This is a genomic window from Tardiphaga sp. GW821-FHT12E02, from assembly GCF_058807155.1.
The window spans coordinates 836,414-947,718 of record NZ_JBXAQK010000001.1; the positions used below are offsets into that span (position 1 = coordinate 836,414).

Genomic DNA, 111,305 nt, shown 5'->3' on the forward strand with positions numbered 1-111,305 from the left:
CGTGGAAGTGAGTCCGCTTCCGCAGGGCGCCTCGTCGCCGCGCGGTAATAACGATCCGCGCCATCAGGGCGGCAAGCGCCAGGGCGGCGGTCAGGTGCGCCGCGACAAGCGCGACGTCCATGGCTGGGTCATTCTCGACAAGCCGATCGGCATGACCTCGACCCAGGCGGTCGCCGTCGCCAAGCGCCTGTTCCAGGCCAAGCGCGCCGGCCATGCCGGCACCCTCGACCCGCTCGCCTCCGGCGGTCTCCCCATTGCATTGGGCGAAGCCACCAAGACCGTTCCCTTCGTGATGGACGGCCGCAAGCGCTATCGCTTCACCGTCGCCTGGGGCGCCGAGCGCGACACCGACGATACCGAAGGCAAGGTCACCCAGACGTCGGACGCTCGGCCAACGGCCGAGCAGATCCGTGCGCTGCTGCCGCAATTTACCGGCAATATCGAGCAGACCCCGCCGCAATATTCGGCCATCAAGATCCAGGGCGAGCGCGCCTATGATCTCGCGCGCGACGGCGAAATCGTCCCGCTGGTTCCGCGTCCCGTCGTGATCCACGAATTAGTGCTTACAGAACAACCAGATAACGACCATGCCGTGTTCGAGGCCGAATGCGGCAAGGGCACCTATGTGCGCGCGCTGGCCCGTGACATCGGCCGCCTGCTCGGCTGCTACGGCCATATCTCGTCGCTGCGCCGAACCCTGGTCGGCCCCTTCGCCGAAGCTGACATGATTCCACTGGCAGAATTGGAGGCTTTGTGCGATAGAGCCGCGTCTGGCGAGGGAAGCCTCGCCGACGCGCTACTGCCCGTTGAGACCGCGCTGGACGACATCCCGGCGCTGGCCGTCACACGGTCAGATGCGGCAAGGCTCCATCGGGGTCAGGCCGTCTTGTTGCGCGGACGGGATGCGCCTCATTGCAATGGCACGGTTTATGTCACGGTGTCGGGCCGGTTACTGGCCCTCGCCGAACTCAGCAATGGTGAACTCATCCCCAAGCGCGTGTTCAACCTTTCCGGATTGACTGCCAATCCGGTGCAAAAAGAAAGTCACTGACGATGTCGATTGCCGCAGAACGCAAAGCGGAAGTCATCAAGAACAGCGCCCTCAAGACCGGCGATACCGGTTCGCCTGAGGTTCAGGTTGCCATCCTCTCGGAGCGCATCGTGAATCTCACCGAACACTTCAAGACCCACACGAAGGACAACCATTCCCGTCGTGGCCTGCTGAAGCTGGTGTCCACCCGTCGTTCGCTTCTCGATTACATCAAGAAGAAGGACGAGGCCCGGTACAAGGCCCTGCTCGCAAAGCACAATATTCGCCGCTAAGCGAATCGACGCGCGCATCGTTTGCGCGCGTTTTCGCATGGACGATCCTCAAAAGATTCCCATGCCATCACGTAGTGCAGGCCAGAGTGGCCCGCACGATAGCGTCCAGCCGCAATCCGGCAGCTGGGCGATGACGGGCAAGGAGCCCGTCGCGCGGAGTGGAGCAAGAATGCCCCAACCCGCGACCATCGGAAGGATGGACGCCATTCGAAATTCACAAGCCATGGCAAGATCGCCGGACGCTGCTTTCGCAATCGATGCGAAGCGTCTTGCAGTCTTGCGCATGGCTTTTGTTTTTTCGGCGCCACGTCTTCTGTGAACCCATGAAAGAATCCCAAGATGTTTAATTCTCATTCCGTCGAGATCGATTGGGGCGGTCGTCCGCTCAAGCTGGAAACCGGCAAGGTCGCCCGTCAGGCTGACGGCGCCGTGCTCGCCACCTATGGCGAAACCATCGTGCTCGCGACCGTCGTCGCCGCCAAGTCCGCCAAGGATGGCATCGACTTCCTGCCGCTGACCGTCGACTACATCGAAAAGACCTACGCAGCCGGCCGCATTCCCGGCGGCTACTTCAAGCGCGAAGGCCGTCCGACCGAGAAGGAGACGCTGGTCTCCCGCCTGATCGACCGTCCGATCCGTCCGCTGTTCGCCGATGGCTGGCGCAACGAGACCCAGGTCGTCGTCACCGTGCTGTCGCACGACATGGAAAACGATCCGGACATTCTCGCCCTCGTTGCCACCTCGGCCGCGCTGACTCTGTCGGGCGCACCGTTCCAGGGCCCGATCGGCGCCGCCCGCGTCGGTTTCACCGGTGACGAATACGTCCTCAACCCGACGCTGGACGAGATGACCGACACCCAGCTCGACCTGGTCGTCGCCGGCACCGCCGACGCCGTGCTGATGGTCGAATCGGAAGCCAAGGAGCTTGGCGAAGAGATCATGCTCGGCGCCGTGATGTTCGGTCACCGCCACTTCCAGCCGGTGATCAAGGCGATCATCGAGCTCGCCGAGAAGGCCGCCAAGGAGCCGCGCGAAGTCACCACCGTGGATGACAGCGCGCTCGAAAAGGAAATGCTGGGCATCGTCGAGACCGAGCTGCGCTCGGCCTATGCGATTGCCATCAAGCAGGACCGCTACGCTGCCGTCGGCGCCGTGAAGAAGAAGGTCATGGACCACTACTTCCCGGAAGGTCAGGAGCCCAAGTTCGACAAGCTCCGCGTCGCCGGTGTGTTCAAGGAGCTGGAATCGAAGATCGTTCGCTGGAACATCCTCGACACCAAGAAGCGCATCGACGGTCGCGACCTGACCACGGTTCGTCCGATCGTTGCCGAAGTCGGCATCCTGCCGCGCGCACATGGTTCGGCGCTGTTCACCCGCGGTGAAACCCAGGCGATGGTCGTCACCACGCTCGGCACCGGCGAAGACGAGCAGTATATCGACTCGCTGTCAGGAACGTACAAAGAGACGTTCCTGCTGCACTACAACTTCCCTCCCTACTCGGTCGGTGAGACCGGCCGCATGGGCGGCACCAAGCGTCGCGAAATCGGCCACGGCAAGCTCGCCTGGCGTGCGATCCATCCGGTGCTGCCGGGCCACCACGAATTCCCCTACACCATCCGCGTGGTGTCGGAGATCACCGAGTCGAACGGTTCGTCCTCGATGGCCTCGGTCTGCGGCGCTTCGCTCGCGCTGATGGATGCCGGCGTGCCGTTGAAGCGTCCGACGGCGGGTATCGCCATGGGCCTCATTCTCGAAGGTTCGCGCTACGCCGTTCTGTCGGACATCCTGGGTGATGAAGATCATCTCGGCGACATGGACTTCAAGGTGGCTGGTACCGACACCGGCATCACCTCGCTGCAGATGGACATCAAGATCGCCGGTATCACCGAAGAGATCATGAAGGTCGCTCTCGGCCAGGCCAAGGAAGGCCGCATTCACATTCTCGGAGAGATGTCGAAGGCGCTGACCAATGCCCGCGCCGAGCTCGGCGAATATGCGCCGCGCATCGAGACCTTCAAGATCGCCACCGACAAGATCCGTGAAGTGATCGGCACCGGCGGCAAGGTGATCCGCGAGATCGTCGAAAAGACCGGCGCCAAGGTCAACATCGAAGACGACGGCACCGTGAAGGTGGCTTCGTCGGATGGTGAAGCCATGAAGGCGGCCATCAAGTGGATCAAGTCGATCGCTTCCGATCCGGAAGTCGGCCAGATCTACGAGGGCACCGTCGTCAAGGTGATGGAATTCGGTGCATTCGTGAACTTCTTCGGCGCCAAGGACGGCCTGGTGCATATCAGCCAGCTCGCTGCCGGCCGCGTGCAGAAGACCTCCGACGTCATCAAGGAAGGCGACAAGGTCAAGGTCAAGCTGCTCGGCTTCGACGATCGCGGCAAGACGCGTCTGTCGATGAAGGTTGTCGACCAGGAGACTGGCGAAGACCTCGAAGCGAAGCAGAAGGCCGAGGGTGAAGCGGCTCCGGCTGCTGAGTAAGCTTTTCGTGAATGAATAGAAAAGGGCGGCCGAGAGGCCGCCCTTTTTGTTTCTATGAATGTGGAGCGTGCTCGGCCTGCATGGTTCGAGACGCCCGCTTTGCGGGCTCCTCACCATGAGGGTCTTCTATAGCGCCATACTCTTTCCTCATCCTGAGGAGCGGCCTTCTTAGGCCGCGTCTCGAAGGATGGCCGCAGAGCTCTACTTCACGCTCCCCAATCCCAGCGCATCCACCATCACGCGAAACACTTCCGTATTATCCATCTGCCCCTTCACGCGATCGCTACCCGGGCCGGTCGCTGTCAGGATCACGTCCTCTCCCGAATGCACACTCGCATTCATCATCGCCGGCAGATTGCCCAGCCGTAGCATCGCCCCCGGCGCGTTCTTGTATTTCTCGTTCGCCGTGAATGTATTTGGCGCCTCGCCCTTCTGCGTCGGTTCGAACGGACCATCAAGCTTCGGCCGCAGCGTCTCATAATGATCGGGCAGGCTCGCCGACATGATCGCCAGCCGCCGGCTCACATCCACGCGTGATGGATAGCCCTCCGCATCGGGTGCCGGATAGTTCGGGAAGCCGGCCTTGTCATAGACGCCGATCCGCTCGCGCAGCGGCAGATTGGTCTCGACGCTCATGTCGTCATTGACGGTGCCGACGAGGCTGTTCGGATGGCTGTGATCGGACACGACGAGGATCAGCGTGTCCTCGCCGCGCTTGGCGGACCATTCCTTGGCGAGCTTCACCGCATTGTCGAGCATGATCACGTCATAGACGGCGCGGTCCATGTCGAGCAGATGGGCATATTTGTCGATCATGCCGGACTCCACCAGCAGGACAAATCCCTTGTCATGGCGCGACAGCACGTTGAGGGCGGCCTGCACCTGTTCGGTGAGATCCGGCTGCTCCGGATATTTCTTCACGCCGCCACCCTTGAGGAACTTGCGGTCGAGCACGCCATCCATGTTGCCGGGCGTGAACAGGCCGAGCAGCTTTGTCGTGTCCGTCTTGTCGGCCGTTGCATTCAATTCGCCGGCAGTCTTCACATAGGGATAGCCGGCGTCCTTGAACTTGGCGATGTAGTCCACCTCGTCGGCGCGCTTGCCGATATCGACCGTGCGCGGCAAAAAGTTTGCCGCGCCGCCGCCGAGGATGACATCGGGTTTCGCCGCGAACATCTGCGCGACGATTTCGTCATAGGCCGCGCGGCGGCGCGTATGTGCGATCATCGAGGCGGGCGTCGCATCCTGGATTTCCGTGTTGGTGACGATGCCGACGGCGAGATCGAGCTTGCGCTTCACCAGCGAGGTGATGGTCTCGACCTTCGGATCGTCAAACACGTCGCGCGTGCGATCCGCATAGACGCCGAGCGCATTGGTCGCCGACTTGTGCCCGGTCGTGTAGGCGCTCGCGGAGTTCGCCGAGTCCGTGATGATCGAATCCGTGCCGGCGGTGCCGACCAGCGCCATGCTCGGCATATCGTCGATGGCGAGCTTGCCGTTGCTCTTGCCTTCCTTGATGCCCTTGGACAGGATCCGCGCGCCGACACGATGCGCCAGCGACATGCCGTCGCCGACGAACAGGATCACGTTCTTCGCCTTGCGGGCGCCGGTGTCGTACACGTTCCACGTCACCGACTTGGTGAGCGCGCCTGCCGTGACGTCGATCTTGTAGGCGCCGGGCTTGTCGAGCACGACATCGCGCAGCACCAGCGCGGATTGATCCTTATCATCCTCACGTTCGATATAGTCGGCGTTCTTGCCGAAGGCCGTCGCCTGATCGGCGCCATTGATTGTGACCTTGATGTCGGCGGCTGCGACCTTCCCAGGAAGTTCGACCTTGAAGTCGAATTTGCTGCCCTTGAGAATTTCCGCGCGATCCAGCGGATAGATCACCTGCGCCGAAGCGGATGCGCTCATGAAAAACGCCGCAAGCGCGGCGAGTGAAATGGTCTTGGTCATGGACGCTATCCCCGGTGGCTTTCTGTCGCAGGCAGTCTCCATCAATAAAACGGCCGGATGTCACGTCAATGACATCCGGCCGGTAGATCGATCGTGGGGCGGATAAGCGCAGCCTCATCCGCCGGCCGACTTCGTTGTTGAAACTCCGCGGCGGATAACGGCTGCGCCTCATCCGCCCTACGGCATAGTTTAATCCTTGCCCAGTCGCGGGATCGTGGCGCCTTCGCCGGCGCTGATCAGGCCGGTCTTCGCATAGATGTTCAGCTTCGCACGGGTATCGGTGATATCGAGATTGCGCATGGTCAGCTGGCCGATGCGGTCCGCCGGCGTGAACGGCGCATCCTCCACCTTCTCCATGCTCAGGCGCTCCGGCGCATAGGTCAGGTTCGGGCTCTGGGTATTCGCGATCGAATAGTCATTGCCGCGGCGCAGGTCGAGCGTCACTTCGCCGGTGATGGCGCGGGCCACCCAGCGCTGCGCTGTCTCGCGCAGCATCAAAGCCTGCGAGTCGAACCAGCGGCCCTGATAGAGCAGACGGCCGAGCTTCATGCCGTTCATGCGGTACTGCTCGATGGTGTCTTCGTTGTGAATGCCGGTGACGAGGCGCTCATAGGCGATGTGCAGCAGCGCCATGCCCGGCGCTTCATAGATGCCGCGGCTCTTGGCTTCGATGATGCGGTTCTCGATCTGGTCGCTCATGCCAAGGCCATGGCGGCCGCCGATCGCATTGGCTTCGAGGAACAGCGCGACTGGGTCGGCAAAGGTCTTGCCGTTCAGCGCGACCGGCTGGCCTTCCTCGAAACGTACGCTGACGCGCTCGGATTTGACGACGCAATCGTCCTTCCAGAACGGCACGCCCATGATCGGATTGACGATGGTGATGCCGCTATCGAGATGTTCGAGATCCTTGGCTTCATGCGTCGCACCGAGCAGGTTGCTGTCGGTCGAATAGGCCTTCTCCGCGCTCATCTTGTAGGCGAAGCCGTGGGCGGTCATGAAGGCCGACATTTCGGCGCGGCCACCGAGCTCGTCGATGAACTGGTCATCGAGCCAGGGCTTGTAGATCTTGAGCTCCGGATTGGTCAGCAGGCCGTAGCGATAGAAGCGCTCGATGTCGTTGCCCTTATAGGTCGAGCCGTCGCCCCAGATATTGACGCCATCTTCCTTCATGGCCGAGACCAGCATGGTGCCGGTCACCGCGCGGCCGAGCGGGGTGGTGTTGAAATAGGTGATGCCGCCGGTGGAGACATGGAACGCGCCGGCCTGGATCGCGGCGATGCCTTCATGGACGAGCTGGGCGCGGCAATCGACCAGGCGGGCCTTCTCGGCGCCGAACTCCATCGCCTTGCGCGGGATCTCGTCGTAATCGGCCTCGTCGGGCTGGCCGAGATTGGCGGTATAGGCGAAGACCTTGGCGCCCTTCTGCTTCATCCAGAGCAGCGCCGCCGACGTATCGAGGCCGCCGGAAAAGGCGATGCCGACATTCTTGCCGGTGGGGAGGCTTTTCAGGATCGTGGTCATGGGGCGTCCAATCGGGGCTATTTTTCGCGGTCAGCGATAGCGCGCCGGGGCAAAGGGCGTCAACGCGGGAACAACTCTCCTGTCGCCACCCGGCTCGACCGGGTGGCCCAGTACACACCGCAGCCTGCGAGTTTACTGGGTTGCCCGGTCAAGCCGGGCAACGACAGGATGAGATGGCTTCAATCGTGATACTGCTCGGTAATCCGGCTCGATAGCGTCGGCTTCGGCGGATTGCGGCCGGACAGCATCCGCCGCCGCCAGGCATAGCCTGGCCAGGCGAGTTTGGTCAGCCAGCGATCAATGCCGTCATCCGTCATCCGGGTCCGCGGCCAGCGGTAGATCCATCCGTGGATCAGCCAGATCACCAGAAACGAGGCCAGGCCGGCGATCGTCACGTCGGTGAAGAAGTGCCCGCCAAAGGCCATCCGCCAGCCCGAGGTGGCGAGGCCGAACACCGTCGCGGCCACATAGGCGGCCGGGCGAAACGCCGGGGGCGCCAGCGCGGCCGGGGCATAGGTCCAGAACGCCGTGGCGCCCTCGCCGGAGAAGAACGAGCAGTTGCGCACGCATTCACCGCTCGGGTCCCACCAGGCCTTGAATTGCCAGGGGCCGCCGAATTCGGTCACGGACACGGGCCGCGGCCGATCCCAGAAGCTCTTGAAGGTGAAATTGGTGAGAAAGCCCGCCGACATCAGCATGGTGATGACCAGAAAGGCCATGGTGCGGCCCTTTACCAGCAGCGGCCGGTTCGGCCAGATCAGCTTGACGATCAGCGCCAGGATCGAGGGGGCCACGAAGGCCCAGGCGATCCACATGGCCGCGTTGCGCGCGAACTGCGCGTAAGGCAGCCCGGAATAGGCGAAACCGCCGGCTTCGGGCGTGTAGAACAGCGCCGCGAGCTTGAGATCGAGTTTGGGCCAGACGCCGAAAATCACGAGGATCGCTGCAAGCAGCACGAGCGCAATGAGGAGGCCGGTCCGGTTCATGGCGGGCGGTTTATCCGACGTGCTGCGGGAAGGAAAGTTAAAGCGCGATCACTTTGCCGCGGCATCCGGTTGCGGTGGAAGCTGCCGTGGCTGCCGCCACGCGCCAGCCTTGCGCCCCGCGATCACCCAGTAGATCAGCCCCGCGACGATGCCGGCGCCGGTCATCACCTCCAGATGCCGGCGCACGATGCCATCGAAACTCATGGTGGTGGTGTCGTAGGGGATCAGGCCGAGATAGCAGACCAGGCCGACCACGGCGCCGCCAAGCGCATAGGCGATGACGCTGCGGATATTGAAGGCTTCGGTGATGAGCACGACGATCAGTGCGGGGATCAGCGCAAAGCCCGAGAAGAAGATGAAGCCGAAGCCGACAAGGATGTTGATGGCGTTCGGATCGATGAGACCGGTATCCATCGCGCTCAATTCGGGGAACAGGATCGAGAAGGTCACGATCGCGCCGCCGACCATGCAGGCCACGCAGAAAGCGAAGAAGATGACGATGATGCGGCCGATCAGGGACATGGTGGCTGGTTGTTCTTTCTGCCGGCGCCCCACACGCTGCCCTCATCCTGAGGAGCGGCCGCAGGCCGCGTCTCGAAGGATGTGCCAGGCCACGCATGGTTCGAGACGCACGCCTGCGGCGTGCTCCTCACCATGAGGGCGGAGTAGGAAGTGCCGTCCATCAATCCGTCATCGCCATCGCGCGCAGCGCCTGGCGCTCGCGCGCGCTCAGCTTTTCCGTCTCCGACTTCAGCTGCCCGCACGCCGCGAGAATGTCGCGACCGCGCGGGGTACGCACCGGAGAGGAATAGCCGGCATTGAAGACATATTCGGAGAACGCCTCGATCTGCGCCCAGTCGGAACATTCGTAGCGCGTGCCCGGCCACGGATTGAACGGGATCAGATTGATCTTGGCGTGAATGCCCTTGAGCATCTTCACCAGCAGCTTCGCATCTTCGAGCGAGTCGTTGATGCCCTTCAGCATCACATATTCAAACGTGATGCGCCGCGCGTTCGATGCGCCGGGATAGTCGCGGCACGCCTGCAGCAATTCCTTCAGCGGATATTTCTTGTTGAGCGGCACCAGCTCGTTGCGCAGCTCGTCGCGCACCGCATGCAGCGAAATCGCGAGCATCACGCCGATCTCGTCGCCGGTGCGCGCGATGTTCGGCACCACGCCCGAGGTCGACAGCGTGATGCGGCGGCGCGAGATGCCGATGCCTTCATTGTCGGACACGATCAGCAGCGCGTCGCGCACCGCATCGAAATTGTAGAGCGGCTCGCCCATGCCCATCATCACGATATTGGTGATGCGGCGATTGGCATTCGGGGTGTCGCGGTCGGCCCAGTCGTTCAGGCGGTCACGGGCCACCATGATCTGGCCGACGATCTCGCCCGGCGTCAGGTTGCGCACCAGCCGCTGGGTTCCCGTATGGCAGAACGAGCAGTTCAGCGTGCAGCCGACCTGCGACGAGACGCACAGCGTGCCGCGGTCGGTCTCGGGGATATAAACGCACTCGACCTCATGGGCGCGTTCGCCATGGATGCCCGAAGGTAGCTTCAGCAGCCATTTGCGGGTGCCGTCATTGGAAATCTGCTCGACCGCCACTTCCGGCCGGTCGACCGTGAAATGCTGCTCCAGCTCGGCACGCATGTCCTTGGAGATGCTGGACATTTCCGCAAAGCTCTGAACCCCGCGGTAGTACAGCCAGTGCCAGATCTGCTGGCTGCGCATCTTCTGCTGCGCCGGCTTCACGCCGATGGAACCGAGCTTCTCCGCGATCTGCGCTCGCGACAGGCCGATCAGCGAGGGTTTGGCCAGCGGCACATAGGTTTCCGTCGCGATTTTCTCCAGTGGAACCTGGAGCGCGTGGGTCTCAACGGCGGTGCTGGCCTCGGCAGAAGCGGGGGTCATGGCGTTCGATCTATCAGTAAGGGCAATGAGTTAGCTCGATCCCTCATCCTGAGGAGCGGCCTCTTGGCCGCGTCTCGAAGGATGGCGACAAGCTCGGAGCAAACCATCTCATGGTTCGAGGCGGCGCTGCGCGCCTCCTCACCATGAGGGCCAGAGATATGCTTTTCGCGCCCGAATGGAAAGGCGCCAAATGCGGCAATATTAACGGCGGCCCGTAGGATGGGTTGAGCGCAGGCGCAAAGCGCCGGAGCGATACCAATCACCGCCTGCTCCGGAGTTCGTTGTGATGGGTATCGCTTCGCTCAACCCATCCTACGTGAGCGGTTACCGCCGGCACTCCTGCGCAACCTTGTCCAGCGCCTGGGCCAGGCCCTTCATCGAGAAGGAATCGATCGTCTCGGTACCCTTGGCGGAAACGCCCTTCACGGTCACGTCGCCCGCCTTGCGCAGCGCCTCGACGAGACGTTCTTCCTCGGCGGCGTTCTTGATCCAGAGACCGTCGCCCTGCGTGTACATCGCAAACTTCGCGCCGCCGACATCGAGCGTCGACTCATAGCCGGGCTTCAGCTGATAGCCGATCATGATCGAGACTTCGTTGCTGACCTTCTCGGCCGGGCGGGTCGAGATGAAAGCGTAAGCGGGATCGCGCGGCCGGTTGGCGGGATTGGTCTTCGATGACGCTGGCTTTGCCAGCGCGAAACAGACCTTCTTGCCGCCTGGTGCTGCGGTGTAGGCGCCCCATGGACCGAACTGGCCAAGCAGTGTCGGCTCGGCGCTGCCGGCCGCGGCCGGCGCCGGCGCTTGCTTGGCCGCCGGTGCAGCCTTGCCCTTGGCAGCCGTCTGCGCTTGCGCAAGACCGGTACCGCCGATCATCGCCACGCTCAAGGATACAACTGTCAGGATTCGCCGCACGGACATCAGGTGTCGATCCTCTATCTTTGTGACTGGAAGATGGCCTGGAATCACGCGCGCCATGGACATCTGCCAATAGACGGAATGTGCTTGTTTGAAAAGGCACACGCCACATGGCGGAATATCGCAAGGCTGTCGTAGCCCGCATGGAGCGAAGCGCAATGACGGTTGCGGGTCGCGCGTAAATCCTTCACAACTTTCTCAACTGTCACGATGAAGGTCAGATGATCATGAAAGCCATTCTCTGCTCGCAATATTGCGAACCCGACGATCTCATTTTTGCCGATGTGGAGGATCCCGTTGCCGGCGAGGGCCAGGTGGTCATCGCCATCAAATCGGCGGCACTGAATTTCTTCGACATCCTGATGATCCAGGGCAAGTACCAGATCAAGCCGCCATTCCCGTTCTCGCCGGCCGCGGAAGTCGCGGGCGTGATCGAGAGCGTTGGCGCCGGCGTCACGTCGCTGAAGGTCGGCGATCGCGTTGTCGCCTCCATCGGTCACAACGGTGCCCGGCAGAAAGTGGCCGCAGTCGCGACGTCCGTGATCAAGATTCCCGACAATCTCGACTTCGATCGCGCGGCCGGTGTCATCGTGATCTACGGCACCGCGCTGCATGCGCTGGAAGATCGTGCGTCGCCGAAGCCCGGTGAAACGCTGGCTGTGCTCGGCGCGGCCGGTGGCACCGGTCTGGCTGCATGCGAACTCGGCAAGCTGCTCGGCCTGAAAGTCATCGCCTGCGCATCGTCGGACGAGAAGCTCGAATTCGCCAAGCAGCATGGCGCCGAGCTCACCCTGAACTACGCGAAGGAAGATCTCAAGGAAGGCCTCAAGAGCCTCACCGGCGGCAAGGGCGTCGATATCATCTTCGATCCGGTCGGCGGAAAGTATGCAGAGTCTGCTTTGCGCGCGATTGCGTGGGAAGGCCGCTTCCTGGTGATCGGCTTTGCGGCCGGCGACATTCCAAAAATGCCGCTTAATCTCGCGCTGCTGAAGGGCTGCGACATCCGTGGCGTGTTCTGGGGCGCCTGGGTGCGGCAGAACCACGACAAATATCGCGCGAGCATCACCAAGCTCTTGAACTGGGCCGCCGAGGGCAAGATCTCGGCCCATGTGGACCGCACCTTCCCGCTGGAGAAAACGGCGGAAGCGATGAAGGTGCTGGGTGGTCGTCAGGCCATGGGCAAGGTGATCCTGCATCCGTAAGACGGAGCGGGATCAACAACAGCGCGAGGCGGCGATCGCATGCATGCGGTGGTCGCCGAGCACATGGGCGACGAAGCCGAGAGACCGGAAGATTTTTGCGAAAGCCGCATCGCGGATGCTGAGGCCGCCGGTATAGGCGCCGAAGGCCGGCATCACGGCGCGTTCTCCGTCCGTGGCGAAGCATCGGCGCTCCATCGCCCGTCCGCGCGCGCTGACCCGCGCCTTCGGATGCAGGTGGCCGGCGATCTCGCCAAGGGCACCGGTCGGCTCATGGCGGAACGTGATGGCGCCGATGGCGATTTCGTCAGCGACCGTACCACCAAGATCCGAGGGCAGCGCCGGATCGTGATTGCCGGAAATCCAGATCCAGTCGCGTCGCGCCTGCAGCGCGCCGAGCACGTCGCGATTGGCCGGTGAGAGGCGCTGATGCGCGTCGCGATCGTGAAAACTGTCGCCGAGCGCGATCACGGTGCGCGGATCATGCCGCGCGATCACCGCACCGAGACGGCCGAGGGTGGCGATGGTGTCATAAGGCGGCAGCAGCACGCCGCGCATGGCGTAGCTCGAGCCTTTCTCCAGATGCAGGTCGGACACGATCAGCGCTCGCTGCTCTTCCCAATACAGCGCACCCGACAGATCCGCCGCCAGCGTGACGCCGGCGATGGTGACGGAACTCGTGTCATTGGTGAGCGACTCGGCAAGCATGATGTCTTGTAGGATGGGTTGAGCGTCAGCGATACCCATCACCGCGCGCGTCGAGCCTGTTGTGATGGGTATCGCTTCGCTCAACCCATCCTACGGGTTCGGCGATTCCATCGCTTCTTTCACCAGTTCCTCCGCCGCCTCGGCCAGCAGCGCATCCGATGCCTCGCCAAACACCTGCTCGCGGCCGATTTCCAGCATGACCGGGACCGCCAGCGGCGAGACGCGCTCAAGTTCCCGATGCACGATACGGCCCTGGATGCGCGTCAGCATGTCGCTCAGCCGTCGCAGATCGAGCAATCCCGTTGCGGCATCCGCGCGCGCCGCGCGCAGGAGCAGATGATCGGGCTGATGCTTTCGCAGCACGTCGTAGATGAGGTCGGTCGAGAACAGCACCTGGCGGCGCGATTTTTCCGCGTCGGTGAAGCGCGTATGGATCAGGCCGGAGATCACGGCGCAGGTGCGGAACGTGCGCTTCATCAGCGCGGATTCCGCGAGCCACGCTTCGAGATCGTCACCGAGCATGTCGGGATCGAACAAGGCGGCGAGATCAAGCCGGCCCTGCCGGATCATATGCGAGACGTCGCCGAGCCCCCACACCGCCAGCGCATATTCATTGGCGACAAAGCCCAGCGGCCGCGCGCGCGCGCGTTCCAGCCGGCGTGTCAGCAGCATGCCGAGGGTCTGATGCGCAAGGCGGCCTTCGAACGGATAGCAGACGAGATAGAACTTGTTGGCGCGCGGAAACGTCTCGATCACGAGTTCGCGCACGCCCGGCACATGCGAGACATGCGCCTGCAGTGACAGCCATTCGCGCACCTGATCGGGCAGGCCTTTCCACGCCCGCTCATTGTCGAGCAGTTTTCGCACGCGTTCGGCGAGATAGGTGGAGAGCGGAAACTTGCCGCCCATATAGGAGGGCACTTTCGGATCCGAATCATTGGAGCGCGAGACATAGACATGGTCCTCGACCAGCGCCTCGTAACGCACCACTTCGCCGCCGAACACAAAGGTGTCGCCGAGCACGAGATTCTCGACGAAATATTCCTCGATCTGGCCGAGCATGCGCCCGCCGCGGGCGATGGCGCCGGTCGATCCCTTGGCCCCGCCGCGGGCGCGCACCAGGCGCACCTTCAGCATCGACTCCTCGACAATGGTGCCGATATTCATCCGATACATCTGGCGCACCTTCTGATTGGTGACGCGCCATTTGCCGTCCTTGTCCTGCTTGATGCGCGCGAAGCGCTCATAGGTCTTCAGCGCATAGCCCCCGGAGGCGACGAAATCGACGGTGTCGTCGAAATCGGTGCGGGCGAGTTCGGAATAGGGCGCTGCGGAGCGCACCTCGTCATAGAGTTCGTCAGCCAGAAACGGCGCGCCGCAGGCGCAGCCAAGCACATGCTGCGCAAGTACATCGAGCGCACCGGTCCGCAGCGGCGGCGTGTCCTGCGCATTCTCGGCGACGGCATCGATGGCCGCCCGGCATTCCAGCACCTCGAAACGATTGGCCGGCACCAGCACCGCGCGCGAGGCGGCATCGAGACGATGATTGGCGCGGCCGATCCGCTGCATCAAACGCGACGAGCCCTTGGGCGCGCCGACATTGACCACGAGATCGACATCGCCCCAGTCGATGCCAAGATCGAGCGATGACGTACAGACCACGCCGCGCAGTTTGCCGGCAGTCATCGCGTCCTCGACCTTGCGGCGCTGGCCGACATCGAGCGAGCCGTGATGGAGAGCAATGGCGAGGTTGTCGTCATTCACACGCCAGAGATCCTGGAACAGCATTTCCGCCTGGCTGCGGGTATTGACGAACACCAGCGTGGTCTTGTTGGCCTTGACGAGATCGTAGATCTCGCCGAGCGCATGGCGGGCGGAATGGCCGGCCCAGGGCAGGCGCTCCTTGCTGTCGAGCATCTCCACCACCGGCTCGGCCGCGCCGCCGGCGACGACAATGTCTGCGGCGACGCTGATGCCGACAGGCTGTGGCACGAGGAATCGTGCAAGCGATTCGGGCTCGGCGACAGTCGCGGAGAGGCCGATGGCACGCATTTGCGGGGCAAGCTTCCAGAGTCGCGCGAGGCCAAGCGAAAGCAGATCGCCGCGTTTCGACGTGACCAGTGCATGGAGTTCATCGAGCACCACGCGCTTGAGCGACGAGAACAGGAATGGCGCATCGTCGGACGACAGCAGGAGTGCGAGTTGCTCCGGCGTCGTCAGCAGAATGTCCGGCGGATATTTCCGCTGCCGTGCCCGCCGCGATGTCGGCGTGTCGCCGGTGCGGGTCTCAACCTTGATCGGCAGCTTCATCTCGGCGATCGGCGTTTCGAGATTGCGTGCGATATCGACCGCGAGGGCTTTCAGCGGCGAGATGTAAAGCGTGTGCAGCACTCTGCCTTCTCCCCGCGTGCGGGGAGAAGGTGGCGCGGACGCAGTCCGCGTCGGATGAGGAGTAGCCTCCGCGAACTGTGGCGCTTGTGGGGGCTCCCCCTCACCCGCCGCTTCGCGTCGACCTCTCCCCGCAAGCGGGGAGAGGTTAGGGACCGCGCTCAGCTCCACCAGCGTCGGCAAAAACCCCGCCAGTGTCTTGCCGGCGCCGGTTGGTGCGATCAGCAGCGCGGAACGATCGGCGCGTGCTTTCTCCAGCAATGCCAGCTGATGCGCGCGCGGTGACCAGCCCCGCTGGGCGAACCAGCGGGTGAATGTCTCGGGCAGGAGATCAGGTTTCGAGGCGGATTTACGCGGCGGCACCCGATCAATCTAGGTGCTCGCCGCCGTCATTGCGAGACGTGGCCGTAGGGCGGATGAGCGAAGCGTCATCCGCCAGCCGGGTTTATTATTGACACTCCGCGGCGGATGACGGCTTCGCCTCATCCGCCCTACGGATGCCCCTTACTCCGTCATCGGCTTCTCGGAAATATCCCAGTCCTTGCCGTTGAAGATCGAGATATAGAGCGTCTTCATCGGCGTATAGTTGTCTGGCGTGTAGCTGTAGGTCACGCCGTCCAGCATATAGGGCGAGTGGAAGCCGGTGAGGTTCTGCGCCTGCTTCAGCACATTGGCGCGGGTGAGATCATCGCCGCAGCGGCGCAGGATTTCGCCCATGGTCACCGCCTGACCGTAGCCGGCATAGGCGATGGTATTGTCGGGATCGACATTGGGCAGATACTTCTTGCGCAGGTCCTCGAAGGCCATCACCTCCGGATCCTTCTCGAATTGCGGCGTGCCGACTTCTTTCGAATAGCGGATCGCGACGATGCCCTTGGCATTCTCGATCCCCGCGGCGTTCAGAATCGAGCGCCCGGTGGAGCCCGCCGACAGCAGATGCAGCGGCTTCCAGCCGAGTTCGGCGACCTTGCGGATCGACTGCGACGTCGCCTTGCCGGTGCTGATATTATAGAAAACATCCGCACCCGATTTCGCCAGATTGATCAGCTGCGAATCGATGGTCGGGTCGGTGAGATCGTAGGTGACTTCCGCGATCACTTTTGCGGTGCCGCCGGCCTTGGCCAGTTCGTCCTTGAAGGGGCCGAGGAAGTCGCGTCCGAAATCATCGTTCTGGTAGAGAATGCCGACCTTGGCATTCGGCTTCACGCTGACGACATGCTTGGCGAGAATGCGCGCTTCGGTGGGATAGAGCGGCAGGCCGGCCATGGTCCATTTGAAATTCTTCGGATCGTTCCACTTCGACGCGCCGGTATTGAGCAGCAGCTGCGGCACGCCCTTGGAATTGAGATATTTGTGTACGGCGGTCTGCGGTGCGGTGCCGAGCGAGCCATAGAGAGCGAGCACCTCTTCCTGCTCGACGAGTCGTCGTGTCGCTTCCACGGCCTTCGGCGCGCTATAGGCGTCGTCGAGCGAGAGGAACTTGACCTTGCGGCCATTGATGCCGCCCTTCTCGTTGAGCATCTGGAAATAGGCTTCGCCGACACGGCCGAGCACGCCATAGAGTGAGCCCGGTCCGCTATGCGGCACGGTCTGGCCGATCTTGATCTCGGTATCGCTGGCGCCGGGATCGTATTTCTTTTGGGCAAACGCGCTGTGTGCGCCCAATGGAAGGATGGCAACGGCCGCAATCAACGCGGACGCAAATGTCCCCTTGGTCATGATGGTCTCCCTGAATTTGTTGGCCCGGCTCTTTGTGAGTCCGATTGGGTCGTCCGCTCCCCGGCGCTCGCGCCGGGGAGTAGTCGTCGAGAGTTGCGCTTACTGGCTCACCGGCTTGTCCGAGAGATCCCAGTCGGAGCCGTTGAAAGTGCCGACATAGAGCGCCTTGATGGTGGTGTAGTCGGTCGGCGTGAAGCCATAGGTGATGCCGGGCAAAAACACCGGCGCGCGATAGCCGTCGAGATTGGTGGCGTGCTTCAGCACATTCTCGCGCGTCAGCTCGTCGCCGCAGCGGCGAAGGATCTCGGCCATGGTCACCGCCTGGGAATAGCCCTGGAAGGCAATCGTGTTGTCGGGGTCGACATTGGGCAGATACTTCTTGCGCAGCTCCTGGAAGGCGATGACGTCCGCGTCGTCCTTCCACTTCTCGCTGCCGACTTCCTTGGTGTAGCTCATGGCCACGATGCCCTTGGCATTGTCCGCGCCGGCGGCATTGAGGATCGAGCGGCCGCTGGAGGTCGAGACCAGCAGATGCAGCGGCTTCCAGCCGAGTTCGGCCACCTTGCGGATCGTTTGCGAGGTCGCCTTGCCGGTGGAGATGTTGAAGAAGGTGTCGGCGCCGGACTTCGACAGGTTGATCAGCTGGGAATCGATGGTCGGGTCGGTGAGGTCATAGGAGGCCTCCGCCATCACCTTTGCCTTGCCGCCGGCCTCGGCCAGGATCTCCTTGAATGAATTCATGAAATCCTTTCCGAACTCGTCGTTCTGGTAAAGGATCGCGACCTTCGCCTCAGGCTTGGTCTGGGTCAGGTAGCGGGCAATGATGCGGCCTTCCGTGGAGTAGATAGGCAGGCCCGGCGTGGTCCACTTGAACTCCTTCGGATTGTTCCAGCGGGACGCACCGGTGTTCAGCAGCAGCTGTGGCACCTTCTTGGTGTTGAGATATTTTTGCACGGCGGACTGTGGCGCGGTGCCGAGCGAGCCGAACAGTGCCAGCACCTCGTCCTGCTCCACGAGACGGCGCGTGGCCTCCACAGCCTTGGGGGCACTATAGGCGTCATCCAGCGACTGGAAGTTGATCTTGCGGCCATTGATGCCGCCCTTCTCGTTCAGCATCTGGAAATAGGCCGCCTGGGTGCGGCCGATCACCCCGTAAAGTGAGCCTGCGCCGCTATGCGGGATGGTTTGTCCGAGCTTGATTTCCGTATCGCTGGCGCCCGGATCGTATTTCTTGTCCGCCCCGAGGGCCGTCGTGGTGACGGCCGAGAGCATCGCGGCACCGGCCGCGAGCGTGAGGACGGAATGGTGACGTGACGGCATTCTCAGTTTCTCCCTGTTGCCCGCCTCTCGCGGGCGTATTGGGCCGCCGCCGCGTTGCTCGCGGTCTGCTGGCCGGAATGCATCCTGTGCGGGCGCAGCAGGCTTGGCAATCCCTTCACGATTGCGAGATCTCTGTTGCCGGTCGGCTCATTGGGAGAAGGATCTTGCCGAGGGCTCCGTGCCCGATCGCGCAATGCCAGCTAAATTGAGCTAAACACTTATTTAACCGCTCCTTTTGCGCCTCAGGCCATTTGTTGCAATCTGGTCAGGTGTGGCTGCCCGGATACAGCCAGATGGACTCGACTCCCGTATCTTCCCAGAACAATTCAAATGGGGTCCACCATGAAACGTATCCTCCTCGCCAGCGCCGCGCTGATCGGAACCGCCGTCACCGCGCAGGCAGCTGACCTCGCCGTGAAGGCCCCTTATTACAAAGCCCCGATCGTCGCTGTTTACAACTGGTCCGGCTTCTACTTCGGTGTGAACGCCGGTGTCGGCATCGGCCGCGACCGTATCCTGCACAGCTACACCAACAACGACTCGATCTACCGTTCGCCCCAGGGCGCCTTCGGTGGCGCGCAGATCGGTTGGAATTGGCAGACCGATTCGCTGCTCGGCCCGATCGTTTACGGCCTCGAAGCCGACTTCCAGGGCAGCGGCCTGACCGGCGGTGGCGCCAATGTCGCCGGCCCCGGCCCGGTCCTGAACGCGGTTCAGTATAACAACAGCCTGGATTGGTTCGGCACCGTGCGCGGTCGCGTCGGTCTCGCCACTGGCCCGGTCCTCAGCTACTTCACCGGTGGTTTTGCTTACGGCAACGTCAAGAGCTCGATCACCGAAGCCGGCGTTGGCACCTTCACCTCGGATCGTACGGCCACGGGCTGGACCATCGGCAGCGGCGTCGAAGCTTCGCTGGGTGGCAACTGGACCGGCAAGATTGAATATCTCTACCTCAATCTCGGCAACCGCTACGGCACGACCTTCGGCACCCCGGCCCAGCTGGCCAACACCGAACTGCGTGACAACCTGTTCCGCGTCGGCCTGAACTATCGCATCGGTGGCAACAGCGCCTACACCCCGGTGGCTGCGGCGAACTGGACCGGCTGGTATCTCGGCGGCAACGTCGGTTCGGGCACGGGTCGTGATCGCACCTATCTCGGCGCCCCTGCCGGCGGCGGCGAGCAGTTCAGCCTGAACCCCGATGGCGTCAACGGTGGTGGCCAGATCGGCTACAACTGGCAGGCTGCTAACTGGGTGTACGGCCTCGAAGCCGATATCCAGGCTTCCAGCCAGCGTGACCAGAAGACTGTCGTCGCGCTCGGCACCGTCGCTTACGATCACAAGCTGCCCTGGTTCGGCACCGTTCGCGGCCGTCTCGGCTACTCGGTCGGTTCGACCCTGTTCTACGCCACCGGCGGTTACGCCTATGGCGGCGTGAAGAACACGCTGACCGATCTCACCAGCGGTGCGTCGGTGAGCTTCTCGAATACCCAGGGCGGCTGGACCGCCGGCGCTGGCATCGAGACCCCGTTCAAGCTGCTCGGCCTGTTCGGACCGAACTGGACCAGCAAGACCGAATATCTCTATGTCGATCTCGGTCGCAAAACCGATGTGCTGCCGAATGGCAACATCACCAGCACCGGCGTTACCGAACACATCTTCCGCACCGGCCTGAACTATCACTTCAACACCCCGGTCGTTGCGAAGTACTGATCACGATAACAAAAGCGTCAAACAGCAAAGCCCCGGCCGAAAGGCCGGGGTTTTTGTTTGATCCTATGTCTCAGCGGCATGGTGTCGCGGTGAATGTACCAATAGCGCTACAGCATTTTTGCAGTCGCCCGCTATAACCTCCCGCATCGATACGATTGCGGGGGCCATCTTGAAGTATCTCGTCACGACTGCAGCGCTGCTCGGTACGTCCATCACAGCGCAGGCCGCCGATCTTGCCGTGAAGGCCCCCTATCTCAAGGCTCCCATCGCATCGGTCTATGACTGGACCGGGTTCTATATCGGCGCCAATGCCGGCATTGGCCTCGGCCGCAACAAGGCGGAGCTGGCGAGCTTCGGCGGCACCACGCCGTCCCTCAACACCACCTATCTCGCGCCTCACGGCGCATTTGGCGGTGCCCAGGCCGGTTACAACTGGCAGACCGGCTCCGTGTTCGGACCGCTGGTGTTGGGCATCGAGGCCGATATCCAGGGTGCCGGCCTGCGCGATGATTTCACCAATCTGCGGATCGGCGAAGCCACCGCCTACGACCAGCGGCTCGACTGGTTCGGCACGGTGCGTGGTCGCATCGGCCGCGCCGACGGGCCGGTCTTCAGTTACGCCACCGCCGGCTACGCCTATGGCAGCGTCCGGACCACGCTCAACCAGACCTCCATCGGCATCACCGATTTCGGCAACCGCATTCATCATGGCTGGACCTATGGCGGCGGCGTCGAAGCGGCGCTCGGTGGCAACTGGTCAGCGAAGATCGAGGCGCTCTATGTCAATCTCGGCAACAAGAGCGACGTGTTCGAAGCCGGCGCCCAGACGCTCAATACCGAATTGCGCGAGCGCATTTATCGCGTCGGCCTGAACTATCGCATCGGCGGCAATGGCAGCTATGTGGCGCCGCCACCTGCGAACTGGGCCGGTCTCTATCTCGGCGGCAATGTCGGTGGCGGCTGGGCACGCAACCGCACATCCTATGTGTTCTCCAACGCCAATGAGGCCTTCAACCTGTCGCCGGAGGGTTTTATCGGCGGTGGCCAGATCGGTTACAACTGGCAGGCCGGGGGTTGGGTGGCCGGCATCGAGGCTGATATTCAAGGCTCCCTGCAGCGCGACGACGACGCTTGCATTACGCGCTGCCTCGTCACCCAGAGTTCGTCCTTCGACTCCAAGCTGCCCTGGCTCGGTACCGTGCGCGGTCGCCTCGGTTATTCGCTCGGCTCCACGTTGTTTTATGGCACCGCCGGTTACGCCTATGGCGGTGTGAAAACGCGGATCATGGCTGTGGGTCTCGGCGCTCCCGTCGATGTCACGGCCTCGGGCAGCCGCAGCGGCTGGACCGTCGGCGGCGGCATCGAGCGGCCGTTCACGTTCTTCGGCCTGTTCGGACCGAACTGGACCAGCAAGAGCGAATATCTCTATGTCGATCTCGGCTCGGCGTCCGATACGCTGGTTTCTGGCAACCGCACCATTACGGTCGGTTCAAATGTCAAGGAACACATCTTCCGCACGGGCGTGAACTATCACTTCAACAGCCCGGTGATCGCGAAATACTGATCGCGACTGCGAGCCGAACAAAACAAACCCCGGCCTCGTGGCCGGGGTTTTTGTTTGTCCCGTCGTTCGATCAGGCTTTTGAAGCCACGAGCACAAGACTAGGCACGGGTACCTCACGCTCGGTGCGGATCGACGCATTGTCGATGCGCGCGACGATGAAGCCAGCGTCGCCAAGCAGGCCGCGCAGATGCGCTTCGCTTTGTGCAAAGCGCAGCCCGGCGCCGAGCAAAACGCCGTCGCCATCATGTGTCTCTGCTGTGAACGCGAATAACCCACCAGGCTTGAGCACGCGGGCCGCTTCGATGAAGAGCGGTGCGAGATCGTGGATGTAGATCATCATATCGGCGGCAAGGACGAGAGCCGCGCTTGCATCCGCGAGATGGTGTAGCCCTTCGACCGCATCGGCAGTCTCCAGTGCCTTGTAGAGTTCAGTCGCGCGTGCGCGCTTGATCATCTCGGCCGAGAGATCGATGCCGATGAATTCGTCGACGCAATTTTTGAAAGCTTGTGCGGCGAGTCCCGTGCCGCAGCCGAGATCGATGGCGCGGTGAAAACTCATGGGCCGCGCTTGGGCTTCGCACGTCCTCGTCACCGCCTCGAACAGCAGCGCCGGTCCGCGATAGCCGAGTTCGCCGACCAGCGACTGCTCGAATTTGGGAGCATATTGGTCATAAAGCTTTGTCACATATTGCCGCGACATGGCCGCAAGATTGCCACCGGTTAGCCGCAACAGCCGCAAGTCTGCCCCAAGAAAATCGGCGCCATTTGCCGCCTTTGCGCGCCGAAATGCGTCGATTGCACCGGTTTTGTCGCCTTGCCGCTCGCGCACATCGCCGAGCGCGAACCAGGCCGAGGCGAAATCCGGCGCCAGTTCGATCGCCTGCATGAACAGGTCGGCGGCCCCCGCAAGATCGCCCCGGAGTTCCAGATCACGTCCATAATCGAAACGACGGTCGGCGATCATTTCGCCGGATGACATGAACACATGCGCCATAAGGGAACCCGGCAAAGCGAGGGGCGTTCGCTCGACGACTTCAACCGGCCCCGCGCGGGCCTATATCATGAACATGCGCCCGCAAGACATCCTGATCCCCGAACCCGCCGGCCTGCTCTGCAAACCCGGTGGCTTTCACATCGATCCGGTCCGCCCCGTCGATCGCGCGGTCATCACCCACGGCCATTCCGACCACGCCCGTCCCGGCCACGGTGCCGTGCTGGCGACGCGGGAAACGCTGGACATGATGCGGCTGCGCTATGGCGAGAATTTTGCCGGGAGTACGCAGGAGATTTCCTACGGCGAAAGCGTGAGGCTCGGCGATGTCACCATCTCCTGCCATCCGGCCGGACATGTGCTCGGCTCCGCGCAGATGGCGGTGACCTGCAAGGGCACCTGTATCGTGGCGTCCGGCGATTACAAGGACGCCTACGATCCGACCTGCACGCCATTCGAGGTGGTGCCGTGTGATGTGTTCATCACCGAAGCGACATTTGGCTTGCCGGTGTTTCGCCATGGCGCTGCTGCGGATGAAGTGAGGAAATTGCTCGCCTCTGTCGCGCTGTTTCCGGAGCGGGCGCATCTGGTCGGGGCTTACTCGCTGGGCAAGGCGCAGCGCGTAATCAAGTTGATCCGTGAAGCCGGCTATGATGCGCCGATCTATCTGCACGGCGCGATGGAGAAGATTTCTTACTACTATCAGGAGCGCGGCATCGATCTCGGCGAGCTGCGTCCGGTGAAGGGCGTGAAGAAGGCCGAGCTCGCCGGCACCATCACGCTGGCGCCGCCATCGGCCACGTCGGATCTGTGGACGCGGCGGTTTCCCGATCCCGTCACGGCCTTCGCCTCCGGCTGGATGCGTGTGCGCGCGCGGGCGAGGCAACGCGGGATCGAGCTTCCGCTCATCATTTCGGATCATGCGGACTGGGACGGGTTGTGCGCCACCATCGGCGCGACGGGTGCCGGCGAGATCTGGGTCACGCATGGGCAGGAGGATGCGCTGGTGCATTGGTGCCAGAGCAAGGGCCTGATCGCGCGGCCGCTGGCGCTGGTGGGCTACGGCGACGAGGAGGAAGAAGAGACGCTTCCGCCCGGCGAGAGTGCGGACGCATGAACCGCTTTGCCGAATTGCTCGATCGTCTCGCCTATGAGCCCGGCCGCAACAACAAGCTGCGGCTGCTGGTCGGGTATTTTCGCGAGGTGCCTGATCCCGACCGCGGCTACGCGCTGGCGGCGCTGACGGGCGCATTGTCGTTCAAGCATGCGAAAGCGGGGCTCATTCGCGATCTCATCGCGTCGCGGGTCGATCCGGTGCTGTTTGAACTCTCTTACGATTATGTCGGTGATCTTTCGGAGACGGTCGCTCTGATGTGGCCTGCCCCACGTGCCGCCCTGTCTTCACCTCTCCCCACCGGGGAGAGGTCGTCGCCGAAGGCGGCGGGTGAGGGGGCTTCCACAAGCAATGTCGCCGGTGACTCCCCCTCACCCGGATCGCAAGGGCGATCCGACCTCTCCCCGGTGGGGCGAGGTGAAGATGGAGCGCCTCCGCAATTTCACAACAACCCGCCGCCGCCCACACTCACCGACGTCGTCACCACGCTCCGCACCCTCGGCAAGGCCGAACTCCCCGCGCAGCTCGCGCGCTGGCTCGACGAACTCGACGAGACCGGACGCTGGGCGCTGCTCAAGCTCGTCACCGGCGCGCTGCGGATCGGCATTTCTGCGCGGCTTGCGAAGACGGCTGCGGCGATGCTTGGCGAGAAAGATGCCCATGATGTCGAGCTGATCTGGCCCGGTCTCGCGCCGCCTTATGGCGAGTTGTTCGCGTGGCTCGAAGGGCGCGCCGAGAAGCCGGTCAATCTCGATCCCGCACCGTTCCGGCCGGTGATGCTGGCGCATGCCGTCGAGGACGGCGATCTTGCCAGTCTTAATGCTGAGGAATTCACTGCCGAATGGAAATGGGACGGCATCCGCATCCAGGCCAATAGCGGCATCGGCGAGGACGGCAAGCTCGTCACGCGACTGTATTCGCGATCGGGCGAGGACATCACCGCGAGCTTTCCCGATCTGGTGCCGTCATTGCGTTTGCCCGGTGCCATCGATGGCGAGCTGCTGGTGCTGCGTGACAAGCGCGTGCAGTCGTTCAACGTGTTGCAGCAGCGGCTCAATCGCAAGAGCGTGACGCCGAAGCTGATGAAGGACTATCCGATCCATCTGCGCGCCTATGACTTGCTCAGTGATGGCGAAAACGATCTGCGCGAATTGCCGTTCGAGGAGCGCCGCAGGAAGCTGGAAGCGTTCATCGCGGAACTCGATGATGATCGCATCGATCTGTCCGAGCAGATCGCCTTTGCCGATTGGGACGCGCTCACAGCCGCGCGCGCCGACCCGGCCAGCGCAGGTGCCGGCGAGGATGCCGAGGCGGTCGAAGGCGTGATGCTGAAGCGGCGCGATTCCGCTTATGTGCCGGGGCGGCCGAAAGGGCAGTGGTGGAAGTGGAAACGCGATCCGCACATCATCGATGCCGTGCTGATGTATGCGCAGCGCGGCCATGGCAAGCGGTCGTCGTTCTATTCGGATTACACCTTTGGTGTCTGGACGGATGACGATGACGGCGATCGGTTGGTGCCGGTGGGTAAGGCGTATTTCGGTTTCACCGATGAGGAACTGTCGCAGATCGATCGCTTCGTACGTCGCAATACGACGGAGAAATTCGGGCCGGTACGTCATGTGACGCATGAGCCGGACAAGGGGCTGGTGCTGGAAGTGGCCTTTGAAGGGCTGGCGCGGTCGCCGCGGCACAAGTCCGGTGTCGCGATGCGTTTTCCGCGCATCAGCAGGTTGCGCTGGGACAAGCCACCGCGCGAGGCGGACCGGCTGGAGACGTTGGAGCGGATGTTGAAGGCCGAGGTGACCTAACTCCGCCCCTCATGGTGAGGAGGCGCGTAGCGCCGTCTCGAACCATGAGCTGTTGGCTGCCCTGAGCTTGCGGCCATCCTTCGAGACGCCGCTGCGCGGCTCCTCAGGATGAGGGGAAGAGTGTGGGGTGGCTCTCCGCGATCTTGACCTCGCGCCCCTGTTCCCCATCTCCCCCATACACACTATGATGTCAGCGCCATTTCGCGCAGGAGACCATGATGCAGCCAAACGAGACCCGCGACGCTTCGGGGCGCAGCCTGCCGGCACAGAATGACGGCCTGTCACGCTTCCTCGGCGGATCGCCGCTGGCCGTGCTCGGACGCCTTGTGCTGCTGTCGGTGCTGGTCGGCGTGGTGCTGGCGGCCATCGGGTTCGATCCGTGGAATATCGTCTACAGCATCCGCCGCCTGTTCCAGTGGATCTATGATTTCGGCTACGATGCCATCAGCGGGCTGTGGCGCTATTTCCTGCTCGGCGCCGTGATCGTGGTGCCGATCTGGTTGCTGTCGCGGCTGTTTTCCTCGCGGCGGTGAGGGCTGACGACGTCGCGGTGTGTAGGATGGGTTGAGCGCAGCGATACCCATCACCGCATGCGCTCGTTGTGATGGGTATCGCTGACGCTCAACCCATCCTACTTTCTTACTCTATCACTCCCGTTGCCGTTTACTGGGTTGCCCGGTCAAGCCGGGCAACGACAGAAGCTGCACAATGACTTCGGACACGCCCTCCCAAACCTTCCGCCCCGCCACCACCCGCGATGTGTTCGCCATCGCGGGGCCGGCGATGCTGGCCAATCTCACCACGCCGATGCTCGGCATCGTCGCCACGATGGCGATCGGCCGGCTCGGCGATGCGACGCTGCTTGGTGGCGTGGCGATGGCGTCGGTGCTGTTCGACTGCACATTCTGGCTGTTCGGCTTCCTGCGCATGAGCACCGTGGCCTTCACCGCGCAGGCCTTGGGTGCGGGTGACAAACAGGAGCTGCGTGCGCTGCTGCCGCGCGGCTTCGTCATCTCCGGCGCCATCGGCGCGCTGCTGATCCTGCTGCAGGTGCCGATCGCCTATGCGCTGCTCACGGCCATGGGTGGCAGCGATGGGGTCACCGATGCCGCGCATCGCTACTTTACCATCCGCATCTGGTCGGCGCCGCTGGTGCTGTCGAATTTTGTCGTGGTCGGCTGGCTGGTCGGCCAGGCGCGCGCGTCGCTGGCGCTCATGGTGCAGATCGTCATCAATGTCGTGAGCATGGCAGCGACGCTGCTGCTCGTATTGGTGCTCGACATGGGCATCACCGGTGCAGCGCTGGCGGCGATCATCGCCGAAGGCACGGGTTTTATGCTCGGCCTCGTCATCGCATGGCGGATCACGGGCGGGCGGCTCACACTGCCATGGGCGGTGCTGCTGGAGCGCGAGAAGCTCAAACATGTGATGGCGGTCAATCGCGACATCATGATCCGTACGGCAGCGCTGATCGCGGCGTTCCTGTTTTTCACGGCGCAGGGGGCGCGGGCCGGCGACCAGATCCTCGCCGCCAATGCGGTGCTCAATAATTTCCTGCTGATCTCGTCATTCTTTCTCGACGGGCTCGCCACCGCGGCCGAGCAGATCTGCGGCCGCGCCTATGGTGCGCGCAACCGCATCGGCTTTGCCAGCGCGGTGCGGCTGGTGGTGCGGTGGGGCTTCGGCTTCGCCGTTGTGCTCAGCGCGATCTATGCGCTCGGCGGCGGTGCGTTGATCGATGCGATGACGGCGAGTGCCGATGTGCGGGTGCTGGCGCGCGAATTTCTCTGGCTGGTGGCGCTGGCGCCGGTGCTGGGTGTGTTTGCCTTCGCCTATGATGGCGTGTTCATCGGCGCCACCTGGGCGCGCGACATGCGCAATCTGATGGTGCTGTCGCTGCTGTGTTTCCTGGCCGCGTGGTGGCTGTTGCGTCCGTGGGGCAATGCGGGGCTATGGGGCGCATTGCTGGTGCATTATGTGGCGCGCGGCGGATTGCAGGCGGTGAGGTATCCGGCGTTGTTGCGGAAGTCGTTTGGGTAGCTCTATGTGTCATCGCCCGGCTTGACCGGGCGATCCAGTAAACACTGGTGTCTGCGTGTAATCACTGGCGGCGGTGTATACTGGGTCACCCGGTCAAGCCGGGTGACGACAACCGAGAGAGCTCAAACCGGCCAATCTTCTGCGGTGATCGTTGCGGCATCGGCGCCCACGATCTCCGACAGCGAATCGCGCCCCGTGCGCAGCAGGGTCGAGGACAGGTCCGCCTTGATCGCCTCGACCAGCCCCAGACCCTTATAGACCAGCGACGAATAGACCTGGATCAGGCTCGCACCGGCGCGGATCTTCGTCAGTGCTGCGCCACCGCTATCGATGCCGCCGGCGCCGATCAGCGGGAAGGCGCCTTCCACGCGCACGAAGGTTTCCGCCACCATGCGCGTCGAGAGCCGGAACAGCGGCCGGCCGGACAGGCCGCCGGTTTCCTGCGCCTTTGTCTTGTCGCGCAGAGTGGGCGGGCGGCCGATGGTCGTGTTCGCGACGATCATGCCATCGACGCCGCGCGAGCGGGCGACATGCACGACATCGTCGAGATCGGCGAGACCAAGATCCGGCGCGATCTTGAGCAGCACGGGCGAGTCGCCGGCGGTCTTGCGGACGCGGTCGCGGGCTTCGATGACGCGGGCGAGCAGATCGTTCAGCTCCGAGGCCTGCTGCAGGTTGCGCAAGCCCGGCGTGTTCGGCGAGGAGACATTGACGGTGAAATAGCTCGCGACCGGCGCAAAGGTCTCGATCAGTTTGACATAGTCCTGCGTGCGATCGGTCGATTCCTTGTTGGCCCCGACATTGACGCCGACGATACCGCCGCGCTGCGCGCGCGCGGCAAGGCGCGCCAGCACGGGCTCGGCGCCTTCGCTGTTGAAGCCGAAGCGGTTGATGACAGCTTCATCGCGCTCCAGGCGAAACAAACGCGGGCGCGGATTGCCGGGCTGCGGCAGCGGCGTCACCGTGCCGATCTCGGCAAAGCCGAAGCCGAGGCGCAGCAGCGCGTCGGGCGCTTCGGCATGTTTGTCGAAGCCGGCGGCGATGCCGACGGGGTTCGGGAAATTCAGGCCGAAGGCGCGGACTGCGAGTTTCGGATCATCGGGGCGTGGCTTGGCATAAGGCAGCAGCTTCAGGCCGCGAATGGCGAGGCGGTGGGCATCTTCCGCATCCAGCATACGCAGCATCGGCAGGGACAAGGCATCGAAGGCACGGATCACTTAACTTAACTCCGGAATGACATGGCTGCCGTCGGCGCGCAGGCGCAGGTCCATGACGGCGGTGACGGTGCCCAGATCGAGCTCGCCATAAAGATGCGGAAACAGGTCGCCGCCGCGGGAGGGCTCCCAGCGCAGCTCATCACCGAGTGCGTCCCGGTCCACCGCGATCAGGAACAGGCCGCTCTGGCCGGCATAATGTTTCGCGAGCGTGCCTTCGAGCTGGGCGGCGGTGGAGAAGTGGATGAAGCCATCCCGGATGTCATCGGCGCTGCCACGATAAGTGCCCTGGCGCTCGGCTTCGCGCCACTGTGGCGCCGGACAGATTTTATAGATGCTGCGCAATCGCCGGGCTTTCAGGGTTGTCGGGCTTTCCCGGTTGTTCTGGAGGCGTGCGGACAACCCTTCATGGGTGTCGGCCGCCGACCGTATCGGCGGCAACCTCTCAACTCAAGGCCGCACATTTTTTTCAGATGATGGTTGCGTAAATGGCGGAACCCCGGCAATAATTCCTAGTTGCTGCCACGATTCAGCGCGCCGGCCGCATGCCGGGCCAGGACGCCATGCCGAGGGACGAGACCATGCTGACCCATGCCCAGATCTGGAACGCGCTCGACCTGCTCGCCGAACGCAATGGTTTGACCGCCTCCGCGCTCGCCAAGAAAGCGGGGCTGGATGCGACCACGTTCAACAAGTCCAAGCGCATCACCAATGAGGGGCGCGAGCGCTGGCCCTCCACCGAATCGGTGTCGAAGGCGCTGCAGGCCACCAATGTGCCGATCGACGCCTTCGTCGCGCTGATCGAGGGCACGCGCAAGATCGTGCAATCGGTGCCGCTGCTGGGCTTCGCGCAAGCGGGGCAGGGCGGTTTCTTCGACGACGCCGGTTTTCCTGTCGGCAGCAAGGGCTGGGACGAAGTCGGCCTGCCCTCGGTGAATGACGAGCATGCCTATGCGCTGACGATCTCGGGCGACTCGATGAAGCCGGCCTATCGCGATGGCGACATCATCGTGGTGTCGCCGAGCGCGCAGATCCGCAAGGGCGACCGCGTGGTGGTGAAAACCAAGGACGGCGAGGTGATGGCCAAGGAGCTGAAGCGGCGCACCACAAAGCTGCTGGAGCTGCAGTCGCTGAACGCAAACCATGCGGATCGCAGTTTTGCCGTGCAGGATATCGACTGGATCGCGCGCATCGTGTGGGCGAGCCAGTAGAATTCGTTTCGGGGCTGCACACTTGTCATCGCCCGGCGCGACCGGGCGATCCAGTAAACACGGGCGTTTGTGCTTATCGCCGCCAGTGGTGTGTGCTGGGTCACCCGGTCGAGCCGGGTGACGACAGCGAGAGTTACGCGCTCCGTGCCAGTGCGCCGTCGATCATGCTGATCGCGTTCTGCACGCCGTAGACGGCCACGAACGAGCCGAAGCGCGGGCCCTTCTCCTGGCCGAGCAGCACCTGATACAGCATATTGAACCAGTCCAGCGACACGCCGGGACGGCCATCCTTGGCGGGCTTCTTGTGGTCGAGGAACGGTTCGCGGCGACCGATCTCATAGACCGTGTTCTGGATGTCCTCGGCGCTGGCGTCTGTTGCCAGGCGCGACAGCGCATCGCGCAGATCCTGCAGCGCCACGCGCTCGATCTCGGTGGGCTCGCGGAAGGTTTTCGTGGGCGCCACGAAATCGCGATAGTAATTGATCGCGTAGCCGACCATCGCATCCAGCTTCGGATGCGTTGCTGCACTCACGCCCGGACGATAGCGGCCGATGAAGCCCCAGAGCGTGTCGGCGTTTTCCGCGTTGGACGACGACACCAGCGTCAGCAGGAGCTGGAACGTGACCGGCATATCGATTTGCGGCGGATTGCCGGCATGCAGATGCCAGACCGGATTGGACAGGCGCTGCTTCGGATCCTGGCGGTTATAGCCGTCGAGGAACTGCTGATACTCGTCGACATTGCGCGGGATCACGTCGAAGAACAGCCGCTTCGCCGCCTTCGGCTCGCGATACATGAACAGCGACAGCGATTCCGGCGAGGCATAGCGCAGCCATTCGTCGATGGTGAGGCCGTTGCCCTTCGACTTCGAGATCTTGCCGCCGTTTTCGTCGAGGAAGAGCTCGTAATTGAAACCTTCCGGCGCGGTGCCGCCAAGTGCTGCGCAGATCTTGCCGGACAGCTTGACGGAATCGATGAGATCCTTGCCGGCCATTTCGTAATCGACACCAAGCGCGGCCCAGCGCAGCGCCCAGTCGGCCTTCCACTGGCACTTCACGGCGCCGCCGGTGACGGGCGTGGTGACCTCTTCATTCGTATCCGGATCGATATAGGTGATCGTGCCCGCCTTCACGTCGCGGGCAATCATCGGCACCTGCAGCACCACGCCGGTGGTCTTGCTGACCGGCAGGAACGGCGAGTAAGTCGCGCGACGATCAGGGCCGAGGGTCGGCAGGATGATGTCCATCACCTTGTCGTAGACTTCCAGCATGCGCAGCAGCGTGGCGTCGAAACGACCGGAGGCGTAGTAGTCGGTGCTTGATGCGAATTCGTAGTCGAAGCCGAAGTGATCAAGGAAGGCGCGCAGGCGTGCGTTATTGGCGGCGCCGAATGAAATGCCTTCTTCGATCGGATCCGGCACGGCGGTCAGCGGCTTGCCGAGATGCTTGGCCAGCATCTCCTTGTTGGGCACATTGTCCGGCACCTTGCGGAAACCGTCCATGTCGTCGGAGAAAGCGAGCAGGCGGGTCTTGATCTTGTCTTCCGTCAGCACGCGAAAGGCATGGCGCACCATGGTGGTGCGCGCCACTTCGCCAAAGGTGCCGATATGCGGCAGGCCCGAGGGGCCGTAACCGGTCTCGAACAGCACTTCGTCTTTCGGGCTTTTCTTCAGACGCGCCACCAGCGCCTTCGCCTGCTCGAACGGCCAGGCGTTGGAAGTCTCGGCGAGCGCGCGCAGCTCGCTCGGGCTCATGGTGGGTTCAGAAGTAGACATCGTGATTGGGCCTCCGGGCCGCGGAACCTAGCGGCTCCGCACCGAAATGCCAAACCGCCACATGTGAGAAATCAGAACGGGCTGACGGAAAAGTATTTCAGCCACAGATCGGTGTAGCGGCCCTTTTCCCAGGTGCGGAACAGGGCCCAGTTCAGCGCCTGGCGCAGCGTGTCATTGCCCTTGCGGACGCCGATGCCGATGCCTTCGCCGAAGAAGCGGCTCTCGATAAACGGGCCGCCCGAAAAAGCGCAGCAATCGCCGGAATCGCTGCCATTGACCCAGAAGGCCAGCGAGATGGCGTCGCCGAAAATAACATCGACCTCGCTCTTGCGCAGGGCCGCGCGCAGCATCTCCTCGTTCGGCTGCGGCACAAGCACGGCGTCAGTGAACATCGCCTTGAGGAAGGCCTCATGCGCGGTGCCGGCGATGACGCCGATCTTCTTGCCCTCGAGATATTCCGGCCGCATCTCCTTCAGCACCGCATCCTTGCGCGCCACGAAGCGGCCGGGGGCGCGATAATAGGGATCGGTGAAATCGACGCGGGCGCGGATCGCAGGCGTCACCGCCATGGAGGCGATGATGGCGTCGCCGCGATTGCTGGCGATGGCATCCAGCAGCGTTTCGAAGCGGCGCATCTGGATGGTGCAGGTGACCTTGATCTCCTCGCAGAGCTGGCGCGCGAGATCGACATTGAAGCCGGCCGGATTGCCGTCGGGGCCGGTGTAATTGAACGGCGGATAATCGGTTTCGGTGAGGAAACGGATCACCGTGAGGCGCGACAGGTCCGGGCGCTCAGGCCGGCGGCGAGGGTCCCAGAATCCGGGAACGGCCTGCGCGCCGGGCTGGCTGCCCTGCTGGATGGACAGGCTTGGCGCCAGCGGTGGCACGGGAGGCTGACCTTGGGCCTGTGCGCTCCAAGGCAGCAACGCGCCCACGAAACAAAGCGCACGCAAGGTTGCGCGTGCCGCGCGATGCGGTATTCGGTTGCTGAAACTAACCATCTGTGGTTGCATGGAGGCGTGTCCGGACGCGGTCTTATAGACCATCCTGCCGGAGACGCGAGTGGCGTTTGTGGCATCGTTTGTGGCGTGGGGGGCGGTGCATGGCCCTGTTGGACCATGGCGGGGAGCCGGAACCGTTTGTCGGCGGGACTGCGTTGGCGCCGGAGCGCCGGCGGCGTCCGCTGGAGCATGACCCTCGTCGCCCTGAACCCGTTCCGCAGATCGCGCCCGAACTCGATTGCCTGCGCGGCCTCGTCCCGTCCCTGACGCTGCAGGCAGCGACCAATCGAAGCCGCAGGCTCGGCATCGGCGCCGACCGCGTTCTGATCGATTGGGGCGTCATTAATGAGGCCGCTTATCTCGGGCGACTTGCCGGGCATCTCGGCATCCCTATCGCCCGGCTCCACCACGCCGACCGTCGTCGATGTCTGCTACCGCCCGAGCAATTTGCGCAGGCCGCGACACTCGGCATGTTCCAGATCCGGCGTGATGACAGTGTGCGCTTCGTCGTTGCCTCACGCTGCTTGTCTGCACGCATGCTGTGCGAAATCGCTGTCGCGCGGCCCGACCTGATCGCAGGTTTCGAGCTGGCCACGGCTGAAGACTTCAATCGCTTCCTCACGGACCATGCAGGAGATGCGCTCGCACGAGAGGCCGCGGAAGGGCTGTCCCGACGCTGGCCGGGCCTGTCGGCTGCATCGCGCGCGCAGACACGGTGGCAAAAGTTCTGGCGCGCAGCGATCATCCTTGGCATTGCCGGGATCATTGCCATTCCGTCGCTGCTCGGCGAGGTGATCTGGAGCGGTGTGCTGACCGCCACTTTCGTTGTCTTCGCCGGCTTTCGCTTTCTCGGCTGCCTGGTGCCGCGCCTGCCGGCGCCCAGGCGTCGGCATCTCCCGGATGCAGAACTGCCGATCTATACGGTGATGATCGCGCTCTATCGCGAGGCCACGTCTGTGGCGCCGCTGCTGCAGGCGATCGCGGATCTCGATTATCCCCGTGAGAAGCTTGACGTCATCCTGGTTACCGAGGCCGAAGACGAGAGCACCCGGCAGGCCATCGCGCGGCTGCAGCCGATGCCGCATGTGCAGGTGATCACGGTGCCGGCCATCGGCCCGCAGACCAAGCCGAAAGCGCTGAACTACGCGCTGCCATTTGCGCGCGGCAGTTTTGTCGCGGTGTTCGATGCGGAGGATCGGATGGAGCCACGGCAATTGCGTGCTGCGCTCGACGCCTTCGATCATCATGGGCCTGACATCGCCTGCGTGCAGGCGAGTTTGACGATCGACAACGCGTCGGAAAGCCTGCTGTCGCGCATGTTCGCGGCCGAATATGCCGGGCAGTTCGATGTGCTGCTGCACGGCCTGTCAGCGCTGCATCTGCCACTGCCGCTGGGCGGATCGTCCAATCATTTCCGTATCGACGTGCTGCGCCATGTCGGCGGCTGGGATGCTTGGAACGTCACCGAGGATGCCGATCTCGGCATTCGTCTGGCGCGGTTCGGCTATCGTTGCGTGACGTTTGCTTCGACGACCTATGAAGAAGCACCGGTGCATGTCAGCGCCTGGTTGCGGCAGCGCTCGCGCTGGATGAAGGGCTGGATGCAGACGACCGCCGTGCATCTGCGCAGCCCGTGGCGCCTGTGGCGCGATGTGGGCACGGTGAAAGCGCTCGGTGTTGCAGTCATTGCCGGCAGCAATGTGTTGACGGCGCTTGCCTATCCCCTGCTGCTTGTCGAGATCGCTCTGTTCGCCGGCCGCGCGGGCGTCACGGGGAGTCTGTCCGGCTTTCTCGTCGATATGCTGATGCCACTGCATCTGACGGCGATCTCGGCGGGCTATTTTGCCACCGTCACCGTCGGCCTAATGGGGCTGGCGCGGCGCAGGCAGCAGATGCGACACGCGTGGATCTTGCTGCTGGCGCCGCTGTATTGGGGGCTGCTGTCGATCGCCGCGTGGCGCGCGCTCTGGCAATTGCTGCGCGAGCCGCATCGCTGGGAGAAGACACAGCATGCGGTGTCGCCAAGGAGCAAGGCGGTGAGGATGGGGCTGAGATCGTAGGATGGGTTGAGCGTAGCGATACTCATCACCTCTAGCGCTGGTGGTGATGGGTATCGCTACGCTCAACCCATCCTACTTCTTCGCCTCACAAATAGCGCTTCAGATCCTTCGCCGCGTCTTCCGGCGTGCGCTTCAGATTGAAGGGGGCGACGAAATTGCCGTCCTTGTCCATCAGATAGATCAGCGCGGTGTGATCCATCGTGTAGTCGCCGTCCTTGGTCGGCACCTTCTTGGCATAGACGCGATAGCCGGTGATCACCTTTGCCACTTCCTCGGGCGTGCCGGTCAGGCCCTTCAGATGCGGATCGAAGGAGGACAGATAGTCCTTCATGATCGGCGCCGTGTCGCGCTCGGGATCGACGGACACGAAATAGGTGTTGAGCTTGTCGGCATCCGGGCCGAGTGCGCGCAGCACCTCCGACATCTCGAACAGCGATGTCGGGCAGATATCCGGACAATGGGTGAAGCCGAAGAAGATCAGCGATGGCTTGCCCTTGAGATTCTGCTCGGTGACCTTGCTGCCGGATTGATCGGTGAGCTGGAACGGGCCGCCGATCGCCGCCGGCGCCGCGACACCCTTGAAGCCGCCGGAGAGCCACAGCACGAGCAAGAGCCCTGCGGCGAGGCTGCCGGCGAAGGCCGCGATGACGACCAGCGGACGGGTGGAGCTACTCATGTCATGGTTCCTGAAATCACATGCAGGCGGCGATGCCGGACTTTACCATCTCGAAAAAGACGGCGGTGCCGTAATAGGCCCACAGACCGATGGCTGCGACCACGAGCAGGCCGGCAAAGGCAGCCGCCGCGCCGACGATCAGCCTTGCCGCGCGCGAAGGCTGCGGGGCCACATGATCAGGGGCGGATGCCGGCTGCATTGACGAACCTCAATTGGCAGGCGTCCCGTGAGGGTGTCTGCATTCAGGTTCCAGATAGGCCGAGTTGCCGGCGCGGGCAAGCGTCGGCAGGGTCGCAGCGATCAAGTGATGGAGAGCGATGCGCTTTCAAAAGGCGCGCAAACTGATAGTCTGTCGCCATGACGGCTTTACTCGACCAGGCGATTGCATCGGTGCGGGACCTTCCTGACGACGCGCAGGATGAAGTTGCACGTATGTTGCTGGATCTGGTGGCCGAAGATCAAGCCGTTATCGAGCTCACAGCCGAAGAGGCGGCCTCATTTGAGGAGTCGTTGGCTCAGGCCGAGCGAGGCGAATTTGCCTCTGACGAAGCGGTCCGTGCGATCTGGGCCAAGCACGGTCTATGAAGCTTCGCTATACAACTCGCGCGACGGCGGAGTTGGATGAGATTTTGGCCTTTATCGATCGCGAATCTCCAAAGGGCGCAAGCCGCGTCAAGGCGCGCCTGCTGGAGGTAATCGATCGTCTGGTTCAATATCCCGAAAGTGGACGATTGACGAGACAGAGTCGCCTACGGCGTGCCGTTGTCTACCCGTATCCATATCTGGTTTATTACAAGGCGTCGGCCGCCGAAATCGTCATTCACGGCATCCGCCACAGCGCACGCCGGCCTCGTCTACCGCGGTCGTGATCACCGCATCGCTGCGCGGGCGTCCATGTAGCAAGGCTTGTACATGCTCGCGAGCTGCGGGCCGCGGAGGAACACCATCTGCGGCTTGAGGCCGCCGCGCTTGGCGATCCAGCGGCGGATATTGCCGGGATACATCGAATACAGCATGCGCGTGGCTTCGCGATTGGTGACGGCACGGCCATTCGCGCCCGGATCCCAGGCGGCATGGAAGCCGAGCGTGGCATTCGGCGTTACGCAGATGCGGTCATGCGGGACGGCGCCGAGCACGATGGTGCAGGCCGAGGCACAGAGGCCGTCGATGACGACGGTTTCGCCGGAGGAGCGCAGGCCCTGATACTTGTCGACATAGGTTCCGATGCGGCCGCCGCGATCATCGGCGATGCGCACCACGGCATGGCTCGCGCCGACACCTGCCACCAACAGAACCGCCGCCAGCAAACCGGTCACGAACTTCATGCTCTGCCCCAAAACGATGATGCCGAATCTGTCTGTCCTGGTGATGCAGGACCATGTCAGCGTGTTGGCGAAACGCGTTTTTGTCTAGCGGGACCTCGCGCATCCGCGACGATTCAAAACGAGTGTTGCGCGCGGGATGCAGTGCGGGAAAGTGCGGAACAACGGAATGCCAATTCTGCATTTGCCGTTGACCAAAGTTCCCGCAACACCTTCAATCTCTCTTAACAAAATGATGGGGAGAGAAACGATGGCCGACGATGTCACTGACGTCATCGTGGTGGGCGCGGGCCTTGCGGGCCTCGTGGCTGCAACGGAAATTGCAGATGCCGGCAAGCGCGTCATCGTGGTCGATCAGGAAGGCGAACAGAATCTCGGCGGCCAGGCGTTCTGGTCGTTCGGTGGTTTGTTCTTCATCGATTCGCCGGAGCAACGCAGGCTCGGAATCAAGGACAGTTTTGAACTCGCGCATCAGGACTGGATGGGCTCGGCGGGGTTTGATCGCGAAGAAGATCACTGGCCGAAGCGATGGGCCGAGGCCTATCTCGCTTTCGCGGCCGGCGAGAAGCGCGATTGGCTGCGCGCGATGGGCCATCGCGTGTTTCCCATCGTCGGCTGGGCGGAGCGCGGCGGCTATGACGCCATGGGCCACGGCAATTCGGTGCCGCGCTTTCACATCACATGGGGCACCGGGCCGGGCATCGTCGAACCATTCGAGCGCCGCGCACGCGAGGCAGTCGCAAAAGGGTTGCTGACATTCAGGTTCCGGCATCGCGTCGATGCGCTGAGCATGACCAACGGAACCGTTGATGGCGTCAGCGGCGCGATCCTCGAGCCTGCGAATAACGAGCGCGGCGAGAGTTCGCCGCGCCGATCGATCGGCGAATTCTCGCTGCGCGCGCAGGCGGTGATCGTCGCCTCCGGCGGCATCGGCGGCAATCATGATCTGGTCCGGCAGAACTGGCCGGAACGTCTCGGCAAGCCACCGCAGCGGATGATCTCCGGCGTGCCCGCCCATGTGGATGGCCGCATGATCGGCATCACGGAAGCCGCCGGCGCGCGGCTGATCAATCGCGACCGCATGTGGCACTATGTGGAGGGGATCGAGAACTGGAATCCGATCTGGCCCAAGCACGGCATCCGTATTTTGCCGGGCCCGTCGTCCATGTGGTTCGATGCGACGGGCGAGCGGCTGCCGGCGCCGTTGTTTCCGGGCTCCGATACGCTCGGGCAGCTGCAATATATCCAGTCCACCGGTTACGATTATTCCTGGTTCATCCTGACGCAGGCGATCATCAAGAAGGAATTTGCGCTGTCGGGGTCGGAGCAGAATCCGGATCTCACCGGCAAGAGCTGGCTGCAGACCGCGCGCCGCGCCACCAACAAGGGCGCACCGGCGCCGGTGGAAGCGTTCAAGGAGCACGGCGCGGATTTTGTCGTGCGCGACAATCTCGGCGATCTCGTTACGGCGATGAATGAGCTGGTCGGCAATGACCTGCTGAAGCTCGATCGCATCAAGGCGCAGATCGAGGCACGCGACCGCGCCATCGCCAATCCGTTCGTGAAGGATGCGCAGGTGATGAACCTGCACAATGCGCGGAAATATATCGGCGACAAGCTGATCCGAACGGCGAAGCCGCACCGTATTCTGGATGCGGAGAAGAGGCCGTTGATCGCCGTGCGACTGAACATCCTGACGCGAAAGACGCTGGGCGGATTCGAGACGGATCTCGATGCCCGCGTATTCGGCGATGGTCACCAGATCATCCCCGGCCTCTATGCCGTCGGCGAAGCCGCCGGCTTCGGCGGCGGCGGCATGCATGGCTATCGCTCGCTGGAGGGGACGTTTCTGGGCGGGTGTCTGTTTTCGGGGAGAACGGCAGGGCGCGCGGCGGCGAAAGCGGTTTAGCAAAAAGCCGTCCGGGCGTTACGCCGGACGGCTTTTCGACGCGACTGCCGGTTCCCCAAGACGTCCGGTTCCGTCGCACGTCCAAATGCTGGGCCCGCATGGTTAAGCGCGGGTTAACGATTGCATTACGGCCAGGCGGCGTAGGACGGCCCCTGCCGTCCCGGATTCTGTCTGGCACGCCGCCGATATGTCCCCGGCGATTCATTCTGATACTTGCGGAAGAAGCGGTTGAAATAGCCGGGGTCGTGGAAGCCGAGGCCATAGGCGATCTGCTCGACGGGGAGATCGAGCTGGCGCAGCCGCGTGCAGGCTTCCTGGATCAGGCGCTGATGCACCACGGCGCGCGGGCTGATGCCGCGCTCGCGCTTGCAATGGGCGTGCAGCCGGTCGTCGGTGACACCCAGAGCCGCGGCATAGCGGGCGATCGGCCAGCCGTCGCGATAGTGCAGTTCGACCATCTGCAGGAAATTGCCGACCAGCCGCGGGCCATCGCCGCGGCGGGAGATGTCGTCCACCGGCTCTTCGGCGATCAGCGCGCGCCACAGATGCAGGCAGAGCAGCAGCAGATGCGCGGACAGCAGCGTGGCGCTGCCGCGGCCCGGCGTCGCCAGTTCACCGGCCAGCATGGCGCAGGAGGCTGACATGGCCGCAAATCCCTGCGAGGCCTTGGCGTCCTCCAGGAGCACCAGCCGATCGACCGTGCGGCGCAGATGCAGCGCCTCGGCAGAGCCGGCGATGGTTTGCGTCAGGAGATCATCGGTGACGGTGAGCAGATAGCCCTGCGCGCCGGCCTCGACCTGCAGCGTGCCGTCATAGCCGCAGGGCAGCCAGAGCAGCGCGGGTGCGCCAAACTCAATCACGGAATCCCGCATGGTGGCGGTGCCGCGGCGGCTTTCCATTACCAGCAGATGGGCGTGCCGGTGTTGCGTCTGGCGGAGCGACCAGATGCGCGGCGCGAGTCCGGAAGTGAAGCGTTCGACATGCAGCGCGGAGGATTTTCCGGCGAGGTCGATCGCATCCGCAAACATTGGGCTCACCTCGTGATGGGACAATCCGTCGCGCGGATACAATCGCATCACACGGCTGGGTGCAATATTTCCCCGGATGCGTCCAATTCACGCGCCCCAGTGCTCAACTAGTGTTCCCCGCATCGAGCGCTGCAAAGGCGCCGTCACAACTCACAGGGGAGGACGACATGGGTTCAGCAACCAAACAGCGTGCAGTGACATGGGCCGCGGGTCTGGCCATGATGGCGGGCGCGACGCTCGGCTGGAGCGTTCAGGCGCAGGCGCAGAGCTCGGTCAAGATCGGCTATGCGATCTCGCGCACGGGCCCGGCTGCCGGTGGTGCCGCGGTGACGTCGATCCCGAATTACGAACTCTGGGTCAAGGAAGTGAATGCGGCCGGCGGCCTCAAGCTCGGCGACAAGCGCGTGCCTATCGAGGTCGTGCAATATGACGACCGCTCGAGCGCCGAGGAAGCGGCCAAGGCGCTGGAGCGCCTGATCAACCAGGACAAGGTGGATTTCATCCTGCCGCCCTGGGGCACCGGCCTCAATCTCGCGGTCGGGCCGATCCTCAACAAGGCCGGCTATCCGCATCTCGCTTCCACCGCCGTCACCGACCGCGCGCCCGAACTGGCGAAGCGCTGGCCCAACAGTTTCTGGCTGCTCGGCACCAGCGCCGATGCCTCGAAGACGCTGGTCGAACTGCTGGTGAAGCTGCGCGGCGAAGGCAAGATCGGCGACACCGTGGCCATGGTGAGCATCGCCGACGGCTTCGGCATCGATCTCTCGGCCGCAGCGCGTCCGGCGCTGGCAGCGGCAAAGTTCAAGCTCGCTTACGACAAGACCTATCCGGTCGGCACGCAGGATCTCGGCCCCATCGTCAATGAGGTGAAGGCGCTCAATCCCGACACCTTCATCGCCTTCAGCTATCCGCCGGACACGATCGCCATCACCGAACAGGCGCGCATCTCGGGCTTCAATCCGAAGGTTTACTACACTGGCGTCGGCACGGCGTTTCCGCTGTTCAAGGGGAAATTCGGCGCCAATGCTGAGGGCGTGATGGGCATCGGCGGCTGGAGCGGCGACAGCCCGGCCATCAAGGACTATCTCGCCCGCCACAAGGCCTCGGCTGCAAACGGCGCCGAGCCGGATCGCTGGGCGAGCGCCGTCACCTTTGCGAGCCTGCAGATGCTGCAGCAGGCCATCGAGCGGGTCGGCAAGGTCGATCGCGCGGCGGTCATCAAGGACCTGCAGACCGGCAGCTTCGATACGGTGATCGGCAAGGTGAAGTTCGAGAACAACATGCCGACCAATTACTGGTGGGTCGGCCAGTGGCAGGGCGGCGAGTTCTACGGGGTCGCGCCATCGGGCAATGCCGGTGCGCGTCAGCCGGTCCTGCCGAAGCCGGCCTGGACCACGCAGTAATCGCGACAGGCTTTATCGGCGCATGATCTTGACTGAGATCATGCGCCAGCAATCCGGAATGATGGAATGACGAACGCGGTGCTCACCGGCCTCGTGCTGGGCGGAATGTATGCGCTCATCGCCATGGGGCTGACGCTCCAATATGGCGTGGCGCGGATCATGAATCTCGCTTATGGCGAATTCCTGATCGGTTCGGCCTTTGCCTCCTATTTTCTGTTCACGGCATGGGCGGTGAATCCGCTGGTCGGCCTGATCCTCATCGTGCCCGTCAGCTTTGTCGTCAGCTTCCTGCTCTACAAGATCTTCCTGACGCCGCTGGTGCGTCGTGCCCGCACGCGCGATGCGCTGGAGGTCGACAGCATTCTCGCCACCTTCGGCCTGATGTTCATCGTGCAGGGCATTCTGCTCACGCTATTCGGCGGCGCCTATTTCAGCTACTCGTTCCTAGCAATTCCGGTGACCGTGGTCGGCGAAGTGCTGGCGATGAATCGCCTGGTGGCCTTTGCCCTCGCCGTCGTGCTCGGCACCGTGCTGTATCTGCTGCTGACGCGCACGCGCATCGGCACATCCATCCGCGCTGTCGCCGTCGATCCCGCGTCCGCGCCGCTGGTGGCGATCAATGTGCCGCAATTGTCGGCCCTGGCCTTTGCCGCGGGTGGTGCGCTGGTCGCGTCTGCCGGCGTGCTGATCAGCATGTTCCTCACCTTCAGCGCCACATCGGGCGTGGTCTTCACCATGAAGGCGCTGATCGTCGTGGTCATGGGCGGCATCGGCAATCTGATGGGGTGCCTTGTCGCCGGCGTGCTGCTCGGCCTCAGCGAGGCGCTGGTCGCCACCTATATCGATCCCGGCCTCACCATCGCCGTCAATTTCGCGCTGTTTCTCGCTGTCCTGCTCGTGCGCCCCGCCGGCATTTTCGGAAGGGTCGGCCGATGAGTGCGTCACAGATTTTGATCGGCGCCATTGGCATCGCAGCCATTGCCGGCCTCGCCATCCTGCCGTCCCTCGTCGATGCCTATCATCTCGCGCTCGGCATCACGCTGCTGCAGTTCACCATCCTTGCCACCGCATGGGGCCTGTTCTCCGGCCCCACGCGTTATGTCTCGCTGGCGACGACAGCCTTCTTCGGTGTCGGCGCTTACACGGTGGCCGTGCTCGGCGAGCAATTGCCGTGGCCGCTGGTGCTTGCGGTGGCCGCGGCGATCGGTGCGGTCACCTCCGCGATCGTCGGCCTCTCGACCTTGCGCCTCAGCGGCGTGCATTTTGTCATTTTCACCTTCGGCCTGGCCGAACTGGTGAAGCAGCTCGTGGTCTGGTTCGAGGTCAACAAGAGCCGCGTGCTCGGCCGCTATATCTTCCTCGATATCACCCAGCAGGACATCTACTGGCAGCTGCTGGCACTGGCGGTGATCGTGTTTGCGACCGGCTGGCTGATCGCGCGATCGCGGCTTGGGTTCGCGCTGCGCATCATCGGCGAGGATGAAACGGTAGCCCGGCATTGCGGCATCAACGTCACCTTCGCCAAGGTCGCGCTATTCGTCATCTCGGCGGTGTTCATGACCCTGGTCGGCGCGATCATGGCGCCGCGCTGGACCTATATCGAGCCATCCATCGCCTTCAATGCGACGATCTCGTTCGAAGTGGTGATCATGGCGCTGCTCGGCGGCGCGCATCGCTTCTGGGGACCGGCGCTGGGTGCAATCCCGCTGACGCTGCTGTTCGAATTTCTTTCCGCACGGTTTCCCAGCACATCGACGCTGATCATGGGCGTGGTGTTCCTGCTCATCGTTTATGCGCTGCCCTCCGGCGTGGTCGGTCTGATCGAGAAGATCAGGCAATTCCGTCGCAGCCCCGTGACGCAAGGGAGTGGCGCATGATGTCGTCGAGCACACCCATCCTCAAGGTCGAGGGCCTGACCCGCCGTTTCGGCGGTCTCGTCGCCGTCAATGACATGGGCTTCACCGTCCATGCCGGCGAAATCGTCGGCCTGCTCGGGCCGAACGGATCGGGCAAGACCACCGCGATCAACCTGATCTCCGGCGTGCTGCGGCCCGATGCCGGCAGCATCATGCTCGGCGACACCGACATCGCGGGATGGCCGACATTCAGGATTGCACGGCTGGGCGTCGCGCGGACGTTCCAGCTGGTGCGCGTGCTCGATGGCATGACCTGCGGCGACAATGTGCGGGCAGGGCTGGCGTTCAATCATCGCGGGCGTGACGGCGATGTGTCCGTCGAAAATTTGCTCGCACGCGTCGGCCTGGCCGATCACAGCATGCGTCCGGCGGCGGAGCTCACTTACATCGACCGCAAGCGGCTCGAACTGGCACGCGCGCTGGCGTTGCGGCCGCGCGTGCTGCTGCTGGATGAATGGCTCGCCGGCCTCAATCCGTCCGAACTGCAGATCGGCATCGCGCTGATCCGCTCGCTGAAGGACGAGGGGTTGTCCCTCCTGATGGTGGAGCATGTGATGGATGCGATCCGCTCGCTGTGCAGCCGCTGCGTGGTGATGAGCAGCGGGCGCCGCATCGCAGATGGACCGACCGACGCCGTGCTGCGCGATCCCGCCGTGATCGAAGCCTATCTGGGAGCGCCCGAAGATGCTTGAGGTCTCCGGCATCAATGTCAGTTTCGGGCAGCATCGCGCGCTCAGCGATGCGGCGTTGAACGTGAAGCGTGGCGAGCTTGTCGTCATTCTCGGCGCCAATGGTGCCGGCAAATCGTCGCTGCTGAAAGCGATTGCGGGCCTCATCAAATGCGGACCGGAAAAACGGGTGAAGCTGGATGGGCAGGATCTGTCGGCGCTTCCCGCGCATCTGATCGTCGATAGTGGTCTGGCGCTGGTGCCCGAAGGGCGTGGCGTGTTCGGCGAACTGACGGTCGCTGAAAACTTGCTGATGGGGGCCAATCCGAAACGGGCGCGCGCCATCGAGGCGCAGCAACGCGACAAGGTGCTGACGCTGTTTCCGCGCCTCGGCGAGCGCCTGAAGCAGACGGTGCGCACCATGAGCGGCGGCGAGCAGCAGATGGTCGCCATCGGCCGCGCGTTGATGTCCAATCCGGAGCTGCTGCTGCTCGACGAGCCGTCGCTCGGCCTGTCGCCGCTGCTGGTGAAGGAGCTGTTCGCTGCGATCGGCAGCATCCGCGAGACCGGAATGGGAGTGCTGATGGTCGAGCAGAATGCGCGCGAAAGCCTGCGCATCGCCGATCGCGGCTATGTCATCGCAAACGGCCGGGTCACCGGCAGCGGGTCTGCTTCCGACCTGCAATCCGACGATTCCGTACGCCGCGCCTATCTCGGCGGCGTCACCTAGAGCGCCGTCTTTCATCACCAATCAACCGAGGAGATCGCCATGAACATCATCAACCTCCTGATCGAGAACGAAGACGCGCAAGCCAGCGGCGGCGCGACATTCGACCGCCTCAATCCGATTACGGGTGACGTCGCCTCGCGCGGGGCCGCAGCCACGATCGCCGATGCGAAGCGCGCCGCCGATGCCGCGGCAGCAGCTTTCCCGGCATGGTCGGCAACAGGTCCTGCAGCGCGGCGGACCATCCTGCTGAAGGCCGCCGATATCCTCGCCAGCCGGGCGCCTGAATTCATCGCCTTGATGGCCGCCGAGACCGGTGCGACTGCGGGTTGGGCTGGATTCAACGTGCATCTCGCCTCAGGCATGTTGCGCGAGGCTGCCGCGATGACGACGCAGATTTCCGGCGAAGTCATTCCGTCCGACAAGCCCGGCTGTATTTCGATGGCGGTGCGCCAACCGGCCGGTGTCGTGCTCAGCATCGCCCCGTGGAACGCGCCGGTTATTCTCGGCGTCCGCGCCGTGGCGTTGCCGCTGGCCTGCGGCAATACGGTGATCCTGAAGGCATCCGAGATCTGCCCAGGCACGCATCGCCTGATCGGCGAATGCCTGCGCGAGGCGGGCCTGCCGCCGGGCGTCATGAACGTGATCACCAATGCGCCGGAAGATGCGCCGGCATTGATCGAGGCATTGATCGCGCATCCGGCCGTGCGGCGGATCAACTTCACAGGCTCCACGCGCGTCGGCCGCCTGATCGCGCAGACGGCGGCGACGCATCTCAAGCCCGTGCTGCTCGAACTCGGCGGCAAGGCGCCGCTGGTCGTGCTGGAGGATGCCGATCTCGATGCGGCGGTGGCTGCTTCGGCATTCGGTGCTTTCATGAATCAGGGGCAGATCTGCATGTCCACCGAGCGTCTCGTGGTCGATCGCAACGTGGCGGATACGTTCGTCGCCAAGCTCGCGGTGAAGGCGGAGCAGCTCGTCGCCGGCGATCCGCGCCAGGGCAATGCGCCGCTGGGCTCCCTGATCGACGCCAGCGCGGCCGATCGCATGCAGGAGCTGATCAAGGACGCCGTCGGCAAGGGCGCGCGTGTGGTGGCCGGCGGGCGCGTCGAAGGCACGCTGATGTCGGCCACGGTGCTCGATCACGTCACCTCGTCGATGCGGATCTATGGCGAGGAATCGTTTGGTCCAATCGTCAGCGTGGTGCGGGTGGATGGCGTGGACGAGGCCGTGCGGGTCGCCAATGACACCGAATATGGCCTGTCGGCCTCGGTGTTCGGGCGCGACATCGCCCGTGCGCTGACGGTGGCGAAACGCATCGAATCCGGCATCTGCCACGTCAACGGCGCGACGGTGCATGACGAGGCGCAGATGCCGTTCGGCGGCACCAAGGCATCCGGCTATGGCCGTTTCGGCGGCAAGGCCGGGATCGCGGAATTCACGGAACTGCGCTGGATCACCATCGAGACGGGTCCGCAGGCTTATCCGATCTGAGGGGGCTATCGCACCTGGATGGGGAGAGTGCTCGGCCTGCATGGTTCGAGACGCCCGCTTCGCGGGCTCCTCACCATGAGGGTTTCCTATGGCGCTATCGCTCCTCCTCATCCTGAGGAGCGCGCGCAGCGAGCGTCTCGAAGGATGGCCGCGAGCTGCTTCGGCAATGATCTGCGATAGCTCTGGATCTGATGGGGGATTGGAGCGGGCGAAGGGAATCGAACCCTCGTATGCAGCTTGGGAAGCTGCCGTTCTACCATTGAACTACGCCCGCATGCCCCCTGCTCTAGCCGAGGATCGGTGATCCGCCAAGGGGGCTGGCTCCGCGGCCGTAGGATGGGTTGAGCGGAGCGAAAGCCCATCAGTCGTGCTTTGCGGCTGGCTCCGCCGATGGGTTGTCGCGCCGGCCTTCGGCCGCCGCTCAACCCATCCTACAGAGACGGGAGTATCCCCGCACCTGCAATTTCCGGTTGGCGAAAGCTGTTTGCCTGCTAACATCCGACTCGGGATGGCTGGGCAGGGATATACGATCTTCGATACGGCGGTCGGCAGATGCGGCATCGCATGGAGCCAGGCCGGGATCGTTGGCGTCCAGTTGCCGGAGGTGCGCGAGCTGGAGACGCGGCGGCGGTTGCTGCAGCAATATCCCGAGGCGCGTGAATGGCGGCCGCCGGAAGATGTGCAGATGGCCATCGACGGCATCGTGGCGCTGCTGAACGGCAAACCCGCCGATCTCTCCGATATCCCGCTCGACACCTATGACATTCCGGAATTCAACTGCCGGGTCTATGAGGCGATCCGCCGGATTCCGCGCGGCGAAACCCGCAGCTATGCGGAGATCGCGATCCACCTTTACGTCAGCGGTGCGATCAATGCCGTGGCCAATGCGGTGGCGCGCAATCCGTTCGCGATCATCGTGCCGTGCCATCGCGCGATCACGGCGCCCGGGCAGACATCCGGCTTTGCCGGCAATGCGGGGATCGTCACCAAATCGCGGCTGCTCTCGATCGAGGGCGCGCGCTCGGGACCGGCCACCAATCTGTTCGATGCGCTGCTCTCGGCGTCCTCACCACGCGCGCAGTGAAGGCTCTCAGGACAGTGCGGGACGGACCTCGGGCACCGGCCCGGATTTCGGCCCCCAGGGCGTCAGCAGCACGCTGAGCGCTGACAGCGTGCCGAGCAGCACCATGGATGCCGCAGCGAGCCAGAAGAAGCTGGTGGCCGGCGCATCGATGGACAGCAGATACCAGCCGCCGGCGCAGACGAAGCCGAGCCGGACTGTCTGCGCCAGCACGGGACCCAGCACTTTGGCAGCGCCCTGCGACGAGAAGTAGCTCACCGTGGCGAGGCCGAGAAAGGCATACATGGGCGCGCAGGTGGCGAGATAGGTCCGGCTGGCCATGCGCACGTCGGGATCGCTGGTGAACAGATTGACCCAGACATGGGGGAAGATCGCGACCAGCGTGCCGAGCAGGCCGACGATCACGAACGCCAGGGCGCAGCCGGTCCAGGCGATGCGGCGTGCGCGGTCGATGCGGCCGGCGCCGATGGCCATACCGACGGCCGGCACCGATGCAATGCCGACGGCGAAGGCGAGCGTGGTCAGCATGAATTCGAGCCGCGCGCCGATGCCATAGCCGGCCAGCACTTCGGTGCCGTAATGCGCCAGCATATGGGTGAAGATCAGCAGGGTGAGCACGCCCTGCAGCGGGTTGAAGCAGGCGATGGCGCCGACTTTCAAGATGTCGAAGAACATGCCGCGCTGAATGCGAAAGCCTTTGACCTTCGGACGCACCCGCGCGCGGCCGGAAAATACGTACCAGCCCATCACGCCGGTGCCGAGGGAGAACGCCGTCAGTGTGCCCGCTGCGACGCCGGCCATGCCGAATTGCGGGATGGGACCGAGGCCGAGGCCGAGCGTGCCACCGAGCACGATCTGCAGTCCCGCGGCGCTCGTCTGCATGGCGGAGGGCATCTTCATATTGCCGGTGCCGCGCAGGATGGCGGCAAAGGTGTTCATCAGCCACGGGATGACGCCGCCGGAAAAGAAGATGGTGATATAGGCCAGCGCCTGGCTCAGCACGTTGCCGCGGCCGCCGAGCAGCTGCAGCAGCGTGGCGCCGAAAGTGAGCATGCCCACCGTGAAAGTGAGGCCGAAGCAGATGGCGATCAGCAGCGCATGCCCCGCCAGCGTATCGGCGCGCTCGCGGTCACCGGCGCCGAGCGCCCGCGCGATGGCCGAGGACACGCCGCCGCCCATGGCGCCGCCTGACATGGTCATGGTGAGCATGACGAAGGGAAACACCAGCGCCATGGCTGCCAGCGCCTCGGTGCCGAGGCGGCCGATATAGGTGGTCTCGAAAATGACGACGATGGTGCCGGCGGAGAGCGCCACGACATTGGGCCAGGCGAGACGCAGCAAGGTCGGCAGCACGGCGTGGTCGAGCAGCGGGTTTTTGGCCGGGGCATTCAGCTCGGGAAGCGGCGCTTTGTCGCCATCCACCAATGGGCGTTCGGCGAACACGACCTCGGACATGCAGTCTCCCTGATCGTCCGGTCTTGAGTGCCGGACACCAGCCTTCCTAGCACCGTTCGCGGCCCAAGCCATACGCGCCGACTGCATGGGGGCTGGGCGATTTGCACTGCAGTATGAGGGTGTCTAGCCGATGGTCCAGGTGAACCGGTGCGCACCGTTCCGCTCTGCGGTCATGGTGATGGGAATGTTGCGCCCGCAGCCGGCGGCGAGGCCTTCGATCATGCCGCGCAGGAGATCGGCACAGGCGGGATGGGCGTCGGTGACACCGTCCATCAGTCGCCATGTTGTCTGCCGGATGGCGACAACACCGGCGGATTTATCCATGGTGAATTCGTCATCCTGTGCCGCGAGCAAGGCCGTAAAGACATCCGCAAAGGTCGTGGCATCGCCGCGGGTCATGCCGAAGCTTGCGGCGACCTCGTCGTAATATTGCATGCCGATCAGCTTGCCGGTGAGGCGCAGCAGATAGCCGGCATCATTGGGCCCGAACAGTTGCACGGCGACGGGTGCAGCGGTGCGCACATATTCCATCGCATAGTTGCGATAGGCCTTTTCAAGCCGCGGCTTTGGCCAGCTATCGACGGGCAGTGCCGGTGCCTTGGCGGGGTCGAAGGCCGGCGCTTCGAGGTGACGCGCGAAGACGAGGCGCTGATCGAGCTCCAGGTCGTGGTCGTATTCGCAGTAATAGCCCTCAAGTCCATCCTGGCCATCGACGCTCTGCTTGGTGCAGACGAAGCCGAGCCGGAGATTGCCGAGGGCTGCGCCATTATTGGCGTGCCAGCCGCGCAGCATGGCGCGGGAAACCTCGCCGGGAATGCCGCAGATCGCGGTGCCGCGCCAGATCCAGCGCGGCGGCGGGTAGCGAATCCAGGCCTTGCGATCGGTCTCGTACATATATTCGACCGAGACGCCGCCGATCCAGTTGGAGAGATAGTGATATTGCGCGGCGGCGACCGCGGGTGGCAGATGCGACAGGCCGAGCTTGTCGAGGCCGGCGATAAAACGCTCCTGCTGCTGGCGGCGGAAGATGCGAAACACGAATTCGGCCGCATCGGGCGTGCCGCGGCGTGTGACGGTGGTCAGGATCAGGCCGGTAAAGGTGGCGTGATAGAGATCGGCAACGCTGCGCCAGCGTGTCCATGTGGCGTCGTCACGCGCTGTGGTCATCGCTTCCGTCCCCCATGATTGTTGGCGCCGACCATAGCTGCGACCACGCGTCGCTTCACATGAAATTCATGCAGGGCGATCGAACGCTTCTGCATCGCGCGCATTGAGTTCCGTCACCACAAGGAAATTCCATGCGCCAAAAATTCCTGCTCTCCACCGCTGTTCTCATCGTGGCGCTGCCGCTTGCTGGATGTAACGAGAAATCGACAATCGCTGCGGGCGACGATTTCGGGCCGACGCCGAAGCTGGTCGAGCCGAACAAGACGCTGATCCCGACGATCAACATGTCGAAGGCCGTGGGCTGGCCGCAGGGCGTCAAGCCCAAAGCGGCCGAGGGCATGGTCGTGAATGCTTTCGCGACGGGGCTCGACCATCCGCGCACCGTCTATGTGCTGCCCAATGGCGACGTGCTGGTGGCGGAGAGCAATGCGCCGCCCAACGAGGCCGCATCGTTCAGCATCAAGGGCTGGGTGCAGGGTCTTGTGATGAAGCGTGCCGGCGCCAAGACGCCATCGGCCAATCGCGTCACGCTGTTGCGCGATGCCGACGGTGACGGCGTGGCGGAAACCAAGACGGTGTTTCTCGAGAACCTGGCGTCGCCGTTCGGCATGGTGCTGGTGGGCGACGAGTTCTTCGTCGCCAATGCCGATGCCGTCGTGAAATTCCCCTACAAGACCGGCGACACCAAGATCACTGCAGCCGCGACCAAGGTTGCGGACTTGCCGGGCGGCCCGCGCAACCATCACTGGACCAAGGACCTCACCGCCAGCGCCGATGGCAGCAAGCTCTATGCGACGGTGGGCTCCAACAGCAATGTCGCCGAGAACGGCCTCGATGAGGAGAAAGATCGCGCGGCCGTGCTGGAGATCGATCGCGCCACCGGCGCCAAGCGGCTGTTTGCATCCGGCCTGCGCAACCCCAATGGCCCGGCCTGGCAGCCGCAGAGTGGCGCACTATGGGTGGTCGTCAACGAGCGCGACGAGATCGGCAGCGATCTCGTGCCGGACTACATGACGTCGGTGCAGGATGGCGGGTTCTACGGTTGGCCGTACAGTTACTACGGTCAGAATGTCGATGCCCGCGTGCAGCCGCCGCGGCCGGATCTCGTGGCGAAAGCCATCAAGCCGGATTACGCGCTCGGCGCGCATACCGCCTCGCTTGGCCTCGACTTCAATACGGGTGATCTGTTTCCGGCCAACATGAAGAACGGCGCGTTCATCGGTCAGCACGGATCGTGGAATCGCCAGCCGCAGAGTGGCTACAAAGTGATCTTCGTGCCGTTCACCGATGGCAAGCCATCGGGCAAGCCGCAGGATGTGCTGACGGGCTTCCTCAGCGAGAAGGGTGAAGCGCAAGGGCGTCCGGTGGGCGTGCGCTTCGACAAGAAGGGTGCACTGCTGGTGGCTGACGATGTCGGCAATGTCATCTGGCGGGTGACGCCGGCCGGCGACAAGGCGGCATCGTTATAAGGCTCGCCGTAGGGCGGATGAGCGCAGCGTCATCCGCCGGCCGAGGTCAAAGTTGAAACTCTGCGGCGGATTACGGCTTCGCCTCATCCGCCCTACGATCTCACGTCACCGGTGCCGGATTGAACAGCACGAGATCGTTGTGCAGTCCCCATTTGTCCGCCCACACCTGCTTGCGGCCGCTGGCGACGTCGAGGATGAGCTGGAACAGCTCCCAGCCTGCTTCCTCGATGGTCATCTCGCCTGACGCAATGCGGCCGGCATCGAAGTCGATCAGGTCGGACCAGCGCTTTGCGAGCTCGGTGCGCGTTGAGACCTTGATCACCGGCGCCTGTGCAAGGCCGTAAGGCGTGCCGCGGCCGGTGGTGAAGATCTGCATCTGCATGCCGGCAGCGAGCTGCAGCGTGCCGCAAATGAAATCGCTGGCTGGTGTGGCCGCGAATAGCAGGCCCTTTGTTGTCGCGCGTTCACCCGGGCCGATCACGCCTGTGATCGCTGACGAGCCGGACTTCACGATGGAGCCGAGTGACTTCTCGACAATATTGGCGAGGCCGCCCTTCTTGTTGCCGGGCGTCGTATTGGCGCTGCGATCGGCGCCGCCGCGGGCGAGATAGGCATCATACCAATCCATTTCGCGCACCAGCGCGCGGCCGACATCCACCGTCGCTGCGCGGCGTGTCAGCAATTCGATGGCATCACGCACTTCGGTGACTTCGGAGAACATCACGGTGGCGCCGGCGCGCACCAGCAGATCGCTGGCAAAGCCGAGCGCGGGATTGGCCGTGACACCGGAAAATGCATCGCTGCCGCCGCATTGCAGGCCGATCACGAGCTCAGAGGCCGGCACCGTCTCGCGCTTGCGCGCATTCAGGATCTTGAGGCGCGCTTCGGCCATGGTGACGATGGTGTCCACCATGTCGCCAAAGCTCTGATTGCCTTCGTCCTGCAGCCGCATCATGCTGGCTGGGTCGTTGGTCGGCAGCAGGCGTTCCGGTGCGAGTTTCTCGCAGCCGAGACCGACCACCATCACCTCGCCACCGAAATTCGGATTGCGTGCGATATTCTGCAGCGTGCGGATCGGGATGTAGGCGTCGGGCGCATTGATGGCGACGCCGCAACCATAGCCGTGGGTGACGGCGACGACGTCATCGACATTGGGATAGCGCGGCAGCAGTTCGCTTTTGATCTTCTTGATCGCGAAATCGAGCGTGCCGGCGACGCATTGCACTGAGGTGCTGATGGCGAGAATGTTTTTCACGCCGACCGAGCCGTCGGGATTGCGAAAACCTTCGAATGTGTAGCCGGTCAGCGGCTCCTGCGGTGCGGGCGTTGCCGTCGCGATATCGAGTCGATCGAGTTCCGGCGCGTCGGGCATATGGATGCGCGCTTCCTCCACCCAATCGCCGGCAGCGATCGTGTCGAGCGCGTAGCCGATGATTTCACCATAGCGAATGATCGGCTGATCCTGCGGGATTTCAACGAGTGCGAGCTTGTGTCCCTGCGGCACGAATTGGCGCAGCGTGATGCCGATATCAGCGAGCAGGGTTCCCGCAGGCAGTCCGAAATCATTTACCACGATCGCGACATTGTCGCGGGCATTCAGCTTGATCGTGCGTGGCGCGTATGTGTCGGCTGCCGTCGTGGTGGCCATCGCGTGGTTCGTCCCTTGCCCTGTGCACCCGGCATCATCCCGAGCGCTTGTAAAAGCACTAACACATCTTTTACGAATGCGAGAAAGGTTCCGCTTCAGCATGAATCTCTCGCAGATGTGAACGCGCAGACACGCATCGTCGATGGAATGCGGCGAGCCTGTGTCCGAAGCACGACGTCGCTGAAAATCCTGCCACTTTCGTTTCGCGCCGTGTTGCACGGCTGTGACAGCAATCTCTGCGCAATCGTCTAGGTTCGCCGCAATCCAGTTTGGGATTGAGAGGATTATCTATGAAGAAGTTTCTGCTTTCGACCGCAGCCGTTGCCATGGTCGCGTTGGCTGCTCCCGCGTCTGCAGCCGATCTGGCAGCTCGTCCGTACACCAAGGCTCCGGCTTACGCAGCTCCGGCTACGCCGATCTATAACTGGACCGGCTTCTACATCGGTGGTCACATCGGTGGTGGCTTCCCGGGCGAAGACAATGTGCTCGCTGGCAGCCGTGACGGCACGTTCCTCGGCGGTGTCCAGGGCGGTTACGACATGCAGTTCGCACCGAACTGGGTGCTCGGTCTGGAAGCCAATTACAGCTTCCTCTCGACCAACAGCAACATCGACAATCGTGGCCTCGGCTCGGTGACCGGCCGTCTCGGCTACACCTGGGGTCCGACCCTGCTGTACGCCAAGGGCGGTTACGCCTGGGCTGACACCCGCTTCTCGAACGGCTTCGGTGGCGACGGTGGTCGCGACGGTTACACCGTCGGTGGCGGTCTCGAATACCTGTTCACCCAGAACTGGTCGGGCAAGCTCGAATATCAGTACTACGATTTCGGCACCGTCAACTTCATCGCTCCAGTGGGCGGCCCCGGCAGCTTCAAGAACGACCAGCACTCGATCAAGGCTGGCCTGAACTACCGTTTCAACCTCGGCAATCTGGGCGGCGGTTTCGTTCAGTAAGTTTGCGACCAGCGACGCCGGTTAAGACTGGCGTCGCGACCCCTGAACTATCGACTTGGACTCCAGAAAACCTGGCCCGCATTTTCCATGCGGGCCTTTTTTCGTCGAGCGGTGGCGAGCGGAACCCGGCTTTCGCAGGCGCTATGTTTGTAGTACCGTGCAGCCAGCGAAGGGAATTGGTGATGGGTATTGCCGTCATGCAAGGCCGGACCGGCCGGCAGATGTCTGCGGAGGAATTCCGTGACTTCCAGAAGCATCGCCCCGATCATGAGCGCTGGGAACTACTGGCCGGCGTACCCGTCATGATGACGCCGCCGAAACTCGTTCATAATCGGATTGCAGACAATCTTAGTCGGTTGCTGAACAATAGCTTTGACCGGCAAGGTCTGCCGCTCATGGCAACCCAGCGATCTGGCTTTAAAGCCTTTGTCCTTGACGGCAAGGTCTACGAGCCAGAGCCCGATGTAGCCGTCATCGATGCGGAGTTCGAGCTTGAGCAGCGCTATTTCGATGCGGCTTATTTACTGGCCGAGATCGTGTCGTCTTCGGATCAGATCGGTATCCCCGGTACCGGGCGCGAATGGATCGATGTTAAATGCGAACTCTATCGCTCGCATCCGCCTTGCGTCGCTTTGCTCATCGTCACGCAGGATCACATAGCGGTCCAATTCGAGCTACGCACAGGCGAAGGCTGGACCTCGACCGTGCTGACCGAGGCGGATGCTGAAATCGAAATTCAGGACCTCAAATTCCGTTGCCGCGTTGCCGATTTATATGCAGGCACGCCGCTGAATCCGCGGCGACGTCCTTAAACCTTGAAATGCTTCGACAGCTTCAGGTTCTGGCCCTGATAGTTCGAACCGATGCGCTGGCCGTAGAGTGAGTCTGGGCGATCCAGCATGCGTTCATAGACGAGGCGGCCGACGATCTGGCCGTGTTCGAGGATGAACGGCACTTCGCGCGAGCGCACTTCCAGGACCGCGCGCGAGCCCTTGCCGCCGGCGCCGTCATGGCCGAAGCCGGGATCGAAAAAGCCGGCATAGTGCACGCGGAATTCGCCGACCAATGGATCGAACGGGACCATCTCGGCTGCGTAATCCGGGGGAACCTGCACGGCTTCCTTGGAGGCGAGAATGTAGAATTCGCCGGGATCGAGGATGAGCGTGCGGTCGGCGCGCGCATGGATCGGCTCCCAGAAATCCTCGATGGCGTAGCCGCCACGACGATCGACATCGACGACACCGGTGTGGCGCTTGGCGCGATAACCGACAAAGCCGGACGCATTTTCACCGGACAGATCGACAGAGACGGCGAGGCCGCCCTTGAGATCGGCATCGTCGATATCGACCAAAGGCTCCGACGCATGCAGTTCCTCGAGGGCTTCGGTGTCGAGCACGGCATCGCCGACGCGGAAACGCACCTGCGACAGCCGCGAGCCCTCGCGCAGCAGCACCGGGAAGGTCTTGGGGCTGATCTCGGCATAGAGCGGGCCGTGATAGCCCGCACCGATCACATCGAAGCGACGGGTGCCATCGGCAATCACACGCGTGAAGACATCGAGGCGGCCGGTAGAGCTCTTCGGGTTCGCCGCAGCAAAGATATGCGGCGGCAGCGCCAGGCTTTCCAGCAGCGGTACGATGTAGACGCAGTTGGTCTCCAGCACCGCGCCTTCGGAGAGATCGATCTCATGCAGCTTCAATTCATCGATGCGTTCCGCGACGGTGACATTCGGCCCAGGCAGGAAGCTGGCGCGGACGCGGTAGGCGATGGGACCGAGACGCAAATCGAGGCTGGCCGGCTGGATCTGGCTTTCGACGAAATCATATTCGGGCAGGATCAGGCCGGCCTCGGCCATCGCCTCGATCATGCTGTCGGGCAGAATTCCATCGGCATCGGGGGCGAGGGTGAACGTCACGGGTTAAGGTCCTTCGATCGTCTTGCAGGGGCAATCCCCTGAAAAACCGTAACTTTACCGGCTATCTCAAGCGCGCCTTGACGGCAAGCGCAAGCGGGAATAGGAACGTTCCTATCCCGTGGTGATTTGAGCCGGCCGGCTTGCAGCCACGTAAAATAAGTCGCTAAACAGGCCGGGGACACATGTCCTTCCAGCATGCGATCCCGGCCTGAGGACGTCCGTCCAGGCCGGTTTTTTTGTGCCCGCGACACGCGGTCACGTTGGAGGTCACATGTCTGCGAAGTCCTATCGTCCCGAAACCCGCCTCGTTCATTCCAGCGCCCTGCGTTCGCAATTCAACGAGACGTCCGAGGCCCTCTTCCTCACCCAGGGCTTCATCTACGAGACCGCCGAGGCCTGCGAGGCGCGGTTCAAGGGCGAAGATCCCGGCTTCATCTATTCGCGCTTCTCGAATCCGAACACGTCGATGTTCGAGAACCGGATGATCGATCTCGAAGGCGCCGAAGCCGCGCGTTCGACCGCAACCGGCATGGCCGCCGTCACCACCGCGATCCTCGCGCCGCTGCGCCAGGGCGATCACGTCGTCGCTGCCAAGGCGCTGTTCGGCTCGTGTCGCTATGTGATCGAGGAACTGCTGCCGCGCTATGGCATCGAATTCACGCTGGTCGATGGCCTCGATCTCGACCAGTGGCAGAAGGCGATGAAGCCGAACACCAAATCGCTGTTCCTGGAAAGCCCGACCAATCCGACCCTCGACGTGCTCGACATCGGCGCCATCGCCAAGATCGCCCATGCCGGCGGCGCGCGGCTGATCGTCGACAACGTGTTCGCGACGCCGATCTGGCAGAGCCCGCTGGCGCTCGGTGCCGATGTGGTCGTCTACTCGGCGACCAAGCATATCGACGGCCAGGGCCGTTGCCTTGGCGGCATCATCCTGTCGTCGAAGGATTTTATCGACGAGCACATTCACAACTATCTGCGCCAGACCGGCCCCTCGATCTCGCCGTTCAATGCGTGGACGCTGGTGAAGGGGCTGGAGACGCTGGCGGTGCGTGTCGAGCGCCAGACGCAGACGGCGGCGGCGATCGCCGATGTGCTGGCCCAGCATGCAAAGGTGTCACGGCTGATTTATCCGGGCCGCGAGGATCACCCGCAGGCGGCAACTGTGAAGAAGCAGATGCGTGCGGGTTCGACGCTGATCGGCTTCGAGGTCAAGGGTGGCAAGGAAGCGGCGTTCCGTGTCCTCAACGAGCTGAAGGTCGCGCGCATCTCGAACAATCTGGGCGATGCGAAGAGCCTGGTTACGCATCCGGCGACCACGACGCATCAGCGTCTGCCGCTTGAAGCGCGACAGGAGCTCGGCATCAGCGAAGGCTTTATCCGCTTCTCCGCAGGCCTCGAGCATCGCGACGATCTGATCGAGGATCTCGAAGCGGCATTGGCGAAGGCGTAAGCCAAGAACGCCGGAGCGTAGGATGGGTTGAGCGAAGCGCAAACCCATCACTTCCGTCGATTGCCGCAGGCTCGGCCGATGGGTTGTCGCTCCGGCGCTTCGCGCCTCCGCTCAACCCATCCTACGGTCGCGCCTTACAGCGGCCGCTGCGCCTGCTGCTGGGCCGGCTCGTTGGTGCCCATCTTGATGGTGCCGACCGATTTGATGATGTTGTCGCCGAGCAGCTGGGCGAAGCAGGCGTAGCCCCAGTCGTTCATGTGCAGACCGTCGGCGATAACGAAGGAGCTGAACGCCATCTGCTGGCCCTCGTGCCATTCCTTCATCACCTCGAAGCGCGGGAAGTATCCAACCTTGCGCAATTCGGCGACCTTATGCATCAGCGCCAGCATCTTGCTGGTGCTTTCGGGCTTCTCCACCGTCGCCGGTGAGTATTGCGGATCGACCAGCACCACATCGGAGCCGCCGGCCTGGATGCGGCCGACGCCGTCCTCGATCATCTTGCCGGTCTCGCCCGGATCGAGATTGCGCAGCACCGCATTGGTGCCGAGCTGCCAGATCACGAGATCCGGCTTCGAATTGATCACCTCGGCCTGGAGCCGCGCCATCATTTCCGGTGCATCCTCGCCGCCCTTGCCGCGATTGAGCACGGTGATGTCGGCGCCCGGATAGGCGCGGCGGAGCTGCGCCGCGAGGCGGTTGGGATAGGTGAATTCCGGCGCCGTCGAGCCATGGCCTTGAGTCGAGGACGAGCCGAATGCAACGATCACCACCGGCTTATGGGCGGCAAGCTTGCCGGCCACATGCGGCAGCGTTCCCATGGCCTTCGTGCCGCCCTTTGGTGTGCGGCATGGGACGCGGCTGAGAATATCCGTGGCGGTCTGGGCGGCCTGCTTGACCCTGTCGATGGTTGTGGCTGCGACGCCCTTCTTTGCGGCGTCTGCCGCAGCTGCTTCGCTGCCTTGTGCGACGGGCTGCGCGCCTTCGGCGTGCACGATGGAAGTAAGTGCGGGGGTCGTGAGAGCAAGCGCAGCGACGACGGCAAAGCGAGGCAGTTGGCCGATGAAACTCATTTTAACGCTGAATCCTCAAATCCGCTGTCTTGATATGCGCCGTTTCGATCACGAAGCTCGATAGCGCACGACCGAGACAGTCATGCACCCGCTTGGCAAGCTCCATGCCAGGCGCGGGGCTGAACAGGTCGAAATCACCATTCTCATTCCACTGCCGCATGATGGCGAACCGGTCGAACAGCGGAGCATCGTGCTGCTGCGCCACCACGCGCATATTATCTAGGTAGGCCGAGCCCGAAATCATGGTCTCGGTGCGCGGACTATACTGCAGGTTCATTAAAATCACGTCAGTTCCGGCCTTTTGCATGGCAGCGACACCGTCGTCCAATGCATTGCGGAAATCGTCGCCATCCACCTGGCGCATGGCATCGACGGTTCCCGTTTGCCAGATCACGAGGTCCGGCTTGCGGTCCTCCACCAGTTTGCCGAGCGTGGGGGCCATCTCCTCGGCGGTCTTCTTGACCTGCAATTCCAGCGCGACATCGACGGCGACGCCCGGCAGCTTTTCGCTCAGATAGGCCTGCAGGCGCGCAGGATAGGCAGCGGAATGGTCGGATAGGCCAATGACCGAGGAACGGCTGCCGATGACCAGGATATTGAGCTTGCCGTCCGGCTTCACGGCTGCCTTCACTTTCGGCAGCGAGCTCTCGCTGGTGAGAAGATAGGCGGGGACTTCGCAGGTCTGTTTGGGCGGTTCGGCCCGGGCCGGCCCCGCCATCAGCAGGAGCAGCAGCAATGCATGTCGCCATGGCGGCCGGTGCAGCAGCGAGGTCATCGTACTTCCCCTCCTGCAAGATCAGCGTCGGGTGTCTTTTTGGCGCGCGCTCCGCCCTTCGCGGTGACGCGCTTGTACCAGGAGAACACCCACGCAGCGGTGGACATGATGACGATCCCGATCAGGCTGACCAGGCCGTGCATGACTGCACCGCCCGCGATCTCGCCCAGGAAAAACTGACCCGCAAAAGCCAGAAACACGCCTATGCAGAAAATCTCAAGTGAATGCTGCCCGCAAAGCACCATTGGTCGCAGCCAGATCGACTTCAGGGCCGGCCAGTCCTTCGGCAGGAACCGGACCGTGAGCGCTGCCAGCGCCAGGAAGTGAGCAAAACGGAGCACGTCCAGATCGGGCTTGTTGATCGGATACATCCACTGCTCGAGCAGTTTTGGCAGCAGATGATGGATCTGCGGGATGTGCCAGGTCAGTGTCACCCAGAACGCTCCCGATAGATAGGCGACGCAGATCCAGAGTGTAATGGGCGAATTCAGGATCCGCTCCATCCGCCTGGCGCCGCCCAGCGCGCACCAGGCGCCGAATACGAACAGCAACTGCCAGGCGAACGGATTGAACGCCCAGGAGCCGTTCGGATAGGCGGTGAGATGCCAGTCGAATTCCCAGGTCAGCGCATAGAGCAGCACCGAGAGACCGAGAGTGAGATCGGCGCGCCGCCGCATCAGCCACAGGATCAGCGGCAGGAACAGCATCAGGACGATGTAGAGCGGCAGCACGTCCATGTTCACCGGGCGGAAGCGCAGCAGCAGCGCCTGCACGATGGTAACGTCGGGCTCCTTGAGGAAGTCCATGATGCCCATTTCTTCCGTATAGAGCGGGTTCTGGAAGCGCGTGGCGACGTAGGAGATTTCGGCGAGGAAGATCGTGAAGAGGAAGACATGGGCCACATAGATCTGCCAGACGCGCTTGAAGATGCGCGCGCTGGCGACCACCGTGCCCTGTTCCTGCATCGCGCGGCCATAGACGAAGGCGGCGGTATAGCCGGAGATGAAGATGAAGATCTCGGTGGCGTCGCTGAAGCCATAGTTGCGGATGGTCAGCCATGTCAGCAGATTCTGCGGCAGGTGATCGATGAAGATCAGCCAGAGTGCCAGGCCGCGGAACAGATCGAGGCGCAATTCGCGCTCGTTCACCGCGGTGATGATGGGCGGTGCCTCCGCGCGCGGGGCTGCATCAGGCGATGCTGTGGGCGCATCGGCATGTGCGGGTCCGGCAATCGGATCGGCAACAGAGGTCATTCAACACCGCGCAACGAGTATAGACTGAGGAGAAAGAGCCGCTTCGCGGCGTCATCGCAAGTCAATTCATGGCGAGACGATTTTGTGAGGCGATCCGCCGCGGACGGGAACGCGATAGGTTTGAACTGTGTTCAAACGGCGATGACGATCATGCGCGGGCGGTATTTGGCCGCTCCGGCATTTTTCGTTATGTTGCCGATCCAGTCTCTTGCAGCGATGATCCCCATGTACCGCGCCATTACCCGCCAGATCGAAGTGACCGTCGAGCCCAACTTCATGCCGGACCGTTCCTCGGCCGAGAAGCAGCAGTTCTTCTGGTCCTACACGATCGTCATCACCAATGCGGGCAAGGAAACGGTGCAGCTGAAGACGCGGCACTGGGTCATTACTGACGCGTCGGGGAAGATGCAAGAAGTGCGCGGCGAGGGCGTGGTCGGCGAGCAGCCGGTGCTCGGACCAGGCGAGCGGTTCGAATATACGTCGGGCGTGCCGCTCCCGACGCCGTCGGGTTTCATGGAGGGCACCTATCAGATGGTGACCGACCAGGGCGAGCCATTCGAGATCGACGTGCCGCTGTTCTCGCTGGATGGGCCGAACAGGCGGGTGTTGAACTAACTCACTGTCAGTCCGGGGCGCTCGCGAAGCGAGCGAACCCGGAAGCTGGATGTGGTAGTCTGAGACGACAGCATAGGCGTATCGAGATTCCGGATGCGCGCGTGCCGCGCGCTCCGGACCGACGAGTGCAGGCCTACTCGACGCCCGCTTCTTCCGGAGAGAACTCGTAGACTGACGAGCAGAACTCGCAGGTCACCACGACCTTGCCGTTTTCGACCATGTCCGCGCGATCCTGCGGGTCAAAACCCTTCAGCATGCCGGACACCGCCTCGCGCGAGCACGAGCATTTCGCCTGCAGCGGTGAGGGCGCGAAGACGCGGACCCCGCGCTCGTGGAAGAGGCGGAACAGCAATCGCTCGCCGGACAGGTCGGGATCGATCAGTTCGACATCCTCGACCGTCGAGATCAGCGACTGGCCTTCGAGCCACGCGTCATCCTCTGGCACCACGTCGACATTGGTGCCTTCCGGCACGTCGCCGGCATGCATGTCGCGCTGCGCGCGGTCGGAGGCCTTGGGCAGGAATTGCAGCAGCATGCCGCCGCCGCGCCAGCCATGGGTCGGGGCGCCGTCGCCGCCGCCGCGCCACTCCTCGCCGACAGCAAGGCGCACCTTGGTCGGGATCTGCTCCGAGCGCATGAAGTATTCGTGGGCGGCGTCTTCCAGCGTGCCGCCGTCGAGCGCCACCATGCCCTGATAGCGGCTCATATCCGGGCCCTGGTCCACGGTCATCGCGAGATGGCCCTTGCCGAGCAGCTCCGCAGTCGAAAGCCCGTCCTTCAGGCGCTCCGCATCGAAGCGCGCATAGGCGCGCATGCGATCGGGCGCGCGGAAATCGACGATCATCAGCGATACCGGACCATCGGTCTGGGTTTGCAGGATGAAGCGGCCATCGAATTTCAGCGCGGAGCCGAGCAGCGTGGTCAGCACGATGGCCTCGCCGAGCAGCTTTGCCACCGGTGTCGGATAGTCATGTTTGGAGAGGAGCTGGTCGAGCGCAGGCCCGAGCCGCGTCAGGCGTCCGCGCAGATCGAGCGGCGCGACATCGAACGGCAGCACGGCATCGTCCACCGGAACGGAAGACGGCGCGCGGATCGGGGTGTCGGGCTGGGCGGTATCGAAAGATGAGGTCATGCCCGCCTATGTGGGGGCAGGGGCCGGAAATTGGAAGTGCAAAGTCGGCTACTTCACTAAGCACGCGGAGGCTCGGCGAGCCGATTATTCCTGCAAGGAACCGTTGGCTGCTTTTGCCTTCCGCGCCCGAATGCGGTGCAATTCGATCAACCCGACAGCAAGCGCCACCAGTCCGAGAAAAATCGGCCCACAGAGTGCCAAGTAAAAGCCGAGAGGCATCGTTAAATCTCTCCCAAGATCTCACGCCCGACAAGATGTATGGTCACTCCCAGGGTGACGCAAATAATGCCCACCGCGGCGGCGGTTTCGGGTTTGACTGTTCCCGGTAGTGTTTCGGTTACATAGGCAACCAATGGCACGATCGCACCTGCTGTCGAGATCGAGGTAGCCATCGCGTTGAGCCAGGAAGCCATGTGTTTAATTTGTTCGACTTGGGCAGGCGTCATGCCTGTCTCCAGAAGCAGAAGATTGAGGTGCACCCTTAGGTTGATTTTACGTCAAGGCGAGTCATAAAGAAAGGGCCGGATCATCGATCCGGCCCTTGTCATTTCGGCAAGACCTCGTTGCTTACGCAGCCTTCATCAGGCCTTCCTTCTCCAGTGCTTCCTGCACCTTCGGGCGTGCGGCAACGCGCTCCTTGTAGGCCATCAGGTTCTTGAACATCGAGAGGTCGAGCTTGTGAGCGTCGGCCCAGCGGAGCATCGTGAACAGATAGCCGTCAGCGACGCTGAAATTGCTGCCCGTCAGGTAGTCGTGACCCGCGAGGCGGCCGTCGAGATATTTGAACTTGCCGGTGAGGCGATCGCGGAAGAAGCCCTTCACTTCGTCCGAGAAGGTCGGGTTGAACAGCGGGGAGAAATTCTTGTGCAGCTCGCTGGTCAGGAAGTTCAGGATTTCCAGAAACTCGTAGCGCTCCTCGCTGTCGCGCGCCGGGGCGAGGTTCTTGCCCGCGGCCTTGTCGGCAATCATCTGCACGATGATCGGGCCTTCGGTGACGACCTTGCCGGTGTCGAGGCCGAGCGCCGGCACCTGGCCCTTGGGATTGACCGCCAGGAAGTCGTCGCCGTTTTCCAGCTTTTTGGCGCGGAGATCGACCTTGACGAGATCATAGGGCAGGCCGGCTTCGAGAAGTGCGATATGCGGCGACAGGGAGCAGGCGCCGGGCGAATAATACAGCTTCATCGAAATTTCTCCTTAAGGACGTTGGGGTAACGCCGTGGCGTGACTAAATGCAATGGCATGGAATAGTCAAGATTGATGCAGATGCATCGATTGGTTAGAATACGCTACCATTTGGACCGTGTGATGAAACGTAAACCTTCCACCGAGGCGTCGGCCGCCTGGATCCGCCTGATGCGGGTGCAGAGCCGGGTGCTGGACTGCGTCGAGCAGGATTTAAAGCGCGCCGGCTTTCCGCCGCTCGCCTGGTTCGATGCGCTGATGGAATTGTCGCGCGCGCCGAATGGCGAGCTGCGCCCCGTCGAGCTCGAAAAGCAGATGTTGATACCACAATATTCCACGTCCCGACTGATCGACCGGCTGGTGGATGAGGGACTGGCGGCGCGGCGCGAGTGCAAGATGGACAAGCGCGGGCTGTTCGTGGAGATCACCGCGGCCGGACGCGAATTGCACAAGAAGATGGGCAGCGCCTATGCGGTGGCCATCGAGAAGCATGTGGGCTCCAAGCTCACCGACGCAGATGCAGCAAAGCTGTGCGGCCTGCTGGACCGGCTCGGTTGCGCATGCCATGACACGCCGTCCGTTTCTGCGCCGGTTGCCAAAGACGCCATTCCGGCGCGATGACGTTTCAGATTTTCCCTGCGCTGGCGTCTCGATTGGATCGCCGGCGTTCCCGACACTGCGCGCATCGGATTGCAGCGCCTTTCAACTGGACTTCCCATGGCGCGTGACCAACTCGATATGACGCCGCTGCAGTCGCGCGATGAACTCGTGGCGTGGCTGGAAGCGGGCGTGAAGCCGGCGTCGGAATTCCGCATCGGCACCGAGCACGAGAAGACGCCGTTCACCCTCGAAGGTCACGAGCCCGTGCCATATGAAGGCGCGCGCGGCATCGAGGCGCTGCTCGATGGCATGAAGCATCTGCTCGGCTGGGAGCCGATCATGGAAGGCCGCAACATTATCGGCCTCTATGACGTCACCGGCGGTGGCGCCATCTCGCTGGAGCCGGGCGGCCAGTTCGAACTCTCCGGTGCGCCGGTGGAGACCGTGCATCAGACCCAGGCCGAATTGATGGCGCATCTGGCGCAGGTGCGCGAAGTCGCGACGCCGCTCGGGATCGGCTTTCTCGGTCTTGGCCTGACGCCATCATGGTCGCGGGCGCAGATCCCGGTGATGCCGAAGGGCCGCTACAAAATCATGACCAACTACATGCCGAAGGTCGGGCAGTATGGTCTGGACATGATGTACCGGACCTGCACGGTGCAGACCAATCTCGACTTCTCCTCCGAAGCCGACATGGTCAAGAAGCTGCGCGTCTCGCTGGCGCTGCAGCCGGTGGCGACGGCACTGTTCGCCAATTCGCCTTTCACCGAAGGCAAGCCGAACGGTTTCCTGTCGTTCCGATCTGAAATCTGGCGCGACACCGACAATAACCGCTCGGGCATGCTGCCCTGGGCGTTCGAGAGCGGCATGGGTTTCGAGCGCTGGGTCGATTACGCGCTCGACGTGCCGATGTATTTCGTGAAACGCGGCGACACGTATATCGATGTCTCCGGCTCTTCCTTCCGCGCCTTCTTCGACGGCAAGAACGACAAGATGCCCGGCGAACGGCCGACTTTGTCCGATTGGGCCAATCATCTCTCCACGATCTTCCCGGAAGTCCGCCTCAAGCGCTATCTCGAAATGCGCGGCGCCGATGGCGTGACGTCGGACCGCCTGCCGGCACTCTCGGCCTTCTGGGTCGGCCTGCTCTATGACGACGCAGCGCTCGATGCTGCCTGGGATATCGCGAAACACTGGACCGCTGCGGAACGCCAGGCGCTGCGCGATGATGTGCCGCGTTTCGGCTTCAAGGCGCGGATCAAGGACCGCTATCTGTTCGAGATCGCCAAGGAATGTCTGGCGATTGCCCATGGCGGCCTGCGCCGTCGCGCGAAACTCGACGCCAATGGCCGCGACGAGACCCGCCACCTCACGCCGCTCGATCGCATCATCGACAGCGGCAAGACCCCGGCGGAGGAGATGCTCGCCAAATTCAACGGCGCCTGGGGCGGCTCGGTGACCCCCGCCTATAAGGAATATTGCTTCTAGCTCAAGCGCTTGTGAGTTGGGCGCGCGATTTCTGTCAATCCGTTCATCGGGCGTACAGGTGTCGCGCGTTCCAATGGTGGTTCGTCGATCACCCTCTTGCCACCAGCCGGAAGCCCGTTTGCATGTTGAGGAGCCGCCTGTTCGGAGCGTGTTGGGCATTGTTCGCTATGCTGGTGCTGGCGGCGCCTGCACAGGCACAGACCAATTTCGACCGGCCGGGGAGCGATTACCAGCGTTCGGTGTCGGTCTCCGGTGATCCCGCCGAATGCGCGCTGATCTGCGAGCGCGACAAGAAGTGCCGCGCCTGGAGCTTCAACTATCCCAGCGACAATTCCGAAAACGCCGTGTGCTGGTTGAAGGACAAGGTGCCGCCGCGGGTGCAGAGCTATTGCTGCGTCTCCGGCGTCCGCGGCGCTGGCGTGATCGAATCGCGCGTCGGGCCGGTGGAAACATCGACGGATCGCTTTGGCGGCGACTATCGTTCCTTCGAGGTGAAGAACGATGACAAGGCCGAGCGCGGCGATACCTGCCGCGACGCCTGCCAGGGCGACAACAAGTGCCGCGCCTGGACCTTTGCCCGGCCGGGCTATGCCGGCAAGAGCGCGCGTTGCTTTCTGAAGAACGACATCAAGCCGCCGCGGCGGAAACCCGGATTCATTTCGGGTGTCGTGCGTTAGCGTGTAGGATCAATCGTAGCCATCAACATCGGAGCCGGCACATGACGCGTATCCTCCGGACCGCCATTGGCAGTATCGCTCTCGTTGGTCTCACCACGGCTGCCGCCATCGCGCATCATGGCTGGGGCAGCTATGACGCGAACAATCCGGTGACGGTGAACGGGCCGATCGAAAGCCTGAAATTCGAAAACCCGCACGCCACCATCGTCATCAAGGGCAGCGACAAGGCCTGGACCGGCACGCTGGCGCCGACATCGCGGATGCAGTCGCGCGGCGCCACCGCTGACATCGTCGCGGTGGGCAAGACGGTCTCTGCTTATGGCTATCCCTCGACCGTGGAGAAAGACGAGATGCGTGCCGAGCGCATTACGGTGGATGGCAAGACATATGAATTGCGCTGAAGCATGATCCACGAAACGCGAAGCGACAGAGCTAGCGCGGACACCTCTCCCCACCGGGGAGAGGTCGCGCGCTCTTGCGCGCGGGTGAGGTGGTCTTGGCGCCGGAGTGTGTGGCTTCCTCCTCACCCGCTCCGGCTTCGCCGGATTGACCTCTCCCCGGCGGGGAGAGGTGTCCGCGCGTCGCTGCTCGATTCGATTCTTGCGGGCCCGACTCCAGCGGCGGCGTCAGATGACTGAAGCCGCTCCCGCATTTTTCGTCGCCATGGAAACCTCCGCCATCGGCGCGGCGATCCGGCAATCGCGCTGGCTCTATATGGTCGCCAATGTCGGTCACATCGTCGCGCTGGTGTTCTTTGCCGGCGCCATTGCGGTAATGGATACGCGCCTCGCAGGCGGGCTGTCGGCGACGGCGCCGGGTCCGTTGCTGCGCAAGGCGCGGCAATTTGCGATCGCAGGCTTCGCTGGCCTCATCATCACGGGTCTCGTGCTGTTCACGGCTGAAGCCAGCCATGTGGTGCTGAACCGCATATTCCAGATCAAGGCGGCGTTGATCGTGCTGGGCTTGCTCAACATCGTCTGGGTCGAGCGCATCATCATGCCGAAAGTCGCGGCCTTGCCGCCGCTGGCGCCGATGCCCGCAGGTGCGCGGCAGGGTGCGCTGGCATCGCTGGCGATCTGGCTCAGCGTCGCGATCTGCGGTCGCGCGATCGCCTACTTCTGAGCACTTGCCTCGTAAGCCTTGCGCGCGGCCTTCGAGGCCAGCGTCAGCCAGTGCCGCCGCAACAGCGGCTCGACATGGGCGCGCTTGGCCTTGGAGAGACCGATCAGCACGATTGGATAGTCGCGGTAGTGGTCGGTGAAGGAGAAGATCTTTGGCTGGCTTTCCACCAGCATCTCACGCTCTTCAAGCGGAACGCCGGGCATGACCAGTGTCTGGCCGTCTTCCTTCAGGCGCGTCAGCAGTTTCTTCCGCACCTTGAGAGCGGGCGTTCCGTAGGAGGTGCCGTCCTCGACCTCCGGCCATGTCAGCGCGAACGCACGGACATCGTCGAAGGTCATAATCTCAATGAACCCCGGTGAAGAAGCGCGCGAAGCGCAGGCCGGACCACCATTCGCTCACCGGCTGGCTGCGAATGCCAAGGTCCCACGAGCCGACAATGGCATCGACGCGGCCAACCAGATTATCCATCGGCAGCAGGCCGACGCCTCCCTGACCAACCGGCACGCGGCTATCCGCGGAATTGTCGCGGTTGTCGCCCATCACGAACAGATGGCCGGGTGGCACGGTGACATCGGGCGTGTTGTCGAGGCGGCCATTGTTGCGCAGCTTGAAGATCGGATGCGCGACGCCGCCGGGCAGTGTCTCCACATAGCGCTGCGCCGGCTCGGAGCCGCCGCTGTCGTCCTCAGCCGCGCCGATGCCGTCGGCCTGCACGGCCGCCGCTTTGCCATTGATCCAGACCTGGCCGCCACGCAGCTCCACATGATCACCGGGCAGGCCGATCACGCGCTTGACCCAGACCTGCGAGCGATCGCCGGGCCAGCGGAAGACAACAACATCGCCGCGCTTCGGTGTGGACGCGAAGACGCGGCCGGTTTCCGGGAAGGCGACATGGATCGGCAGCGAGGCGGTCGAATAGCCATAGGGAAATTTCGTCGCCAGCAGCGCGTCGCCGATCAGCAGCGTCGGCTCCATGGAGGCGGAGGGGACATAGAACGGCTCCGCGAGCGCGCCTTTGCCGAGAAACACGATGCCCACAATGGCAGCGATCTGTGCGATCTGGCTGCCCCAGCGCTTGGCTGTCGAAGGCAGCGTCGCGGCCTGCGTCTCCGTCTCGGTGCTCACTGGCCCGTTCCTCCGATGGTCACCTTGTCCATGCGCAATGTCGGCTGGCCGACGCCCACCGGCACGCCCTGGCCGTGCTTGCCGCAAGTCCCGATGCCGTCGTCGAGGGCGAGGTCGTTGCCGATCATGCTGATGCGATGCAGGTCGGTCGGGCCATTGCCGATCATCATCGCGCCCTTCACTGGCGCGCCGATCTTGCCGTTCTCGATCTTGTAGGCCTCGGTGCACTGAAACACATATTTGCCGGAGGTGATGTCCACCTGACCGCCACCGAAGTTCACGGCATAGATGCCGTTCTTCACCGAAGCGAGGATTTCGGCGGGATCGCGCTGGCCGGCCAGCATGTAGGTGTTGGTCATGCGCGGCATCGGCACATGGGCATAGCCCTGGCGACGGCCATTTCCGGTGGGCTTCATGCCCATCAGGCGCGCATTCTGGCGGTCCTGCATGTAGCCGACGAGAATGCCATCCTCGATCAGCGTGGTGTTGTTGGTCGGCGTGCCTTCGTCGTCGATGGACAGCGAGCCGCGGCGCGACGAAATCGTGCCGTCATCGACGACCGTCACACCCTTGGCGGCCACCTGCTGGCCGAGCAGGCCGGCAAAGGCCGAGGTCTTCTTGCGGTTGAAATCGCCTTCAAGGCCGTGGCCCACCGCTTCATGCAGCATCACGCCGGGCCAGCCCGGCCCGAGCACCACATCCATTTCGCCGGCGGGGGCGGGGATCGATTCGAGATTCACCAGCGCCTCGCGCAGTGCGCCATCGGCAGCAGTGCGCCAATTGGCGCTCTCGATGAATCGGGCATAGCCCTCGCGGCCGCCATAACCCTTCGAGCCGCTTTCCTGCCGGTCACCCTGGCCGGCGACGACGGAGATATTCACGCGCACCAGCGGGCGGATATCGCGATAGCTCTCGCCATCGGGCCGGATGATCTCGACCACCTGCCAGCTCGCGCCGAGCGACACCGAAACCTGACGCACCCGCGGGTCCTTGTCGCGCACATAGGCGTCGATCTCGGCCAGCAGCTTCACCTTGGCCTCGAAGCCGGGGGCGTCGAGCGGATTGTCGTCGTTATAGAGCCTCACATTGGTGTGCGACGGCGCCGCGGCAAAGGTGCCGGCATAACCGCCGCGCACCGCATTCACGGCATCCGCCGCGCGGATCAGTGCCGGGATCGAGACATCCGAGGAATGCGCGTAGCCGACGGCGTCGTCCTTCACGGCGCGGAGGCCAAAGCCCTGCGCGGTGTCATAGGTCGCTTGTTTCAATCGGCCATTGTCGAAGCCGAGCGCCTCGCTCTGGCTGTATTCGAGAAACAGCTCGCCATCATCGGCTCCCTGCAGGCCCCGCAACAGTTCGCGGCGGACTTCGTCGCGGTCGAGATTGGCACGGTCGAGCAGGGAGGTGGTGACGAGGCTGGTCATGCAGGCTCCAAAACGGCGGGCATTGCTGCACCGGAGGGCGGTTTCACCTTGTAACGGCAACCCGGGAATGGGTCGCCTAACATCGGCGTAATCTTGGACGATACAGGTGTTCGCTGGGGAAGATAGGTCGTCCGGCCCAAAATGGGAGAGCCTGGATGCCTGGTATCTGGATCCAGTTTGGAGCGATTAAAAACTACCGCGGTGGTTCGCCCTGTGGCGGTGCGGTAAGCGTGATCATTGCCGCAGCGGGCGCTGAGACCCGACGCAGTTCGTCCTCCAGCTCCCCAAATGCGCTGCTCATGGCCTCTCCGATCAAATCCGCCTTCCTCCAGGTTCATTCCATCATCGGCCTCACCATCGCGCTGGTGGTGGCCCTGATGGGCCTGACCGGCGCGATGCTGTCCTTCGAGGATGAGATAGTCGCCGTGCTCAATCGTGATGTCGCCAGGGTCGAGCTGCGCTCGGCGCCAGTGCTGACGCCGGACGAGATCGTGGCGCGGCTGCAAAGCCAGCCAGGCGCCGGCAAGGTGCAGTTGATGCTGCTGTCGAGCGAGCCGGGTGCCACGGTGCGCGCGCGTTTCGCACGTAATGAAGCCGGCGAACGGTCGTCAGTCTTTGTCGATCCGTATGACGGCCGCATTCTCTCGCCGGTCAGCGGCGAAGGTTTCTTCGCCACGCTGCGCAACCTGCATCGCTTCCTGCTGCTGCCAGGTAATGGCAACGGCTATGGCCGCCTGATTACCGGTGTGTGTGCGATTGGCCTGCTGGTACTGCTGATCTCCGGCATGGTGCTGCGCTGGCCGCGCCGTGTTCGCAGCATCAGGATGTGGTTGAAGCCCAATCTGGCGATGCCGGGGCGTGCCTTTCACTGGTCGCTGCACAGTGTGGTCGGCACCTGGGTGCTGCCGGTCTATGTGATCACGATCCTCACGGGCCTGTGGTGGTCGTTCGACTGGTACAAGGCCAGCGCCACCTGGCTGTTGTCGAGCAAGCCGCCGGCAGCCGCAAAAGCGCCTGCGAAGGCCAAAGGCGGCGCAAAGCCAGCGAACCCGGCTGAAGAAGCCGCGGCTCCATCCATCGACCGTGCATGGGCCACCTTCCTCGCCGATCAGGGCAGCCTCTACGCCAATGTCTATCTGCAAGTGCCGAACGGTCCCGCTCCGGTGCGCCTGCGTTCGCTGGCCAAGGACGCGCCCCATGACGTTGCCCGCGATGATTTCCGCATCGACGGCGCGACGGGGCGTGTGATTTCTGTCGAGCGCTATGCCGACAAGTCCATTGGCGACAGCATCCTGCAGCGGGTCCTGCAGATCCACACCGGCGCGGCCTTCGGGCTGGTCGGGCGCATCCTGTTCATGATTGCCGCCGCACTGATGCCGCTGTTCACGGTGACGGGCTTCATCCTGTATTTCTCACGCCGCCGGTTGAAGGCCCAGTCGAGACCAAGCCGCAATCATCGCCGAGCGGCGGGATTGGTTGCGGGGGAATAAGCTCGATGCCGTAGGATGGGTTGAGCGCAGGCGCGAAGCGCCGGAGCGACAACCCATCGGCGGAGCCTGCGCATCGTTCGGCTGATGGGTTTTCGCGAAGACGCTCAACCCATCCTACAGCTCCGAGTTTACGGCAGCTTGTCGTAGCCATCCCCCAGCCCGTTCAGGCTCAGTGGGAAACCAATGCCTTCTTCCGGCGTCTCGAAGATGATGAAGGTCGCGGTCTTCGCCGTGCGCAACTGGCCGAGCAGCTTGTCGTCCATCACAACTTCCGCGACACATCCATTGGGCAGGCAGCGCACGAAGCCGGCGCGGCCGACGTCCTGATTGTCGAGCTTGAGGCCGAGGCCGGAGGGCAGCAGCACGCCGAGCGGTGCCACCACGCGCATCAGCTTGCTCTTCTGGTCGGCGGTCTTGAGTACGATCACCGTGAGGCCGGCATTGGAGCGGTCTTCGGCGACCACGCTCTGGATCAGGGCGCATTGTTCGGCCTGCGCGCCGGGCGGGGTGTCGCAGCGGATCTGCCAGTCGCCATGCGTCGATTTCACCGCGCCCTGGGCGCTGGCAGCGGCGGGTGCCGCGAGCAGGGCAGCAAATGTCAGGAAACCGAGCGTGAGGCGGCGCCAGCGGGTGGCCTGCTGTTGCTGCGATGTCGAAAGCCTCATCCGGGTCGATCCTTGAGCGGTGATGGTGGTCGCGATCATGAGCAGTGGTCTCTGCAATCGGTTTGGCAGCACTGTGAACGCTGTTCGGTCTGATGAATTCCAGAGCGCGGAATGAACCTGCAATGACGGCGCCTTGAAGGCGGCCGCATCGGCTGCTTGCGCGCCGATTGTGGCGAATCAGTTACGCGATCATCGCATATTTTGTGCGTAAAGCGGGCATGGCCGGTGTCAAGCACCGTCGCAGGTCGCTGACATTTGTCATTGAAGCGACGCAGGAAATACGACCTTCGTGCAATTCGGTCGAATGCATTCCCGGTTACCGCACTCCTGCATTGCGACAGGTCAAGAATTATGGTTTGAGAAGCTGGATTTCGACGCATTCTAACGAGCGTGCTTACCGAGTTGCCTTGGGCAATTTGTCCGTTTGTTCGTGAGGGGGTCGGGCCGCATACTCGGGCAATACCGGGATGCGTAAGATTTTACATGGGAGCGCACGCGGCATGAGGATGCTGAGGGGCCAGTTTGGCCACCGGTTGCTGGGGTTAGCGGTTGTTGGGGCCGGTCTCGCTGTTGGCGGTGCTGCCTATGCTCAGGTGATGGGGCAGCCCGCGCCTTGGGAATACAAGCTTCAGGAAGCGGCCACGCCGGTGATGGAAAACATCACCTGGTTTCATAATTTTCTGCTCTGGCTGATCACTGCCATCACGCTGTTCGTGCTGGCGCTTTTGATCATCGTGGTGGTGAAGTTCAATTCGAAGGCCAATCCGGTCCCGTCGAAGACGACCCACAACACGCTCATCGAAGTGGCGTGGACGATCATCCCGGTGCTGATCCTGGTCGCTGTCGCGGTGCCGTCGTTCCGGCTGCTGTTCCTGCAGCTCGACATTCCGAAAGCCGACCTGACCATCAAGGCGACCGGCAAGCAGTGGTTCTGGACCTACTCCTATCCGGACAACGGCCCGTTCGAGTTCGACTCGTTGATGGCCCAGGACAAGCAGCCGCGCCTGCTCGCTGTCGATAACGAGGTGGTGGTGCCGGTGAACAAGGTGGTCCGCGTGCAGACCACGGCGGCCGACGTGATCCACTCCTTCGCGGTGCCGTCCTTCGGCATCAAGATCGACGCGATCCCCGGCCGTCTGAACGAGACCTGGTTCAAGGCCACCAAGACCGGCTGGTTCTATGGCCAGTGTTCGGAACTGTGCGGCAAGGATCACGCCTATATGCCGATCGCGATCCGCGTCGTCACCGAGCAGGAATTTGCAGCCTGGGTCGAAGCGGCGAAGAAGAAATTTGCGAGCAATCCGTCGAGCACGTTTGCTGCCGCGGCGACCACGCAGGCGCAGTAAGGAATCTCAACATGGCAAACACAGCTGCACCTGCTCACGACGATCATGCCCGCGACGATCACGCGCATGCGCATCCGACCGGGTGGCGTCGTTACGTCTATTCGACGAACCACAAAGACATCGGCACGATGTATCTGATCTTCGCGATCGTCGCCGGTGTCATCGGCGGCATCATGTCGATCCTGATCCGCATCGAGCTGATGTATCCGGGCGTTCAGATCTTCCACGAGGCGCACACCTATAACGTCTTCGTCACCTCGCACGGCCTGATCATGATCTTCTTCATGGTGATGCCCGCGATGATCGGCGGTTTCGGCAACTGGATGGTGCCGTTGATGATCGGCGCGCCGGACATGGCGTTTCCGCGCATGAACAACGTGTCGTTCTGGCTGCTGCCGGCGGCGTTTGCGCTGCTGCTGATCTCCACTTTCGTGGAAGGCGAGCCCGGCGCCAACGGCGTCGGTGCCGGCTGGACCATGTATGCGCCGCTCTCGACCTCGGGTCATCCGGGTCCTGCCGTCGATTTCGCGATCCTGGCGCTGCATATCGCCGGTGCGTCGTCGATTCTCGGTGCCATCAACTTCATCACCACCATCTTCAACATGCGCGCGCCGGGCATGACCCTGCACAAGATGCCGCTGTTCGTGTGGTCGATCCTGGTCACCGTGTTCCTGCTGCTGCTGTCGCTGCCGGTTCTGGCGGGCGCCATCACCATGCTGCTGACGGACCGCAACTTCGGCACCACCTTCTTCGCGGCCGAAGGCGGCGGCGATCCGGTGCTGTTCCAGCATCTGTTCTGGTTCTTCGGCCACCCCGAAGTGTACATCCTGATCCTGCCCGGCTTCGGCATGATCTCGCAGATCATCTCCACCTTCTCGAAGAAGCCCGTGTTCGGCTATCTCGGCATGGCCTACGCCATGGTCGCCATCGGCGGCATCGGCTTCGTGGTCTGGGCGCACCACATGTACACGGTGGGCATGTCGTCGGCGACGCAGGCCTATTTCGTTGCTGCGACGATGGTCATCGCCGTCCCGACGGGCGTGAAGATCTTCTCCTGGATCGCCACCATGTGGGGCGGGTCCATCGAGTTCAAGGCGCCGATGGTCTGGGCCGTGGGCTTCGTGTTCCTGTTCACCCTCGGCGGCGTGACCGGCGTGGTGCTCGCCAATGCCGGCGTCGACCGTGTGCTCCAGGATACCTATTACGTCGTCGCCCACTTCCACTACGTGCTGTCGCTCGGCGCCGTGTTCGCCATCTTCGCGGGCTGGTATTACTGGTTCCCGAAGATGTTCGGTTACATGTATTCCGACACCATCGCCAAGGCGCATTTCTGGGTCACCTTCATCGGCGTCAACCTGGTGTTCTTCCCGCAGCATTTCCTCGGCCTGTCCGGCATGCCCCGCCGCTACGTGGACTACCCGGATGCCTTTGCGGGCTGGAACCTGGTGTCGTCGGTCGGCTCCTATATCTCAGGTTTCGCGGTTCTGATTTTCATCTACGGCGTGATCGATGCCTTCGTCCGCAAGGAAAAGGCCGCGAACAATCCGTGGGGCGCCGGCGCTACCACGCTGGAATGGACCCTGACCTCGCCGCCGCCCTTCCATCAGTTTGAAGTGTTGCCGCGTATCAAGTAAGTGTGCTGCGGCGCACAATAGTGCGCCGCATGAAATTCGCCTCCGCAGGCTTTTGCGGAGGCCGTGACCCGAAGTGAGACCGATCTTGTCCGTCCTCGACCAAAACGCCATCGACCTCTCCGCCCCCCGCATCTCTGAGGCGGGCGTGCGGGATTATCTCGCGCTGCTGAAGCCGCGGGTGATGTCGCTTGTCGTGTTCACGGCCATGGTCGGCTATTTCCTGGCACCGGGCGATCACCATCCGGTGCTGGCCATCACCTCGATCCTCTGCATCGCTATCGGCGGCGGCGCCTCGGGCGCGCTGAACATGTGGTATGAGGGCGATATCGATGCGCTGATGACGCGCACCGCCAACCGCCCGATCCCGCGCGGCCGCATTACCCGGCCGGAAGCGCTGACTTTCGGCATCGTGCTCGCTTTCTTCTCGGTGATGACGCTGGGCATTCTGGTGAACTGGCTGGCCGGTGCGCTGCTCGCTTTCACCATCTTCTTCTATGTGGTCATCTACACCATCGGCCTGAAGCGCTGGACGGCGCAGAACATCGTCATCGGCGGTGCCGCCGGTGCGCTGCCGCCAGTCGTCGCCTGGGCCGCGGCCTCGGGATCGCTCTCGATGGAGCCGATCCTTCTCTTCCTGATCATCTTCTTCTGGACCCCACCGCATTTCTGGGCGCTCGCGCTGTTCCGCAACGACGACTACACCCGCGCCGGCGTGCCGATGCTGCCGGTGGTCGCCGGTCCCGATGCGACGCGTCTGCAGATCCTGCTCTACACCGTCGTGCTGGTCGCGACCGCCGTGGCTCCTTGGCCGCTCGGTTACTTCTCCGCCGTCTACGGCGTCGCCTCGCTGATCCTCGGCGCCGGCATGATGTTTCTTGCCGTGCAGGTCTATCGCCTCCGCGAAGGCAAGCCGGCCACGAAGGCGACGCGTCAGTTGTTCGCCTTCTCGATTCTGTATCTCTTCGCGTTGTTCGCGATCCTGTTGCTCGAGGTGGTCGTCAAGGCCATCCTGCCGCTGGTCTGGTAGAGGGCGCATGATCCGATGGACACCGAGCGCAAGACTGATCAGCCGGAAGACGGCATCGTCCTTACCGCGGCTCAGCAGAAGAGCCGTCGCGAGCGCTCCATCGCCATCGCTTGCGCACTCGGCATTCTGGTCGTGCTGTTCTTCGCCGTCACCCTGGTCAAGGGGCCGGCGGTTCTCGTCCGGCCGTTGTGAGTGAGGTGACATGACCGAACCGCAGCCCTCCCAGTCAGCCACCAAGCCGCGCATGAAGCGCGATGTGGTCGTTGCCTCGATCTGCGGTCTGGTCGTCGCCTTCATGGTCGGCGCATCCTATGCGGCCGTCCCGTTCTATGACTGGTTCTGCCGCGCCACCGGCTTCAACGGCACCACGATGGTGGCGTCGGGCGCGCCGGCTTCCGGGCCGATCGGCCGCAAGATCTCCGTTCGCTTCGATGCCAATGTGGCGCCGGGCCTGCCGTGGAAATTCGTGCCGGAGCAGAGCGAAGTCGAGGTGCGCATCGGCGAGGTGCTGACCGTTTTCTACACGGTGACCAACCAGTCCGCCCGTACCACCTCCGCCCAGGCCGCCTATAATGTGGCGCCGCTGACGGTCGGCTCGTATTTCCAGAAGATCAACTGCTTCTGCTTCACCGACCAGACGCTTGGCCCCGGTGAGAAGCGTGAAATGCCGGTCGTGTTCTATGTCGATCCGAAGCTCGCTGATGATCGCGAGAATGACGGGCTGAATTCGATCACGCTGTCCTACACGTTCTATCCCCTGCGCGATCAGGCGCCGAAGCCGGTGGCGGCCACGGAGACCGACAAGCGCAAGGGCAATCTCTGAATTTTTACGTTATAAGATTCGAAATAACACGCGCCGGCATCAACGGGCGCAACTGACGGAGAGAGACACATGGCATCGGTAGAAGCGGCGCCGCACGCCAAGCATCACGACTATCATCTCGTCGATCCGTCGCCGTGGCCGGCGGTCGGCTCGCTCTTCGCCTTCATCATGGCGGTGGGCGCCGTCAGCTGGATGCACAAGATGTATGCCGCGGCACCGCTGGTGTTCGGTGCGGGCACCATCGGCGTGCTCTACACCTTTGCCGCCTGGTGGACCGATGTGGTGAAGGAAGCCCAGCGCGGCGATCACACCCGCGTCGTGCAGCTGCATCACCGTTACGGCATGATCCTGTTCATCGCCTCGGAAGTGATGTTCTTCGTCGCCTGGTTCTGGGCTTACTTCAACGCAGCGCTATTCCCGGCCGATCCCGTGCATGCGACCCGCGAAGTGCTGTTCGGCGGCGTCTGGCCGCCGAAAGACATCCAGACCTTCGATCCCTGGCATCTGCCGCTGTTCAACACGCTGATCCTGCTCACCTCGGGCACCACGGCGACCTGGGCGCATCACGCACTGCTGGAAGGCGATCGCAAGGGCCTGAAATACGGCCTGATGGTCACCATCGCGCTCGGCGTGCTGTTCTCCTTCGTGCAGGCCTACGAATACAGCCACGCGGCCTTTGCCTTCAAAGGCCACGTCTATGGCGCCACCTTCTTCATGGCCACCGGCTTCCACGGTTTCCATGTTCTGGTCGGCACCATCTTCCTGATCGTCTGCCTGTTCCGCGTTTATGCCGGTCACTTCACACCGAAGCAGCATCTCGGCTTCGAATTTGCCGCCTGGTACTGGCACTTCGTGGACGTGGTCTGGCTGTTCCTGTTCGTCACGATCTATGTCTGGGGCTATGGCGGCGTGGTCGCCGGCGCCGCCGCGCATTGATCTGCCAAGGCTGATGCTTCAAAGGGCGGCCGTGAGGTCGCCCTTTTTTACCTCTCCCCTCCGGGGAGAGGTCGACGCGCGCAGCGCGGCGGGTGAGGGGGCTTCCACAAGTGACGTCGCTCGAGGCGCCCCCTCACCCGGTCGGCTCCGCCGCCCGACCTCTCCCCAGAGGGGAGAGGTGAAGAAAGAGCCATGACCGAACAATCCAGTACTGCCTCACTCACCCAAACCATCACCCGCGGCCTCGCTTGCAAGTGCCCGCGCTGCGGTGAAGGAAAGCTCTATAGCGGCTTCATCACCCTGCGTCCGAATTGCGAGCGCTGTAATCTAGACTACGCCTTCATCGACACCGGCGATGGCCCCGCCATCTTCATCATCATGATCGCCGGCGCCATCGTGGTCGGCGCCGCGCTGATTGTTGAAGTGAAGTACCAACCGCCATTCTGGCTGCACGCCGCCCTTTGGTTGCCATTGATTCTCGCGACAACGCTGCTACCGCTGCGCTCCATGAAGTCGCTGCTGATCGCCCTGCAATTCCACCACAAGGCGTCCGAGGGCCAGTTGATCGCGCGGAAGCCAGAATGAACACCGTCACCACGCGCCGGCCGGGCATTATCGGTTTCGGCATCGCCACCCTGATCATCGTCGCCACCTTGCTCAGCCTCGGCTTCTGGCAATTGCAGCGCCGCGGCGAGAAGCACGCGCTCATCGCCGCGCTGGATGCCCGGATCACGGAAGCGCCGGTCGCGCTGCCATCCTCCGATCGCTGGGACGCGATGAGCGCGGCGAGCGATGAATTCCGCCGCGTCACCTTCACCGCTACCTACAAGCCGCAGCCCGACGCCATGGTCTACAGCTCCGGCTCCGGCGTGCGGCCGGATGTGCCTGGTGCTGTCACCTGGGCCTTCCTGCCTGCCGCACTCCCGAATGGCGCGACCGTCGTGATTAATGCGGGCTTCGTGCAGAACACGATGCAGGATCGCGCCCAGCAGGACCGCGTTGTCAAAACCCTGCTCACCGGCGCTCCGGTGACGATGACCGGCTACCTCCGCTATCCCGAGACGGCTGGCACGCTGACCCCCCATGATGATGTCGCCAAACGCCTCTGGTTCAATCGTGACCAGCGCGCCATGGCGAGCGCCCTCGGTTGGGGTGCTGTCGCGCCGTTCTATGTTGATCTCGAAACCCCAGTGCCGGCCAACGGCATCCCCAAGCCCGGTCCCTTGGTCGTCCGCCTGAAAGACGATCACATGCAATACGCCATTACCTGGTTCAGCCTGGCCGCGGCGGTGGTGATCGCGTTTGGGGTGTGGACGCGGGGGCAGAAGCGCGCAATTTAGTTCGCGTCACGAGGATGCCGCTTTGCGGATGATTTTCATCCCGATGATCATACGCGGCTCGTGTTCGGGGAGATCGATGAAGCCCAACTCGCGATAGAGTTTCGCGGCACGCTCGTTCAGCGCATCAAGTACCAGAAAATGTGCGCCGATGACGTCAGCCACCCGCACGCAACGACGAAACACATCGGCCATCAGAAAGCTGCCGCCGCCCTTGCCCTGATGATCAAGATGAAAGCCGATGATCGACAGGTAGATGGCAGCAATCGTCGGATAGTTTGGCAATTTCTTCGTCATGGCCCGTGGAAGCGAGGAGACGTCGATTGCATGGGCATTGAGCGCGTAATATCCGACGATCGCATCCGATTGATCGAGACAGGCCACATACACGCGGGTCAGATCGTCATCCTGCTGGCGTGCAGCGGTGTTCGTCAGAAAATTATCAACGCGATCGACGCCGCACTGAAACCCTGTCCGTTCGTGCCTGCTCCGATCAAGCGGCTCGATCCGCAGGCGTGCGAGGAAGGCGGGGTCGATCATTTTGGCGTCGCGACATCGGCCTGTAGCTGCAGGAGCTGTTTGAGTTTCGCGGTGGGCTCTGTCGCGTCCAGCGCTTGCATGAACGCAGCATGAGACGCCGGGGTCAGTGCCGTGCGCTCATGGCTTGTCACCGTCTCGCGCGCCGCACGTACAGCCGCCGCGATCATGAATTCCGACGGATTGATGCCGAGCAGCGTTGCAGCTTGCTCGATCAAATCCTTGGTCTGCGGTGTGGTCCGCTGCTCCATCCGCGCTGTCTTCGCGCCCTTGGCAGCGGCGTCTCTCTGATATGGCAACATCGTCGCCTCCTGACGATCGAAATGTACGGCAATTCCCGTACATGATCAAGCGGCATTGTCGGCGAACGCATTTCCCCTCGCACGCGAAACCCATTATGGTGCGCCTTCGTTTCCACCCGACCTGAAGTATTAACCTCTTATGATCAAAGGCTTGGCGGGTAGCCCGCGCCTTTGGAGGACGCCTTGACGACCTATATCTCGACGCGGGGTGAGGCCCCGAAACTCGGCTTTTGCGATGTCATGCTGACCGGGCTTGCCCGTGACGGCGGTCTCTACATTCCCGAGGTCTGGCCGCAGCTCTCTGCCGACACCATCGCGTCGCTGTTCGGCCGGCCCTATTGGGAAGTCGCGGTCGAGGTGATCCGCCCGTTTGTGGCCGGCGAGATTTCCGACGAGGATCTCGGCCGCATGGCCAACGAGGCCTATGCCACATTCCGCCATCCCGCCGTCGTGCCGCTCGACCAGAGCGCGCCGAACCAGTTCGTGCTCGAGCTGTTCCACGGCCCGACGCTGGCGTTCAAGGATGTCGCGATGCAGCTCATTGCGCGGCTGATGGATCATGTCCTCGCCAAGCGTAATCAGCGCACGACGATTGTTGTCGCCACGTCCGGCGATACCGGTGGCGCCGCGGTCGATGCCTTTGCCGGTCGCGACAATGTCGATCTCATCGTGCTGTTTCCGAATGGCCGCATTTCCGACGTGCAGCGCCGGATGATGACAACGACCGGCGCATCGAACGTGCATGCGCTCGCGGTGGAAGGCCACTTCGACGATTGCCAGGCGATCGTGAAGGGTCTGTTCAATCATCACGCCTTCCGTGATGCCGTCTCGTTGTCGGGTGTGAACTCGATCAACTGGGCCCGCATCGTCGCGCAGGTGGTCTATTACTTCACCTCGGCTGTCGCCGTCGGTGCGCCCGGCCGTGCCGTTGATTTCACCGTGCCGACCGGCAATTTCGGCGACATTTTTGCGGGCTATGTGGCCAAGCGCATGGGCCTACCGGTGCGCAAGCTGCGTGTGGCTGCCAACGTCAACGACATCCTTGATCGCACGCTGAAGACCGGCATCTATGAAGTGCGCGAGGTTCACGCCTCGTCTTCGCCGTCGATGGACATCCAGGTGTCGTCGAATTTCGAGCGCTTGCTGTTCGAAGCCTCGGGTCGCGATGCCGCATTGGTGCGCGGGCTGATGGACTCGCTCAAGCAATCCGGCCGCTTCGTCCTGCCGGAGAAACTCCTTACTGCGATCCGCGCCGATTTCGAATCCGGCCGCGCCGATGAAGACGAGACCGCCGCCACCATCCGCACCGCCTGGCGTGAGAGCGGCGATCTCATCGATCCGCATACCGCTGTGGCGCTTGCTGTCGCCGATCGCGATACGACCGAATTGCATGTGCCAAATATTGTGCTCTCCACCGCGCATGCGGCGAAATTTCCGGATGCGGTGGAAGCCGCCTGCGGCAAGCGGCCGGATCTGCCGGCCTATCTCGGTGAACTCATGACCAAGGTCGAGCACATCAAGGTCGTGAAAAACGATCAGAGCGAAATCGAGCAGTTCGTGCGGTCTGTCAGCCGCGCCGCAAAGCAGGGAGCCGCCTGATGGCCGTCGAGGTTACAAAACTGCCGTCGGGTCTCACGGTCGTCACCGACTCCATGCCGCATCTCGAAACCGCTGCACTCGGCGTCTGGGCCGGCGTTGGCGGCCGCGACGAGAAGACGAACGAGCATGGTATTTCGCACCTGCTCGAACACATGGCCTTCAAGGGCACCAAGACGCGCTCGTCGCGTCAGATCGTCGAAGAGATCGAGGCTGTCGGCGGCGATCTCAACGCGGCGACGTCCACCGAGACCACAGCCTTCTATGCGCGCGTGCTGAAAGCCGACGTGCCGCTCGGCCTCGAAGTGCTCAGTGACATTCTGGCCAATCCGACTTTCGATCCCGATGAGCTGGAGCGCGAGAAGAGCGTTATCGTGCAGGAGATCGGCGCGGCGCAGGATACGCCGGACGATGTCGTGTTCGAGCATCTCAATGAGCTCTGCTATCCCGATCAGCCCATGGGCCGTTCGCTGCTTGGCACCGCCAAGACCCTGCAGGGCTTTGATCGCGACATGCTGCAGGATTATCTCTCGACACATTATCGCGGTCCGGAGATGGTGGTGGCGGCAACGGGTGCCGTGAACCACCGGCAGGTCGTCGCCGAAGCGCACAAGCATTTCGCGAGCTTCGAGGGCACGCAGGGCCCGAAGCCGCAGCCGGCCACATTCGGCAAAGGCGGCTCCAAGGTCGTGCATCGCGATCTCGAACAGGCGCATCTGACTCTGGCGCTGGAAGGCCTGCCGCAGGCGCATCCGGAATTGTTCAGCCTGCAGGTGTTCACGAACATCCTGGGTGGCGGCATGTCCTCGCGGCTGTTCCAGGAAGTCCGTGAAAAGCGCGGCCTGTGCTATTCCATCTATTCATTCCACGCGCCCTATAGCGACACCGGATTCTTCGGCCTCTATACCGGCACCGATCCGAATGATGCGTCGGAGATGATGGAAGTCATCGTCGATGTGATCCGCGAATCCGTGGAGACGCTGACCGAAGCCGAGATCGCCCGCGCCAAGGCGCAGATGAAGGCGGGTCTCCTGATGGCGCTGGAAAGCTGCAGCTCGCGCGCCGAACAGCTCGCGCGTCACATGCTCGCTTACGGCCGTCCGCTCACGGCAGAAGAACTCATCCAGCGCATTGATGCCGTCAGCGTTGAGTCGACCCGCGATGCTGCGCGCGGCCTGCTCACGCGCAGCCGGCCTGCGGTGGCAGCACTTGGCGGTGGCCGGGGGCTGGACACGGCGGTGGCTTTTGCGGAAGGATTGACCGGCGTCCGGGACAAGACCCTGCTGCATTGAGTCTGCCTCGCAGCGACGCGTCGGAGAGTGACCTGATGGCTCTGTTTCGGCTTCCCATGAGTGCCCCGGCGGCGTTGGCGCCGCGCGGCTATGGGCTGTCGTTGCGTGCGCCTGTGATGGGCGACTTTCCGCAATGGGCGGATCTGCGCGAGCGCAGCCGGGCCTATCTCACGCCATGGGAGCCGATCTGGCCGTCTGATGATCTCACGCGGTCGGGGTTTCGCCGGCGGCTGCGGCGCTATGCCGAGGATACATCGGCGGATCGGGCCTATCCCTTTCTTGTATTTAGGGAATCTGACGATGCTCTGGTTGGCGGAATCACGCTGGCGAATGTTCGGCGCGGGATCGTGCAGGCGGGGACCATTGGGTATTGGGTCGGCCAGCAATTTACCGGGCAGGGCATGATGACGACCGCGCTGCGGGTTTTGCTGCCGACCTTGTTCGGCGAGCTCAGCCTGCATCGCATTGAAGCGGCTTGCATTCCGACCAATACGCCGTCGGTGCGGGTGCTGGAAAAATGCGGTTTCACCCGCGAAGGACTGGCCCGGAGATACCTTTGCATCAACGGTGTCTGGCAGGATCACCTGCTGTTCGGGATGCTGCACGAAGACTTTAGGGGTTAGTTATCGCAAGAATTGCGCTGTGATGCCGCCCTGCGGCCGCAACGGCCTTTGGTTTGCCGCAAGTCGCCTGCTATAACGCCGGCGCACGGCCTTGGGGGTGAGGCGGCGCTAACTATCTGACGATCCGGGGATATTCTCACAATGCCACAATTCGGTCGCAAGCCCGCGCGCGATTTTCGCGTGCTGAAAAACGTGCTCTTTGTCACCGTTTCCAGCGTTTTTCTCGCCAGCTGCGGCGGCGGCGCCCTGTTCAGCGGGGGCTCGTCGGGCGGCAGCAGCCCGTCCCTCGGCGACCGCTTCAGTCAGCTGTTCGGCGGCAAGTCGACCGAAGTCGGCGGCACCCAGTCAGCCCAGGCGACCACCACGGGCGGTGGTGCGGACAGCGAGTTGACTTGCCCGATGGTCAGCATCCGTCCGGGGGCCGCGACCTATGCCGTCGGCGCGCAGGGCAAGCCGGGCGTCGGCAATGACCTGGCCTATCAAGCGACCATCACGCGCACTGCGCGCTCCTGCGATCTCGCCAACGGCCAGGTGTCGATCAAGATCGGCATCCAGGGCCGCATCATCGTTGGACCCGCGGGGGCGCCGGAGACGGTGGAAGTGCCACTGCGTGTGGCCGTGGTGCAGGAAGGCGTCAATCCGAAGCCGATCGCCACCAAGGTGTTCACGACCACGGTGTCGATGGGCGGTCAGCTGAATGTGGAATACAGCCTGGTTGGTGAGGACTTCAGCTATCCCGCGCCGTCGGCGGCGGCGAATGACTCCTACGTCTTCTATATCGGCTTCGATCCGCAGGCGCTGAAGCCGCAGCCGGCGAGGAAGCGAAGATAAGACGCTGTCCCTCATCCTGAGGAGCCGCGCAGCGGCGTCTCGAAGGATGGCCGCGCGCTCCGGCGCTAGGGCAGCTCATGGTTCGAGACGCGCGCAAGGGCGCGCTCCTCACCATGAGGGACTGTGACAAGAGAAATAAAAAAGCCGGCGCGATGATCTCGCGCCGGCTTTTTGTTTTGTAATCGCCTCGCTTAGTTCAGCTTCGCGCGAACTTCGCCGATGCCCTTTTCGATCAGGCCGTCTGCAACGTTGCCCTTCACCGACTGCGACAACACCTGCGTTGCAGCAGTCACGGCGGCTTCGGCAGCAGCAGCGCGGACGTCGGCGACGGCCTGGGCTTCCGCAAAAGCGATCTTGCTTTCGGCAGCCTTGGTGCGACGGGCGACGAAATCTTCCATCTTCACCTTGGCTTCAGCCGCGATACGTTCGGCTTCTTCCTTGGCGGAGGTGATGATCTCCTGCGCTTCGCGTTCCGCCGAAGCATGACGCTTCTTGTAGTCGGCGAGCAGAGCAGCGGCCTCATCACGCAGGCGACGAGCATCGTCGAGATCCTGCTTGATACGGTCACGGCGATGATCGAGCGCGGTCAGGATGGTGCGGTGAACGCCCATGTAACCGAACAGCGCGAGCAGCAGAAAGAATGCGACGGCTACCCAGAATTCAGCTTGCAAACCGAACATCGTTTATCCTTTCAGCGACGCGTCGAGCGCGGCGTTGACGGCGCCTGCATCCGGCGTGATGCCGGTGAGACGTTCGACGATCGCAGAAGCCGTTTCTGACGCGATGCCGCGAACATTGCTCATCGCCGTTGCGCGGGTCGAAGCGATCGTCTGCTCCGCCGTTGCCAGCTTGGCGTTGAGGCTCTCTTCCAGCTTGGCCTTGGCCGCGTCCTGTTCCGCATTGAGCTTCTCACGGACTTCGCTGGCCATCGCCTGCGCCTTGGCGCGGGCATTGGCGAGTTCGGTCTCGTAAGCCTTCAAGGCGGCGTCGGAATCGGCCTTCAGCTTGGCAGCTTCGGCCAGGTCGTTGTCGAGAACCTGCTTGCGGGCAGCGAGAATGCCGCCGACGCGGGGCAGCGCCAGACGCGAGACGATCAGATAAAGCAGGCCGAAAGCGATCGCGAGCGACACCAGCTGTGAAGCGAAGGTGCTGCTCTCGAAGGGCGGGAACGAAGCCTTGTGCCCGCCATCAGCCTGGGTATGGGATGTGCTCTGACCTTGCGCCACAGCAGTCTCCTTCTCGATCGACAACGCGCCTCCGGGATTGGAGAGCGCGCAGCCAGATCAGGGGTCAGCTTAGACGGCGAACAGCAGCAGCAGAGCGATCAGCAGCGAGAAGATGCCGAGCGCTTCGGTCACGGCGAAGCCGAAGATCAGGTTCGCGAACTGGCCCTGCGAAGCCGACGGATTGCGCAGCGCGCCGTTCAGGAACTGCGAGAAGATCATGCCGACGCCGATGCCTGCGCCGCCCATGCCGAGGCAAGCGATACCGGCGCCGATGTACTTAGCTGCGATGGGATCCATGGTAAAACTCCTTCTTGGATAGGTAGATTTGAGAAAGTCGGTTGAGGGTGGATTTCGCGCCCGGCCTTAGTGGCCGGGGTGAAGGGCGTCGTTGAGATAAATGCAGGTCAGGATCGTGAAGACGTAAGCCTGCAGGAAGGCAACGAGCAGTTCGAGGCCGGTCAGCGCCGTGGTCATGGCCAGCGGCAGCAGGGCGCCCGCGGCGCCGACGGCACCGAGCGCACTGAGCGAGGTCACGAAGCCCGCGAACACCTTCAGGGTGATGTGGCCGGCCAGCATGTTGGCGAACAGACGCACCGAATGCGAAACCGGACGGGACAGGAAGGAAATGACTTCGATCACCATGATCAGCGGCAGGATGTAGATCGGAATGCCGTGCGGGACGAAGAGTTTGAAGAACTTCAGGCCGTTCTTGTAGATGCCGTAGATGAACACCGTGAGAAACACCAGCAACGCCAGCGCGACCGTCACGATCAGGTGGCTGGTGGTGGTGAAGGTGTAGGGAATGATGCCGATCATGTTCGCGGTGAGGATGAACATGAAGAGCGAGAAGACGAGCGGGAAGAAGCGCATGCCTTCTTCGCCAATGCTGCTTTTTAGCGTATTGGCGACGAATTCGTAGGACAGTTCCGCCATCGACTGGAAGCGGTTCGGGATCAGATGACGACCGGCGCTGCCGCCGAGCATCAGGATCGAAATGACGGCGACGGCGCCGAACATGTAAGCCGAGGAATTGGTGAAGGCGATTTCCTGGTTGCCGATATGGCCCAGGGTGAAGATCTTCTGGATCTCAAATTGGTGGATCGGATCGGCCATCCAGCTCGGTCTTTCATCTCAGCCGGAGAGTCCGGCGTTTCCCCGCCGGGGAGCCCGGCAATCGATCGATTTGCGCCGTGAGGCGCATGAAACTTATGACTTCTTTCCGACGCCGGCCGACCGCATCACATTCATCACGCCGGCCGTGAAGCCGAGCAGCAAGAACACGATCAGCCCCCAGGGTGATGTCGACAGCAGACGATCGAAGACCCAGCCCAAGATCGTCCCGACGATGACACCGGCAACCAGTTCCGAAGAGAGGCGGAGACCCACAGCCATGGCGGACGCCCTGTGCTGCGCGCTTCCGCTTTCGCTGTTGGACTGATCAGCCTGCAATTTGCGATCGCCCAAGGTTTTGGACAGTCGGTCATTGAGGCTTCCGAGCCGTGCGGAAAGCGCAGCCTCGTCGGGGTCGGGTGAGCTGTTGCTCCCGCGATTGCTGCCGTTGTTTTGTGTGCCGTCACTCATATTCCGACACCCGAAAAACGCTGCAATTCCCGGAAAATAACGCCCCGTCGCCCTCTAAAGCCGCGCGGACCATACTTAGCGTGTTCTGCCAAGTCAAGATTCGCTGATCGCTGTTTAGTGCTTTGATTCGCTTGATTTTATTGGCGAAATTCGAATCCCGCTGCGCGCCGGTGACGCAGCGCAAGAGCGACTTTCAACATGATCTAGGGCGCGGCTGTATCCTCATCCTGAATTCTCCGCCCCTCATCCCGAGGAGCGCGCTGTTGCGCGCGTCTCGAGGAATGGCCGCGAGCCCCGGGGCCTGGCCAGTCATGGTTCGAGGCGGCGCTGCGCGCCTCCTCACCATGAGGGCGGAGTGGGGGGCTTGCCGTTCGAGAGGGCTGGTCCTCGTGTCGGCGTTTGATACGCTCCGCGCCGCGTTCGTATCCATTTGCCGGAGCCTCCATGTCCCAATCCATCGACTACTATTTCTCGCTGCCGTCGCCCTGGGCCTATATCGGCCATAAGCCGTTCATGGATCTGGTGAAAACCTATGATCTGAAGGTCAATTACAAGCCGGTTTTCCTAGGCGAACTGTTCGCCGAGACCGGTGGCCTGCCGCTCGGCAAGCGGCATCCGGTGCGGCAGCGCTATCGTTTCCTCGAACTGCAACGCTGGCGCGAGAAGCGCGGACTGAATTTTCATCTGAAGCCGAAGAACTGGCCGTTCGACGGTCGGCTTGCCGATGGCGTCGTGCTCGCCGCGCTGGAAGCGGGACTCGATCCGAATCCTTTCTTGCACCTCGCTTTTCCTGCGGCCTGGGAGAACGAGGAAAATGTTGGCGACGCCGCTGTGCTGGTGCGCCTCGCCGACCAGGCCGGGCTGCCCGGCAAGCAACTCGTCGAGCGTTCGCCGTCGGCGGAGATCACGGCACAGTATGAGCAGAACCAGAAGGACGCGCAGGCGAGCGACGTGTTCGGCTCGCCGGCCTATGTGCTGAATGGCGAGGTGTTCTGGGGCCAGGACCGGATCGAGTTGCTGGGTGATGCGTTGAAGTCGAAGCGCGCGCCATTCAAGCAGCCGTAAGATTTCTTCACCTCTCCCCACCGGGGAGAGGTCGACACGCGAAGCGTGGTGGGTGAGGGCGCTTCTCCAAGCGACGCGCTTGCGGCACCCCCTCACCCGGCTTGCTTCGCAATCCGACCTCTCCCCGGTGGGGAGAGGTGGTCCGAGCATCACCATGCTTATGGAGCATCGCAATGCGAATTGTAGTTGGACGCTCTTTGTCTATTTCATGCGTTGTTATGTTCTCGCTGATCACCGGCGCTTTCGCGCAATCTTTGCCCGACAGCGAAAATGGCCGCTATACATTGTCGCCGGTGAAAGACGGTGTCGTGCGTCTCGATACGCGCACGGGCACCGTCTCGACCTGCGCCGATAACGGCACGGGCTGGGCCTGCCGTGTCGTGCCTGACGAGCGTGCTGCGCTCGATACGGAAATCGGGCGACTGCAGCGCGAGAACGAATCACTGAAGGCGCAGCTTGCTGCGCGCGATACGACGGCGTCCGGCAAGACCGCCGAGGCATTGCCAAAGCCGAAGAGTGACGGCGAGCGCAAGATCGAAATCCCGCTGCCGAGCGATCGCGACATGGATCGCATGATGAGCACTGTCGAGAATGCATGGCGGCGACTGGTGGAAATGGCCGGGCGCTTGCAGCGCGATTACGGCGGGAAGATTTGAAGTGCTCTTCCTTAACCTCTCCCCGCATCTTGCGCGGGGAGAGGTTATGGAGTGCCTGCACTCGCATGGGTGCGTGGGTACAATCCTCCCCATCAGCCGGTTCCGCAGATATCATGTTCTATTTTCGGAACGTGCCGCTTGGCGCGCCGTTGACCTCACAGACATCACGACGACGAACGAAGTGAGGAACACATGAAAAAGACCATTATCGCCACCACGCTCGCCCTCGCGCTCTCGACGACTTTCGCTGCTGCGCAGTCAGGCTCGATGGGCTCGACAACGTCGCCGACCGGTTCGACGATGAACCAGAACAACGGAACATCGAAAGAGATGAACCGTGACGGCAAGGCCGATCGCAGCGGCATGACCACGGGCTCATCGACCGGTCGCATGGCACCTAGCGCAGGCGCCGGCAACAACGGCAATTCGATGGGCGGTTCGAACAGCTCGGTCAATCCGAGCAACTCCGCCGGCAGCGGCTCGGGCTCGGCGGGCGCGCGCTAATCAAGATTGGAAAGCCCCGGTTCACACCGGGGTTTTTCATATGACGTATCTTTTCAAGTCACGCATATAGGGAGCGATCCATGCCCCGATTCTATTTCGATTTAATCGATGGCAAGAAAGTACCCGATGTCGCCGGGCAATTGCTGCGCGATGAAGGCGCCGCTGTCCGCGTCGCCGACAAGCTGGCACGCGACATCTACAAGATCCGGCCTGAATTACGCGGAAAAGATTATTCGATTCTGGTGCGCGACGAAGACGGCGAAGAAGTGCATCGCGCCGATATCGAGGCGGCCGACCACGCCTTGCTCCAGAAGGAAACCGGCGCCTCGCACTAGCCGTGCCCTATGATGTCTGATCAAGGTCGATATCGTGACCGTCGCCATGGATGCGGTCGCGATCGGCCTGATCGGTCTTGTCCGCGTCCTTGATGATGGCCTTCTGCTGTTCGCGATCCTTGTCCTTGCGAGGCTCGGCAGGAATATCTCTTGAACTCGGTACGGACATGGCGTTCTCCCTTCACGTCGGTTGAGGAACGCCGGGAATGTATCTTGGTTCAACAGCCGCAAGGAGATGCCATGCCATCCGCCAAATCCATCACGCGCAGCGCACCGATGACTGTCACGGCCGATACGGTGGCATCGTCGGTTCTGACCATCCAGACCGGCGGTGCCGGCTTTGTCGATCTGACGCGCGAGGTCGCAACATGTCTCGGCGAGATTCATGCGCGTGACGGCGCGTTGACGGTTTTCATCCGCCACACCTCGGCATCGCTGACGATCCAGGAAAATGCCGATCCCTCGGTGCTGGTCGATCTGATGACAATCCTCGATCGGCTGGCGCCGCAGGATTTCCGCTGGACCCATGACACCGAAGGGCCGGACGACATGCCGGCGCATGTGCGGACCATGCTGACGGCGACGTCGCTGCATGTGCCGGTGCTGGCGGGACGGATGGCGCTGGGGACGTGGCAGGCGATCTACCTGATCGAACATCGCACCCGGCCGCATCTGCGCGAGGTGGTGGTGCAGTTTGTGGGGAAGGCGGGGTAGCTGAAACGTTTCTTTACCTCTCCCCACCGGGGAGAGGTAAAGGCAACAAGAAAACAAAAAGGCCGCGGATTGCTCCGCGGCCTTTGTTATTCGCGGGCCCGCGACTAGCGCGAGATGTCGACGTCCTTGGTCTCCGGCAGGAAGATCGCGCCGATGACGACGGTGATGCCTGCGAAGATGATCGGGTACCAGAGGCCGGCATAGATATCGCCGGTCGAGGCCACGATGGCGAAGGAGGTTGCCGGCAACAGACCGCCGAACCAGCCATTGCCGATGTGATAGGGCAGCGACATGGAGGTGTAGCGGATCTTGGTCGGGAACAGTTCGACCAGGAGGGCTGCGATCGGGCCGTAGACCATGGTCACGAACAGCACCAGGACGAACAGCAGTCCGATCACCGCCGCGACCTGCGAACGGAAGATATCGAACGGATGCGCCATCTTGATGATCTGCGCGTCACCCGCCTTCGGATAGCCAGCCGCCTGGACCGCGGCGAGAACGGCCGGGTTGGAGGTCTTGGCGTCCACGTAGGGCGTTTCCTTGCCGTTGACCATCACCTTGACCGGCGAACCGGCAGCGCCGGGGGCGGTCGAATACTTCACCGACGACTGGGCGAGATAGGCGCGGGCCGTATCGCAAGGCTTGGTGAAGACGCGGGTGCCGACCGGGTTGAACAGATCGCCGCACTGGGCGGGATCGGCAACAACCTCGACCTTGACGGTCTCGATCGCCTTTTCCAGCGTCGGGTTGGCGTTGGTGGTGATCATGCGGAAGATCGGGAAGAAGGTCAGTGCCGCGATCAGGCAGCCTGCCAGGATGATCGGCTTGCGGCCGATCTTGTCGGACAGGGCGCCCCAGAAGATGAAGAAGCCGGTGCCGAGCAGCAGCGACCATGCGATCAGCAGGTTGGCGGTGTAGCCGTCCACCTTCAGGATCGATTGCATGAAGAACAGTGCGTAGAACTGGCCGGTGTACCAGACCACGCCCTGGCCCATCACGCCGCCGAGCAAAGCGATGAGCACGATCTTGGCGTTGCTCCAGTTGCCGAAGGCTTCGGTGAGCGGTGCCTTCGAGGTCTTGCCCTCGTCCTTCATCTTCTGGAAGACGGGGGACTCGTTCAGGCGCAGACGGATCCAGACCGAGACGCCGAGCAGCACCACCGAGACCAGGAACGGAATACGCCAGCCCCAGCGCGCGAATTCGGGCTCACCGAGGGCCGAGCGGGTGAACAGGATCACCAGCAGGGACAGGAACAGGCCGAGCGTCGCCGTGGTCTGAATGAAGGATGTGTAGTAGCCGCGCTTGCCGGGCGGCGAATGCTCCGCCACGTAAGTCGCCGCACCGCCATACTCACCGCCGAGCGCCAGGCCCTGGGCGAGACGCAGGATGATCAGGATGATCGGGGCTGCGATGCCGATGGTGGCGGCATTGGGCAGGATGCCGACGATGAAGGTCGACAGGCCCATGATCAGGATGGTGACGAGGAAGGTGTATTTGCGGCCGACGATATCGCCGACGCGGCCGAACACGATGGCGCCGAACGGACGGACGATGAAGCCGGCAGCGAAAGCGAGCAGCGCGAAAATGTCGCGGGTCGCCTGGTTGAACATCGGCTGGCCGGTGGCGGGATCGATGACGCCGAAGAACTGCGCGCCGATGACGCCGGCGAGCGAGCCGAACAGGTAGAAGTCATACCACTCGAAGACGGTGCCGAGCGAGGAGGCGAAGATGACGAAACGTTCGTCCTTCGTCATCCCCGCGGACTTTGCGGATGTAGCTGCCATCGTGGACATGTGTGAATCGCTCCCCAAAATACGTTGCTGCAAAGCTGATGCTGCGGGTCTGTCGGTCAAAGACCTTCTGGACCTCTCGCCCGTTACGCCGAACTACGCCGACTTCTCTCGTAACGGGCTTCGGAACGCAGGCTAACATCGCGTGCAAATGCGCCCCAATACGACTTTAGGCCTTCGACTTTCGGCGCTGGAAACGGCGCCGATCATCGGTCCCCTGGGTTGCATCGCAGCATCGCTGTTCACCATTTTTACCGCGTGGCAGCATTGCGTGCTTGCATGGGATGTGCGACCGGGCGACATTGCAACCGACTGCGCTTTTGGCGTGCTCGCTCAACATGGTGGCCGCGCAGAAGGCGACCTCTGGCACTGACGGAACTCGATGACGGTACTTGCTCCCACGCGTTTGATCATTGCCGACGACCATCCGCTGTTCCGCGGTGCGTTGCGGCAGGGGGTGAGCAGCGTGCTCCCGACCACGACCATCGAGGAGACGGGAACTTTCGACGATCTCACCAGGATGCTGGAGGAAGACTCCGACGTCGATCTGGTGCTGCTGGATCTGTCGATGCCGGGGATCTCGGGTTTCTCAGGCCTGATCTATCTGCGCGCGCAATATCCGGCGATCCCGGTGGTGATCGTATCGGCGAGCGATGATGTCGGCACCATCCGGCAGTCGCTGGACTTCGGTGCGTCGGGTTTCATTCCGAAGCGCTTCGGTGTCGATACGCTGCGCGATGCGATCATGAAGGTGCTGGACGGCGATGTCTGGGTTCCACCGGATGTGGACATGACGGCGGCCGCCGATCCGGAAATGAGCAAGCTGCGCGACCGCCTGGTGACGCTGACGCCGCAGCAGGTGCGCGTGCTGATGATGCTGTCGGAAGGTTTGCTCAACAAGCAGATCGCCTATGAGCTCGGTGTGTCGGAAGCAACCATCAAGGCGCATGTGTCGGCGATCCTGCAGAAGCTGGGCGTGGAGAGCCGCACGCAGGCCGTGATCGCCGCAGCAAAGATAGCCGGCGGGCCGTGGAAACAGGACGCGGCGTCGTAGACGTCGCTCGCCTGTCGTCACCCGGCTTGACCGGGTGACCCAGTATCCGGCGATTTCTCCGCTCTATCACGAATGCCAGTGTCTACTGGATCGCCCGGTCAAGCCGGGCGATGACAACGGTGTGTGCGGCAACGGTGTGTGAGGCAACGCTACTCCGCCGCCACCATCTGCTGGCTCCGCCACTGTCCCAACAATGCGCGCAAGCTCGCCGGTTTCACCGGCTTGTTCTGCACGGCAATGCGATCCTGCCGCGCCGCCGAGCGCACATGCGGGCTGCGATCGGCCGTGATCAGGATCGCCGGGATGTCCTTGCCGAACCGCCCGCGGATCGCGCGGATGGCGGCGATGCCGTTGCCGCGGTCGAGGTGATAGTCGACGAGAATGCCGGTAAGGCGACGGCCCGAGGCCTGGATCTCGGCAATCGCCTCCATCGCCGCTTCGGGATCGGGCACCGCGATGACATCCGAGCCCCAGGCCTGCAGCAGCGTCTTCATGCCGTCGAGAATCGCGGGATCGTTCTCGATGCAGACGATCAGCGTGCCCGACATCGGCTGCTTCGACAGTGGCGTCGCACTGGTGACGACGGCGGTGTGATTGATCGCCTGTGCCACCGGCACCGTCACCGAGAAGAACGAGCCGCCGCCGCGATTGGAATCCAGCGCGATGCCGTGATTGAGCACATGCGCCAGACGCTTCACGATCGACAGGCCGAGCCCAAGGCCGCGGGCGATGCGGGCGCCCTGTTCGAGGCGATGGAATTCCTTGAAGATCTCGCCGCGCTTCAGGATCGGAATGCCGACGCCGGTGTCATAGATGCCGATCCGCAGCGCCGTGCCGCGGCGATGACAGCCGACCAGTACGCGGCCTTTCGGCGTATATTTGATGGCGTTGGAAATGAGGTTCTGCAGGAGGCGACGCAGCAGCAGGCGATCGGATTCCACCGGCAGCGAGCACGGCACGAATTTGAGTTCTATGCCCTTGGCTTGCGCGATCGGCGCATATTCGATTTCCAGCGAGCGCATCAGATCGCCGATGCGGAAGCCCGAGATGGCCGGCGTCATCGCGCCGGCATCGAGCCGCGAGATATCGAGCAGCGCGCCGAGGATTTCCTCGATGGCTTCCAGCGATTCATCGATGTTCTCGACCAGCCGCGCATCCTCGCCGCCGCCTTTGCGCTCGACGAGGCTGGTGACGTAGAGCCGCGCTGCATTCAGCGGCTGCAGGATGTCGTGGCCGGCAGCAGCCAGAAAGCGCGTCTTGGAGATGTTGGCGTCTTCCGCCGTGCTCTTGGCGCGGGCGAGTTCGCTGTTCAGCCGCGTCAGTTCCTCGGTGCGTTCGCGCACGCGCTTTTCCAGCGTGGCATTGGCGCGCTCCAGCGCTTCCGCCGCCTCGAAGCTCGGCGTCACGTCGGTGAAAGTGAGCACCAGCCCGCCATCGGGCATCTTGTTGGCGCGGACTTCGATGACGAGGTGGCGGTCCTTCAAGCGTTCGAGATAGGGCGTGCCCACCGTGGTGTAGGCCTTGAGGCGTGTCTTCAGCCTTGTGTCATAGTCGCCGGAGGGCGGCGCGCTGTGAATGTCGATGAATTCGAGGATCTCCCGCAGCGGAATGCCGATCTGCACGATCTGCGGCGGCAATCCCAGCAATTCGCCAAAGTGCTGGTTGGAGACGATCAGCTGCAGATCGGGATTGAAGACGACGATGCCCTGGCGCACGTGATTGAGCGCGGTCTGCAGCACTTCACGATTGAAGTGCAAAGCGGCGTGGGAATCGTCGAGCAGCTTGAGCGCCGCTTTGGCGGATACGGTCCGCTTGCGCAGCAGCAGCGACATCACCACGCGCGACGATGCCGCGCCGATGGAGGATGCGATCAGATATTCGGCGTGCTTGAGCGTTTCGAAATCCGCAGGCGCGGTCGGGTCGAGATCGACCCGGCGCCGCATGGCAAAGGCATCGAAACTCTCACGGGTGCGGGCCTCGCCGATATATTGCGTCACCGTGTTGAGGATGTCCTGCACCGTCACCGTGGTGCGCCAGCGCCGGAAGGACGGTGTGATCGGCGTCAGCGTGTTCGGCACGAATGTATCGGCCTGCAGGCGCTCGATGGAGGACGGCGCGCGCATGAGCGACAGCACGATATAGGTGATGATGTTGAGCGACAGGCTCCATAGCGTGCCGTGCAGCAGCGGCGGCAGGCTGGAGCCGAACAGGTCCTGCGGACGCAGAGCTTCGATGCCGAACGGGCCATGCTGCAGGAACGATACGCCGGCCGTTGTGGTGTCGAGGAAGCTCGGGATGAACAGCGTATAGGCCCAGACGATGAAGCCGACCACCATGCCGCCCATGGCGCCGCGGGCGGTAGCGCGACGCCAGATCAGGCCGCCGAAGAAGGCCGGCGCGAATTGCGCGATGGCGGCGAAGGACAGCAGGCCGATGGCGGCGAGCTGGGTATTGCCGAGGGCGCGGAAGTAGAAATAGGCCATCACCATGATGGCGAAGATGGAGAAGCGGCGGGCCTTGAGCAGGAAGTTGCCGTAGTCGGTTTCGCCATTCGGCGGCATGCCGCGGCGGCGCAGAGCGAGCGGCAACAGGATGTCGTTGGACACCATGATGGCGAGCGCCACGCATTCGACGATCACCATGGCGGTGGCAGCGGAGAGGCCGCCGATGAACACGGCCATGCTGAGCGCATGGGAGCCGGCCTCGATCGGCAGCGCCAGCACATACATGTCGCTGTCGACGGCGCCGAACGGGAAGGTGACGAGACCCGCGAGCGCGATCGGGATCACGAACAGGTTGATGGCGATGAGATAGGCAGGAAACATCCAGCGCGCGCGGGCGACGCCGGCATCGCCGGCATTCTCCACCACGCTGACATGGAACTGGCGCGGCAGCAGCATGATGGCGCAGAAGGACAGCAGCACCATGGTGAGGAAATTGCCGATCGACGGCGAGTATTCGATGGCGCGCAGCGCCTCCGGTGTCTTCATCGCGCGCTCATAGAGCTCGGATGGCGAGAACATCACGAAAGTGACGAAGGCGCCGGCGGTGATGAAGACCACGAGCTTGATGATGGATTCGGTGGCGACCGCGAGCATCAGGCCATGCTGGTGTTCAGTGGCGTTGGCCTGGCGGGTGCCGAACAGCACGGCGAACACCGCCATCGCGAGGGTCACGACGAGCGCCATGTCGCCGACAATGGGGACGCCGGCGATCGCCTTGTCATCGCCCAGAATGGTTTCCAGCGAGGAGGCGACGGCTTTGAGCTGGAGCGCGATGTAAGGCACCGAGCCGATGATGGCGATCACGGCCACGGTGGCGGCGACGGCCTGGCTCTTGCCGTAACGCGCGGCGATGAAATCGGCGATGGAGGTGATGTTCTGCGATTTCGCGAGACTGATCACCCGGCGCAGCAGCGGCGCGCCGAACACGAACAGCAGGATCGGGCCGATATAGATCGCAAGGAAATCCACGCTGGTGCGGCTGGCGACGCCGACCGAGCCGAAGAAGGTCCAGGACGTGCAGTAGATCGCCAGCGACAGCGGATAGATCAGCTTGCCGGCCATGCCGCGCTGGAACAGGCCGAGCCGGTCGCCATAGGAGGCGACGCAGAACAGAAAGCCGATATAGAGGAGGGCGGCGACGATCACGCCCCAGTCGTGCAGCATGTGCAAAGCTCCGTAGGAGCAGCAAACTAGCGCGTTGCGGGCGGGGGGGCGACAGGGATCTGGCGGGAGGGTTTATGGGCGGCTGTTATTCTCAGTCCCTCATCCTGAGGAGCCGCTTAGCGGCGTCTCGAAGGATGGCCGCGGTCTCGAGAGCCAGGTCAGCTCATGGTTCGAGACGGCGCTTCGCGCCTCCTCACCATGAGGGGCGGAGTACGCGTTGAGGGGCGGAGTACGCGTTACGAAATCGCGCGCAAGCCGTAAAAGCTGATCAGGATCACCACCAGCCAGGCGGCTATTCCGGTGGCGATGGCCAGCCGGTAATCCATCACGCCGATGGCGAGGTAGCAGGCGCCGAGAAAGGCCAGATAGGCCGGGATCGTCTTGGCACCGGCGAGCAGCGCCTCGCGAAAGCCGGATGTCTCGCCTTTGGCACCGACGATGGCGAGGGCAATGATCGCGAAAGTCGGAAACAGTGGCAGGATGCCCGGCAGCGTATTGCCGCGCTTGGACAGGAAGGCGATCAGCGCGGTGAGCAGGCCGCCGAGAATGCCTTTCCAGATGATGTCCAAGGGGAGGGTGTCCTTTGCGTGAGCTGCAGCTATCTCTAACCCTCATCCTGAGGAGCGCGCAACGCGCGCGTCTCGAAGGATGGCTGCGGGCTCGGAGCCAGGCCATCTCATGGTTCGAGACGCGGCCTTCGGCCGCTCCTCACCATGAGGGCAGAGCTTACTCCGCCGCCATCGCCTTCGCGCGCAGTGGCATGCCGAGTTCGTCCCACACCTGCAGCAGTGCTTCGGCGAGGTGATCGATCAGCACGTCGTCATGATAGGGCGACGGCGTGATGCGCAGGCGCTCTTCGCCCTTGGCTACCGTGGGATAGTTGATCGGCTGGATATAGATGCCGTGATCTTCCAGCAGCAGGTCGCTGGCCTTCTTGCACAGCTCGGCATCGCCGACAAAGACCGGGACGATATGGGTGTCGGTGGACATCACCGGAATGCCGGCCGAGGTGAGCACGGCCTTCAACCGCGCAGCGCGGTCCTGATGGCGTTCGCGCTCCCAGGTCGAGGACTTCAGATGCTTGATGGCAGCGGTCGCGGCCGAGCAGATCGCCGGCGGCAATGCGGTGGTGAAGATGAAGCCCGGCGCATAGGAACGCACGGCATCCACAATGTCCTTGCTGGCGGCGATATAACCGCCGAGGCAGCCATAGGCTTTGGCGAGCGTGCCTTCGAGCACGTCGATGCGATGCATGACGCCGTCGCGCTCGGCAATGCCGCCGCCGCGCGGGCCATACATGCCGACCGCATGGACTTCATCCACATAGGTCATGGCATTGTACTTCTCGGCGAGATCGCAGATCGCAGCCAGCGGCGCCACGTCGCCATCCATCGAATACAGGCTCTCGCAGGCGATCAGCTTTGGTCGCGCGGGATCGGTGGCCTTCAGCAGCTCCTCGAGATGCGCCACGTCGTTGTGGCGGAACACGACGCGCTCGCAGCCGGACTGGCGGATGCCCTCGATCATCGAATTGTGGTTGAGCGCATCCGAAATGATCAGGCAGTTCGGCATCAGCTTGGCGAGCGTCGAGATGCCGGTCTGGTTCGAGACATAGCCCGAGGTGAACAGCAGGGCGGCGTCCTTGCCGTGGAGATCGGCGAGTTCTTCCTCGAGCTGTACGAGGGGATGATGGGTGCCTGCGATATTGCGGGTGCCACCGGCGCCGGTGCCGACGCGGGTCGCGGTCTCGACCATGGCGCCGACCACTTTCGGGTGCTGACCCATGCCGAGATAATCGTTGGAGCACCAGATCACGACATTGCGCGGGCCTTTCGGCGTGTGCCAGACCGCATGCGGGAACCGGCCGGCGATGCGTTCGAGATCGGCGAAAACACGGTAGCGGCGCTCGTCATGAAGACGGGAGAGCGCGTCACTGAAGAACTTGCTGTAATCCATCGGAAAGACACCCAAAACGGAACCCGAAACCCAGCGTGGTCTGCGTTTTAGAGCCTTTCCAGTCTGGCTGTCGAGGCGCAATTGGGCAAATTGCCTACCCCGTCGTCATCCTCGCGAAGGCGGGGATCCATACTCGCTGTCGATTGGGCGAAAGCTCAGCCGGGCTGGCTCTGCCTTTTCTCACCACCGCTTCGGAGGCTATGGGTCCCCGCCTTCGCGGGGACGACAGTTACAGTCGACTAGATCGCTTTAAACCGCAGCTTGCCGTCGCTGCACAGTTCCTGGCTCAGCCGGCCCTCGGCCAGCATGTAATTGACATGGGCGATCAGTTCGCCGGCGGCAAAGCCGGTCTGGTGAGCGTCCAGCTTGTGCTTGTGAAACACGACCGGCACGAGCTGCGCTGACGTTTTGGCCTCGGTGCGACAGGCATCCGCGATCATGCCGCAGCGCTCCTCGTGATGGTCGGCGAGCTGCTTGATCCGGATCTGGAGGCCGTAGAACGGCACGCCATGGCCGGGCAGCACCAGCACATCCTCGGGCAATGCGGCGCCGATGTCCTTGAGCGATGTCAAATAGGCGCCGAGCGCATTCTCGTCGGGCTCATGGGCCCAGACGCTGACATTGGGCGAGATCTTGCTCAACACCTGATCGGCGGAGAGATAGATCTTGTCGGCGGCGCAGTAGAGCGTGACCTGATCGGGCGAATGGCCGGCACCGGTGATGATCTGGAAATTGCGCTTGCCGATGGCGATCGTCTTGCCATGGCTGAGCCGGCGATAGGCGGCGGGCAGCGGCACGGTCTTCTTCAGATAGTCCTGGCCGCGGCCGAGCAGTTGCTCGGTGATGTCGGCATCCATGCCGTGGCGCAGGAAGAACTGGCGCATATTCACCAGGCGCTCTTCGGTGCGGCGGTTCTGGTGATAGACGCCCTGCAGATATTCGATCTGCGAAATATAGAACGGGCAGCCGAAGCGCTGCACGATCCAGCCGGCCTGGCCGACATGATCGGGATGCGCATGGGTGATGATCACCTTGCTGATATGGATGCCCTTGAGCGGGCCGTCGAACAGTTTGGTCCAGGCTGCGATGGTGGCGTCATTGCCGAAGCCGGTATCCACCATGGCCCAGCCGTCGCCGTCTTCCAGCAGGTAGATGTTGACGTGGTTCAGACGAAAGGGAAGGTCGAGTCGCAGCCATTTGATGCCGGGGGCGATGTCCACCACCTGATCGGGGCCGGGATGGCTCTCGATGGGATAATTCAACGGATCGGCTGGCTTCGTGCTGGCGTCTGTCATCGTCTTTTTGTCCTTTGCATCCGGATTAGCGGGCGAAGGACCCCTGCGCCAGCCCAAAAAGGGCCGGCGCAGGGCATGGGTCATGCCGTCGCGCGCATGGCGGGAGCGACCTCCGCAGCCGGAAGGCCCGAGGTCATGCCGAGCCGGCCGAGCAGTTCGGCATCGCGGTCGGTCTGCGGGTTCTTAGTGGTCAGCAGCACGTCGCCGATAAAGATGGAGTTGGCGCCGGCGAGGAAGCACAAAGCCTGCAGTTCGTCGGTCATGTATTGCCGCCCGGCGGAAAGCCGGACGACGCTCTTCGGCATCATGATCCGCGCCACGGCGATCATGCGGACCAGCGCAATCGGATCCGGGCGCTCGGCCGTGTCGTTGACCGGCACGCCCTTCACTTCATTCCACATATTGATCGGCACCGAGTCCGGATGATGCGGCATGTTGGCGAGCAGCAGCAGCATGCCGAGACGATCCTCGACCTGTTCGCCCATGCCGATGATGCCGCCGCAGCAGGTCTTGAGGCCGGCATCATGGGCGCGCGACAGCGTGTCGATGCGATCCTGCATCGTGCGGGTGGTGATGATCTTGCCGTAGAATTCCGGCGAGGTGTCCACATTGTGATTGTAGAAATCGAGTCCGGCGGCGTGCAGGCGCTTCGCCTGATCGTCGGTGAGCATGCCGAGCGTGGCACATGTCTCCATGCCGAGCTCCTTCACCGCGCTCACCATGTCGCAGACGCGATCGAGGTCCTTGTCCTTCGGATTGCGCCATGCGGCCGCCATGCAGAAGCGGCTGGCACCGGCGTCCTTCGCGCGCTGCGCGGTGGCGACCACGGCGTCCTGGTCCATCAGCTTGGTGGCCTTGAGGCCCGTATCGTAATGCGCGCTTTGCGAACAGTAGCCGCAGTCTTCCGCGCAGCCGCCGGTCTTGATCGAAAGCAGGCTCGCGGTCTCGATATGATTGGGATCGAAATTGCTGCGATGAACGCTCTGCGCCTGGAAGATCAGGTCGGAGAAGGGCAACGCATAGAGCGCGTCGGCCTCCGCGCGCTGCCAGTCATGGCGCGGCTGATGAATCGATGTGACGGAAGAAGTCATGGCAGTCCTCGCAACTTGCGCAGCCCAAAACACATGGGCCGCGCGGGGAGGAGTCCACGATTTTTATGGCGAGTGCAAGGACGCGGGGCGAGCGCAGCCATGTGCTGCGCCCGTCTTGCGTGCGTCACGCATCACACATGCGTTATGCGGCGCGGATGCTGGTGAGGAATTCGTCGATCTCGCCGCGCAGGATGTCCGCTTCGCGCCGCAATTCGCCGGAGGCACCGAGCACGTCAGTCGCTGCAACGCCGGCTTGCGACGACGCATCGCTGACGCCGACGATATTGCTCGACACTTCGCTGGTGCCGCCGGCCGCATGCTGGATATTTCGCGCGATCTCGCGTGTTGCGGCGCCTTGCTGCTCGACAGCGGTGGCGATCGCCGTGCTGACTTCGTTGATCTCGGTGATGGTCTGGCCGATATTTCTGATCGCGCCGACCGCCGTAGACGTAACTTGCTGCATGGCGACGATCTGCGTGCGAATTTCATCTGTCGCCTTCGCGGTCTGATCGGCGAGGCTCTTCACTTCGGATGCGACCACCGCAAAGCCGCGGCCGGCATCGCCGGCGCGTGCGGCCTCGATCGTGGCGTTGAGTGCGAGCAGGTTGGTCTGCGAGGCGATGGTCTGGATCAGATCGATCACCACGCTGATGCGATTTGCGCTTTCGGCGAGGCCCTGCATGGTCGCGTCGGTTTCGCCGGCTTCACTGACTGCCTTGGCGGCGATCTGCGACGAGGTCACGACCTGGCGGCTGATTTCGGCGATCGACGAGGTCAGCTCTTCCGTGCCGGCGGAGACGGTCTGCACATTGACCGAGGTTTCTTCCGCGGCTGCCGCAACGGCGCTCACCAGCGCGCTCGAACGGTCGGCGGTGGATGACATGTCCTGCGCGGTTGTCTGCATGGAGTTGGCGGCGGTCTGCAGCTTCTCCAATGCGTTGCGCACCTTGCCTTCGAAATCATGGATGCGGGCTTCGACCCGCGCCGCACGCTCGTTCTTGGCGATGCGATCGCGGTCCTGCTCGGCGGTCATGTTGCGCGCATTGATCATGCTCTCGCGAAATACTTCCAGCGAGTCGGCCATGACGGTGATCTCGTCCTGCTGCTTGCTGCGGGCCATCTGCGTTTCGAGATCGCCGCTGGAGAGGAGCTGCATCGCCTTCTGCAGTTGCGCCATGCGGCGCAGGATGCTGCGGCCGACATAGAGCCAGACGAACAGCGCCGAGCCGATCAGGGTCAGCGCGCCCAAGGCGAGCATGATCTGCGTGGAGAGTGTGATGGTGGTCTGCGCCTTTGCGGTGGATGCGTCGGTTTCCGCGCGCACCTTGTCGACCAGCTGCTTGACGCTCATGCCGAGGCCGACATTGAGCTTGCGGGTCTCATCCAGGATGAGCTCGCCATATTCGAGCGTATCGATCTCCTTCTGGCGGACCTTGAACACGCCATTCTTGCCGTCGCCGAGGGCGAGCAACTGCTCGGCGGCCTTCTTGAGATCGGGGATGCTGCTGATGGCGCCATCGAGTGCGGCGAGATTGGCTTTCACCCGCGTCTGCGCGGTCTTGAAGCTCTCCTCGATCGGCGAAAGCGCCTCACCGGACCCGGCGGACAGTGCTGCCATCAGGTCGGACGAAATCAGGTTGGTGTCGGCGACGACATTGCCGATCTGCACGATGATACGCGAGGCCTCGCCGGAATCCTCGGCGGAGAACACGACGGCGCGCAGCGTTGCATCCATCCCGGCCTGGGCATCGACAATCGACGGGGCCGCCTTCTTCACGAAATTATCCGCCGCGGTACGCACCGCGTTGTAGAGCTTCTCGTGCTGGACGGCCGCGTCGATCTTTTCCTGCGTGGCGGCGCCGAGGCTGCGGATCGTGTCCCCGATATTCTTCACGGAATCGGCGAGGGAAGCGACCACGGCCATGTCGGCACCGAGCTTGGCGATGCTATCGAGTTTTTCGGTGGCGACCTTGTGGGTGGCGCTCATGCGCTGCGAGCGCTCTTTCAGAATCTCGGCGGTCGAGGACGCGAGCAGCATCGGGCCCTGGCTGGCGAGGCTTTCGCTGGCAGTGGCGAGTTCGAGGCTGGCGGTGAGTTTCGGAATATCGCGGCCGTTGAGCTCGGTCATCATCTGGCCGAGCTGGCCGAGAATGGCGCCGGCGCCGGCGCTGATCAGGATCGCCATGCCGGCAATCACCGCGAAGGCGGCAAACAGGCTGCCGCGAATGCCAAACCGTGGGCGCGAGATGCGGATGCGCGCGAGCTTTCCAGAAACCGACTTCACTTTGATGACTCCCCCACGCCCGCGGTGATGTCGTGCGGGTCGCGCCGAGAGTATGTCGGTACCGAGTTAACATTCGGGTAAATGCGCAATCGGAGGCTGTCGCGGGGCTTGCGCGGTTACCGAAGCGTAAAGATCGGAGCTGCCCCTGACAGAGGCGCAAAACAAAAAGGCCAGCGTTTCCGCTGGCCTTTCCGTAAGTCACGAGCCTGAAATCAGGCGCGGATCTCAGTACTTCGCGACAACCGGGCCACCCCAGTTGAAGCGGTAGTTCAGGCCAGCCTTGACGACGTGCTGATCGTTCTTCGACGAACCGAACTGGGTCAGGTAAGCCGGAGCGGTGATCGTGGTGTTGCCGAAGTCGTAGTACTGGTACTCGATCTTGCCCGACCAGTTCTGGGTGAACAGGTATTCGAGGCCGGCGCCGACGGTGTAGCCGTTGTCCTTGGTGGTGGTGGCGAACGGAACAGCAACCGGCGTGAACAGGGTTTCGGTGGCGTCCTGATAAGCCCAACCGCCCTTCACGTAGAGCAGTGCCGGACCCCAGGTGTAACCGAGACGACCGGTGACCGAGGCCAGACCCTTCTGGTTCAGGTTGTAGCCGGTGCCAGCAGGAACGCCTGCACCAACGAACGCGATGTTCGTGTTGTTGTTGCCAACCCAGCTGTACTGGCCTTCAACACCGATCACCCAGTTCGGAGCGAACTGGTAGTCAGCGCCGGCCTGCACGCCGCCGAGGAAGCGACCGTCGGAATTGTCCGAGGTGCCAGCGAAGCCGCTGTTGCCGTTGAAGGCGCCACCGACGTGACCGCCGATGTAGAAGCCGGTCCAGTTATAGATCGGGGCAGCGACGTAAGCCGGAGCCTTGGTGTAGGGACGAGCGGCGAGGTCAGCGGCCGAAGCCGAGGCGCCCATCGCGAGGAGGGCAGCGGTGCCCAGCAGGAACTTCTTCATTTTTTCTTCTCCAGAAAACCGATTTAGACCGGGGCACGCTTGGGCTCCGTCCTATGGCGTCGAGATAGACAGGTTTTGCGCAAATTGCTGTCACCCATTCGCCACAGCTGCCTACAACCCGACCAGCTGAGACGCACCGCAAAATCATGCTTAGCGACAAATTAATTAAAACTAAAAGAGGCGTTAATTTTCAGTGGGTTATGGCGCTTTTGGAGGTTGATGGGTCAACCCGTAATAATTTGGTTTATCTCTAGATAGATTTGTTGTGATCGACGTGATTGCCGTTCGCGCTTGCCAAACCTTTCGGCATGGTCCGGGGTTGGTTTTCGAATACCATTGATTGCTGTGATGGCGGGAATCGCTACGCGGCGGTGGTATCACGAGCGCTTGCGTCGCGGCCCTTGCCCGAAACCAAGTTCAATGGTCCCCATTACCCTCACTACGCGGTGCCCGTCGGCGCCTCTCCGCAAATGGAAGCGCGTTGAATGCAGGTCGAGCGGATTTTGAGGGAATATGGCCAGTTTCTCCGGCCGATGGCCGAGGCGCCCCGCGATGGCCAGCGCATTCTCGGGCGGACCACCCAAGGCGGCCTGATCTTCTGCTACTGGGAGCCGCACCCGGCAGGGCTGATCGGCCCGAACTGGGTCGAGGAACGGGATAGTGCGGTCGGCTATGTCGATCGGTTCTTCGACGGCTGGATTCGCCTGTCGGATTTTCGCCTGCTGGATACCAACGCCATCAATCGCCTGCTGGTCGCCTATATCGATGACGCCCGGGCGGCTGACGATCGGAGCGCCCTGGATTTGCTGGATGTGTCGGGTGCGGATCGGCTGAGCCAAGCGGGCCAATAAATGGTGCTGCCAGACAGGATTGAACTGTCGACCTCTCCATTACCAATGGAGTGCTCTACCACTGAGCTACGGCAGCGTGCTGGTTGCGGGAATCGGCCCTGAGGGCGGCCCACCAAGCGAGGCGTTCTCTGCCACACCCTCTTCCACGGTGCAAGCGCGGGACGGCATTCGGCGGCATCATTATGAAGGATTTGTACGGGACAGCGTTTGTCGCCGGTTCCGGCTGCCGGCTTTTCCGGCACGACGCGCCAATGAACGCGGCTCGTTCAGACCGGCGAGGGATGCTAGAAGAGGATCCAGATCGCTGAATTCCCAACTGTTCTGTAAAGCCGCTGCATGGCCGACCGTCCGCCCCAAAGCCCGAATGAGCGCGATCAAGCCCGCCAGGCGCGTTTGCGTCAGGCGCTGCGGGACAATCTGAAAAAGCGCAAGTCACAGCTGCGCGGCCGGGCCGATCTGGCCGCGACCGAAGCCGGGGTGTCATCGGAACCGGATAGAGTTGCGGACGATCGTTCAAGATCGGACGCGCCCGACCGGGAATAATCGGCCCCATTCAGCAGGCAGGCGAGAGTCCATGGACCCGAACAACATCCCCGAACACAAAAAGGCGGCGATGCTGACGCCGCGCTATGACCAGACCTTTCCGTCGCTCACCGCTGCCGAGATCGAGCGGATGCGCCGGTTCGGCGAGATCGCTCTCTATAAAGATGGCGACATGCTGTTCGAGACCGGCAAGCCAGGGCCGGGCATGTTCGTGGTGTTGTCCGGCCATGTCTGCGTCACCCAGCGCGACGGCTTCGGGCGCGTCTCGCCGGTGGCGGATCAGTGCGCCGGGCAGTTTCTGGCCGAAATCGGCCAGCTGTCCGGCCGCATGGCGCTCGTCGATGGCCGTGCCGAAGGCGATGTCGAGACGCTGCTGATTCCCCCGGAGCGACTGCGCGCATTGCTGGTGGCCGAAGCGGATCTCGGCGAGCGCATCATGCGCGCGCTGATCCTGCGCCGGGTCAATCTGTTGCAGGGTGGCGTCGGCGGTCCGGCGCTGATCGGCTCGGCCACGGCCAGCGACATGGTGCGGCTGCAGGGCTTTCTCACCCGCAACGGCTATCCCTATCACCTGCTCGATCCGCAGGTGGACAAGGACGCCGGCGACGTCGTGGCGCGCTATGCGCCGTCGCCGCAGGAATTGCCGCTCGTGGTGGTGCCGGATGGCTCGGTGCTGCGCAATCCGACTCTGTCGGCACTGGCGCATGCCATGGGCATGCTGCGGCCGATCGACAAGGACAAGGTCTACGACGTCGCCGTCGTCGGCAGCGGTCCTGCCGGTCTGTCGACGGCCGTGTATGGCGCGTCCGAAGGGCTCTCCATCGCGGTGTGCGATTCGCGCGCATTCGGCGGGCAGGCGGGCGCCAGCGCGCGGATCGAGAATTATCTCGGCTTCCCCACCGGCATTTCCGGCCATGCGCTGACGGCGCGCGCCTTCAATCAGGCACAGAAATTCGGTGCCGATGTGATGATTCCGGTCACGGTCGGCCAGCTGGATTGCTCGCGCAAGGATGGCTTGTTCGGCCTTGCGCTGGATGATGGCGAAGTCCTCAAGGCGCGGTCGATCGTGATCGCGTCGGGCGCGCGCTATCGACGACCGGAGATCGATCGGCTCAAGGATTTCGAAGGCCGTGGGGTGTGGTACTGGGCGTCCCCCATCGAAGGCCGGCTGTGCAAGGCGCAGGAGGTGATCCTGGTCGGCGGCGGCAATTCGGCCGGGCAGGCGGCGGTGTTTCTCGCCGGCCAGGCGGCCAGGGTGCGGATGGTGATCCGCGGCGGCGGGCTCGCGGCCTCCATGTCGCGCTATCTGATCGACCGCATCGAATCCATGGCGAATATCGAACTGGTCTTCAACACCGAAGTCGTCGCGCTGGATGGTGATCCCGAGGCCGGCCTGTCGCGGGTCACGCTGCGCAGCCGCCTGTCAGGCCAGGACGAGACGTCCGAGATCCGCAATCTGTTCCTGTTCGTCGGCGCCGATCCGGCCACCGACTGGCTGGCCGATTGCGGCGTGACGCTGGATCGCGGCGGCTTCGTTCTCACCGGTGTCGCCGCAAATGGCCGCGCGGTGCAGGCCCTGGAGACCTCGGTGCCGGGCGTCTATGCGGTGGGCGATGTGCGCTCCGGCTCGGTCAAACGCGTCGGCGGCGCCATCGGCGAAGGCGCGCAGGTGGTGGCGGCACTGCATGGCTTTCTCGGCGATGCGTCGCGGCCGACTTTGTAGGAGAAGCGAGCGATGACGATCCGCTGCACCCATGTCTCCGGCATCCGCGATGTGACGCCGAGCGCGCTCGGCTGCGAGGACTGCCTCAAGATCGGCAGCACATGGCTGCATCTGCGCCTGTGCCGGACCTGCGGCCATGTCGGCTGCTGCGACCAGTCGCCGAACCAGCACGCCACCAAGCATTTTCACGCGACCAGGCACCCGATCATCGAAGGCTATGATCCGCCGGAAGGCTGGGGCTGGTGCTATGTGGACGAGGTGATGTTCGACCTGTCGGACAGGATGACGCCGCATAACGGACCGATCCCGCGCTATTATTGAGGTCCCTGGTGCGAATGGCCGTAAATTCGTGCAAGTGCCATTCGCTTCACCGTTGCTAAATATCAAGCCAGCACCCTAGATTTGAAGCCTTCCAAGGCAGGGGGGCATCATGGTTCTGGGTACGAGTCTTGCGACATTCACGCTGCTGCATGTGGTGATCAGTCTGATCGCCATTGTCACCGGCCTCATCGCCATGGTTGGTCTGCTCAAATCCCGGCCGATGCCCGGCTGGACCGGCACCTTCCTGCTGACCACGATCCTCACCAGCGTCACCGGCTTCTTCTTTCCGGTCGACAAACTGCTGCCGTCGCACGTGATCGGCATCATCTCGCTGGTGCTGCTGGCGATCGCCTGCCTCGCGCTCTATGGCCGCGGGCTCGCGGGATCCTGGCGCTGGATCTATGTGGTGACCGCGATGACCTCGCTCTATCTCAACATCTTCGTGCTGATCATCCAGAGCTTCCTGAAGGTCCCGCCGCTGCACGCGCTGGCGCCGAGCGTGCCGCCCTCCGAACCGCCTTTCGCGATCGTGCAGGGCATCGTGCTGGTGCTGTTCGTTGCGGCAACCTTCCTTGCGGTCCGGAAGTTTCGTCCGCTGCAAGGCGGTTTGGCCTGAGCCCGGTCAGGTTTTGCTCCCTGGCGCGGGCGATTCATCGAGGATCGCCCGGATCTCGGCAAAGGTGCGCCTGATCAGTTTTTCCGGGCGTTCGCCGGCATCCTGCGCCAGCCAGATCTCGCCGCCGATCCGCATCGCGCCCGTCGTGATCATGGCGACCAGCCGCGCCTGCAATGGTCCGGAGGGCCCTGTGGCGCGATCGCCGAGGGCGGCCGCGATGGCGCGCTCCATCTTCTCGTATTTCACATGGTCGCGCGCGCGCAGCGATGGCGTGCCGTGCTTCAGGCGCGCAATGGCGATCGCCTCGGAGCTCTCGAGCTGCTGCGCCATCGACAGCAGCGCATTCTCGGCCGCCAGCAGCATCGGCTCGTCGGCAGGGCGGGCGGCGATCGAGGCAACGAGAAAATCCGTGCTGGCGTCCTGCCAGGCGAGAACCAGGTCTTCCTTCGACGCGAAATGATGGAAGAAGCTGCGGCGTGAGATTTCTGCGGCCGCGGCGATGTCGTCCAGCGTGGTTTCCTCGAAACCGCGCTTCAGGAACAACTCCATGGCGACCTTGGTCAGCCGCTCGCGGGTCTGCTGGCGCTTGCGCTCGCGCAGCCCGGTCGGCGGCGTGGCAGCGGCAATCGCCGATTTCGCCTGTGTTGTCTTGGGCTTGGCCGGCTTCCTGGCAGTCACGACAATCCTCGATCTGCACCTATTGCAAGTTTGCACTGAGTGCACATTTATGTCCGGCGGCTGCACCGCGCAACACTTCTCGCTCGTGGAGATATAAGCATGACGGACTGGAGCATTGACCACATTCCGCCCATGGCCGGCAAACTCGCCGTGGTCACCGGGGCGACCGGCGGGCTCGGCTTTGAAACCGCGCTGGCATTGGCCGGGGCTGGCGCCGAGGTGGTGCTGACCGGGCGTAACGACGCCAAGGGCTCTGAGGCGATCGACCGGATCTGTGCCCGTTATCCCGACGCGATCATCAGCTACGAGCAGCTTGATCTCGCCAGTCTGGACTCCGTTGCGGCCTTCGCGCGCCGGTTCGGCGCGATGTACAAATCGCTCGATCTGCTGATCAACAATGCCGGCGTGATGGCGCTGCCGGTGCGGCAGACCACCGCCGACGGTTTCGAAATGCAGTTCGGCACCAATTATCTCGGGCATTACGCGCTCACCGCGCGCCTGCTGCCGCTGCTCCGCCGCAGCAAGGCGCCGCGCGTGGTCAATCTCAGCAGCCTCGCGCATCGCACCGGCATGATCGATTTCGACAATCTGCAAGGCACGGTGTTTTACAAGCCGATGCGCGCCTACAGCCAGTCGAAGCTTGCGATGCTGATCTTTGCCATCGAGCTTCAGCGTCGCAGCGACGCCGGCGGCTGGGGCATCATGAGCAATGCCGCGCATCCCGGTTATGCGCGCACGGATCTCATCAGCAACGGTCCGGGCCGTCGCGGCATCCTGTGGCAGGCGAGCAAGATATTGCAGCCTTTGGCGAGCCATTCCGCTGCCGCTGGCGCCATGCCAACCCTGTTTGCGGCGACATCGCCCGATGCCGATATTGCCAGCTATTACGGACCCAAGCGGTTCTTTGAAATGAAAGGTCCTCCGTCGCCGGCCAAGATCATGCCGCAGGCGCTGGATGCTGCCGTCGCCGCTCGGCTGTGGGATGTCTCAGCCGCGCTTGCCGGTGTGTCGTTCGATCAACGCGCGATCGCGGCGTGAGGTCTGCCATGAAAGTCATTGTCTTCGGTGCGACCGGCATGGTCGGGCAGGGTGCGTTGCGCGAATGCCTGCTGGATCCCGGCGTCGAGCACGTGCTCGCAATCGGCCGCACGCCGACGGGGCAGCAGCACGCGAAACTGCGCGAGATCACGCACAAGGATCTGTTCGACCTGTCGGCCATCGCGTCGGAGCTGACAGGCTATGACGCCTGCCTGTTTTGTCTCGGCGTATCGTCGCTGGGGATGAACGAAGTGGAGTATCGCCACATCACCTATGACATGACGCTGGCTGTCGCGGACAGGCTGGTCCGGCTCAGCCCGGCGATGAGCTTTGTCTATGTCACCGGACAGGGCACCGACTCGTCCGAGCAGGGCAAGGTGATGTGGGCCCGGATCAAGGGCAAGACCGAGAACGACCTGCTCAGGCTCCCCTTCAAGTCCGCCTACATGTTCCGTCCCGGCGGCATCCAGCCGCTGCACGGCGTCCGCTCCAAGACGGGGTGGATTCAGGCGATCTACAATGTCACCGCGCCGCTCTGGTCGCTGCTGAACCGTATCGCGCCGAATTACGTCACCTCCAGCGAGAAGCTCGGACGCGCGATGATCCGGTCGGTGCGAAACGGTTATCCGAAACCCGTGCTGGAGACGGCCGATATCAACCGGCTTGGGGCATAACGGGCCGATTCGGCCCTTTCTCGCCAATCCGGTTCCCATCGAAAAGCCGCAAATGCGAAGCTTTTGCGCAAACGGGTCTGTTAGACCCGGGGCCATTGGCTCTATATTCCGGGGCTCAGCATTCAGCGGGAATCAGTATGGATCGCATTCGCATCGTCGGCGGCAACAAACTCAATGGCACGATCCCGATCTCGGGGGCGAAAAACGCCGCGTTGCCGCTGATGATCGCCGCCTTGCTGACCGACGAGACGCTGATCCTCGACAATGTGCCGCGTCTGGCCGACGTCGCGCAGGTGCAGCGTATTCTCGGCAATCACGGCCTCGACATCATGTCGGCCGGCAAGCGCCCGGGCGATCATGAATATCAGGGGCAGACCCTGCATATTTCCGCTGCCAATATCATCGACACCACGGCACCTTACGAGCTGGTCTCGACCATGCGCGCATCGTTCTGGGTGATCGCGCCGCTGCTGGCGCGCATGCACGAGGCCAAGGTCTCGCTGCCCGGCGGCTGCGCCATCGGCACCCGTCCGGTGGACCTGCTGATCATGGCGCTGGAAAAGCTCGGAGCC

At 63.0% G+C, this 111,305-nt stretch carries 109 protein-coding genes, 2 tRNA genes and 1 riboswitch (2 of these 112 running past the window's edge); of the genes, 59 read left to right on the plus strand and 52 right to left on the minus strand.

Features of this window, described 5'->3' with window-relative positions; translation table 11 throughout:
* The 3 genes from truB to pnp form a co-directional block, all read left to right on the plus strand.
* Positions 1-1,051: the 3' portion of a tRNA pseudouridine(55) synthase TruB gene (gene truB / locus AC1RQ5_RS03980; RefSeq protein ID WP_493197158.1), read on the plus strand. 32 nt of this gene lie to the left of the window's left edge; 1,051 of the gene's 1,083 nt are visible here — the last part of the coding sequence; its start codon lies beyond the left edge, outside the window; its stop codon occupies positions 1,049-1,051.
* 2 nt (positions 1,052-1,053) lie between these two features.
* A complete protein-coding gene (gene rpsO / locus AC1RQ5_RS03985; RefSeq protein WP_398478434.1) occupies positions 1,054-1,323 on the plus strand; it encodes a 30S ribosomal protein S15 in 270 nt (89 codons plus the stop codon).
* 339 nt (positions 1,324-1,662) lie between these two features.
* A complete protein-coding gene (gene pnp / locus AC1RQ5_RS03990) occupies positions 1,663-3,813 on the plus strand; it encodes a polyribonucleotide nucleotidyltransferase (RefSeq protein WP_493197159.1) in 2,151 nt (716 codons plus the stop codon).
* A gap of 201 nt (positions 3,814-4,014) precedes the next feature.
* Here pnp and AC1RQ5_RS03995 read toward each other — a convergent pair whose 3' ends face one another.
* The 6 genes from AC1RQ5_RS03995 to AC1RQ5_RS04020 all read right to left on the minus strand — a co-directional run bounded on the left by AC1RQ5_RS03995 (position 4,015) and on the right by AC1RQ5_RS04020 (position 11,112).
* Positions 4,015-5,772, minus strand: a complete 1,758-nt coding sequence (locus tag AC1RQ5_RS03995) for an alkaline phosphatase (RefSeq protein WP_493197160.1) — start codon at positions 5,770-5,772, stop codon at positions 4,015-4,017.
* A gap of 189 nt (positions 5,773-5,961) precedes the next feature.
* Positions 5,962-7,293 (minus strand): argininosuccinate synthase, encoded by a 1,332-nt coding sequence (argG, locus tag AC1RQ5_RS04000; protein WP_493197161.1) that lies wholly within the window; start codon positions 7,291-7,293, stop codon positions 5,962-5,964.
* Positions 7,294-7,472: 179 nt separating this feature from the next.
* The gene (locus AC1RQ5_RS04005) at positions 7,473-8,279 is read right to left on the minus strand and encodes a phosphatase PAP2 family protein (RefSeq protein ID WP_493197162.1); all 807 of its coding nucleotides are present in this window, start codon (positions 8,277-8,279) and stop codon (positions 7,473-7,475) included.
* Between the two features lie 48 nt (positions 8,280-8,327).
* Entirely contained in the window at positions 8,328-8,801 is a 474-nt protein-coding gene (locus AC1RQ5_RS04010; protein ID WP_493197163.1) for a hypothetical protein, read from the minus strand.
* A 160-nt stretch (positions 8,802-8,961) separates the two neighbouring features.
* Positions 8,962-10,194: a dual-specificity RNA methyltransferase RlmN gene (gene rlmN / locus AC1RQ5_RS04015; RefSeq protein WP_493197164.1), complete on the minus strand. Its 1,233-nt coding sequence runs from the start codon at positions 10,192-10,194 to the stop codon at positions 8,962-8,964.
* Between the two features lie 324 nt (positions 10,195-10,518).
* Positions 10,519-11,112, minus strand: a complete 594-nt coding sequence (locus AC1RQ5_RS04020; RefSeq protein WP_493197165.1) for an invasion associated locus B family protein — start codon at positions 11,110-11,112, stop codon at positions 10,519-10,521.
* A 224-nt stretch (positions 11,113-11,336) separates the two neighbouring features.
* On the opposite strand from AC1RQ5_RS04020, the gene AC1RQ5_RS04025 reads away from it, so the two are divergent.
* Positions 11,337-12,311 carry an NADPH:quinone oxidoreductase family protein gene (locus AC1RQ5_RS04025; RefSeq protein ID WP_493203300.1) on the plus strand — a complete coding sequence of 325 codons (975 nt, stop codon included), beginning with the start codon at positions 11,337-11,339 and terminating at the stop codon, positions 12,309-12,311.
* A 12-nt stretch (positions 12,312-12,323) separates the two neighbouring features.
* Here the strand turns inward: AC1RQ5_RS04025 and pdeM are convergent, their stop codons facing one another.
* From pdeM to AC1RQ5_RS04045, 4 genes are all read right to left on the minus strand, one after another.
* Complete coding sequence (gene pdeM, locus AC1RQ5_RS04030) at positions 12,324-13,016, minus strand: ligase-associated DNA damage response endonuclease PdeM (protein WP_493197166.1); 693 nt, start codon at positions 13,014-13,016, stop codon at positions 12,324-12,326.
* Positions 13,017-13,106: 90 nt separating this feature from the next.
* A complete protein-coding gene (locus AC1RQ5_RS04035; protein ID WP_493197167.1) occupies positions 13,107-15,767 on the minus strand; it encodes a ligase-associated DNA damage response DEXH box helicase in 2,661 nt (886 codons plus the stop codon).
* Between the two features lie 141 nt (positions 15,768-15,908).
* Positions 15,909-17,123, minus strand: coding sequence for an ABC transporter substrate-binding protein (locus AC1RQ5_RS04040; RefSeq protein ID WP_398484384.1), 1,215 nt, complete (start codon positions 17,121-17,123; stop codon positions 15,909-15,911).
* A gap of 99 nt (positions 17,124-17,222) precedes the next feature.
* Positions 17,223-18,395: an ABC transporter substrate-binding protein gene (locus tag AC1RQ5_RS04045; protein WP_493203302.1), complete on the minus strand. Its 1,173-nt coding sequence runs from the start codon at positions 18,393-18,395 to the stop codon at positions 17,223-17,225.
* Positions 18,396-18,785: 390 nt separating this feature from the next.
* Between AC1RQ5_RS04045 and AC1RQ5_RS04050 the strand changes: the two genes are divergently transcribed.
* Together AC1RQ5_RS04050 and AC1RQ5_RS04055 are read left to right on the plus strand one after the other, a co-directional pair.
* Positions 18,786-20,156: an outer membrane protein gene (locus tag AC1RQ5_RS04050; protein WP_493197168.1), complete on the plus strand. Its 1,371-nt coding sequence runs from the start codon at positions 18,786-18,788 to the stop codon at positions 20,154-20,156.
* Positions 20,157-20,325: 169 nt separating this feature from the next.
* Positions 20,326-21,720 (plus strand): outer membrane protein, encoded by a 1,395-nt coding sequence (locus AC1RQ5_RS04055; protein WP_493197169.1) that lies wholly within the window; start codon positions 20,326-20,328, stop codon positions 21,718-21,720.
* Positions 21,721-21,790: 70 nt separating this feature from the next.
* On the opposite strand, the gene AC1RQ5_RS04060 is transcribed toward AC1RQ5_RS04055, so the two are convergent.
* Complete coding sequence (locus AC1RQ5_RS04060; RefSeq protein ID WP_493197170.1) at positions 21,791-22,699, minus strand: class I SAM-dependent DNA methyltransferase; 909 nt, start codon at positions 22,697-22,699, stop codon at positions 21,791-21,793.
* A gap of 88 nt (positions 22,700-22,787) precedes the next feature.
* Here AC1RQ5_RS04060 and AC1RQ5_RS04065 point away from each other — a divergent pair, with 88 nt between their 5' ends.
* The 4 genes from AC1RQ5_RS04065 to AC1RQ5_RS04080 all read left to right on the plus strand — a co-directional run bounded on the left by AC1RQ5_RS04065 (position 22,788) and on the right by AC1RQ5_RS04080 (position 27,673).
* Entirely contained in the window at positions 22,788-23,828 is a 1,041-nt protein-coding gene (locus tag AC1RQ5_RS04065) for a ligase-associated DNA damage response exonuclease (RefSeq protein ID WP_398484394.1), read from the plus strand.
* A complete protein-coding gene (locus AC1RQ5_RS04070) occupies positions 23,825-25,633 on the plus strand; it encodes a cisplatin damage response ATP-dependent DNA ligase (RefSeq protein ID WP_493197171.1) in 1,809 nt (602 codons plus the stop codon). The genes AC1RQ5_RS04065 and AC1RQ5_RS04070 overlap by 4 nt, the downstream gene beginning before the upstream one ends.
* Before the next feature lie 218 nt (positions 25,634-25,851).
* Positions 25,852-26,166 carry a DUF6460 domain-containing protein gene (locus tag AC1RQ5_RS04075; protein ID WP_493197172.1) on the plus strand — a complete coding sequence of 105 codons (315 nt, stop codon included), beginning with the start codon at positions 25,852-25,854 and terminating at the stop codon, positions 26,164-26,166.
* A 175-nt stretch (positions 26,167-26,341) separates the two neighbouring features.
* Positions 26,342-27,673, plus strand: a complete 1,332-nt coding sequence (locus tag AC1RQ5_RS04080; RefSeq protein ID WP_493197173.1) for an MATE family efflux transporter — start codon at positions 26,342-26,344, stop codon at positions 27,671-27,673.
* 122 nt (positions 27,674-27,795) lie between these two features.
* On the opposite strand, the gene AC1RQ5_RS04085 is transcribed toward AC1RQ5_RS04080, so the two are convergent.
* Both AC1RQ5_RS04085 and AC1RQ5_RS04090 read right to left on the minus strand, forming a co-directional pair.
* On the minus strand, positions 27,796-28,890 hold the full coding sequence (locus AC1RQ5_RS04085; protein ID WP_493197174.1) for a quinone-dependent dihydroorotate dehydrogenase: 1,095 nt from the start codon (positions 28,888-28,890) through the stop codon (positions 27,796-27,798).
* On the minus strand, positions 28,891-29,232 hold the full coding sequence (locus AC1RQ5_RS04090) for a DUF952 domain-containing protein (RefSeq protein ID WP_493203305.1): 342 nt from the start codon (positions 29,230-29,232) through the stop codon (positions 28,891-28,893). It abuts the gene before it with no gap.
* 236 nt (positions 29,233-29,468) lie between these two features.
* On the opposite strand from AC1RQ5_RS04090, the gene AC1RQ5_RS04095 reads away from it, so the two are divergent.
* Positions 29,469-30,098, plus strand: a complete 630-nt coding sequence (locus AC1RQ5_RS04095; RefSeq protein WP_398481742.1) for a S24 family peptidase — start codon at positions 29,469-29,471, stop codon at positions 30,096-30,098.
* 133 nt (positions 30,099-30,231) lie between these two features.
* Here the strand turns inward: AC1RQ5_RS04095 and AC1RQ5_RS04100 are convergent, their stop codons facing one another.
* Both AC1RQ5_RS04100 and AC1RQ5_RS04105 read right to left on the minus strand, forming a co-directional pair.
* Positions 30,232-31,872, minus strand: a complete 1,641-nt coding sequence (locus AC1RQ5_RS04100; protein ID WP_493197175.1) for a lysine--tRNA ligase — start codon at positions 31,870-31,872, stop codon at positions 30,232-30,234.
* Positions 31,873-31,943: 71 nt separating this feature from the next.
* Complete coding sequence (locus AC1RQ5_RS04105) at positions 31,944-32,885, minus strand: ABC transporter substrate-binding protein (RefSeq protein ID WP_493197176.1); 942 nt, start codon at positions 32,883-32,885, stop codon at positions 31,944-31,946.
* Positions 32,886-32,974: 89 nt separating this feature from the next.
* Here AC1RQ5_RS04105 and AC1RQ5_RS04110 point away from each other — a divergent pair, with 89 nt between their 5' ends.
* A complete protein-coding gene (locus AC1RQ5_RS04110) occupies positions 32,975-34,933 on the plus strand; it encodes a glycosyltransferase (protein ID WP_493197177.1) in 1,959 nt (652 codons plus the stop codon).
* Between the two features lie 85 nt (positions 34,934-35,018).
* Here AC1RQ5_RS04110 and AC1RQ5_RS04115 read toward each other — a convergent pair whose 3' ends face one another.
* Positions 35,019-35,609: an SCO family protein gene (locus AC1RQ5_RS04115; protein ID WP_493197178.1), complete on the minus strand. Its 591-nt coding sequence runs from the start codon at positions 35,607-35,609 to the stop codon at positions 35,019-35,021.
* Between the two features lie 16 nt (positions 35,610-35,625).
* Positions 35,626-35,808, minus strand: coding sequence for a hypothetical protein (locus tag AC1RQ5_RS04120; RefSeq protein ID WP_493197179.1), 183 nt, complete (start codon positions 35,806-35,808; stop codon positions 35,626-35,628).
* A 158-nt stretch (positions 35,809-35,966) separates the two neighbouring features.
* On the opposite strand from AC1RQ5_RS04120, the gene AC1RQ5_RS04125 reads away from it, so the two are divergent.
* Together AC1RQ5_RS04125 and AC1RQ5_RS04130 are read left to right on the plus strand one after the other, a co-directional pair.
* Positions 35,967-36,194, plus strand: a complete 228-nt coding sequence (locus AC1RQ5_RS04125) for a hypothetical protein (RefSeq protein ID WP_493197180.1) — start codon at positions 35,967-35,969, stop codon at positions 36,192-36,194.
* Positions 36,191-36,478 (plus strand): type II toxin-antitoxin system RelE/ParE family toxin, encoded by a 288-nt coding sequence (locus AC1RQ5_RS04130; protein WP_493197181.1) that lies wholly within the window; start codon positions 36,191-36,193, stop codon positions 36,476-36,478. The genes AC1RQ5_RS04125 and AC1RQ5_RS04130 overlap by 4 nt, the downstream gene beginning before the upstream one ends.
* On the opposite strand, the gene AC1RQ5_RS04135 is transcribed toward AC1RQ5_RS04130, so the two are convergent.
* Positions 36,479-36,934 (minus strand): Clp protease/crotonase-like domain-containing protein, encoded by a 456-nt coding sequence (locus AC1RQ5_RS04135; protein WP_398481755.1) that lies wholly within the window; start codon positions 36,932-36,934, stop codon positions 36,479-36,481. It abuts the gene before it with no gap.
* Positions 36,935-37,181: 247 nt separating this feature from the next.
* Between AC1RQ5_RS04135 and AC1RQ5_RS04140 the strand changes: the two genes are divergently transcribed.
* Complete coding sequence (locus tag AC1RQ5_RS04140) at positions 37,182-38,840, plus strand: FAD-binding dehydrogenase (protein WP_493197182.1); 1,659 nt, start codon at positions 37,182-37,184, stop codon at positions 38,838-38,840.
* Positions 38,841-38,965: 125 nt separating this feature from the next.
* Here the strand turns inward: AC1RQ5_RS04140 and AC1RQ5_RS04145 are convergent, their stop codons facing one another.
* Complete coding sequence (locus tag AC1RQ5_RS04145; RefSeq protein WP_493197183.1) at positions 38,966-39,868, minus strand: AraC family transcriptional regulator; 903 nt, start codon at positions 39,866-39,868, stop codon at positions 38,966-38,968.
* 167 nt (positions 39,869-40,035) lie between these two features.
* Here AC1RQ5_RS04145 and AC1RQ5_RS04150 point away from each other — a divergent pair, with 167 nt between their 5' ends.
* From AC1RQ5_RS04150 to AC1RQ5_RS04175, 6 genes are all read left to right on the plus strand, one after another.
* Complete coding sequence (locus AC1RQ5_RS04150) at positions 40,036-41,271, plus strand: amino acid ABC transporter substrate-binding protein (protein WP_493197184.1); 1,236 nt, start codon at positions 40,036-40,038, stop codon at positions 41,269-41,271.
* 66 nt (positions 41,272-41,337) lie between these two features.
* Entirely contained in the window at positions 41,338-42,207 is an 870-nt protein-coding gene (locus AC1RQ5_RS04155; protein ID WP_398481764.1) for a branched-chain amino acid ABC transporter permease, read from the plus strand.
* The gene (locus AC1RQ5_RS04160; protein ID WP_493197185.1) at positions 42,204-43,148 is read left to right on the plus strand and encodes a branched-chain amino acid ABC transporter permease; all 945 of its coding nucleotides are present in this window, start codon (positions 42,204-42,206) and stop codon (positions 43,146-43,148) included. Before AC1RQ5_RS04155 ends, AC1RQ5_RS04160 begins: the two co-directional genes overlap by 4 nt.
* Complete coding sequence (locus AC1RQ5_RS04165) at positions 43,145-43,879, plus strand: ABC transporter ATP-binding protein (protein ID WP_493197186.1); 735 nt, start codon at positions 43,145-43,147, stop codon at positions 43,877-43,879. The genes AC1RQ5_RS04160 and AC1RQ5_RS04165 overlap by 4 nt, the downstream gene beginning before the upstream one ends.
* Positions 43,872-44,585, plus strand: a complete 714-nt coding sequence (locus AC1RQ5_RS04170; protein ID WP_493197187.1) for an ABC transporter ATP-binding protein — start codon at positions 43,872-43,874, stop codon at positions 44,583-44,585. Before AC1RQ5_RS04165 ends, AC1RQ5_RS04170 begins: the two co-directional genes overlap by 8 nt.
* 39 nt (positions 44,586-44,624) lie before the next feature.
* Positions 44,625-46,076, plus strand: a complete 1,452-nt coding sequence (locus AC1RQ5_RS04175) for an aldehyde dehydrogenase (RefSeq protein ID WP_493197188.1) — start codon at positions 44,625-44,627, stop codon at positions 46,074-46,076.
* A 200-nt stretch (positions 46,077-46,276) separates the two neighbouring features.
* Here AC1RQ5_RS04175 and AC1RQ5_RS04180 read toward each other — a convergent pair.
* Positions 46,277-46,350: transfer RNA gene (locus tag AC1RQ5_RS04180), tRNA-Gly, on the minus strand.
* A gap of 234 nt (positions 46,351-46,584) precedes the next feature.
* Between AC1RQ5_RS04180 and AC1RQ5_RS04185 the strand changes: the two genes are divergently transcribed.
* The gene (locus AC1RQ5_RS04185) at positions 46,585-47,160 is read left to right on the plus strand and encodes a methylated-DNA--[protein]-cysteine S-methyltransferase (RefSeq protein ID WP_493197189.1); all 576 of its coding nucleotides are present in this window, start codon (positions 46,585-46,587) and stop codon (positions 47,158-47,160) included.
* A gap of 6 nt (positions 47,161-47,166) precedes the next feature.
* Here AC1RQ5_RS04185 and AC1RQ5_RS04190 read toward each other — a convergent pair whose 3' ends face one another.
* Together AC1RQ5_RS04190 and AC1RQ5_RS04195 are read right to left on the minus strand one after the other, a co-directional pair.
* The gene (locus tag AC1RQ5_RS04190) at positions 47,167-48,612 is read right to left on the minus strand and encodes an MATE family efflux transporter (RefSeq protein WP_493197190.1); all 1,446 of its coding nucleotides are present in this window, start codon (positions 48,610-48,612) and stop codon (positions 47,167-47,169) included.
* A gap of 123 nt (positions 48,613-48,735) precedes the next feature.
* Positions 48,736-49,779 (minus strand): hypothetical protein, encoded by a 1,044-nt coding sequence (locus AC1RQ5_RS04195; protein WP_493197191.1) that lies wholly within the window; start codon positions 49,777-49,779, stop codon positions 48,736-48,738.
* Between the two features lie 131 nt (positions 49,780-49,910).
* On the opposite strand from AC1RQ5_RS04195, the gene AC1RQ5_RS04200 reads away from it, so the two are divergent.
* Positions 49,911-51,248 carry a PQQ-dependent sugar dehydrogenase gene (locus AC1RQ5_RS04200; protein ID WP_493197192.1) on the plus strand — a complete coding sequence of 446 codons (1,338 nt, stop codon included), beginning with the start codon at positions 49,911-49,913 and terminating at the stop codon, positions 51,246-51,248.
* 100 nt (positions 51,249-51,348) lie between these two features.
* Here the strand turns inward: AC1RQ5_RS04200 and garD are convergent, their stop codons facing one another.
* Positions 51,349-52,896, minus strand: a complete 1,548-nt coding sequence (gene garD / locus AC1RQ5_RS04205; RefSeq protein WP_493197193.1) for a galactarate dehydratase — start codon at positions 52,894-52,896, stop codon at positions 51,349-51,351.
* Between the two features lie 290 nt (positions 52,897-53,186).
* On the opposite strand from garD, the gene AC1RQ5_RS04210 reads away from it, so the two are divergent.
* On the plus strand, positions 53,187-53,849 hold the full coding sequence (locus AC1RQ5_RS04210) for an outer membrane protein (protein WP_493197194.1): 663 nt from the start codon (positions 53,187-53,189) through the stop codon (positions 53,847-53,849).
* A gap of 182 nt (positions 53,850-54,031) precedes the next feature.
* On the plus strand, positions 54,032-54,661 hold the full coding sequence (locus tag AC1RQ5_RS04215) for a Uma2 family endonuclease (RefSeq protein ID WP_493197195.1): 630 nt from the start codon (positions 54,032-54,034) through the stop codon (positions 54,659-54,661).
* Here AC1RQ5_RS04215 and AC1RQ5_RS04220 read toward each other — a convergent pair.
* Positions 54,658-55,764: a 2'-deoxycytidine 5'-triphosphate deaminase gene (locus AC1RQ5_RS04220; protein ID WP_493197196.1), complete on the minus strand. Its 1,107-nt coding sequence runs from the start codon at positions 55,762-55,764 to the stop codon at positions 54,658-54,660. The two genes, AC1RQ5_RS04215 and AC1RQ5_RS04220, sit on opposite strands and share 4 nt — an antisense overlap.
* 108 nt (positions 55,765-55,872) lie before the next feature.
* A riboswitch (SAM riboswitch) is annotated at positions 55,873-55,952 on the plus strand.
* An 83-nt stretch (positions 55,953-56,035) separates the two neighbouring features.
* Here AC1RQ5_RS04220 and AC1RQ5_RS04225 point away from each other — a divergent pair.
* Positions 56,036-57,217: an O-succinylhomoserine sulfhydrylase gene (locus tag AC1RQ5_RS04225; protein ID WP_398483930.1), complete on the plus strand. Its 1,182-nt coding sequence runs from the start codon at positions 56,036-56,038 to the stop codon at positions 57,215-57,217.
* 134 nt (positions 57,218-57,351) lie between these two features.
* Here AC1RQ5_RS04225 and AC1RQ5_RS04230 read toward each other — a convergent pair whose 3' ends face one another.
* From AC1RQ5_RS04230 to AC1RQ5_RS04240, 3 genes are read right to left on the minus strand one after another with little or no spacing between them, the layout of a single operon-like run.
* Entirely contained in the window at positions 57,352-58,287 is a 936-nt protein-coding gene (locus tag AC1RQ5_RS04230; RefSeq protein WP_398483932.1) for an SGNH/GDSL hydrolase family protein, read from the minus strand.
* Between the two features lies 1 nt (position 58,288).
* On the minus strand, positions 58,289-59,062 hold the full coding sequence (locus tag AC1RQ5_RS04235; protein WP_493197197.1) for an SGNH/GDSL hydrolase family protein: 774 nt from the start codon (positions 59,060-59,062) through the stop codon (positions 58,289-58,291).
* Positions 59,059-60,315: an OpgC domain-containing protein gene (locus AC1RQ5_RS04240; protein WP_493197198.1), complete on the minus strand. Its 1,257-nt coding sequence runs from the start codon at positions 60,313-60,315 to the stop codon at positions 59,059-59,061. The genes AC1RQ5_RS04235 and AC1RQ5_RS04240 overlap by 4 nt, the downstream gene beginning before the upstream one ends.
* A gap of 225 nt (positions 60,316-60,540) precedes the next feature.
* On the opposite strand from AC1RQ5_RS04240, the gene apaG reads away from it, so the two are divergent.
* The gene (apaG, locus tag AC1RQ5_RS04245; protein ID WP_398483939.1) at positions 60,541-60,930 is read left to right on the plus strand and encodes a Co2+/Mg2+ efflux protein ApaG; all 390 of its coding nucleotides are present in this window, start codon (positions 60,541-60,543) and stop codon (positions 60,928-60,930) included.
* Positions 60,931-61,063: 133 nt separating this feature from the next.
* Here apaG and AC1RQ5_RS04250 read toward each other — a convergent pair whose 3' ends face one another.
* The 3 genes from AC1RQ5_RS04250 to gstA form a co-directional block, all read right to left on the minus strand.
* Positions 61,064-62,062 (minus strand): Hsp33 family molecular chaperone, encoded by a 999-nt coding sequence (locus AC1RQ5_RS04250; protein WP_493197199.1) that lies wholly within the window; start codon positions 62,060-62,062, stop codon positions 61,064-61,066.
* Positions 62,063-62,283: 221 nt separating this feature from the next.
* Positions 62,284-62,508: a hypothetical protein gene (locus tag AC1RQ5_RS04255; RefSeq protein WP_493197200.1), complete on the minus strand. Its 225-nt coding sequence runs from the start codon at positions 62,506-62,508 to the stop codon at positions 62,284-62,286.
* 121 nt (positions 62,509-62,629) lie between these two features.
* A complete protein-coding gene (gstA, locus tag AC1RQ5_RS04260; protein WP_398483943.1) occupies positions 62,630-63,244 on the minus strand; it encodes a glutathione transferase GstA in 615 nt (204 codons plus the stop codon).
* A 123-nt stretch (positions 63,245-63,367) separates the two neighbouring features.
* Here gstA and AC1RQ5_RS04265 point away from each other — a divergent pair, with 123 nt between their 5' ends.
* From AC1RQ5_RS04265 to AC1RQ5_RS04285, 5 genes are all read left to right on the plus strand, one after another.
* Positions 63,368-63,865, plus strand: a complete 498-nt coding sequence (locus AC1RQ5_RS04265) for a MarR family winged helix-turn-helix transcriptional regulator (RefSeq protein ID WP_398483949.1) — start codon at positions 63,368-63,370, stop codon at positions 63,863-63,865.
* Positions 63,866-63,961: 96 nt separating this feature from the next.
* The gene (locus tag AC1RQ5_RS04270; protein WP_493197201.1) at positions 63,962-65,332 is read left to right on the plus strand and encodes a glutamate--cysteine ligase; all 1,371 of its coding nucleotides are present in this window, start codon (positions 63,962-63,964) and stop codon (positions 65,330-65,332) included.
* 167 nt (positions 65,333-65,499) lie between these two features.
* Positions 65,500-66,009 carry a PAN domain-containing protein gene (locus tag AC1RQ5_RS04275; RefSeq protein ID WP_493203307.1) on the plus strand — a complete coding sequence of 170 codons (510 nt, stop codon included), beginning with the start codon at positions 65,500-65,502 and terminating at the stop codon, positions 66,007-66,009.
* 41 nt (positions 66,010-66,050) lie between these two features.
* Complete coding sequence (locus AC1RQ5_RS04280) at positions 66,051-66,410, plus strand: DUF6152 family protein (protein WP_493197202.1); 360 nt, start codon at positions 66,051-66,053, stop codon at positions 66,408-66,410.
* Between the two features lie 229 nt (positions 66,411-66,639).
* Positions 66,640-67,131 (plus strand): DUF6644 family protein, encoded by a 492-nt coding sequence (locus tag AC1RQ5_RS04285; protein WP_493197203.1) that lies wholly within the window; start codon positions 66,640-66,642, stop codon positions 67,129-67,131.
* On the opposite strand, the gene AC1RQ5_RS04290 is transcribed toward AC1RQ5_RS04285, so the two are convergent.
* Genes AC1RQ5_RS04290 through tldD form a run of 3 tightly spaced genes read right to left on the minus strand, consistent with a single transcriptional unit; the run spans position 67,122 to position 69,680 of the window.
* Positions 67,122-67,469 carry an MmcQ/YjbR family DNA-binding protein gene (locus AC1RQ5_RS04290; protein WP_493197204.1) on the minus strand — a complete coding sequence of 116 codons (348 nt, stop codon included), beginning with the start codon at positions 67,467-67,469 and terminating at the stop codon, positions 67,122-67,124. The two genes, AC1RQ5_RS04285 and AC1RQ5_RS04290, sit on opposite strands and share 10 nt — an antisense overlap.
* A 4-nt stretch (positions 67,470-67,473) precedes the next feature.
* Positions 67,474-68,256 (minus strand): signal peptidase I, encoded by a 783-nt coding sequence (gene lepB, locus AC1RQ5_RS04295; protein WP_493197205.1) that lies wholly within the window; start codon positions 68,254-68,256, stop codon positions 67,474-67,476.
* The gene (gene tldD / locus AC1RQ5_RS04300; RefSeq protein WP_398484093.1) at positions 68,253-69,680 is read right to left on the minus strand and encodes a metalloprotease TldD; all 1,428 of its coding nucleotides are present in this window, start codon (positions 69,678-69,680) and stop codon (positions 68,253-68,255) included. Before tldD ends, lepB begins: the two co-directional genes overlap by 4 nt.
* Positions 69,681-69,979: 299 nt before the next feature.
* Between tldD and AC1RQ5_RS04305 the strand changes: the two genes are divergently transcribed.
* A complete protein-coding gene (locus tag AC1RQ5_RS04305; RefSeq protein ID WP_493197206.1) occupies positions 69,980-71,170 on the plus strand; it encodes a PepSY-associated TM helix domain-containing protein in 1,191 nt (396 codons plus the stop codon).
* Positions 71,171-71,298: 128 nt separating this feature from the next.
* On the opposite strand, the gene AC1RQ5_RS04310 is transcribed toward AC1RQ5_RS04305, so the two are convergent.
* The gene (locus AC1RQ5_RS04310; protein ID WP_493197207.1) at positions 71,299-71,874 is read right to left on the minus strand and encodes an invasion associated locus B family protein; all 576 of its coding nucleotides are present in this window, start codon (positions 71,872-71,874) and stop codon (positions 71,299-71,301) included.
* A gap of 461 nt (positions 71,875-72,335) precedes the next feature.
* On the opposite strand from AC1RQ5_RS04310, the gene coxB reads away from it, so the two are divergent.
* From coxB to AC1RQ5_RS04350, 8 genes are all read left to right on the plus strand, one after another.
* Positions 72,336-73,181, plus strand: coding sequence for a cytochrome c oxidase subunit II (coxB, locus tag AC1RQ5_RS04315; RefSeq protein WP_398484100.1), 846 nt, complete (start codon positions 72,336-72,338; stop codon positions 73,179-73,181).
* An 11-nt stretch (positions 73,182-73,192) separates the two neighbouring features.
* Positions 73,193-74,815 carry a cytochrome c oxidase subunit I gene (ctaD, locus tag AC1RQ5_RS04320; protein WP_493197208.1) on the plus strand — a complete coding sequence of 541 codons (1,623 nt, stop codon included), beginning with the start codon at positions 73,193-73,195 and terminating at the stop codon, positions 74,813-74,815.
* Positions 74,816-74,900: 85 nt separating this feature from the next.
* Positions 74,901-75,842: a heme o synthase gene (locus AC1RQ5_RS04325; RefSeq protein ID WP_493197209.1), complete on the plus strand. Its 942-nt coding sequence runs from the start codon at positions 74,901-74,903 to the stop codon at positions 75,840-75,842.
* A 15-nt stretch (positions 75,843-75,857) separates the two neighbouring features.
* The gene (locus AC1RQ5_RS04330; protein ID WP_398484106.1) at positions 75,858-76,034 is read left to right on the plus strand and encodes a cytochrome c oxidase system small membrane protein; all 177 of its coding nucleotides are present in this window, start codon (positions 75,858-75,860) and stop codon (positions 76,032-76,034) included.
* 10 nt (positions 76,035-76,044) lie between these two features.
* A complete protein-coding gene (locus AC1RQ5_RS04335) occupies positions 76,045-76,665 on the plus strand; it encodes a cytochrome c oxidase assembly protein (protein WP_398484108.1) in 621 nt (206 codons plus the stop codon).
* A 69-nt stretch (positions 76,666-76,734) separates the two neighbouring features.
* Positions 76,735-77,601 carry a cytochrome c oxidase subunit 3 gene (locus tag AC1RQ5_RS04340; protein WP_493197210.1) on the plus strand — a complete coding sequence of 289 codons (867 nt, stop codon included), beginning with the start codon at positions 76,735-76,737 and terminating at the stop codon, positions 77,599-77,601.
* Positions 77,602-77,793: 192 nt separating this feature from the next.
* Complete coding sequence (locus AC1RQ5_RS04345; RefSeq protein WP_493197211.1) at positions 77,794-78,186, plus strand: DUF983 domain-containing protein; 393 nt, start codon at positions 77,794-77,796, stop codon at positions 78,184-78,186.
* On the plus strand, positions 78,183-78,941 hold the full coding sequence (locus AC1RQ5_RS04350; protein ID WP_493197212.1) for an SURF1 family protein: 759 nt from the start codon (positions 78,183-78,185) through the stop codon (positions 78,939-78,941). Before AC1RQ5_RS04345 ends, AC1RQ5_RS04350 begins: the two co-directional genes overlap by 4 nt.
* Positions 78,942-78,947: 6 nt before the next feature.
* On the opposite strand, the gene AC1RQ5_RS04355 is transcribed toward AC1RQ5_RS04350, so the two are convergent.
* On the minus strand, positions 78,948-79,478 hold the full coding sequence (locus AC1RQ5_RS04355; protein WP_493197213.1) for a GNAT family N-acetyltransferase: 531 nt from the start codon (positions 79,476-79,478) through the stop codon (positions 78,948-78,950).
* Complete coding sequence (locus AC1RQ5_RS04360; RefSeq protein WP_493197214.1) at positions 79,475-79,777, minus strand: type II toxin-antitoxin system TacA family antitoxin; 303 nt, start codon at positions 79,775-79,777, stop codon at positions 79,475-79,477. The genes AC1RQ5_RS04355 and AC1RQ5_RS04360 overlap by 4 nt, the downstream gene beginning before the upstream one ends.
* A gap of 183 nt (positions 79,778-79,960) precedes the next feature.
* Between AC1RQ5_RS04360 and thrC the strand changes: the two genes are divergently transcribed.
* From thrC to AC1RQ5_RS04380, 4 genes are all read left to right on the plus strand, one after another.
* On the plus strand, positions 79,961-81,376 hold the full coding sequence (thrC, locus tag AC1RQ5_RS04365) for a threonine synthase (RefSeq protein WP_493197215.1): 1,416 nt from the start codon (positions 79,961-79,963) through the stop codon (positions 81,374-81,376).
* Complete coding sequence (locus tag AC1RQ5_RS04370; RefSeq protein ID WP_398484351.1) at positions 81,376-82,665, plus strand: M16 family metallopeptidase; 1,290 nt, start codon at positions 81,376-81,378, stop codon at positions 82,663-82,665. Before thrC ends, AC1RQ5_RS04370 begins: the two co-directional genes overlap by 1 nt.
* A gap of 35 nt (positions 82,666-82,700) precedes the next feature.
* Complete coding sequence (locus AC1RQ5_RS04375) at positions 82,701-83,288, plus strand: GNAT family N-acetyltransferase (RefSeq protein ID WP_398484353.1); 588 nt, start codon at positions 82,701-82,703, stop codon at positions 83,286-83,288.
* Positions 83,289-83,429: 141 nt separating this feature from the next.
* Positions 83,430-84,119: a hypothetical protein gene (locus AC1RQ5_RS04380; RefSeq protein ID WP_493197216.1), complete on the plus strand. Its 690-nt coding sequence runs from the start codon at positions 83,430-83,432 to the stop codon at positions 84,117-84,119.
* A 191-nt stretch (positions 84,120-84,310) separates the two neighbouring features.
* On the opposite strand, the gene AC1RQ5_RS04385 is transcribed toward AC1RQ5_RS04380, so the two are convergent.
* The 5 genes from AC1RQ5_RS04385 to AC1RQ5_RS04405 form a co-directional block, all read right to left on the minus strand.
* Positions 84,311-84,799: a F0F1 ATP synthase subunit B family protein gene (locus AC1RQ5_RS04385; protein WP_398484357.1), complete on the minus strand. Its 489-nt coding sequence runs from the start codon at positions 84,797-84,799 to the stop codon at positions 84,311-84,313.
* 3 nt (positions 84,800-84,802) lie between these two features.
* A complete protein-coding gene (locus AC1RQ5_RS04390) occupies positions 84,803-85,363 on the minus strand; it encodes a F0F1 ATP synthase subunit B family protein (protein ID WP_398484366.1) in 561 nt (186 codons plus the stop codon).
* A 51-nt stretch (positions 85,364-85,414) separates the two neighbouring features.
* Complete coding sequence (locus tag AC1RQ5_RS04395; RefSeq protein ID WP_068732626.1) at positions 85,415-85,642, minus strand: F0F1 ATP synthase subunit C; 228 nt, start codon at positions 85,640-85,642, stop codon at positions 85,415-85,417.
* A 66-nt stretch (positions 85,643-85,708) separates the two neighbouring features.
* Positions 85,709-86,458 carry a F0F1 ATP synthase subunit A gene (locus tag AC1RQ5_RS04400; RefSeq protein WP_398484360.1) on the minus strand — a complete coding sequence of 250 codons (750 nt, stop codon included), beginning with the start codon at positions 86,456-86,458 and terminating at the stop codon, positions 85,709-85,711.
* A 93-nt stretch (positions 86,459-86,551) separates the two neighbouring features.
* Positions 86,552-86,926, minus strand: a complete 375-nt coding sequence (locus tag AC1RQ5_RS04405; protein WP_398484362.1) for an AtpZ/AtpI family protein — start codon at positions 86,924-86,926, stop codon at positions 86,552-86,554.
* Between the two features lie 444 nt (positions 86,927-87,370).
* Between AC1RQ5_RS04405 and AC1RQ5_RS04410 the strand changes: the two genes are divergently transcribed.
* The 4 genes from AC1RQ5_RS04410 (at position 87,371) to AC1RQ5_RS04425 (ending at position 89,486) form a co-directional block, all read left to right on the plus strand.
* Positions 87,371-87,991 carry a 2-hydroxychromene-2-carboxylate isomerase gene (locus AC1RQ5_RS04410; RefSeq protein ID WP_493197217.1) on the plus strand — a complete coding sequence of 207 codons (621 nt, stop codon included), beginning with the start codon at positions 87,371-87,373 and terminating at the stop codon, positions 87,989-87,991.
* A gap of 218 nt (positions 87,992-88,209) precedes the next feature.
* On the plus strand, positions 88,210-88,647 hold the full coding sequence (locus AC1RQ5_RS04415) for a hypothetical protein (protein ID WP_493197218.1): 438 nt from the start codon (positions 88,210-88,212) through the stop codon (positions 88,645-88,647).
* A gap of 192 nt (positions 88,648-88,839) precedes the next feature.
* Positions 88,840-89,151, plus strand: a complete 312-nt coding sequence (locus AC1RQ5_RS04420) for a hypothetical protein (protein ID WP_493197219.1) — start codon at positions 88,840-88,842, stop codon at positions 89,149-89,151.
* Between the two features lie 80 nt (positions 89,152-89,231).
* Positions 89,232-89,486: a DUF6894 family protein gene (locus tag AC1RQ5_RS04425; protein WP_493197220.1), complete on the plus strand. Its 255-nt coding sequence runs from the start codon at positions 89,232-89,234 to the stop codon at positions 89,484-89,486.
* 7 nt (positions 89,487-89,493) lie between these two features.
* On the opposite strand, the gene AC1RQ5_RS04430 is transcribed toward AC1RQ5_RS04425, so the two are convergent.
* A complete protein-coding gene (locus AC1RQ5_RS04430; RefSeq protein WP_493197221.1) occupies positions 89,494-89,655 on the minus strand; it encodes a hypothetical protein in 162 nt (53 codons plus the stop codon).
* Between the two features lie 71 nt (positions 89,656-89,726).
* On the opposite strand from AC1RQ5_RS04430, the gene AC1RQ5_RS04435 reads away from it, so the two are divergent.
* Positions 89,727-90,200 carry a secondary thiamine-phosphate synthase enzyme YjbQ gene (locus tag AC1RQ5_RS04435; protein ID WP_493197222.1) on the plus strand — a complete coding sequence of 158 codons (474 nt, stop codon included), beginning with the start codon at positions 89,727-89,729 and terminating at the stop codon, positions 90,198-90,200.
* A 104-nt stretch (positions 90,201-90,304) separates the two neighbouring features.
* On the opposite strand, the gene AC1RQ5_RS04440 is transcribed toward AC1RQ5_RS04435, so the two are convergent.
* Complete coding sequence (locus tag AC1RQ5_RS04440; RefSeq protein ID WP_398483447.1) at positions 90,305-91,993, minus strand: MFS transporter; 1,689 nt, start codon at positions 91,991-91,993, stop codon at positions 90,305-90,307.
* A 379-nt stretch (positions 91,994-92,372) separates the two neighbouring features.
* Here AC1RQ5_RS04440 and AC1RQ5_RS04445 point away from each other — a divergent pair, with 379 nt between their 5' ends.
* Positions 92,373-93,044 carry a response regulator transcription factor gene (locus AC1RQ5_RS04445; RefSeq protein ID WP_398483445.1) on the plus strand — a complete coding sequence of 224 codons (672 nt, stop codon included), beginning with the start codon at positions 92,373-92,375 and terminating at the stop codon, positions 93,042-93,044.
* 149 nt (positions 93,045-93,193) lie between these two features.
* Here AC1RQ5_RS04445 and AC1RQ5_RS04450 read toward each other — a convergent pair whose 3' ends face one another.
* The 7 genes from AC1RQ5_RS04450 to AC1RQ5_RS04480 form a co-directional block, all read right to left on the minus strand.
* Positions 93,194-96,712, minus strand: a complete 3,519-nt coding sequence (locus AC1RQ5_RS04450) for a PAS domain-containing hybrid sensor histidine kinase/response regulator (RefSeq protein WP_493197223.1) — start codon at positions 96,710-96,712, stop codon at positions 93,194-93,196.
* Positions 96,713-96,948: 236 nt separating this feature from the next.
* Positions 96,949-97,281, minus strand: coding sequence for a GlpM family protein (locus tag AC1RQ5_RS04455; protein WP_398483440.1), 333 nt, complete (start codon positions 97,279-97,281; stop codon positions 96,949-96,951).
* Between the two features lie 157 nt (positions 97,282-97,438).
* Entirely contained in the window at positions 97,439-98,668 is a 1,230-nt protein-coding gene (hemA, locus tag AC1RQ5_RS04460; RefSeq protein ID WP_493197225.1) for a 5-aminolevulinate synthase, read from the minus strand.
* 239 nt (positions 98,669-98,907) lie between these two features.
* Entirely contained in the window at positions 98,908-99,963 is a 1,056-nt protein-coding gene (locus AC1RQ5_RS04465; protein ID WP_493197226.1) for an MBL fold metallo-hydrolase, read from the minus strand.
* An 80-nt stretch (positions 99,964-100,043) separates the two neighbouring features.
* Positions 100,044-101,054 (minus strand): biotin synthase BioB, encoded by a 1,011-nt coding sequence (gene bioB, locus AC1RQ5_RS04470; protein ID WP_493197228.1) that lies wholly within the window; start codon positions 101,052-101,054, stop codon positions 100,044-100,046.
* Between the two features lie 142 nt (positions 101,055-101,196).
* Positions 101,197-103,344: a methyl-accepting chemotaxis protein gene (locus AC1RQ5_RS04475; RefSeq protein ID WP_493203309.1), complete on the minus strand. Its 2,148-nt coding sequence runs from the start codon at positions 103,342-103,344 to the stop codon at positions 101,197-101,199.
* 219 nt (positions 103,345-103,563) lie between these two features.
* Entirely contained in the window at positions 103,564-104,289 is a 726-nt protein-coding gene (locus AC1RQ5_RS04480; RefSeq protein ID WP_493197230.1) for an outer membrane protein, read from the minus strand.
* Positions 104,290-104,774: 485 nt separating this feature from the next.
* On the opposite strand from AC1RQ5_RS04480, the gene AC1RQ5_RS04485 reads away from it, so the two are divergent.
* Positions 104,775-105,140 carry a hypothetical protein gene (locus AC1RQ5_RS04485; protein ID WP_493197231.1) on the plus strand — a complete coding sequence of 122 codons (366 nt, stop codon included), beginning with the start codon at positions 104,775-104,777 and terminating at the stop codon, positions 105,138-105,140.
* A gap of 1 nt (position 105,141) precedes the next feature.
* On the opposite strand, the gene AC1RQ5_RS04490 is transcribed toward AC1RQ5_RS04485, so the two are convergent.
* Positions 105,142-105,216, minus strand: a tRNA-Thr gene (locus tag AC1RQ5_RS04490).
* A gap of 260 nt (positions 105,217-105,476) precedes the next feature.
* Here AC1RQ5_RS04490 and AC1RQ5_RS04495 point away from each other — a divergent pair.
* The 4 genes from AC1RQ5_RS04495 to AC1RQ5_RS04510 all read left to right on the plus strand — a co-directional run bounded on the left by AC1RQ5_RS04495 (position 105,477) and on the right by AC1RQ5_RS04510 (position 108,343).
* Complete coding sequence (locus AC1RQ5_RS04495; protein ID WP_493197232.1) at positions 105,477-105,683, plus strand: hypothetical protein; 207 nt, start codon at positions 105,477-105,479, stop codon at positions 105,681-105,683.
* Between the two features lie 31 nt (positions 105,684-105,714).
* Positions 105,715-107,406, plus strand: a complete 1,692-nt coding sequence (locus AC1RQ5_RS04500) for an FAD-dependent oxidoreductase (RefSeq protein ID WP_493197234.1) — start codon at positions 105,715-105,717, stop codon at positions 107,404-107,406.
* Between the two features lie 12 nt (positions 107,407-107,418).
* The gene (locus AC1RQ5_RS04505) at positions 107,419-107,727 is read left to right on the plus strand and encodes a UBP-type zinc finger domain-containing protein (protein ID WP_398482621.1); all 309 of its coding nucleotides are present in this window, start codon (positions 107,419-107,421) and stop codon (positions 107,725-107,727) included.
* A 109-nt stretch (positions 107,728-107,836) separates the two neighbouring features.
* Positions 107,837-108,343 (plus strand): hypothetical protein, encoded by a 507-nt coding sequence (locus AC1RQ5_RS04510; protein ID WP_493197236.1) that lies wholly within the window; start codon positions 107,837-107,839, stop codon positions 108,341-108,343.
* Positions 108,344-108,349: 6 nt separating this feature from the next.
* On the opposite strand, the gene AC1RQ5_RS04515 is transcribed toward AC1RQ5_RS04510, so the two are convergent.
* The gene (locus AC1RQ5_RS04515; RefSeq protein ID WP_493197238.1) at positions 108,350-109,021 is read right to left on the minus strand and encodes a TetR/AcrR family transcriptional regulator; all 672 of its coding nucleotides are present in this window, start codon (positions 109,019-109,021) and stop codon (positions 108,350-108,352) included.
* Positions 109,022-109,120: 99 nt separating this feature from the next.
* Between AC1RQ5_RS04515 and AC1RQ5_RS04520 the strand changes: the two genes are divergently transcribed.
* The 3 genes from AC1RQ5_RS04520 to murA all read left to right on the plus strand — a co-directional run.
* Entirely contained in the window at positions 109,121-110,059 is a 939-nt protein-coding gene (locus AC1RQ5_RS04520) for an SDR family oxidoreductase (protein WP_493197240.1), read from the plus strand.
* A gap of 8 nt (positions 110,060-110,067) precedes the next feature.
* A complete protein-coding gene (locus tag AC1RQ5_RS04525; RefSeq protein WP_493197242.1) occupies positions 110,068-110,733 on the plus strand; it encodes an NAD-dependent epimerase/dehydratase family protein in 666 nt (221 codons plus the stop codon).
* 137 nt (positions 110,734-110,870) lie between these two features.
* On the plus strand, positions 110,871-111,305 hold the 5' end (the start) of the coding sequence (gene murA / locus AC1RQ5_RS04530; RefSeq protein ID WP_398482611.1) for a UDP-N-acetylglucosamine 1-carboxyvinyltransferase. The gene runs 855 nt beyond the window's last position; 435 of the gene's 1,290 nt are visible here — the first part of the coding sequence; the start codon lies at positions 110,871-110,873; its stop codon lies beyond the right edge, outside the window.

Bases quoted from the DNA above. Each gene is read 5' to 3' on its own strand.
- rpsO (WP_398478434.1), top strand. From the start codon at position 1,054: ATGTCGATTGCCGCAGAACGCAAAGCGGAAGTCATCAAGAACAGCGCC.
- pnp (WP_493197159.1), top strand. From the start codon at position 1,663: ATGTTTAATTCTCATTCCGTCGAGATCGATTGGGGCGGTCGTCCGCTC.
- AC1RQ5_RS03995 (WP_493197160.1), bottom strand. From the start codon at position 5,772: ATGACCAAGACCATTTCACTCGCCGCGCTTGCGGCGTTTTTCATGAGC.
- argG (WP_493197161.1), bottom strand. From the start codon at position 7,293: ATGACCACGATCCTGAAAAGCCTCCCCACCGGCAAGAATGTCGGCATC.
- AC1RQ5_RS04005 (WP_493197162.1), bottom strand. From the start codon at position 8,279: ATGAACCGGACCGGCCTCCTCATTGCGCTCGTGCTGCTTGCAGCGATC.
- AC1RQ5_RS04010 (WP_493197163.1), bottom strand. From the start codon at position 8,801: ATGTCCCTGATCGGCCGCATCATCGTCATCTTCTTCGCTTTCTGCGTG.
- rlmN (WP_493197164.1), bottom strand. From the start codon at position 10,194: ATGACCCCCGCTTCTGCCGAGGCCAGCACCGCCGTTGAGACCCACGCG.
- AC1RQ5_RS04020 (WP_493197165.1), bottom strand. From the start codon at position 11,112: ATGTCCGTGCGGCGAATCCTGACAGTTGTATCCTTGAGCGTGGCGATG.
- AC1RQ5_RS04025 (WP_493203300.1), top strand. From the start codon at position 11,337: ATGAAAGCCATTCTCTGCTCGCAATATTGCGAACCCGACGATCTCATT.
- pdeM (WP_493197166.1), bottom strand. From the start codon at position 13,016: ATGCTTGCCGAGTCGCTCACCAATGACACGAGTTCCGTCACCATCGCC.
- AC1RQ5_RS04040 (WP_398484384.1), bottom strand. From the start codon at position 17,123: ATGACCAAGGGGACATTTGCGTCCGCGTTGATTGCGGCCGTTGCCATC.
- AC1RQ5_RS04045 (WP_493203302.1), bottom strand. From the start codon at position 18,395: ATGCTCTCGGCCGTCACCACGACGGCCCTCGGGGCGGACAAGAAATAC.
- AC1RQ5_RS04050 (WP_493197168.1), top strand. From the start codon at position 18,786: ATGAAACGTATCCTCCTCGCCAGCGCCGCGCTGATCGGAACCGCCGTC.
- AC1RQ5_RS04060 (WP_493197170.1), bottom strand. From the start codon at position 22,699: ATGTCATCCGGCGAAATGATCGCCGACCGTCGTTTCGATTATGGACGT.
- AC1RQ5_RS04065 (WP_398484394.1), top strand. From the start codon at position 22,788: ATGCGCCCGCAAGACATCCTGATCCCCGAACCCGCCGGCCTGCTCTGC.
- AC1RQ5_RS04070 (WP_493197171.1), top strand. From the start codon at position 23,825: ATGAACCGCTTTGCCGAATTGCTCGATCGTCTCGCCTATGAGCCCGGC.
- AC1RQ5_RS04075 (WP_493197172.1), top strand. From the start codon at position 25,852: ATGCAGCCAAACGAGACCCGCGACGCTTCGGGGCGCAGCCTGCCGGCA.
- AC1RQ5_RS04080 (WP_493197173.1), top strand. From the start codon at position 26,342: ATGACTTCGGACACGCCCTCCCAAACCTTCCGCCCCGCCACCACCCGC.
- AC1RQ5_RS04095 (WP_398481742.1), top strand. From the start codon at position 29,469: ATGCTGACCCATGCCCAGATCTGGAACGCGCTCGACCTGCTCGCCGAA.
- AC1RQ5_RS04100 (WP_493197175.1), bottom strand. From the start codon at position 31,872: ATGTCTACTTCTGAACCCACCATGAGCCCGAGCGAGCTGCGCGCGCTC.
- AC1RQ5_RS04105 (WP_493197176.1), bottom strand. From the start codon at position 32,885: ATGCAACCACAGATGGTTAGTTTCAGCAACCGAATACCGCATCGCGCG.
- AC1RQ5_RS04110 (WP_493197177.1), top strand. From the start codon at position 32,975: ATGGCCCTGTTGGACCATGGCGGGGAGCCGGAACCGTTTGTCGGCGGG.
- AC1RQ5_RS04115 (WP_493197178.1), bottom strand. From the start codon at position 35,609: ATGAGTAGCTCCACCCGTCCGCTGGTCGTCATCGCGGCCTTCGCCGGC.
- AC1RQ5_RS04120 (WP_493197179.1), bottom strand. From the start codon at position 35,808: ATGCAGCCGGCATCCGCCCCTGATCATGTGGCCCCGCAGCCTTCGCGC.
- AC1RQ5_RS04125 (WP_493197180.1), top strand. From the start codon at position 35,967: ATGACGGCTTTACTCGACCAGGCGATTGCATCGGTGCGGGACCTTCCT.
- AC1RQ5_RS04130 (WP_493197181.1), top strand. From the start codon at position 36,191: ATGAAGCTTCGCTATACAACTCGCGCGACGGCGGAGTTGGATGAGATT.
- AC1RQ5_RS04135 (WP_398481755.1), bottom strand. From the start codon at position 36,934: ATGAAGTTCGTGACCGGTTTGCTGGCGGCGGTTCTGTTGGTGGCAGGT.
- AC1RQ5_RS04140 (WP_493197182.1), top strand. From the start codon at position 37,182: ATGGCCGACGATGTCACTGACGTCATCGTGGTGGGCGCGGGCCTTGCG.
- AC1RQ5_RS04145 (WP_493197183.1), bottom strand. From the start codon at position 39,868: ATGTTTGCGGATGCGATCGACCTCGCCGGAAAATCCTCCGCGCTGCAT.
- AC1RQ5_RS04150 (WP_493197184.1), top strand. From the start codon at position 40,036: ATGGGTTCAGCAACCAAACAGCGTGCAGTGACATGGGCCGCGGGTCTG.
- AC1RQ5_RS04155 (WP_398481764.1), top strand. From the start codon at position 41,338: ATGACGAACGCGGTGCTCACCGGCCTCGTGCTGGGCGGAATGTATGCG.
- AC1RQ5_RS04160 (WP_493197185.1), top strand. From the start codon at position 42,204: ATGAGTGCGTCACAGATTTTGATCGGCGCCATTGGCATCGCAGCCATT.
- AC1RQ5_RS04165 (WP_493197186.1), top strand. From the start codon at position 43,145: ATGATGTCGTCGAGCACACCCATCCTCAAGGTCGAGGGCCTGACCCGC.
- AC1RQ5_RS04170 (WP_493197187.1), top strand. From the start codon at position 43,872: ATGCTTGAGGTCTCCGGCATCAATGTCAGTTTCGGGCAGCATCGCGCG.
- AC1RQ5_RS04175 (WP_493197188.1), top strand. From the start codon at position 44,625: ATGAACATCATCAACCTCCTGATCGAGAACGAAGACGCGCAAGCCAGC.
- AC1RQ5_RS04185 (WP_493197189.1), top strand. From the start codon at position 46,585: ATGGCTGGGCAGGGATATACGATCTTCGATACGGCGGTCGGCAGATGC.
- AC1RQ5_RS04190 (WP_493197190.1), bottom strand. From the start codon at position 48,612: ATGTCCGAGGTCGTGTTCGCCGAACGCCCATTGGTGGATGGCGACAAA.
- AC1RQ5_RS04195 (WP_493197191.1), bottom strand. From the start codon at position 49,779: ATGACCACAGCGCGTGACGACGCCACATGGACACGCTGGCGCAGCGTT.
- AC1RQ5_RS04200 (WP_493197192.1), top strand. From the start codon at position 49,911: ATGCGCCAAAAATTCCTGCTCTCCACCGCTGTTCTCATCGTGGCGCTG.
- garD (WP_493197193.1), bottom strand. From the start codon at position 52,896: ATGGCCACCACGACGGCAGCCGACACATACGCGCCACGCACGATCAAG.
- AC1RQ5_RS04210 (WP_493197194.1), top strand. From the start codon at position 53,187: ATGAAGAAGTTTCTGCTTTCGACCGCAGCCGTTGCCATGGTCGCGTTG.
- AC1RQ5_RS04215 (WP_493197195.1), top strand. From the start codon at position 54,032: ATGGGTATTGCCGTCATGCAAGGCCGGACCGGCCGGCAGATGTCTGCG.
- AC1RQ5_RS04225 (WP_398483930.1), top strand. From the start codon at position 56,036: ATGTCTGCGAAGTCCTATCGTCCCGAAACCCGCCTCGTTCATTCCAGC.
- AC1RQ5_RS04230 (WP_398483932.1), bottom strand. From the start codon at position 58,287: ATGAGTTTCATCGGCCAACTGCCTCGCTTTGCCGTCGTCGCTGCGCTT.
- AC1RQ5_RS04235 (WP_493197197.1), bottom strand. From the start codon at position 59,062: ATGACCTCGCTGCTGCACCGGCCGCCATGGCGACATGCATTGCTGCTG.
- AC1RQ5_RS04240 (WP_493197198.1), bottom strand. From the start codon at position 60,315: ATGACCTCTGTTGCCGATCCGATTGCCGGACCCGCACATGCCGATGCG.
- apaG (WP_398483939.1), top strand. From the start codon at position 60,541: ATGTACCGCGCCATTACCCGCCAGATCGAAGTGACCGTCGAGCCCAAC.
- AC1RQ5_RS04250 (WP_493197199.1), bottom strand. From the start codon at position 62,062: ATGACCTCATCTTTCGATACCGCCCAGCCCGACACCCCGATCCGCGCG.
- AC1RQ5_RS04255 (WP_493197200.1), bottom strand. From the start codon at position 62,508: ATGACGCCTGCCCAAGTCGAACAAATTAAACACATGGCTTCCTGGCTC.
- gstA (WP_398483943.1), bottom strand. From the start codon at position 63,244: ATGAAGCTGTATTATTCGCCCGGCGCCTGCTCCCTGTCGCCGCATATC.
- AC1RQ5_RS04265 (WP_398483949.1), top strand. From the start codon at position 63,368: ATGAAACGTAAACCTTCCACCGAGGCGTCGGCCGCCTGGATCCGCCTG.
- AC1RQ5_RS04270 (WP_493197201.1), top strand. From the start codon at position 63,962: ATGGCGCGTGACCAACTCGATATGACGCCGCTGCAGTCGCGCGATGAA.
- AC1RQ5_RS04275 (WP_493203307.1), top strand. From the start codon at position 65,500: ATGCTGGTGCTGGCGGCGCCTGCACAGGCACAGACCAATTTCGACCGG.
- AC1RQ5_RS04280 (WP_493197202.1), top strand. From the start codon at position 66,051: ATGACGCGTATCCTCCGGACCGCCATTGGCAGTATCGCTCTCGTTGGT.
- AC1RQ5_RS04285 (WP_493197203.1), top strand. From the start codon at position 66,640: ATGACTGAAGCCGCTCCCGCATTTTTCGTCGCCATGGAAACCTCCGCC.
- AC1RQ5_RS04290 (WP_493197204.1), bottom strand. From the start codon at position 67,469: ATGACCTTCGACGATGTCCGTGCGTTCGCGCTGACATGGCCGGAGGTC.
- tldD (WP_398484093.1), bottom strand. From the start codon at position 69,680: ATGACCAGCCTCGTCACCACCTCCCTGCTCGACCGTGCCAATCTCGAC.
- AC1RQ5_RS04305 (WP_493197206.1), top strand. From the start codon at position 69,980: ATGGCCTCTCCGATCAAATCCGCCTTCCTCCAGGTTCATTCCATCATC.
- AC1RQ5_RS04310 (WP_493197207.1), bottom strand. From the start codon at position 71,874: ATGATCGCGACCACCATCACCGCTCAAGGATCGACCCGGATGAGGCTT.
- coxB (WP_398484100.1), top strand. From the start codon at position 72,336: ATGAGGATGCTGAGGGGCCAGTTTGGCCACCGGTTGCTGGGGTTAGCG.
- ctaD (WP_493197208.1), top strand. From the start codon at position 73,193: ATGGCAAACACAGCTGCACCTGCTCACGACGATCATGCCCGCGACGAT.
- AC1RQ5_RS04330 (WP_398484106.1), top strand. From the start codon at position 75,858: ATGGACACCGAGCGCAAGACTGATCAGCCGGAAGACGGCATCGTCCTT.
- AC1RQ5_RS04335 (WP_398484108.1), top strand. From the start codon at position 76,045: ATGACCGAACCGCAGCCCTCCCAGTCAGCCACCAAGCCGCGCATGAAG.
- AC1RQ5_RS04340 (WP_493197210.1), top strand. From the start codon at position 76,735: ATGGCATCGGTAGAAGCGGCGCCGCACGCCAAGCATCACGACTATCAT.
- AC1RQ5_RS04345 (WP_493197211.1), top strand. From the start codon at position 77,794: ATGACCGAACAATCCAGTACTGCCTCACTCACCCAAACCATCACCCGC.
- AC1RQ5_RS04350 (WP_493197212.1), top strand. From the start codon at position 78,183: ATGAACACCGTCACCACGCGCCGGCCGGGCATTATCGGTTTCGGCATC.
- AC1RQ5_RS04355 (WP_493197213.1), bottom strand. From the start codon at position 79,478: ATGATCGACCCCGCCTTCCTCGCACGCCTGCGGATCGAGCCGCTTGAT.
- AC1RQ5_RS04360 (WP_493197214.1), bottom strand. From the start codon at position 79,777: ATGTTGCCATATCAGAGAGACGCCGCTGCCAAGGGCGCGAAGACAGCG.
- AC1RQ5_RS04370 (WP_398484351.1), top strand. From the start codon at position 81,376: ATGGCCGTCGAGGTTACAAAACTGCCGTCGGGTCTCACGGTCGTCACC.
- AC1RQ5_RS04375 (WP_398484353.1), top strand. From the start codon at position 82,701: ATGGCTCTGTTTCGGCTTCCCATGAGTGCCCCGGCGGCGTTGGCGCCG.
- AC1RQ5_RS04380 (WP_493197216.1), top strand. From the start codon at position 83,430: ATGCCACAATTCGGTCGCAAGCCCGCGCGCGATTTTCGCGTGCTGAAA.
- AC1RQ5_RS04385 (WP_398484357.1), bottom strand. From the start codon at position 84,799: ATGTTCGGTTTGCAAGCTGAATTCTGGGTAGCCGTCGCATTCTTTCTG.
- AC1RQ5_RS04395 (WP_068732626.1), bottom strand. From the start codon at position 85,642: ATGGATCCCATCGCAGCTAAGTACATCGGCGCCGGTATCGCTTGCCTC.
- AC1RQ5_RS04400 (WP_398484360.1), bottom strand. From the start codon at position 86,458: ATGGCCGATCCGATCCACCAATTTGAGATCCAGAAGATCTTCACCCTG.
- AC1RQ5_RS04405 (WP_398484362.1), bottom strand. From the start codon at position 86,926: ATGAGTGACGGCACACAAAACAACGGCAGCAATCGCGGGAGCAACAGC.
- AC1RQ5_RS04410 (WP_493197217.1), top strand. From the start codon at position 87,371: ATGTCCCAATCCATCGACTACTATTTCTCGCTGCCGTCGCCCTGGGCC.
- AC1RQ5_RS04415 (WP_493197218.1), top strand. From the start codon at position 88,210: ATGTTCTCGCTGATCACCGGCGCTTTCGCGCAATCTTTGCCCGACAGC.
- AC1RQ5_RS04420 (WP_493197219.1), top strand. From the start codon at position 88,840: ATGAAAAAGACCATTATCGCCACCACGCTCGCCCTCGCGCTCTCGACG.
- AC1RQ5_RS04425 (WP_493197220.1), top strand. From the start codon at position 89,232: ATGCCCCGATTCTATTTCGATTTAATCGATGGCAAGAAAGTACCCGAT.
- AC1RQ5_RS04430 (WP_493197221.1), bottom strand. From the start codon at position 89,655: ATGTCCGTACCGAGTTCAAGAGATATTCCTGCCGAGCCTCGCAAGGAC.
- AC1RQ5_RS04435 (WP_493197222.1), top strand. From the start codon at position 89,727: ATGCCATCCGCCAAATCCATCACGCGCAGCGCACCGATGACTGTCACG.
- AC1RQ5_RS04440 (WP_398483447.1), bottom strand. From the start codon at position 91,993: ATGTCCACGATGGCAGCTACATCCGCAAAGTCCGCGGGGATGACGAAG.
- AC1RQ5_RS04445 (WP_398483445.1), top strand. From the start codon at position 92,373: ATGACGGTACTTGCTCCCACGCGTTTGATCATTGCCGACGACCATCCG.
- AC1RQ5_RS04450 (WP_493197223.1), bottom strand. From the start codon at position 96,712: ATGCTGCACGACTGGGGCGTGATCGTCGCCGCCCTCCTCTATATCGGC.
- hemA (WP_493197225.1), bottom strand. From the start codon at position 98,668: ATGGATTACAGCAAGTTCTTCAGTGACGCGCTCTCCCGTCTTCATGAC.
- AC1RQ5_RS04465 (WP_493197226.1), bottom strand. From the start codon at position 99,963: ATGACAGACGCCAGCACGAAGCCAGCCGATCCGTTGAATTATCCCATC.
- bioB (WP_493197228.1), bottom strand. From the start codon at position 101,054: ATGACTTCTTCCGTCACATCGATTCATCAGCCGCGCCATGACTGGCAG.
- AC1RQ5_RS04480 (WP_493197230.1), bottom strand. From the start codon at position 104,289: ATGAAGAAGTTCCTGCTGGGCACCGCTGCCCTCCTCGCGATGGGCGCC.
- AC1RQ5_RS04485 (WP_493197231.1), top strand. From the start codon at position 104,775: ATGCAGGTCGAGCGGATTTTGAGGGAATATGGCCAGTTTCTCCGGCCG.
- AC1RQ5_RS04495 (WP_493197232.1), top strand. From the start codon at position 105,477: ATGGCCGACCGTCCGCCCCAAAGCCCGAATGAGCGCGATCAAGCCCGC.
- AC1RQ5_RS04500 (WP_493197234.1), top strand. From the start codon at position 105,715: ATGGACCCGAACAACATCCCCGAACACAAAAAGGCGGCGATGCTGACG.
- AC1RQ5_RS04505 (WP_398482621.1), top strand. From the start codon at position 107,419: ATGACGATCCGCTGCACCCATGTCTCCGGCATCCGCGATGTGACGCCG.
- AC1RQ5_RS04510 (WP_493197236.1), top strand. From the start codon at position 107,837: ATGGTTCTGGGTACGAGTCTTGCGACATTCACGCTGCTGCATGTGGTG.
- AC1RQ5_RS04520 (WP_493197240.1), top strand. From the start codon at position 109,121: ATGACGGACTGGAGCATTGACCACATTCCGCCCATGGCCGGCAAACTC.
- AC1RQ5_RS04525 (WP_493197242.1), top strand. From the start codon at position 110,068: ATGAAAGTCATTGTCTTCGGTGCGACCGGCATGGTCGGGCAGGGTGCG.